This is a genomic window from Acidipropionibacterium timonense (genome assembly GCF_900605005.1).
GTDB classification, from domain to species: Bacteria; Actinomycetota; Actinomycetes; order Propionibacteriales; family Propionibacteriaceae; genus Cutibacterium; species Cutibacterium timonense.
Window position 1 is genome coordinate 2,192,599 of sequence record NZ_LR027558.1, and the last position, 113,683, is coordinate 2,306,281.

Annotated in this window: 104 protein-coding genes, 1 tRNA gene, 4 pseudogenes and 2 riboswitches (2 of these 111 running past the window's edge); of the genes and pseudogenes, 37 read left to right on the forward strand and 72 right to left on the reverse strand. The window is 70.7% G+C overall.

All coding sequences use genetic code 11. From position 1 onward, the window contains the following. From E0E30_RS10330 to E0E30_RS10345, 4 genes are all read right to left on the reverse strand, one after another. On the reverse strand, window positions 1-318 hold the beginning of the coding sequence (locus E0E30_RS10330) for an ABC transporter substrate-binding protein (protein WP_210115818.1). Its footprint begins 705 nt before the window's first position; 318 of the gene's 1,023 nt are visible here — the first part of the coding sequence; it begins with the start codon at window positions 316-318; its stop codon lies beyond the left edge, outside the window. Further along, a complete protein-coding gene (locus E0E30_RS10335; protein ID WP_130866202.1) occupies window positions 315-1,148 on the reverse strand; it encodes an ABC transporter ATP-binding protein in 834 nt (277 codons plus the stop codon). The genes E0E30_RS10330 and E0E30_RS10335 overlap by 4 nt, the downstream gene beginning before the upstream one ends. Before the next feature lies 1 nt (window position 1,149). After that, complete coding sequence (locus tag E0E30_RS10340) at window positions 1,150-2,184, reverse strand: FecCD family ABC transporter permease (protein ID WP_130866203.1); 1,035 nt, start codon at window positions 2,182-2,184, stop codon at window positions 1,150-1,152. 27 nt (window positions 2,185-2,211) lie between these two features. Beyond that, window positions 2,212-2,376, reverse strand: a riboswitch (cobalamin riboswitch). A 202-nt stretch (window positions 2,377-2,578) separates the two neighbouring features. Beyond that, window positions 2,579-3,976 (reverse strand): mycothione reductase, encoded by a 1,398-nt coding sequence (locus E0E30_RS10345; protein ID WP_130866204.1) that lies wholly within the window; start codon window positions 3,974-3,976, stop codon window positions 2,579-2,581. A 392-nt stretch (window positions 3,977-4,368) separates the two neighbouring features. On the opposite strand from E0E30_RS10345, the gene E0E30_RS13940 reads away from it, so the two are divergent. The 4 genes from E0E30_RS13940 (at window position 4,369) to E0E30_RS10365 (ending at window position 9,602) form a co-directional block, all read left to right on the forward strand. Then, window positions 4,369-5,067, forward strand: a complete 699-nt coding sequence (locus E0E30_RS13940) for a DUF5134 domain-containing protein (protein ID WP_130866205.1) — start codon at window positions 4,369-4,371, stop codon at window positions 5,065-5,067. A gap of 244 nt (window positions 5,068-5,311) precedes the next feature. After that, window positions 5,312-7,213 (forward strand): dihydroxy-acid dehydratase, encoded by a 1,902-nt coding sequence (gene ilvD / locus E0E30_RS10355; protein ID WP_130866206.1) that lies wholly within the window; start codon window positions 5,312-5,314, stop codon window positions 7,211-7,213. Beyond that, window positions 7,210-8,724 carry a threonine ammonia-lyase, biosynthetic gene (ilvA, locus tag E0E30_RS10360; RefSeq protein ID WP_130866207.1) on the forward strand — a complete coding sequence of 505 codons (1,515 nt, stop codon included), beginning with the start codon at window positions 7,210-7,212 and terminating at the stop codon, window positions 8,722-8,724. Before ilvD ends, ilvA begins: the two co-directional genes overlap by 4 nt. 50 nt (window positions 8,725-8,774) lie before the next feature. Further along, entirely contained in the window at window positions 8,775-9,602 is an 828-nt protein-coding gene (locus tag E0E30_RS10365; protein WP_130866208.1) for an SDR family NAD(P)-dependent oxidoreductase, read from the forward strand. A 49-nt stretch (window positions 9,603-9,651) separates the two neighbouring features. Here E0E30_RS10365 and E0E30_RS10370 read toward each other — a convergent pair whose 3' ends face one another. From E0E30_RS10370 to E0E30_RS10405, 8 genes are all read right to left on the reverse strand, one after another. Then, window positions 9,652-11,130, reverse strand: coding sequence for a GerMN domain-containing protein (locus E0E30_RS10370; protein WP_130866209.1), 1,479 nt, complete (start codon window positions 11,128-11,130; stop codon window positions 9,652-9,654). A 14-nt stretch (window positions 11,131-11,144) separates the two neighbouring features. Then, complete coding sequence (ccsB, locus tag E0E30_RS10375; protein ID WP_130866210.1) at window positions 11,145-12,161, reverse strand: c-type cytochrome biogenesis protein CcsB; 1,017 nt, start codon at window positions 12,159-12,161, stop codon at window positions 11,145-11,147. Then, window positions 12,158-13,723: a cytochrome c biogenesis protein ResB gene (gene resB, locus E0E30_RS10380; protein ID WP_130866211.1), complete on the reverse strand. Its 1,566-nt coding sequence runs from the start codon at window positions 13,721-13,723 to the stop codon at window positions 12,158-12,160. Before resB ends, ccsB begins: the two co-directional genes overlap by 4 nt. Then, window positions 13,723-14,448, reverse strand: coding sequence for a cytochrome c biogenesis CcdA family protein (locus E0E30_RS10385; protein ID WP_130866857.1), 726 nt, complete (start codon window positions 14,446-14,448; stop codon window positions 13,723-13,725). The genes resB and E0E30_RS10385 overlap by 1 nt, the downstream gene beginning before the upstream one ends. Window positions 14,449-14,516: 68 nt before the next feature. Then, window positions 14,517-15,080: a TlpA family protein disulfide reductase gene (locus E0E30_RS10390; protein WP_130866212.1), complete on the reverse strand. Its 564-nt coding sequence runs from the start codon at window positions 15,078-15,080 to the stop codon at window positions 14,517-14,519. Then, window positions 15,077-15,754: a histidine phosphatase family protein gene (locus tag E0E30_RS10395; RefSeq protein WP_130866213.1), complete on the reverse strand. Its 678-nt coding sequence runs from the start codon at window positions 15,752-15,754 to the stop codon at window positions 15,077-15,079. The genes E0E30_RS10390 and E0E30_RS10395 overlap by 4 nt, the downstream gene beginning before the upstream one ends. Before the next feature lie 98 nt (window positions 15,755-15,852). Beyond that, complete coding sequence (locus E0E30_RS10400) at window positions 15,853-17,550, reverse strand: uroporphyrinogen-III synthase (RefSeq protein ID WP_130866214.1); 1,698 nt, start codon at window positions 17,548-17,550, stop codon at window positions 15,853-15,855. 189 nt (window positions 17,551-17,739) lie between these two features. After that, window positions 17,740-18,405 carry a redox-sensing transcriptional repressor Rex gene (locus E0E30_RS10405; protein WP_130866215.1) on the reverse strand — a complete coding sequence of 222 codons (666 nt, stop codon included), beginning with the start codon at window positions 18,403-18,405 and terminating at the stop codon, window positions 17,740-17,742. A 270-nt stretch (window positions 18,406-18,675) separates the two neighbouring features. On the opposite strand from E0E30_RS10405, the gene E0E30_RS10410 reads away from it, so the two are divergent. Continuing rightward, window positions 18,676-19,542, forward strand: coding sequence for a S1 family peptidase (locus tag E0E30_RS10410; protein ID WP_130866216.1), 867 nt, complete (start codon window positions 18,676-18,678; stop codon window positions 19,540-19,542). A gap of 63 nt (window positions 19,543-19,605) precedes the next feature. On the opposite strand, the gene E0E30_RS10415 is transcribed toward E0E30_RS10410, so the two are convergent. The 7 genes and pseudogenes from E0E30_RS10415 to E0E30_RS10445 form a co-directional block, all read right to left on the reverse strand. Beyond that, window positions 19,606-19,983, reverse strand: a complete 378-nt coding sequence (locus E0E30_RS10415) for a glutaredoxin family protein (protein ID WP_245306572.1) — start codon at window positions 19,981-19,983, stop codon at window positions 19,606-19,608. Window positions 19,984-20,014: 31 nt separating this feature from the next. Next, window positions 20,015-20,116, reverse strand: a complete 102-nt coding sequence (locus E0E30_RS10420; protein WP_002550589.1) for a 30S ribosomal protein bS22 — start codon at window positions 20,114-20,116, stop codon at window positions 20,015-20,017. Window positions 20,117-20,297: 181 nt separating this feature from the next. Continuing rightward, a pseudogene (proC, locus tag E0E30_RS10425) lies at window positions 20,298-21,077 on the reverse strand (pyrroline-5-carboxylate reductase); the annotation flags it as partial. 90 nt (window positions 21,078-21,167) lie between these two features. Continuing rightward, window positions 21,168-22,190 (reverse strand): aspartate-semialdehyde dehydrogenase, encoded by a 1,023-nt coding sequence (locus tag E0E30_RS10430; RefSeq protein WP_130866218.1) that lies wholly within the window; start codon window positions 22,188-22,190, stop codon window positions 21,168-21,170. 325 nt (window positions 22,191-22,515) lie between these two features. Continuing rightward, window positions 22,516-23,313, reverse strand: coding sequence for a CPBP family intramembrane glutamic endopeptidase (locus tag E0E30_RS10435; RefSeq protein WP_245306678.1), 798 nt, complete (start codon window positions 23,311-23,313; stop codon window positions 22,516-22,518). A gap of 176 nt (window positions 23,314-23,489) precedes the next feature. Beyond that, window positions 23,490-24,419, reverse strand: coding sequence for a proline dehydrogenase family protein (locus E0E30_RS10440; protein ID WP_245306573.1), 930 nt, complete (start codon window positions 24,417-24,419; stop codon window positions 23,490-23,492). A gap of 1 nt (window position 24,420) precedes the next feature. Then, a complete protein-coding gene (locus tag E0E30_RS10445; RefSeq protein WP_130866860.1) occupies window positions 24,421-25,233 on the reverse strand; it encodes a sugar phosphate isomerase/epimerase family protein in 813 nt (270 codons plus the stop codon). A gap of 187 nt (window positions 25,234-25,420) precedes the next feature. Here E0E30_RS10445 and E0E30_RS10450 point away from each other — a divergent pair, with 187 nt between their 5' ends. From E0E30_RS10450 to disA, 3 genes are all read left to right on the forward strand, one after another. Continuing rightward, complete coding sequence (locus tag E0E30_RS10450) at window positions 25,421-26,059, forward strand: VOC family protein (RefSeq protein WP_130866219.1); 639 nt, start codon at window positions 25,421-25,423, stop codon at window positions 26,057-26,059. A gap of 86 nt (window positions 26,060-26,145) precedes the next feature. Further along, on the forward strand, window positions 26,146-27,558 hold the full coding sequence (gene radA, locus E0E30_RS10455) for a DNA repair protein RadA (RefSeq protein ID WP_130866220.1): 1,413 nt from the start codon (window positions 26,146-26,148) through the stop codon (window positions 27,556-27,558). A gap of 9 nt (window positions 27,559-27,567) precedes the next feature. Continuing rightward, window positions 27,568-28,662, forward strand: a complete 1,095-nt coding sequence (gene disA / locus E0E30_RS10460) for a DNA integrity scanning diadenylate cyclase DisA (RefSeq protein WP_130866221.1) — start codon at window positions 27,568-27,570, stop codon at window positions 28,660-28,662. Window positions 28,663-28,674: 12 nt separating this feature from the next. Here the strand turns inward: disA and E0E30_RS10465 are convergent, their stop codons facing one another. Genes E0E30_RS10465 through E0E30_RS10475 form a run of 3 tightly spaced genes read right to left on the reverse strand, consistent with a single transcriptional unit; the run spans window position 28,675 to window position 32,704 of the window. Then, on the reverse strand, window positions 28,675-29,421 hold the full coding sequence (locus E0E30_RS10465; protein ID WP_130866222.1) for a hypothetical protein: 747 nt from the start codon (window positions 29,419-29,421) through the stop codon (window positions 28,675-28,677). 8 nt (window positions 29,422-29,429) lie between these two features. Further along, window positions 29,430-31,394 (reverse strand): hydrogen peroxide-dependent heme synthase, encoded by a 1,965-nt coding sequence (gene hemQ, locus E0E30_RS10470; RefSeq protein ID WP_130866223.1) that lies wholly within the window; start codon window positions 31,392-31,394, stop codon window positions 29,430-29,432. Beyond that, window positions 31,391-32,704 (reverse strand): glutamyl-tRNA reductase, encoded by a 1,314-nt coding sequence (locus E0E30_RS10475; RefSeq protein WP_130866224.1) that lies wholly within the window; start codon window positions 32,702-32,704, stop codon window positions 31,391-31,393. Before E0E30_RS10475 ends, hemQ begins: the two co-directional genes overlap by 4 nt. A 72-nt stretch (window positions 32,705-32,776) precedes the next feature. Here E0E30_RS10475 and hemE point away from each other — a divergent pair, with 72 nt between their 5' ends. The 7 genes from hemE to E0E30_RS10510 all read left to right on the forward strand — a co-directional run bounded on the left by hemE (window position 32,777) and on the right by E0E30_RS10510 (window position 40,435). Then, entirely contained in the window at window positions 32,777-33,820 is a 1,044-nt protein-coding gene (gene hemE / locus E0E30_RS10480; RefSeq protein ID WP_245306574.1) for a uroporphyrinogen decarboxylase, read from the forward strand. After that, window positions 33,817-35,268 (forward strand): protoporphyrinogen/coproporphyrinogen oxidase, encoded by a 1,452-nt coding sequence (locus tag E0E30_RS10485; RefSeq protein WP_280953280.1) that lies wholly within the window; start codon window positions 33,817-33,819, stop codon window positions 35,266-35,268. The genes hemE and E0E30_RS10485 overlap by 4 nt, the downstream gene beginning before the upstream one ends. 100 nt (window positions 35,269-35,368) lie before the next feature. Then, entirely contained in the window at window positions 35,369-36,376 is a 1,008-nt protein-coding gene (gene hemC, locus E0E30_RS10490) for a hydroxymethylbilane synthase (RefSeq protein ID WP_130866226.1), read from the forward strand. Continuing rightward, entirely contained in the window at window positions 36,373-37,170 is a 798-nt protein-coding gene (locus E0E30_RS10495) for a uroporphyrinogen-III synthase (RefSeq protein ID WP_130866227.1), read from the forward strand. The genes hemC and E0E30_RS10495 overlap by 4 nt, the downstream gene beginning before the upstream one ends. A 44-nt stretch (window positions 37,171-37,214) precedes the next feature. Next, a complete protein-coding gene (gene hemB, locus E0E30_RS10500) occupies window positions 37,215-38,186 on the forward strand; it encodes a porphobilinogen synthase (protein WP_210115885.1) in 972 nt (323 codons plus the stop codon). A gap of 46 nt (window positions 38,187-38,232) precedes the next feature. Then, on the forward strand, window positions 38,233-39,540 hold the full coding sequence (gene hemL / locus E0E30_RS10505; protein WP_130866229.1) for a glutamate-1-semialdehyde 2,1-aminomutase: 1,308 nt from the start codon (window positions 38,233-38,235) through the stop codon (window positions 39,538-39,540). A 7-nt stretch (window positions 39,541-39,547) separates the two neighbouring features. Next, on the forward strand, window positions 39,548-40,435 hold the full coding sequence (locus E0E30_RS10510; protein ID WP_210115819.1) for an HhH-GPD family protein: 888 nt from the start codon (window positions 39,548-39,550) through the stop codon (window positions 40,433-40,435). Window positions 40,436-40,496: 61 nt separating this feature from the next. Here E0E30_RS10510 and E0E30_RS10515 read toward each other — a convergent pair whose 3' ends face one another. Beyond that, window positions 40,497-40,997, reverse strand: a complete 501-nt coding sequence (locus E0E30_RS10515) for an FxLYD domain-containing protein (protein WP_210115886.1) — start codon at window positions 40,995-40,997, stop codon at window positions 40,497-40,499. 253 nt (window positions 40,998-41,250) lie between these two features. On the opposite strand from E0E30_RS10515, the gene E0E30_RS10520 reads away from it, so the two are divergent. The 3 genes from E0E30_RS10520 (at window position 41,251) to E0E30_RS10530 (ending at window position 43,933) form a co-directional block, all read left to right on the forward strand. Further along, complete coding sequence (locus E0E30_RS10520; RefSeq protein ID WP_130866231.1) at window positions 41,251-42,483, forward strand: sensor histidine kinase; 1,233 nt, start codon at window positions 41,251-41,253, stop codon at window positions 42,481-42,483. Between the two features lie 241 nt (window positions 42,484-42,724). Further along, window positions 42,725-43,381: a response regulator gene (locus E0E30_RS10525; protein ID WP_130866232.1), complete on the forward strand. Its 657-nt coding sequence runs from the start codon at window positions 42,725-42,727 to the stop codon at window positions 43,379-43,381. Between the two features lie 6 nt (window positions 43,382-43,387). Beyond that, window positions 43,388-43,933, forward strand: a complete 546-nt coding sequence (locus E0E30_RS10530) for a nucleoside/nucleotide kinase family protein (RefSeq protein WP_411914002.1) — start codon at window positions 43,388-43,390, stop codon at window positions 43,931-43,933. Window positions 43,934-43,945: 12 nt separating this feature from the next. On the opposite strand, the gene E0E30_RS10535 is transcribed toward E0E30_RS10530, so the two are convergent. The 3 genes from E0E30_RS10535 to E0E30_RS10545 all read right to left on the reverse strand — a co-directional run bounded on the left by E0E30_RS10535 (window position 43,946) and on the right by E0E30_RS10545 (window position 47,501). Next, the gene (locus tag E0E30_RS10535) at window positions 43,946-44,614 is read right to left on the reverse strand and encodes a rhomboid family intramembrane serine protease (protein ID WP_342588123.1); all 669 of its coding nucleotides are present in this window, start codon (window positions 44,612-44,614) and stop codon (window positions 43,946-43,948) included. Window positions 44,615-44,907: 293 nt separating this feature from the next. Then, window positions 44,908-45,807 carry a TIGR01777 family oxidoreductase gene (locus E0E30_RS10540; protein WP_130866235.1) on the reverse strand — a complete coding sequence of 300 codons (900 nt, stop codon included), beginning with the start codon at window positions 45,805-45,807 and terminating at the stop codon, window positions 44,908-44,910. Between the two features lie 95 nt (window positions 45,808-45,902). Beyond that, window positions 45,903-47,501 (reverse strand): DHA2 family efflux MFS transporter permease subunit, encoded by a 1,599-nt coding sequence (locus E0E30_RS10545; protein ID WP_411914003.1) that lies wholly within the window; start codon window positions 47,499-47,501, stop codon window positions 45,903-45,905. On the opposite strand from E0E30_RS10545, the gene E0E30_RS10550 reads away from it, so the two are divergent. After that, on the forward strand, window positions 47,500-48,528 hold the full coding sequence (locus E0E30_RS10550) for a DUF2891 family protein (RefSeq protein ID WP_130866237.1): 1,029 nt from the start codon (window positions 47,500-47,502) through the stop codon (window positions 48,526-48,528). The genes E0E30_RS10545 and E0E30_RS10550 overlap by 2 nt on opposite strands. A 17-nt stretch (window positions 48,529-48,545) precedes the next feature. Here E0E30_RS10550 and E0E30_RS10555 read toward each other — a convergent pair whose 3' ends face one another. Continuing rightward, window positions 48,546-49,133: a hypothetical protein gene (locus tag E0E30_RS10555; protein WP_167853930.1), complete on the reverse strand. Its 588-nt coding sequence runs from the start codon at window positions 49,131-49,133 to the stop codon at window positions 48,546-48,548. After that, window positions 49,130-50,362 (reverse strand): XRE family transcriptional regulator, encoded by a 1,233-nt coding sequence (locus E0E30_RS10560; protein WP_130866239.1) that lies wholly within the window; start codon window positions 50,360-50,362, stop codon window positions 49,130-49,132. The genes E0E30_RS10555 and E0E30_RS10560 overlap by 4 nt, the downstream gene beginning before the upstream one ends. On the opposite strand from E0E30_RS10560, the gene E0E30_RS10565 reads away from it, so the two are divergent. Next, window positions 50,342-50,773, forward strand: coding sequence for an iron chaperone (locus E0E30_RS10565; RefSeq protein WP_130866240.1), 432 nt, complete (start codon window positions 50,342-50,344; stop codon window positions 50,771-50,773). The two genes, E0E30_RS10560 and E0E30_RS10565, sit on opposite strands and share 21 nt — an antisense overlap. On the opposite strand, the gene E0E30_RS10570 is transcribed toward E0E30_RS10565, so the two are convergent. From E0E30_RS10570 to E0E30_RS10580, 3 genes are all read right to left on the reverse strand, one after another. After that, window positions 50,737-51,588, reverse strand: coding sequence for a protein NO VEIN domain-containing protein (locus E0E30_RS10570; RefSeq protein ID WP_130866241.1), 852 nt, complete (start codon window positions 51,586-51,588; stop codon window positions 50,737-50,739). The two genes, E0E30_RS10565 and E0E30_RS10570, sit on opposite strands and share 37 nt — an antisense overlap. Window positions 51,589-51,953: 365 nt before the next feature. Next, window positions 51,954-54,479 (reverse strand): ATP-dependent Clp protease ATP-binding subunit, encoded by a 2,526-nt coding sequence (locus E0E30_RS10575; RefSeq protein ID WP_130866242.1) that lies wholly within the window; start codon window positions 54,477-54,479, stop codon window positions 51,954-51,956. 299 nt (window positions 54,480-54,778) lie between these two features. Then, window positions 54,779-55,096 carry a histone-like nucleoid-structuring protein Lsr2 gene (locus tag E0E30_RS10580; RefSeq protein WP_130866243.1) on the reverse strand — a complete coding sequence of 106 codons (318 nt, stop codon included), beginning with the start codon at window positions 55,094-55,096 and terminating at the stop codon, window positions 54,779-54,781. Window positions 55,097-55,556: 460 nt separating this feature from the next. Between E0E30_RS10580 and E0E30_RS10585 the strand changes: the two genes are divergently transcribed. Further along, window positions 55,557-56,579, forward strand: a complete 1,023-nt coding sequence (locus E0E30_RS10585; protein ID WP_130866244.1) for an NADH-quinone oxidoreductase subunit D-related protein — start codon at window positions 55,557-55,559, stop codon at window positions 56,577-56,579. A 91-nt stretch (window positions 56,580-56,670) separates the two neighbouring features. On the opposite strand, the gene E0E30_RS10590 is transcribed toward E0E30_RS10585, so the two are convergent. The 13 genes and pseudogenes from E0E30_RS10590 to ftsH all read right to left on the reverse strand — a co-directional run. Beyond that, entirely contained in the window at window positions 56,671-57,339 is a 669-nt protein-coding gene (locus E0E30_RS10590) for a cell division topological specificity factor MinE (protein WP_130866245.1), read from the reverse strand. 53 nt (window positions 57,340-57,392) lie between these two features. Then, on the reverse strand, window positions 57,393-57,962 hold the full coding sequence (locus tag E0E30_RS10595; protein ID WP_130866246.1) for a DUF3180 domain-containing protein: 570 nt from the start codon (window positions 57,960-57,962) through the stop codon (window positions 57,393-57,395). Next, a complete protein-coding gene (gene folK / locus E0E30_RS10600; protein ID WP_130866247.1) occupies window positions 57,959-58,504 on the reverse strand; it encodes a 2-amino-4-hydroxy-6-hydroxymethyldihydropteridine diphosphokinase in 546 nt (181 codons plus the stop codon). Before folK ends, E0E30_RS10595 begins: the two co-directional genes overlap by 4 nt. Further along, entirely contained in the window at window positions 58,501-58,869 is a 369-nt protein-coding gene (gene folB / locus E0E30_RS10605; protein WP_130866248.1) for a dihydroneopterin aldolase, read from the reverse strand. Before folB ends, folK begins: the two co-directional genes overlap by 4 nt. A gap of 88 nt (window positions 58,870-58,957) precedes the next feature. Next, entirely contained in the window at window positions 58,958-59,806 is an 849-nt protein-coding gene (folP, locus tag E0E30_RS10610; protein ID WP_130866249.1) for a dihydropteroate synthase, read from the reverse strand. A 21-nt stretch (window positions 59,807-59,827) separates the two neighbouring features. Next, window positions 59,828-60,298, reverse strand: coding sequence for a hypothetical protein (locus E0E30_RS10615; RefSeq protein ID WP_245306575.1), 471 nt, complete (start codon window positions 60,296-60,298; stop codon window positions 59,828-59,830). Next, window positions 60,295-60,852, reverse strand: a complete 558-nt coding sequence (locus E0E30_RS10620; RefSeq protein ID WP_130866250.1) for a Tat pathway signal sequence — start codon at window positions 60,850-60,852, stop codon at window positions 60,295-60,297. Before E0E30_RS10620 ends, E0E30_RS10615 begins: the two co-directional genes overlap by 4 nt. Window positions 60,853-60,871: 19 nt before the next feature. Continuing rightward, the gene (locus E0E30_RS13665) at window positions 60,872-62,341 is read right to left on the reverse strand and encodes a hypothetical protein (RefSeq protein ID WP_245306576.1); all 1,470 of its coding nucleotides are present in this window, start codon (window positions 62,339-62,341) and stop codon (window positions 60,872-60,874) included. Window positions 62,342-62,460: 119 nt separating this feature from the next. Further along, the gene (locus E0E30_RS10630) at window positions 62,461-62,931 is read right to left on the reverse strand and encodes a hypothetical protein (RefSeq protein ID WP_130866866.1); all 471 of its coding nucleotides are present in this window, start codon (window positions 62,929-62,931) and stop codon (window positions 62,461-62,463) included. Between the two features lie 152 nt (window positions 62,932-63,083). Beyond that, window positions 63,084-64,202 (reverse strand): OmpA family protein, encoded by a 1,119-nt coding sequence (locus E0E30_RS10635; protein ID WP_130866251.1) that lies wholly within the window; start codon window positions 64,200-64,202, stop codon window positions 63,084-63,086. Window positions 64,203-64,274: 72 nt separating this feature from the next. Next, window positions 64,275-64,847 carry a GTP cyclohydrolase I FolE gene (folE, locus tag E0E30_RS10640; protein WP_130866867.1) on the reverse strand — a complete coding sequence of 191 codons (573 nt, stop codon included), beginning with the start codon at window positions 64,845-64,847 and terminating at the stop codon, window positions 64,275-64,277. 49 nt (window positions 64,848-64,896) lie between these two features. Next, the gene (locus E0E30_RS10645) at window positions 64,897-65,637 is read right to left on the reverse strand and encodes a DUF6498-containing protein (RefSeq protein WP_130866252.1); all 741 of its coding nucleotides are present in this window, start codon (window positions 65,635-65,637) and stop codon (window positions 64,897-64,899) included. A gap of 119 nt (window positions 65,638-65,756) precedes the next feature. After that, window positions 65,757-67,814, reverse strand: a pseudogene (gene ftsH / locus E0E30_RS10650) (ATP-dependent zinc metalloprotease FtsH); the annotation flags it as partial. 263 nt (window positions 67,815-68,077) lie between these two features. Between ftsH and E0E30_RS10655 the strand changes: the two are divergent. The 8 genes from E0E30_RS10655 to E0E30_RS10690 all read left to right on the forward strand — a co-directional run bounded on the left by E0E30_RS10655 (window position 68,078) and on the right by E0E30_RS10690 (window position 76,130). Beyond that, entirely contained in the window at window positions 68,078-68,701 is a 624-nt protein-coding gene (locus E0E30_RS10655) for a KpsF/GutQ family sugar-phosphate isomerase (RefSeq protein ID WP_130866254.1), read from the forward strand. Between the two features lie 5 nt (window positions 68,702-68,706). Next, complete coding sequence (gene rbsK, locus E0E30_RS10660; RefSeq protein WP_130866255.1) at window positions 68,707-69,678, forward strand: ribokinase; 972 nt, start codon at window positions 68,707-68,709, stop codon at window positions 69,676-69,678. Continuing rightward, complete coding sequence (locus E0E30_RS10665; protein ID WP_130866256.1) at window positions 69,675-70,754, forward strand: glycoside hydrolase family 172 protein; 1,080 nt, start codon at window positions 69,675-69,677, stop codon at window positions 70,752-70,754. The genes rbsK and E0E30_RS10665 overlap by 4 nt, the downstream gene beginning before the upstream one ends. A 126-nt stretch (window positions 70,755-70,880) precedes the next feature. Then, window positions 70,881-72,260 (forward strand): extracellular solute-binding protein, encoded by a 1,380-nt coding sequence (locus E0E30_RS10670; protein ID WP_130866257.1) that lies wholly within the window; start codon window positions 70,881-70,883, stop codon window positions 72,258-72,260. Window positions 72,261-72,328: 68 nt separating this feature from the next. Further along, the gene (locus tag E0E30_RS10675) at window positions 72,329-73,261 is read left to right on the forward strand and encodes a carbohydrate ABC transporter permease (protein ID WP_130866258.1); all 933 of its coding nucleotides are present in this window, start codon (window positions 72,329-72,331) and stop codon (window positions 73,259-73,261) included. A gap of 1 nt (window position 73,262) precedes the next feature. Beyond that, the gene (locus E0E30_RS10680; RefSeq protein WP_130866259.1) at window positions 73,263-74,168 is read left to right on the forward strand and encodes a carbohydrate ABC transporter permease; all 906 of its coding nucleotides are present in this window, start codon (window positions 73,263-73,265) and stop codon (window positions 74,166-74,168) included. Window positions 74,169-74,211: 43 nt separating this feature from the next. Continuing rightward, on the forward strand, window positions 74,212-75,237 hold the full coding sequence (locus E0E30_RS10685; protein WP_130866260.1) for a LacI family DNA-binding transcriptional regulator: 1,026 nt from the start codon (window positions 74,212-74,214) through the stop codon (window positions 75,235-75,237). Between the two features lie 275 nt (window positions 75,238-75,512). Continuing rightward, window positions 75,513-76,130 (forward strand): glycoside hydrolase family protein, encoded by a 618-nt coding sequence (locus tag E0E30_RS10690; protein ID WP_130866261.1) that lies wholly within the window; start codon window positions 75,513-75,515, stop codon window positions 76,128-76,130. A 39-nt stretch (window positions 76,131-76,169) separates the two neighbouring features. Here the strand turns inward: E0E30_RS10690 and hpt are convergent, their stop codons facing one another. From hpt to dacB, 3 genes and pseudogenes are all read right to left on the reverse strand, one after another. Further along, entirely contained in the window at window positions 76,170-76,721 is a 552-nt protein-coding gene (hpt, locus tag E0E30_RS10695; protein WP_130866262.1) for a hypoxanthine phosphoribosyltransferase, read from the reverse strand. Between the two features lie 9 nt (window positions 76,722-76,730). Next, window positions 76,731-77,746, reverse strand: a pseudogene (gene tilS / locus E0E30_RS10700) (tRNA lysidine(34) synthetase TilS). 31 nt (window positions 77,747-77,777) lie between these two features. After that, a complete protein-coding gene (gene dacB, locus E0E30_RS10705) occupies window positions 77,778-79,256 on the reverse strand; it encodes a D-alanyl-D-alanine carboxypeptidase/D-alanyl-D-alanine endopeptidase (protein ID WP_245306577.1) in 1,479 nt (492 codons plus the stop codon). 68 nt (window positions 79,257-79,324) lie between these two features. On the opposite strand from dacB, the gene E0E30_RS10710 reads away from it, so the two are divergent. Next, on the forward strand, window positions 79,325-79,885 hold the full coding sequence (locus tag E0E30_RS10710; protein ID WP_130866263.1) for an inorganic diphosphatase: 561 nt from the start codon (window positions 79,325-79,327) through the stop codon (window positions 79,883-79,885). An 81-nt stretch (window positions 79,886-79,966) separates the two neighbouring features. On the opposite strand, the gene crcB is transcribed toward E0E30_RS10710, so the two are convergent. Beyond that, window positions 79,967-80,326: a fluoride efflux transporter CrcB gene (gene crcB, locus E0E30_RS10715; protein WP_130866264.1), complete on the reverse strand. Its 360-nt coding sequence runs from the start codon at window positions 80,324-80,326 to the stop codon at window positions 79,967-79,969. After that, entirely contained in the window at window positions 80,323-80,856 is a 534-nt protein-coding gene (locus tag E0E30_RS10720) for a fluoride efflux transporter FluC (RefSeq protein ID WP_130866265.1), read from the reverse strand. The genes crcB and E0E30_RS10720 overlap by 4 nt, the downstream gene beginning before the upstream one ends. Before the next feature lie 15 nt (window positions 80,857-80,871). Then, a riboswitch (Fluoride riboswitch) is annotated at window positions 80,872-80,944 on the reverse strand. A gap of 73 nt (window positions 80,945-81,017) precedes the next feature. Here E0E30_RS10720 and E0E30_RS10725 point away from each other — a divergent pair. After that, the gene (locus tag E0E30_RS10725) at window positions 81,018-82,115 is read left to right on the forward strand and encodes a TRM11 family SAM-dependent methyltransferase (RefSeq protein WP_130866266.1); all 1,098 of its coding nucleotides are present in this window, start codon (window positions 81,018-81,020) and stop codon (window positions 82,113-82,115) included. Between the two features lie 103 nt (window positions 82,116-82,218). Here E0E30_RS10725 and E0E30_RS10730 read toward each other — a convergent pair whose 3' ends face one another. Both E0E30_RS10730 and E0E30_RS10735 read right to left on the reverse strand, forming a co-directional pair. Beyond that, entirely contained in the window at window positions 82,219-83,151 is a 933-nt protein-coding gene (locus tag E0E30_RS10730) for a trypsin-like serine peptidase (protein ID WP_130866267.1), read from the reverse strand. A 92-nt stretch (window positions 83,152-83,243) separates the two neighbouring features. Further along, window positions 83,244-84,257 (reverse strand): acetylxylan esterase, encoded by a 1,014-nt coding sequence (locus E0E30_RS10735; RefSeq protein ID WP_130866268.1) that lies wholly within the window; start codon window positions 84,255-84,257, stop codon window positions 83,244-83,246. An 88-nt stretch (window positions 84,258-84,345) separates the two neighbouring features. Between E0E30_RS10735 and E0E30_RS10740 the strand changes: the two genes are divergently transcribed. Continuing rightward, entirely contained in the window at window positions 84,346-84,846 is a 501-nt protein-coding gene (locus E0E30_RS10740; protein ID WP_130866269.1) for a SixA phosphatase family protein, read from the forward strand. A 73-nt stretch (window positions 84,847-84,919) separates the two neighbouring features. On the opposite strand, the gene E0E30_RS10745 is transcribed toward E0E30_RS10740, so the two are convergent. After that, window positions 84,920-85,897, reverse strand: a complete 978-nt coding sequence (locus tag E0E30_RS10745) for a hypothetical protein (RefSeq protein WP_130866270.1) — start codon at window positions 85,895-85,897, stop codon at window positions 84,920-84,922. A 249-nt stretch (window positions 85,898-86,146) separates the two neighbouring features. Here E0E30_RS10745 and E0E30_RS10750 point away from each other — a divergent pair, with 249 nt between their 5' ends. Both E0E30_RS10750 and E0E30_RS10755 read left to right on the forward strand, forming a co-directional pair. Beyond that, entirely contained in the window at window positions 86,147-87,505 is a 1,359-nt protein-coding gene (locus E0E30_RS10750; protein WP_210115820.1) for an ammonium transporter, read from the forward strand. After that, window positions 87,502-87,840: a P-II family nitrogen regulator gene (locus tag E0E30_RS10755; protein WP_130866272.1), complete on the forward strand. Its 339-nt coding sequence runs from the start codon at window positions 87,502-87,504 to the stop codon at window positions 87,838-87,840. The genes E0E30_RS10750 and E0E30_RS10755 overlap by 4 nt, the downstream gene beginning before the upstream one ends. Window positions 87,841-87,962: 122 nt before the next feature. Here the strand turns inward: E0E30_RS10755 and E0E30_RS10760 are convergent, their stop codons facing one another. Both E0E30_RS10760 and E0E30_RS10765 read right to left on the reverse strand, forming a co-directional pair. Then, window positions 87,963-89,312, reverse strand: coding sequence for a flavin monoamine oxidase family protein (locus E0E30_RS10760; RefSeq protein ID WP_130866273.1), 1,350 nt, complete (start codon window positions 89,310-89,312; stop codon window positions 87,963-87,965). 304 nt (window positions 89,313-89,616) lie between these two features. Continuing rightward, a tRNA-Thr gene (locus tag E0E30_RS10765) sits at window positions 89,617-89,692 on the reverse strand. Between the two features lie 284 nt (window positions 89,693-89,976). Here E0E30_RS10765 and E0E30_RS10770 point away from each other — a divergent pair. Both E0E30_RS10770 and E0E30_RS10775 read left to right on the forward strand, forming a co-directional pair. Further along, the gene (locus E0E30_RS10770) at window positions 89,977-91,194 is read left to right on the forward strand and encodes an integrase catalytic domain-containing protein (protein WP_130866274.1); all 1,218 of its coding nucleotides are present in this window, start codon (window positions 89,977-89,979) and stop codon (window positions 91,192-91,194) included. A gap of 90 nt (window positions 91,195-91,284) precedes the next feature. After that, on the forward strand, window positions 91,285-92,979 hold the full coding sequence (locus E0E30_RS10775; protein WP_130866275.1) for a DUF885 domain-containing protein: 1,695 nt from the start codon (window positions 91,285-91,287) through the stop codon (window positions 92,977-92,979). Window positions 92,980-93,126: 147 nt separating this feature from the next. On the opposite strand, the gene E0E30_RS10780 is transcribed toward E0E30_RS10775, so the two are convergent. The 10 genes from E0E30_RS10780 to E0E30_RS10825 form a co-directional block, all read right to left on the reverse strand. Next, the gene (locus tag E0E30_RS10780) at window positions 93,127-93,441 is read right to left on the reverse strand and encodes an LppU/SCO3897 family protein (RefSeq protein ID WP_130866276.1); all 315 of its coding nucleotides are present in this window, start codon (window positions 93,439-93,441) and stop codon (window positions 93,127-93,129) included. An 84-nt stretch (window positions 93,442-93,525) separates the two neighbouring features. Beyond that, on the reverse strand, window positions 93,526-95,175 hold the full coding sequence (locus E0E30_RS10785) for an alpha/beta hydrolase (RefSeq protein WP_210115821.1): 1,650 nt from the start codon (window positions 95,173-95,175) through the stop codon (window positions 93,526-93,528). Further along, window positions 95,172-95,909, reverse strand: a complete 738-nt coding sequence (locus E0E30_RS10790; protein ID WP_130866277.1) for a PSP1 domain-containing protein — start codon at window positions 95,907-95,909, stop codon at window positions 95,172-95,174. The genes E0E30_RS10785 and E0E30_RS10790 overlap by 4 nt, the downstream gene beginning before the upstream one ends. A gap of 346 nt (window positions 95,910-96,255) precedes the next feature. After that, on the reverse strand, window positions 96,256-97,044 hold the full coding sequence (locus tag E0E30_RS10795) for a DoxX family protein (protein ID WP_130866278.1): 789 nt from the start codon (window positions 97,042-97,044) through the stop codon (window positions 96,256-96,258). Window positions 97,045-97,196: 152 nt separating this feature from the next. Next, entirely contained in the window at window positions 97,197-98,417 is a 1,221-nt protein-coding gene (locus tag E0E30_RS10800; RefSeq protein WP_130866279.1) for a DNA polymerase III subunit delta', read from the reverse strand. Continuing rightward, window positions 98,414-99,067, reverse strand: coding sequence for a dTMP kinase (tmk, locus tag E0E30_RS10805; protein ID WP_130866280.1), 654 nt, complete (start codon window positions 99,065-99,067; stop codon window positions 98,414-98,416). The genes E0E30_RS10800 and tmk overlap by 4 nt, the downstream gene beginning before the upstream one ends. Continuing rightward, on the reverse strand, window positions 99,064-100,584 hold the full coding sequence (locus E0E30_RS10810; RefSeq protein WP_245306578.1) for a hypothetical protein: 1,521 nt from the start codon (window positions 100,582-100,584) through the stop codon (window positions 99,064-99,066). The genes tmk and E0E30_RS10810 overlap by 4 nt, the downstream gene beginning before the upstream one ends. Then, a complete protein-coding gene (topA, locus tag E0E30_RS10815; RefSeq protein ID WP_130866281.1) occupies window positions 100,581-103,355 on the reverse strand; it encodes a type I DNA topoisomerase in 2,775 nt (924 codons plus the stop codon). Before topA ends, E0E30_RS10810 begins: the two co-directional genes overlap by 4 nt. Window positions 103,356-103,618: 263 nt before the next feature. Continuing rightward, on the reverse strand, window positions 103,619-103,912 hold the full coding sequence (locus E0E30_RS10820) for a DUF2249 domain-containing protein (RefSeq protein ID WP_130866282.1): 294 nt from the start codon (window positions 103,910-103,912) through the stop codon (window positions 103,619-103,621). 224 nt (window positions 103,913-104,136) lie between these two features. Continuing rightward, a complete protein-coding gene (locus E0E30_RS10825; protein ID WP_130866283.1) occupies window positions 104,137-105,675 on the reverse strand; it encodes a methyltransferase in 1,539 nt (512 codons plus the stop codon). Window positions 105,676-105,832: 157 nt separating this feature from the next. Between E0E30_RS10825 and E0E30_RS10830 the strand changes: the two genes are divergently transcribed. Beyond that, the gene (locus E0E30_RS10830) at window positions 105,833-108,151 is read left to right on the forward strand and encodes a DEAD/DEAH box helicase (RefSeq protein WP_130866871.1); all 2,319 of its coding nucleotides are present in this window, start codon (window positions 105,833-105,835) and stop codon (window positions 108,149-108,151) included. Between the two features lie 65 nt (window positions 108,152-108,216). On the opposite strand, the gene E0E30_RS10835 is transcribed toward E0E30_RS10830, so the two are convergent. The 8 genes and pseudogenes from E0E30_RS10835 to ssd all read right to left on the reverse strand — a co-directional run. Then, window positions 108,217-109,455 carry an AAA family ATPase gene (locus E0E30_RS10835; protein ID WP_245306579.1) on the reverse strand — a complete coding sequence of 413 codons (1,239 nt, stop codon included), beginning with the start codon at window positions 109,453-109,455 and terminating at the stop codon, window positions 108,217-108,219. Between the two features lie 9 nt (window positions 109,456-109,464). Beyond that, window positions 109,465-109,839 (reverse strand): Rv3654c family TadE-like protein, encoded by a 375-nt coding sequence (locus E0E30_RS10840; protein WP_130866284.1) that lies wholly within the window; start codon window positions 109,837-109,839, stop codon window positions 109,465-109,467. Continuing rightward, window positions 109,836-110,156: a TadE family type IV pilus minor pilin gene (locus E0E30_RS10845; RefSeq protein ID WP_130866873.1), complete on the reverse strand. Its 321-nt coding sequence runs from the start codon at window positions 110,154-110,156 to the stop codon at window positions 109,836-109,838. The genes E0E30_RS10840 and E0E30_RS10845 overlap by 4 nt, the downstream gene beginning before the upstream one ends. Window positions 110,157-110,304: 148 nt before the next feature. Beyond that, window positions 110,305-110,541, reverse strand: a complete 237-nt coding sequence (locus E0E30_RS13670; RefSeq protein ID WP_130866285.1) for a DUF4244 domain-containing protein — start codon at window positions 110,539-110,541, stop codon at window positions 110,305-110,307. Between the two features lie 282 nt (window positions 110,542-110,823). Continuing rightward, window positions 110,824-111,555, reverse strand: coding sequence for a type II secretion system F family protein (locus tag E0E30_RS10855; RefSeq protein WP_245306580.1), 732 nt, complete (start codon window positions 111,553-111,555; stop codon window positions 110,824-110,826). Next, on the reverse strand, window positions 111,552-112,334 hold the full coding sequence (locus E0E30_RS10860; RefSeq protein WP_130866286.1) for a type II secretion system F family protein: 783 nt from the start codon (window positions 112,332-112,334) through the stop codon (window positions 111,552-111,554). The genes E0E30_RS10855 and E0E30_RS10860 overlap by 4 nt, the downstream gene beginning before the upstream one ends. Before the next feature lie 74 nt (window positions 112,335-112,408). Beyond that, a pseudogene (locus E0E30_RS10865) lies at window positions 112,409-113,521 on the reverse strand (TadA family conjugal transfer-associated ATPase); the annotation flags it as partial. Between the two features lie 40 nt (window positions 113,522-113,561). After that, window positions 113,562-113,683, reverse strand: the 3' portion of a protein-coding gene (gene ssd / locus E0E30_RS10870; RefSeq protein ID WP_130866287.1) for a septum site-determining protein Ssd. Its footprint extends 871 nt past the window's final position; only the last 122 of its 993 coding nucleotides appear in the window; its start codon lies beyond the right edge, outside the window — the gene reads right to left on this strand; it ends in the stop codon at window positions 113,562-113,564.

Sequence of the window (113,683 nt, forward strand, 5' to 3'; positions counted from 1 at the left end):
CGCGGTGGCGGAGTCGTGGTTCTCGGTCTTGAGCGGGCCGGCCCGCCCCACAACGGAGTCGAGCAGTCCGGGCTTCGCCATGACCGAGACATCGGTCTCGCTCATGAGGATGACCCTCCTCGGGGCACTGGTGAAGGTGAGCTTCTCCGTGCAGCTCATGACGGTACGGGCCGGGCCGGCGGTGGCCGAGCCGGAGCTCGCACTCGTCGTCGCCGTCGTGGAGGTCCCACCACAGGCGCACATGCCCACGGCCGTCCCGGTCGCCACGAGCGCGGCCAGCAGCCGCCGGCCCCGTCGGATCCATCGTCGGTCGTTCATCGTTCTCCCATCGTTCGTGAGGGCCGGCCCCCTGTCGGGCCGGAGGTCGTGGTCGGGAAGCCCGGCGGTTCCTCGTCGAGGGCGTCGAAGAAGAGGCGGGCCCGACCGGCCACGTCGACCCGGTGCACCCTCACCCGGTACACCCCGGTGAGCAGTTCCGGGTCGAGAACGTCATCGGTCGGCCCGGATGCCACGACTCGTCCTCGGTCCAGGAGGATGAGGTCATCGCACAGGCTGGCGGCGAGATTGAGGTCGTGGAGCACGACGACGGTCGTGGCGGCGATCCCGCGCACCAGGTGCAGCAAGGCGAACTGGTGCTGCAGGTCGAGGTGGTTCGTCGGTTCGTCGAGCAGGAGGTGGTCGGCGTCCTGGACGATGGCCCGGGCGATGAGCGCCCGTTGCCGTTCACCCCCGGAGACCTGGGTGATGAGACGGTCGGCCAGGGCGGTCAGATCGACCCGGTCCAGGGCCCGGTCGACCAGGATCCGGTCGGCGTCATCGCCGTAGGCCACCAGGCTACGGTGAGCCAGCCGCCCCAGGGTGACGACCTCCCGCACCGACAGGGGAAGGACGGCGTCACGGTCCTGGTTGACGACGGCGATCGACCGTGCGATCCCACGACGTGTCATCGACCTGAGATCGAGCCCGTCGACGACCACCCGTCCCTCGTCGGCACGCAGCGCCCCGTGGAGGGCCTCGACGAGGGTCGTCTTCCCGGCTCCGTTGGGCCCGACGATCCCGACGACGCGTCCCCCGCGAGCGGTGAGCTCGACGTGGTCGATGACGACCCTGCCACCACGCCTGATGACGACATCCTCTGCTGTGAGCATCTCAGCGGGCCGTCCCGAGTCGTCCGACCATGAGCAGGAGGAAGGGCGCCCCGAGCAGGCCGGTCACCACCCCCACCGGCAACTCGGAGGGGCTGAAGAGGGTCCGCGAGAGGGTGTCGGCCCCCACGAGGAAGATCGCCCCGCCGAGGGCTGCCGAGATGATGAGCCCGCGGTGGCCGTGCCCGGTCCAGGCCCGCATGAGGTGCGGGATGATGAGGCCGACGAAGCCGATCCCACCGATGAGGGCGACGACGACGGCCACCGCCGAGGAGAGGGGCACGAGGAGCAGGCAGCGGGTGCGGACGGGGTCGATCCCCAACGCCAGGGCGCTGCGATCCCCTCCGGCCAGGGCGTCGAGCCACGGGGCGCACCACCACAGCAGGGCGACCGTCACCAGGGCTACGAGGAGGATCCAGCAACTCTGCGTCCAGTCGACCTTCGACAACGATCCGAGCATCCAGAACATCACCGATCGCGCGGCCTCCGGTGAGTCCGAGGAGAAGATGACGAGGTTCGTCAGGGTTTGGAAGATGAAGCCGACCGCCAACCCGGCCAGGACGAGGGTGAGCGTCGTCCCGCCGGACCGACCGCCGACAGCCATGACCAGTGCGGTGGCGACGAGGGCCCCGACGCAGGCCAGCGAGGCGACCGCCGGGGTGCTCTGCAGCCCCAGGAGGATGATTCCCGCGGCGGCGCCGGTCGATGCTCCCGAGCTCACCCCGAGGACGTACGGCTCGGCCAGGGGGTTGCGGACGATGGCCTGGAGTCCGACTCCCGCGACGGCCAGGACCGCCCCGGTGCCGATCCCGGCCAGGATCCGCGGCATGCGGTTGGTCCAGATGATGGCGTCGAGGACGGGATCACCGGCGTCCCGCAGGCCGAGGTGGGATGCCAGGACGTCGACGACGTCGCGCACCGGGACGGCCGCAGCGCCGAAGGCGATGCTCGCCAGCGGCGTGAGGAACAGGAGGAGGACCAGGAGACCGATGCGCAGGCGCCGGACGTGGGCGACGTGGGTGGACAAGACGACAACCATCCCCGGTAGGGGCCGATTCGCGCGGCCGCGGACAGACGACGTCCAGCAGGTCTTCGGACTCGGCTTCCTCCGGCCGGGCGCCTTCCCGAGGATGGTCTCCCCAGTGGCCTGCTGCCCGCCGTCCACCTCACCGCTGCGCGTCAGTCCCGGAGTCCCACCGGGTTCCCTGTCGCTGGACGTGGCACACGATACCGCGTGCGCATGCGCGGCATGCAGGCACCCCGGTCATCGGGGAGGGCCGCCACGATTCCCCGCGCAACTCCAACGCCCGTCAGTCACGGCCCGGTCAGAGCCGGTTGCGCGGAAGCCCGGTCAGTTGCGCGGGGAATCGTGGCGGTGGCATCGCGCGACGGGCCCCATGGGGGCCCCACCGAGGCGCCCATGGGCCTCGCACTCAGGCGGTTCGGGCGGCGTCGACCAGCCCGAGCAGGGCGTTCTCGACCACCTCGGGCAGGGCCGGGTGGATCCAGTACTGCCCGCGGGCCATCTCCTGCGGCTCGATGCCGAAGCTCATCGCCGTGATGAGCGGCTGGATGATCGAGGCCGCCTGGGGACCGATGACGTGGGCGCCGAGCAGCCGACCCGTGCCCGGCTCCCCCAGCAGCTTGACGCAGTGCCCGGTGTCCTCGAGGGCCCAGCCGTAGGCGACGTCGGCGTACTCCTGGAGGTAGGAGACGAAGGGGGTCTCCGACTGGCGCAGGTCCTGCTCGGTGCGTCCCACCGAGGCCACCTGGGGGTCGCTGAAGACCGCGTGCGGGACGAACCGGTGGTCCGAACTCACCAGGTCGTCCGGATGGAGCAGGTTGTGGGCGACGACCCGCGCCTCGGCATTGGCGACGTGCTTGAGTTCCCAGTGGGAGCAGACGTCACCGAGGGCCCAGATGTGCGGCTGGCTCGTGCGCTGGTGCTCGTCGACGACGACGAACCCGCGCTCGTCGACGCGCACCCCGGCAGCGCGCAGGTTGAGCCGGTCACCGTTGGGCACCCGCCCGGTGGCGTTGAGGACGATGTCGGCCGGGTACTCGTACCCGACCCCGTACTGGTCGACCGTCTCGACGACGAGGTGGCCACCCGGGTCGCGTCCGACGCCGACGAGCTGCTCGTTCATCCGCAGCGACACCGACCACGACAGCTGCTCGGTGAACCTCCGCGAGATCTCGTCGTCCTCCCGGCGCAGCATCCGGCCCGACCGGTTGACGACGGTGACCTTGCTGCCCAGGGCCGAGAAGACGTGGGCGAACTCGGCGGCGATGAACCCACCGCCGAGGATGACGAGTCGGTCGGGGCGCTCGTCCAACCGCAGGATCTGGTCGGAGGTGAGCACCTTGTCGACCCACCGCTCGTCGTCGATCCCCGGCACGTCGGGGACCCGGGGCCGCGATCCGGCGGCCAGGACGATCTGGTCGGCGCTGATCTGCTGCCCGCCGACCGTGAGGGTGTGCGGGTCGACGAAGGAGGCCTCGTCCTCGTACAGGGTGAGGTTGTCCTGGCAGCGACGGTACTGCCGCCCGGCCACCGAGATGGGGTCGATGCGAGTGAAGATCCGGTCCCGAATGGCCCGCCAGTCGGCGCCGTGGAACTCCAGGTCGACACCGAGCCGCCCGGCGACGTCGACCCCGGCCGCCATGTCGGCCGGCAGCACCCACATCTTCGAGGGGATGCACCCGGCGTTGAGACAGGTGCCCCCGAAGGTGCCCGCGTCGATGAGGGCGACCCGCTTGTCGGCGAAGTCGTCGCCGGGGATGGTGTTCCCCGAGCCGGACCCGATGATGGCGACGTCGTAGTGCTCCATGGGCACAGTCTTCCACGCGGCCTCCGGCAGGGTGGGGACCGGCCGGGCGACGTCGGCCCAGTGGCCCCCGGGCGCGGGCGCGGCCTCGGAGGTCACTGGACGGCACGGGTCCACGCATCGACCGGACGGCGCGGGGCCGCAGGCCGACGGGACGGCGCGGGGCCGCAGGCCGACGGGACGGCACGGGGCCGCAGGGCCCGCTAGACTGCGGGCCGCGACCGCACCAGGGTCCGCCGGCCGGGGTCACCCCGCGCCGGACCACCCCCAGCGACCGCCCACCTGCGGATCCACCGCAGGACCCATACGTGCCCACCGCGGGTCTGACCACAGGTCTGCCCTCGGTCCGGTGAATGCCGTCGTCCGGCGTCGCCGGACCCTGCACCGAGAGCACCATGTTCACCCTCACCGCCAACCCTGTCACCTTCGTCGGCCTGCTCATCCTCTTCGCCTGGTCGATCCTCTGGAGTCTGCGCGACGTCGTCCGGGCGACGACCCTCGTCCAGCGCATCTCCAGCCTCATCCACCTCGTCATGGCCGCGACGATGCTCGCCATGGTGCCCCGCTCCTGGTGGCACCTCGGCTCCTCGGGCCACACCGTCGTCGTCGTCCTCTACGCCGTCTTCACCGCCTGGATGCTGGCCATGGCCCTGTGGCGTCCGTCGTGGGCTGCCTGGGGGCACGTCGGCATGTTCGCCGCCATGGTGTGGCACCTGTCTGCGATGCGCACCATGCACCGGGCCATGTCGTCCATGACCAGCACCGCCATGGGCGGCATGGGACACGACATGAAGTCCGGCATGGGCGGGTCGGGCCACATGTCCGGCTCGATGTCCGCCCTGCACAGCTACGCGGTGGTCGGCATCCCGCTCATGCTCGTCCTGCTGGCCATCGCCGTCGTCGGGGCGAGGCGGGCGATCACCGGGCGTCCCGAACACCACGCCCACGCCCCGTTGTGCCACGTCGTCGCCACCTCCCCGATGACCGCCCGACTGTCCGGGCTGGCCGATCTGGCCATGGGGTTCGGCATGGCGTGGATGAGCACCGGCCTGGTCGCCCCGATCCTGCCGTTCATGGGCCACCTCCATCCCTGACGCCGCAGGCCCGGCACACCGGTCCGGGTCCGGGCCCCGGAAGGACGGCGTCTCACCCAGTGACCACGAACCTTCCGGGGTCCGGACCGCGGCGATACCCTTCGGACATGACCATCGGTCTGCTCATCATTGATCGGCGCGCGGCCCTGTAAGCCCCCGTCGACCTCGACCGCGCGCCCTCCCCCATCGGGAGGGCGTCGTCGTCTGAGGAGCCACTGCAGCTGACCCGTCCCGAGGAGGCCCCATGCCCGTCCTGCGTTCCGCCACCAGCACCTCCGGCCGCGCCATGGCCGGCGCCCGCGCCCTGTGGCGCGCCACCGGCACCGGACCGGACGACTTCGGCAAGCCCATCGTCGCCATCGCCAACTCCTTCACCCAGTTCGTCCCCGGCCACGTCGGCCTGCGTGACGTCGGCCGTATAGTCGCCGACGAGGTCCGGGCCGCCGGCGGCGTCCCCAAGGAGTTCAACACCATCGCCGTCGACGACGGCATCGCCATGGGTCACGACGGGATGCTCTACTCGCTGCCCAGCCGCGAACTCATCGCCGACTCGGTGGAGTACATGGTCAATGCCCACTGCGCCGACGCCCTGGTGTGCATCTCGAACTGCGACAAGATCACCCCCGGCATGCTCATGGCCGCCCTGCGCCTCGACATCCCGGTGGTCTTCGTCTCCGGAGGACCCATGGAGGCCGGCAGGGCCGCACTGTCCCAGGGCGATCGCAAGCTCGACCTCATCGACGTCATGGTGGCCGCCGGCGACGAGAGCACCGACGACGCCGACGTCGACCTCATGGAGTCGGCCGCCTGCCCCACCTGTGGGTCGTGCTCGGGCATGTTCACCGCCAACTCGATGAACTGCCTCACCGAGGCCCTCGGCCTGTCGCTGCCCGGCAACGGCACCCTGCTGGCGACCCACGCCGACCGTCGCACGCTCTTCGAGGAGGCCGGACGGCGGGCCGTCGAGCTGGCCCATCGCTGGTACGACGAGGACGACCCCTCCGTCCTGCCGCGGTCCATCGCCTCCAAGGCCGCCTTCTGCAACGCCATGAGCCTGGACATCGCCATGGGCGGGTCGACGAACACCGTCCTGCACCTGCTGGCGGCCGCCCAGGAGGCCGGTGTCGACTTCACCATGGCCGACATCGACGCCCTCTCCCGCAAGGTGCCGCACCTGTGCAAGGTCGCGCCGTCGACGAACCTCTTCCACGTCGAGGACGTCCACCGCGCCGGCGGGGTGCTCGGCATCCTCGCCGAGCTCGACCGGGCCGGCCTGCTCGACACCTCCACCTCGACGGTCTGGTCGGCCGCCGACGGCTCCCCGGCCACCCTGGCCGACGAGCTGGCGGCCCACGACCTCCTGGGCTCCCCCTCCGAGCAGGTGCGGACCCTCTACGCGGCCGCCCCGGGCGGCGTCCGCACGACCGAGATGTTCTCCCAGTCCAGCCGCTGGCAGAGCCTCGACACGGACCGGGAGAGCGGCTGCATCCGTGATCTCGCCCATGCCTACTCGGCCGACGGCGGCCTGGCGGTGCTCTTCGGCAACATCGCCGAGCGCGGCTGCATCGTCAAGACCGCCGGGGTGGACTCCTCCATCCTCACCTTCAGCGGACCGGCCGTCGTCTTCGAGTCCCAGGACGACGCCGTCACCGGCATCCTCGGACGCCAGGTCAAGGCCGGGGACGTCGTCGTCATCCGGCACGAGGGGCCCAAGGGAGGCCCCGGGATGCAGGAGATGCTCTACCCCACGAGCTACCTCAAGTCGATGCACCTGGGCAAGGAGTGCGCGCTGCTCACCGACGGCCGCTTCTCCGGCGGCACCTCGGGGCTGAGCATCGGGCACGTCTCCCCCGAGGCTGCCTCCGGCGGCCTCATCGGGCTGGTCCGCGACGGGGACACCATCCGCATCGACATTCCGAACCGGACCATCGGCCTCGACGTCGACGATGCCGAACTCGGGCGACGCCGGGCCGAGGAGGAGGCCCGTGGCCAGGCAGCCTGGACCCCGCACTCCCCCCGCCCTCGCGCCGTCTCGACCGCCCTGCGCGCCTACGGGATGCTCGCCTCCTCCGCCGACCGCGGCGGGGTGCGCGACCTGTCCCTCGTCCGGCCGGCCCAGGCCACCCAGCCGCAGGAGCGCTCGTGACCCCCCAGGAGTATCTGCGCGCCGTGCTGCGCGCCCCCGTCTACGAGGTCGCCGTCAAGACCCCGCTCGATCCCATGCCGGCCCTGTCGGCACGTCTGGGCAACACCGTCCTGCTCAAACGGGAGGACCGCCAGCCGGTCCACTCCTTCAAGATCCGCGGGGCCTACAACCGGATGCGCCACCTCTCGGCGGACGAGCAGGCGGCCGGCGTCGTCACCGCGTCAGCGGGCAACCACGCCCAGGGAGTGGCGCTGTCAGGGGCCCGGCTGGGGATGCGCGCGGTCATCGTCATGCCGGTGACCACCCCCTCCATCAAGGTCGACGCCGTCCGGGCCCTCGGCGGCGAGGTCGTCCTCCACGGGCAGACCTTCGATGCCGCCAAGACGCGCGCCCTCGAGCTGGCCCGGACCGAGGGCCTCACCTTCGTCGCCCCCTTCGACGACCCCCTCGTCATCGCCGGTCAGGGCACGATCGGCCTCGAGCTCGTCCAGGACGACGCCCGCCTCGACGCCGTCTTCGTGCCGGTGGGCGGAGGCGGGCTGGCCGCCGGGATCGCGGTGCTCGTCAAGCAGCTCATGCCCGAGGTCGCCGTCATCGGGGTGGAGCCCGAGGAGTCGGCCTGCCTGGCCGCCGCACTCGAGGCCGGTCACCCGGTGACCCTCGACCGGGTCTCCCTCTTCGCCGAGGGCGTCGCGGTGGCACGGGTCGGTGACGAGACCTTCCGGGTGCTCTCCGAGTGTCTCGACGACGTGGTCACCGTATCCTCCGACCAGATCAGCGCGGCGGTCAAGGACATCTTCGACGACACCCGCGCCGTCGCCGAACCCGCCGGGGCTGTCGGCCTGGCCGGGCTCAAGAAGTACTCCCGGCAGCACGGGTGGCAGGGCAAGCGCCTGGCCACGGTGCTGTCCGGGGCGAACCTCAACTTCGGGTCGCTGCGGTACATCGCGGAGCGGGCCGAGCTCGGCGCCCAGCGGGAGGGTCTCTTCGGCGTCGCGATCCCCGAGCGTCCCGGGGCCTTCCTCGACTTCTGCCGGGTACTCGGCGACCGGATGGTCACCGAGTTCAACTATCGGCTGGCCGACTCCGACGTGGCGACGATCTTCGTCGGCACCGAGCTGCACTCGGACGCCGAACGCGGTGAGATCCTCGGTGCCCTGCGCAACGCCGGCTACCACGTCGTCGACCTGTCCGAGGACGAGGCGGCCAAGGCCCACGTGCGGTACATGGTCGGCGGACACCCGTCGAGGTCCGTCGGCGAGCGGGTGGCCAGCTTCGAGTTCCCGGAGTCCCACGGGGCGCTGGTGCACTTCCTCACCACCCTGGGGGCGCGCTGGAACATCTCCCTCTTCCACTACCGCAGCTTCGGGATGGACACGGGGCGGGTGCTGGCCGGGTTCGAGGGGGCGGCCGAGGATCCCGACTTCACCGACCACCTCGACCAGATCGGCTATCCGTGGAACGACGTGTCCGACTCCCCGGCGTACTCGTTCTTCCTGCGGGAGCCCTGAGCTCCGCCGGAACACTCCTGGCGCACCGGGGGTCGTGGAACACTGGCCCCATGGAGACTTCGGATCCCGCACCGCGCCATGACGCCGCGACCTCGGACGAGCGCCCGTGGGCCTTGGTGACCGGCGCCTCCGGCGGCATGGGCACCGCCTTCTGCCGGTACCTGGCCGCGCGCGGGGTCAACCTCGCGGTGACCTCGCGGCGCGCCGACGTGCTCGAGTCCCTCGCCGACGAGCTGCGGGTCGGCCATGGGGTCAAGGTCGAGGTCATCGCCTGCGACATCGCCGACCGTCAGGCCCGCCATGACCTCGTCGCCGAGCTCACCGACCGCGGGATCGGCCCCGAGACACTCATCAACAACGCCGGCTTCGGCAGCCTGGGGACGGTCACCGAGCTCGGCCCCGACGACCAGCTGGCCCAGGTCGACGTCAACTGCCAGGCGGTCGTCCATCTGTGTTCCCTCATCGTGCCGACGATGGTCCAGGCCCACCGCGGATCCGTCATCAACGTCGCCTCGACGGCCGCCTTCCAACCCCTGCCCGGGTTCGCCACCTACGCGGCGACGAAGGCCTTCGTCCTGTCGTTCACCCAGGCCCTCTGGCAGGAGACGCGCAACACCGGGGTCCGGGTGACGGCGATCTGTCCCGGTCCGACGCGCACCGGATTCTTCGACGTGGCCGGCGGTCTGCAGCCGACGGCGAGCCGCCACCCCGACCAGGTGGTGCGCACCGCCTTCGACGCCCTGGCCAGGAACCGGCCGTACGCCGTCGACGGGGCGACGAATCTCGTCGGTGCGGCGATCGGCCGCCATGCCCCCAGCTGGCTCGAGCTGCCCCTGGTCGACCGCGGGCTGCCGCGGTTGTTCCCGCGCGCCGACTGACCGGGAGCTCCCCGGCGGACCTCACCGTCAGGCGCCTCACCGGCCCGGGTCACTGGGCGCTGATGACCCGGGTGACCGTCCTCGTCCCGGCGGTGATGGCCATGAGAAGTTCGCCCTGGGGCACCTGGGCGGTGGCGCTCCATGACCGCCATCCGGCGGTCTGCTCGACCGACAGGTCGATCCCGCCCTGGGCGTGGATGGCCTTCGTCCGCACCGCTCGGATGAGGTACGACATCGAGGTGACGTCGGTCTGGGCGACGCCGCTCATCCTCAGCGTGCCCGCCCGCACGACCGCCCCGGCCTGCGGCTCGTCGATCCAGAACGGGGCACAGCGGGCGGGGCCGTCGTTGACGAAATCGGCAGCCGGCTTGCCGAGGATGGGCAGGTTGGGCGACCCGTCGACGAGGAGGCGGACCGTCTTGTTGCCGGTGCGGTCGCCGACCGCGGCCGTCGCGGTGTAGACGAGCTGACGGATGGCCGACTCCTCGGCGGTGCGGGTCCTCAACTCGGCGAAGGCCGAGGCGGAGACGTCGAGGATGATGGTGTTGCCCTTGACGACGGCGCTGTTGACCTGGCCCCCCGACCACCGCGACAGGTAGTCCGGGTCGAGCGGGACGACGTTGAGCACCGCCGCCACCGCCGTGCCCAGCCGGTCGCCCAGGGTCGGCAGGTCGCGCAGTTCGCGGTAGAGCAACCCGTCGTCGCGTCCGACGTAGTACACCGGCACGCCGGTCTGCAGGGTCGGCACCGATCCGGAGGCCTGGGGATCCGTCGTGTCCCCGTTGCGGCCGGTGGCGGCCACCTCTCCACTCGACCGGTCGCTGGACAGGCCGCCGATGAAGGGGATACCGAAACCCACCGCCAGCGCTCCCAGGGCCCCGAGGATGACACCCCGGCGTCCCGGTCGGGCCTGGTCGCGGGCGGCGTCGTGGGCGGCGGCGAGGATCTCGTCGAGCCGGTCGCCGGGTCGGATCCGCTCGGCGGCGCCCTCGAGCGCCGAGCGCAGCAGGGCCTCGGTGCGCGGGTCGTCGAGGGGCTCGCCCTCGGCCCCGTCGGAGCGCAGGGCGCGGGCCAGGGCGGTGAGCCCGTGGTCACGCATCGACCGGACCGAGCCCTCACTGATCCCCAGGCACTCGGCGCACTCGGTGTCCTCGACGTCGGCCCAGTACTGCAGGACGAGGACCTCCTGCTGCAGACGCGGCACCGAACGCAGCGCCGCCAGGACCGGGCTGGCGGACGGGTCGGTGGGGGGATCGACCTGTTCGGGGGGGAGCGGGTGCGACCTCGACCGTCGTTGCGCGGTGCGGACCCGGTTGATGACGCTCGTGCGCAGGTACTCGGCCAGGTGCTCGGCCGACCTCAACCCCGGATCGCGCCGGTAGGCCGACACGAAGGCGTCCTGGACGACCTGCTGGGCCAGGTCGGTGCGCCCCAGCAGGAGACCGGCCAACCTCACGAGGGGTCGCCACAGCTCATGGCACGCCTGGGGCAGCCAGGCGTCGCGGTCCTCGACGTCCTCGATGGTCACGGTCGGGCCAGTGCTCAGATCCCGGCGTAGGAGTGCAGCCCGCTGAAGAGCAGGTTGACGCCGACGAAGTTGAACCAGAAGCAGGCGATGCCGACGAGGGAGACGGCGGCGGCCCGTCCGCCTCGCCAGCCGGCTGTGGCGCGGGCGTGGAGGTAGCCGGCGTAGACGACCCAGGTGACCAGGGACCAGGTCTCCTTGGGGTCCCAGCCCCAGTACCGGCCCCAGGCGTACTCGGCCCAGACGGACCCGGCAGCGATGGTGAAGGTCCAGATGGCGAACCCGAAGGCGTTCGCCCGGTAGGCCAGGACGTCGATGGACCTGGCGGACGGCACCCGGGCCAGGAAGCCGGTGATCGGCGTCCCGGAGGCCTGGGAGCGACGCTCGGCGCGCGCCCGGACGAGGTTGAGCACCGAGGCCACCGCGCCGACGTTGAGGGCCGCTGCGGCCAGGCAGGCGGCGACGATGTGGATGAGGAACCACACCGAGTGCAGGGCCGGGACGAGCGGCGCGACGGCGACGTAGAGCACGGTGGCTGCCAGGCCGTTGCCGACCGCGAGCAGCAGGGTGACGCCGACACCGAGCCAGCGCACCCCGGCCCGGGCCACGAGGACGAGGTAGGCGATGACGACGAAGAGGAGTGCCGAGGTGACGAACTCGTACATGTTGCCCCAGGGCGCCCGGTGCGCCGCCAGGCCACGGCAGACGACGCCGACCGCTTGGCTGGCCGCGCCGATGACCGTGAGGTACAACCCCATCCGGCCCCAGGTCTCCGAGCGGACCCTGGCGTTGTCGGTGCGCGCGTCGTCGGCGAGGTCAGCGCCGGGTGACCACGCAGGGTCGGGCACCGTCACGTCGGTGCCGGCCCGGCCGACGCCTACCGAGGCGAACTCCCGCTCGACCACCGGCGGCTGCGCCGTGGTCTCGCCGACCCCCCTCAGGAGGGTCCATTCGGCCACGTGGGCGAGGAAGGCGAGCATGTAGACGACGGCTGCGGTGACGATGCCCAGAGCCGACAGACTCTGCACGGTCATGACTGGCCTCCCTGGCTGGACGGTGACAACACTGTATCCCGGGCTTCCCGGTCCGGTCCGAGGACGGCGTCGAGCAGCTCGGCGACGTCCTCGTCGAGTCCGGTGCGCGAATCGGCCCGGTCGAGCCCGCCGACCTCGACGAGGAGGCCGTCCTCCCCCTCGCGCGGGCGCAGCCACAGCCGCCGGGGTCGGGTGAACAGGCTCACGCACAGACCGGCGACGGCGATGAGCACGGAGGCGAAGGTGAGGGGCAGGCCAGGGGCCTGGGACACCTGGATCTTGGCCCACCGGGTCCACCCGTTGAACTCGATCGACCCCAGCCCGTCGGGCAGGGTGTAACCCTGTCCCGGGCTCAGCGCGATCCGGGTACGGTCACCGCTGGCGGTCACCGGCTTGAGCCCGGTGGTGTCGAGCACGTAGATGTTCTGCGGCCGCCCGGTCTCGGCCGCCGGCTTGCCGTACCAGGCGTTGAGGTAGAGCTGCGGGTGGTAGGCGTCCGGGAAGAGGGACTGGGGACCCCCGGCGCCGATCGTCCCGGTGGGCAGGAAGAACCCCTGGAAGGCGAGGCGGTAGGGGCGGGCGTCGAGGGCGTTGATGACCCCGGCGCTCTTGAAGTTGCCGTCCTGGGGCAGGAAGACGACGGGCCCCGAGTAGGCGACGTTCCCCTTCCCGTCGCGGACGGTGACGTCGGCGGCGTAGCCATGGCCGAGCAGGTGCACCTTGGTGCCCCCGATGGACAACGGATGGTTGACCTCGAGGGCCCTGGAGACGGTGTGACCGCCAGCGGTGAGGCTGACGACCGCCTTGAACTCGCGGGCTGCGCCACGCTGGACGGTGCCGGTCTCGAACCGGACGGTGAAGCTCTTGAGGGTCATCGAGAAGGGGGTGAGACGGTCGGTGTCGACCATGGCCCCGGCGTGGAAGTCGTCGTACTGGGTGATGGAGTTGGAGAACCCGTTGCCGACGACAACGACCGAGGTGCCCTTGTAGCCCCACAGCGAGTTCCATGCCACCCCGACGAGGATGGCGACGAGGAAGACGTGGAAGACGAGGTTGCCGGTCTCGCGGTGCAGCCCCCGTTCCGCGCGGATCGACCCGTCCTCGTCGACGACGACGCGATAGTGCCGCTTGCGCAACCACGGGCGGGCCCGTTCGACGATCTCGTCCCGGTCGGTCGAGGTGGTCGTGGCACTGGCATGGGCCGGCAGCAGGTGCAGTCGGGCGGGCACCCGCGGCGGCTCACGGCGCAAGGCGCGTACCTGGGCGATGATGCGCGGGACGATGCACCCGATGAGGCTGATGAACAGCAGGAGGTAGATCGCCGAGAACCAGGCCGAGGTGTAGACGTGGTACAGCCCGAGCCAGCGACAGATCGGGTCGAGTCGGGTGTGGCGGGCCGCGAAGTCCTGCACCTTGATGGCGCTCGAGGCGGTCTGCGGGACGATGGACCCGGGGATCGCCGCGGCGGCCAGGAGGAACAGGAGGACCAGGGCGGTCTTCATGCTCGTGAGCTGGCCCCACACCCAGCGGGCCAGGGCACGCACGCCCAGCGTGCTGGCCATCAGATCACCGCCCCGAAGCTGGCGGCCCAGGTGCGCAGCAGGGCCATGAGCTGGCCCCACAGCCCGGTGACGAGCAGGATGCCGACGACGATCATGAGCACTCCTCCGGCGATCTCGACGACCCTCTGATGGGCCTGCACGGCCCGCACCGCCCGGCCGATCCAGGCGAGGGCGGCCCCGGCGGCGATGAAGGGCACCCCCAGGCCGAGGGCGTAGCAGGCGGCGAGCACGGCTCCGCGACCGGCCGACCCCTGCGACAGGGACAACCCGTAGACGACGGTGAGGGCCGGGCCGATGCACGGCGTCCACCCCAGACCGAAGACCAGGCCGAGCACCGGGGCGGCCGCCAGCCCGGCGTCCGGCAGACGCTCGATGCGCAGTTGACCACGACCCAACGGGACGAACCCAGCGAACATGGCACCGAGGAGGATCGTCAGGCACCCGACGACGATCTCGATGGCCCGCTGGTGCGTCAGCAGGACACGACCCAGCCCACCGAGGACGGTGCCGGTGGCGACGAAGACGACGGCGAATCCCAGGACGAACAGTCCCGACCCCAGGACCATCCGGGGACGACGCCGTCCGCGTCCTGTCGTGGACCCGAGCACCTCGGCCGCCCCCAGGCCGCTGGCATAGGACAGGTATCCGGGCACGAGGGGCAGGACGCAGGGCGAGAAGAAGGACAGCAGACCGGCGAGCAGGGCCACCGGGACGGCACCGATCATCGACCCCTGGAGGACGTCGGCCGCCCAGGTCCCCAGGTCGAGCGGGACCGCGTCGAGCGGGACGGGAGTCACGACCCCTCCCCCGCGATGTCCTTGACCGCCGCGGTGAGGGTGGACGCCGTCACCTCGCCGAGGAACCGGGCGGCGACGCGCCCCTTGCGGTCGATGACGATGGTGGAGGGGATGGCCTTGGGAGGAAGGGCGCTCAGCGACAGCAGCAGTGCCCCGTCAGGGTCGTAGAAACTGGGCCAGGTCACCTTGAAGGTGCGGGTGAAGGCCTGGGCCGGACCCCGATCGAGGTCGCGGGTGTCGATCCCGTAGAAGGCCGCTGTCCCGGCGGTCGCCTTCGCCGCGGTGACCAGCTCGGGGGCCTCGTGACGGCACGGTGCACACCAGGACCCCCACACATTGACGACGACGACCTTGCCAGCGGCACCGGCCGTCGTGAGGGACTTCCCGTCCAGCCCGGTCCCGCTGAGCGTGGGCGCCTGCTGGCGATCGGCGACCGCGACCTTGGTGTACGACCCGTCTCCCCCGGCGAAGCCCTTGTCGGAGGTGGCCGACGGGGCCGAGGAGCACCCGGCCACCAGCAGGGCCACCGCCGTGGCCGCCGCGGCGAGCCGAGACCTCACGGGCGCGGCTCCGGGGCGGCGCCGGCCGAGATGTTCGCCCGGCGGGCGTGCACGGGAACCAGGTCGATGGCCGGCTCGGCGTAGTCGACGCGCACGATGCGCCCGTCGAGCACCCCGAAGCTCGTCACCGACGCCAGGGTGCACTGGCGCGATCGCGGATCGTGTGGCAGACGGCGTCCCTCGGCGGCGCAGCGGGCGATCCAGATGGGCAGCTGATGGCTGACGACGAGGGCCTCCCCGCCCTCACCGACCTCGCTGGCGGCGCGCAGCACGGCACGCGTCATCCGGGCGGCGATGGCTTGGTAGGGCTCGCCCCAGCTGGGTCGCAGGGGGTTGAGCAGCAGCTTCCAGTTGCGCGGGTCACGCAGGGCTGCGTTCCCCGGCCCGAAGACCTGTCCCTCGAAGGCGTTGGTGGCCTCGATGACGTCCTCGTCGAGCCGGACCGTCAGCTCGGGGTGGAGGGCGGCGATGGGGGCGAGGGTCTCCTGGGCGCGCTCCAGTGGTGAACTCACGAGCAGCCCCAGGGGCCGGGTGGCGAAGTACTCGGCGGCCCGAGCCGCCATGCGCCGCCCCAAGGCCGACAGGTGATAGCCGGGAAGGCGTCCGTAGAGGACCCCGGTCGGGTTGTCGACCTCACCGTGGCGAAGCAGGTGGACCGTCGTCGTCCGGCTCATCGTCATCCCTCCCGGGTGTGGGCGTACTGGCGTGCTCTCCTGGCACCTGCCACGGTAGAGCAACCGTATGACACTTTCCGAACCCTACGGTCTGCCGATCAGGCCACCGGGCGTCCACGACGACGTCGCTGTGAGGGCCGGATGACCGGAAGCCCCTTGGCGGTGAGCTCGTCCCGGCGTCGGGCCGCGAAGTCGGCCAGGGCGTCGGCCAGCGAGTCGAGGGTCGGTTCGGCGGCGACGACGTCGACGTGCAGCCCGTGCTCCTGGCAGGTCTCGGCGGTGTGCGGGCCGATGGCGGCGACGACGGTGTGCTTGTGTGGCTTGCCGGCGATCCCCACGAGGTTGCGCACGGTCGTCGAGGAGGTGAAGACGACGGCGTCGAAGAGCCCGGTCTTGATGGCCTCGCGGGTCTCGGCCGGCGGCGGCGCCGCGCGGACGGTGCGGTAGCCGACGATGTCCTCGACCTCCCACCCCAACTCGGACAGCTCCGCCGAGAGCGACTCGGTGGCGATGTCGGCGCGCGGCACGAAGACCCGGTTGATGGGGTCGAGGACGTCGTCGAAGGCGGGGAAGACGGCGGCCAGGGCGGCCGTCGACTGCTCGCCGGAGGGGACCAGATCGGGTCGCACCCCCCATTCGGCCAGGGCGTTGACCGTCGACTCGAAGATGGCCGCGATCCGCAACCCCGAGTAGGCGCGGGCGTCCAGGCCGATCTCGTCGAGCTTCTCGGTCACGGCGCGCACGGCATTGGCGGAGGTGAAGACGACCCACTCGTAGCGGCCCTCGACGAGCCCGTGGATGGCCTTGTCCATCTGCTGGGGGGTGCGCGGCGGTTCCATGCTGATCGTCGGGACGTCGAGGGAGTGGGCACCGTAGCCCTGCAGCCGCGAGGGCAGGGTCGCCGAGTGGTCGCGGGTACGCGGGATGAGCACCGACCACCCGAAGAGCGGCTTGGACTCGAACCAGTCGAGGTCCTCGCGGGCCGGGCTCTCGACGACCTGGCCGATGACGACGTGGACCATCTCGTCGGCGTCGACCCGGGTGAGCGGCACGACCCGGGGCAGGGCGGCCAGGGTGGTCGTCGTCGACACCTGTTCGGTGGTGCCCCCGTGGCGGGTGAGCACGGCCGGCTCGTCCTTGGACCGACCCGAGGCGATGGCGTGCTCGACGAGGACGGGTACCTGACCCGCGGCCACCGAGACGACGATGAGGCCGTGGGCGGCCCAGGGGTGGCCGGGCTGGGTGAGGTCGCGGTCGGCCGCGGCCGGGCCGATGATCTGGACGTCGTGACCGTGGAGGGAGACCCCTGAGTACTCCGGCACGGCGGTGAGCGGGGAGATGCCGGGGATGACGTCGACGTCGTGGTCGGCCCGGGCGCAGGCGGCGGCCTCGGCACCGATGTCGCCGTCGAGGAAGGGATCCCCCGTGACGAGTCGGACCGCTTCCAGACCCCTGTCAGCGGCCTCGATGAGGGCCGAGGTGACGTCCTCGCAACGACCACCGTGCTCGCCGTGGCCCTCATGGTGGTGCGGCAGGTCGGCGGACCCCGTGGGGCAGGCGGTGAGGACGCGCACGTCGTCGCGCAGCTGGACACCGTCGGCCTCGAGCAGGGCGCGGTGCCGGGGAGATCCCAGGACGAGCAGCTGGGCACGGTTGATCGCGGACACCGCGGCCAGGGTGAGCAGGGCCGGGTCCCCCGGTCCGGTGCCCACGAACTGCACCCGCGACTGGGCGCTCACGGTGGTGCGACTCTCCGTGACCGGTGCCGGGCCGGTCTCCGGGGCCGTCTCGCTCATCTGGTGTCCCTTCATCCTTCCGTGTCCGGTGCAGCACGGCGTCGAGCACGGGGCCGGGAGAACGGCTCCACCCCGAACGGTCGCCGACGCGGGAGGAACCGCACGGAGGTCACGAGGATACTCCCGAGTCCAGTTCTTTCAGCCATTCCGCGGCTGCGTCAAATCCGCCGTGCAGGCGCGTCACGCCGGTCAGGCGGGCGTGGCCGCGTCCGGACGGGCCAACTCGTGGTACACGAGGACCTGCATCTCCCTGGCCAGGTCGACCTGACGGACCGTCACCTCGGGCGGCACCTCGAGCGGGGCCGCTGCGAAGGTGAGAATGCGTCGGACTCCGGCCGCGACGAGCCGGTCGGCGCAGTCCTGCGCCACCTCGGGCGGGGTGGTGAGGATGCCGATGACCGGCCGGGCACGCCGGACGACGTCAGCCAACTCGTCGAGGGCGCAGACCGTGACCCCGGCCACCCGGGTGCCGATGATGCGCGGGTCCACGTCGACGAGGGCGACGACGTTGAACCCGCGTCTGCCCAGCCCGTGGTGGCGGGCCAGGGCCCGCCCCAGGCTGCCGACGCCGAGGATGACGACTGGCCAGTCGTCCCGCGAACCGACGACCCTGCCGATGGCGTCGATGAGGGTCTCGACCACGTACCCGACGCCGCGGGTGCCGAAGGACCCCAGATACGACAGGTCCCGGCGCAGCAGGGCCGGTTGGACCCCGGCGAGTTGGGCGAGCTCACCGGAACTCGTCGTCACGGCGCCGGTCTCGTGAAGGGCCTGGAGGGCGCGCAGGTAGCCGGGAAGCCGGGTGACGGTGGACTCGGGCAGGCCGGGGGCAGGTTCGCTGCAGACGACATCCATGGGCTCCTCCTGGGGTCGGGGGCGTCCAGCCCGAGACGCATTGTATGTGAAGGATCTCACACCCGACCCCGGCAGCACCCCATGCCACTGGAGTTACTTAGGTAAGGCTAACCTAACTCATAGCCATCGCTCGATGGAACATCGTCCCGAGGAGGTCCCATCAGATCCATCCGACACCATCACGCTCGCGCCCTGGTCGGCGCAACGGCCGTCGCCATCGGCCTGATCTGTGTCCCGGCGGCCCAGGCCGCACCCCTGGCACACGCCCCCATGATCCACGGCGGACATCCGGTCTCCGCACCCGTCGAGTGGATGGCCAGCATCAAGGTCCACTACCACCATCGAGACAAGTCCCCGTTCCCCTGCGGAGCGTCACAGATCTCGCCCGACATGGTCCTCACGGCTGCGCACTGCGTCAATCGCGACGCGGGCGGCGAGGAGCCCTATCGCATCCAGGTCCGCGTCGGTGGGCTGGAACGGGGATCCGGTGGACAGGAGCTCGAGGCGGAGGACTGGTGGGTCCCCGACAGCATCTCCGTCAGCGGCGACTGGGCACTCATCAGGATCCCGCGCCACCCGCTGAGCCACTATCCGATCCTTCCGGCGGACCGGAGCCACGACTCCGAGTCGTCGTACTCGGTCATGGGTTGGGGATACCTCGATGACGCCGACAGGAAGGAGCCCCGGCTGCTGCACCGGGTGGAGCTCCCGCGCATCCCGGGCCCGGGCCACGACTGCGACAGTTCCAGCGCCATCTGCGCCGGGGACCTGGCCCACGGAAGTGTCGACGCCTGCGCCGGGGACTCCGGCGGTCCCCTCTTCACGACGAACCCGGACGGGAGGACCTGCCAGGTGGGAATCGTCTCCTGGGCCATGCAGCACTGCGGCACCGAGGACAACCCCGGTTACTACACGCGGGTCTCGACCTACCGACGGACGATGCTCGGGGTCATCGACGAACTGGGAGGCACCCGTCCCTCCGCGACGGCCTCCCCGACCCCAACGGCACCGATGACCACGCCGTCACCGACGGCGACTCCGACGTCCCCCTCACCGACGCACCCGACGCATCTGACGACGACCTCGCCGGAGTCGACGCCGTCGCAGCCTCGCGCACTTCCCCACACGGGTCGTTGAGGCCACCCCCGGACCTCCCGGGATCCATCTGACGACCCACCCCTGACCGACGGACGCACGCGGTCAGGGGTGCGTCGTCGGGGCCACGGGTCCATCGGTCAGAGCCGCGACCAAGGTCGCCCCGTCGAGGAACCAGTACGCGATGAGCGTGCCGTCGACGAAGGTGACGGGAACATGGTCGCCCCAGCGCCGACGCCACGTGGGGTCTGCGTCGACGTCGACGAGGACCGGTTCGGGGACGACGTCGGGCTGCTGCCCGCGGAGCTCATCGATCGTGGCAGTGACCTCGTCGCAGAGGTGGCAGCCGGAGCGCACCAGGACGACAAGACACCCCTCGACCGGAGCCCGGGTCCCGTCCGTGGACGAGGAGGAGGGGGTGTGGTCGAGGGGATCTGGGGAGGCGTCGTCGGGCGTCCGACGGGCGGGGCGTCGACCGATCACGGGACGACCCGCAGGCGTGACGCCCGGAACGTCACTTGCCGGCGCGACGACGCTGGATACGCGTCTTCTTGAGCAGCTTGCGGTGCTTCTTCTTCGCCATGCGCTTGCGACGCTTCTTGATGACCGAACCCACTGTGGACCTCTTCTCGATGCGGCAGATGCCGGATTGCAACGCCCGACGAGAGTCGGACGGGGAGCATGTGTCGCCCATGGCACCGACGACAGGATGTCGTTCGGGCGCGTGGACAAGGAGTCATTGTACGCGATCGGCGTCGGCCCGACCAAACAGCCTCCGGCCGGCCCGCCCCGGCCACTCAGCCCAGCCCGGCAGCCTTGTCACGGCAGGCCTCCAGGGCTCGGGCGAAGGCCGTGCGGACCCCGTGCGACTCGAGTTGGTCGAGGGCGGCGGCGGTCGTGCCCCCCGGTGAGGTCACCTGGTTGCGCAGGACCGCCGGGTGCTCACCCCGGCAGAGCAGAGCGGCCGACCCGTCGAGGGTCCCGATGACGAGCTGGCTGGCCTGGGGACGCGGGATCCCCATGGCGACGGCGGCGTCGATCATGGCCTCGGCGACGAGGAAGACGTAGGCCGGGCCCGATCCTGAGACCGCCATGGCGGCGTCGTGCAGGCGCTCGGGCACCTCGACGACGGTGCCCACCGGCGACAACAGCTCACCGACCTGCGCCGCCGCACCCTGGGAGCCGGGGGCCGGGGAGACGATGAAGACCCCCCTGCCGACCGAGGCCGGGGTGTTCGGCATGACCCGGACGATGGCCGGTCCCTCCCCCACGACCTCGCGCAGGGCGTCGCTCCTCACCCCGGCCGCGATGGACACGACGGTCGAGCCGGCCCCGACGTGGGCCTGGCGCAGCACCTCGAGAACCAGGTGGGGCTTGACGCCGAGCAGGACGATTCGGGCCCCCGCGGCTGCCAGCGCGTTGTCACCGGTGGTGCGTACCCCGAACCGGCGCGCGACGGCGTCTCGAGTGGCCTGGCTGGCAGCGGTGGCGATGATCCCGGCCGGGTCGAGACCGGCGTCGAGGAGCCCGGCGAGGATGGCCGAGGCCATCGTCCCGCAGCCGAGGACGGCGAGCTCGGTGGTCGGGGGCGGGGTCGGCGAGGTGNAACTTCACAGGGAGTATCGTCGGCAGCGTCAGATGTGTATGACAGACAGGCGAGGTGGGGGTCATCGGGCGGCGACCAGTTCGGCCAGCTGGATGGCGTTGAGGGCGGCGCCCTTGCGCAGGTTGTCGGCGGTGCAGAAGAACACCAGGCCGTGGCCTCGGGGGGCCGACTGGTCGGCCCGGAGGCGACCGACGAGGCTCGGGTCGGTGCCGGCGGCCGAGCGCGGGTCGGGGACGTCGACGACGCGGACCCCGGGGGCCGTCCGGAGCAGGTCGGTGGCGCGCTCGGGACTCAGCTCGTCGGCGAACTCGGCGTGGACGACGAGGCCATGACCGCTGAAGACCGGGATGCGCACGCAGGTGCCGGCCACGAGGAGGTCGGGGATGTGGAGGATCTTGCGCGACTCGTGGCGCAGCTTCTGCTCCTCGTCGGTCTCGCCGGTGCCGTCCTCGACGAGATTGCCGGCGAGGGGGACGGCGTTGTAGGCGATGGGGGCGACGTAGGGCCCCAGGTCGGAGGTGGGGAAGACCGACCCGTCGAGGGTGAGTCGGGCGGGGTCGTCGATGGCCCGGGTCTGGTCGGCCAGGGTCCGTACCCCGGCCAGGCCGGAACCCGACACGGCCTGGTACGTGGCGACGACGAGTCGGCGCAGTCCGGCGGCATCGTGCAGCGGCTTGAGGACGGGCATGGCCGCCATGGTCGTGCAGTTGGGGTTGGCGATGATCCCCTTGGGGCGGTCGTCGAGGTCCTCGGGGTTGACCTCGGCGACGACGAGCGGCACCTGCGGGTCCTTGCGCCAGGCCGAGGAGTTGTCGATGACCACCGCCCCGGCGGCGGCCACCTGCGGGGCGAACTGTCTGGAGGTGGCTCCGCCGGCCGAGAAGATCGCGATGTCGATGCCGGAGAAGTCGGCGGTGGCGGTGTCCTCGACGATGACCTCACCATCGGCCCACGGCAGGGTCCGGCCCGCCGAGCGCGCCGACGAGAAGAACCTCACGTCGTCGAGGGGGAAGTGACGCTGCGCCAGCAGGGTGCGCATGACCCCGCCGACCTGACCGGTGGCTCCGAAGACTCCGACTCGCATGGGGCAAGTCTAGGAGCGCCCCCGACCCGGGACCGGGGAGCGGACGGCCGGAGGCCGGGTCCGCCGAGCAGGAGGGCAACGCCGACACCATCGCGGGGCTACCCGGGATGACCGCCACGGATCCCCGCTCAACTCGGCCCTGCGGGCACCCGACCGGTGATGAAGGACGTTGCGCGGTGAATCGTGGCGGCCGCGGCCAGAGCCGGTACCGGGGAAGGTCGGGCGAGGATGAAGACGGCCCCGGACGTTCCCCCGGGACCGGGCGGCGGCCGTGACTCCGGCCGCCCCTTGACCTCGGCCACATCCACGGACCCGACCCCGGGCCTCACAACCAGGACAGATGGGGCGCGAGGAAGGCGTAGCCGACGAAGGACACGACATCGAGCAGGGTGTGGGCGACGATGAGCGGGCCCAGCCGACCGCGCCGGGTGAACACCCAGCCCAGGAGCAGACCCATGACGATGTTCCCGGCGAACCCGCCCCATCCTTGGTACAGGTGGTAGGTACCCCGGATGGCGGCACTGCCCACGACGACCGCCAGGGCCGACACCCCGCACTGGCGCCACCGGGTGAAGAGGTAGCCGACCATCACGGTCTCCTCGAGGACCGCGTTCATCACCGCGGCGAGGATGAGTACCGGCACGACCCACCAGGCGTTCTGCAGCCCGGAGGCCCGGACCGTCGTGTTGAGCCCCAGGGCCTTCATGGCGACGTAGAACCCCAGCCCGGGGATGCCGATGGCGGCGGCCAGGACCGTCCCCGCCAGGGCGTCGCGACGCCATGACCCACCGGTCAGCCCGAGGGCTCGACGCACTCCGCCGACCGGGGTGCAGAACCTGGCCAGCAGCAGGACCGCCAGCAGCGCCGGGACGACCCCGAAGGCGATGTCGGACAGCTGGTAGAGCAGGTCGAGCCAGGGCCGCCCCGGGGTAACGGAGGTGTTGAGGGAGGAGGTCTGGGACGACAGCGGCACCCCCCGGGTGAGCCGTTCGATCATCCGCAGCACCGAGTACCAGGCCGACTGCCCCAGACTCACCGCCAGCAACAGCACCGTCTCCCACACGAGGATCCGACGGTCACGGTCGGTGAGGGCCCGCGCCCGTCGATGGTCGAAGGAGGAGATTCGGGGTGAGGAATGGTGCCGCGACGAGATCGGACGACCCGACAGCGGCGCGCGGCGAGGTCCATCCGGGACCGATGGCGGCAGGGGATCGGCCCGAGGGACCGTCCGGGCCATCCGGCGCGGCCCCGGGTCGGCACGGCGCGGCCCTGCCGGCCGCGCCGGCGGGAGGTCCTGGCTCATCGCTGCCCCACCATCGACCGGGCGAAGAGCCACACATTGGCCGGCCGCTCGATGACCCGGCGCGCGCAGTAGCGGTACCAGTCGGTGCCGTAGGGCAGGTAGACCCGCATCCGATGGCCGACGTCGACGAGTCGGCGCTGCTCGAGGTCCCGGATGCCCTGGAGCATCTGGAACTCGACGTCGGTGCGGCCGAGGTCCTCGATGAGCCGTTCGGTGATGGCGACGAAGACCGGGTCGTGGGTGGCCACCAGGGGGGTCGCCGGGCCGGTGACCAGGGCACGCAGGCACGCCGCCATGCGCAGGTCGACGTCGTGCGGGCGGATGAGGGTCACCTCGGACGGCCCGGTGTACGAGCCCTTGCACAACCGGATGCGACGCCCCGGCACGGCGAGTTCCTGGATCTGCTCGAGGCTGTCATGGCGGGCGGCCTGGACGACCACCCCGGTGTCGGGGAAGTCGGCCAGCAGGTCGTGGACGACGTCGAGGACCCGGTCGTGGATCTGCGGACCCTCGTCGTCGATCGTCACCTCGACGCCGGCGTTGCGGGCCAGTCGACAGATCCTCGCGGCGCGGTCGCCGGCCCCCGCCGGGTCGAACCCCAACCCGAGGGTCGACAGCTCGAGCGACACCTCCGCATGTCCCGCCAACTCCGCCACGCTCCCCAGGGCCGCGACGGCGTCCAATGCCTCGCCCATCGCGGCGTCGGCGGCTGCCGCGTCGCGGGCACGCGTCGCCAGGGGGTGCAGGGCGATGTCGAGTCCCACCTCGACCTTGTCCCGGGCGGTGAGGACGGCGGCCTCGAGGGTCTGCCCGGCGATGTACGACTGGGCGATCTCCTGGGCCACCGGCATGGCCGAGATCCGCGCCGCGATGGCCTCGTCGGCGACGATCTCGGTGGCCCGGGCCTGCATCCGCGACAGGGGCATGTCAGCTCTCCCCTCCGCCTCGGGAGGCCAGACCGTCGGCCACCGCGGCGCGGATCTGCCCGAGGACGTGGTGGAGGGCGTCCTGCCTGTCCGAGCGGCTCGAGAATCGCCGGGTGCTCACCTCGAGGACGATGTCCCCGTCGAATCCGCGGGCGACGGCGTCACGGACGACCTCCCAGGCGTGCTGGTCACCCTCCCCGGGCAGCAGGTGCTCGTCCCGGAACGACCCGCTGCCGTCGGTGAGGTGGATGTGCGCCAGCCTCGACCCCCAGGTGCGCACGAGGTCCCGGGAGTCCAGGTGCGAGGTCGAGGCGTGCGAGAGGTCGAGGGTGAGGTGGTCGTAGGACCGCATCGTCGGGTCCCAGTCCGGGCTGTAGGCCAGGAACCGCCCGGCCGGGGTGCGCCAGGGATACATGTTCTCCACGGCGACGACGACCCCCGCCTCCCGGTTGCGCGGGTCGGCATTGAGCCTGGCCACCCCGGTCTCGAAGTCGGCCGCGTAGTCGCGTTGCCAGCGGAAGGGGGGATGGACGACGACGACCCGCGCCCCGAACTGGCGGGCCGCCTCACAGGAGCGTTCAAGCTTGTCCCAGGGGTCGGTGCCCCAGACGTTCGGCATGACGAGGAGGCAGGGGGCGTGGACGGAGGTGACCGCGACCTCGTGGTACCGGGCCATGGCCTCGACGTGGTCGACGTCGGCCGAGACCGGGTCGACGCCGACCATGAGCTCGACCCCGTCGAACCCGAGCGCGGCGGCGTACTCGATGCCGCTCGCCGTCGACTCCGGGTACACCGAGGTCGTCGAGAGCGTCACCCGGGGGCCGGACGTCGCGTCGTGAGCTGCCACGCATCCAACCTACCGTGGGATGGTCGTCGCACGACGAGGTCGGGTGGAACCTCCTCGGACCGGGACCGGCGCCCGGGCCGACCAGGACGCCGCCGGTCGGCTGTCACCCGAACCCGGTTTCGAGGAATGGGGCCGGGCAGTCCACAATGATCCCATGCACGTCGACCATCTCATGTTCGCCGCCGGTCCGGAGGGCCTCGAGGTCGAGGCCGCCCGCATGGGCGAGAAGCTCGGCACGTCGTTCATCAACGGCGGCATCCACCCGCGCTTCGGCACCCGCAACCGGATCCTGCCGCTCGCCGGGCCGCGTTACGTCGAGATCGTCGAGGTCCTGGACCATCCCGCGGCCGACAAGGCCGTCTTCGGCCAGGCCGTGCGGGCCAGGTCCGAGGAGGGCGGTGGCTGGCTCGGATGGGCCGTCTCCGTCGACGACCTGGCCCCGTTCGAGGAGCGCCTGGGACGCAACTCGGTGCCCGGGTCGCGTCACTTCCCCGACGGCCGCTACCTCGAATGGCACCAGCTCGGGGTCAAAGGGCTCATGACCGATCCTCAGCTGCCGTACTTCCTGCACTGGGAGTCCTCCGCCGAGCTCCTGCCCAGCGCCCTCACCGGCACGATCACCCTCAAGCGCATCGAGATGACCGGCTCCCGGAACCGCGTCGAGGAGTGGCTCGGTGAGCCGATCCCCGACGAGGTCGAGGGCATCACCTTCGACTTCACGAGCCCGAACGGCCATCCGGGCATCAGCGCCGTCACCTTCGAGGTTCCCGGACGCGGCCTGGTCCGCATCTGACGACGGACCTTCCGGCGGCGGAACTGTCGTACCCCTCCGCCACACTGGCTGCGGTCGGGCCGAACGGTCCGAGGAGAGGGGGCGCCATGGCCAGGTCGACGGCGAGGAAGACGCAGTCCGACGGCTGGGTGTGCACCGAGTGCGGCTGGACCACCGCCAAGTGGGTGGGGCGGTGCGGCGAGTGCCAGGCCTGGGGTTCGGTCGTCGAGAAGGGGGCGCCCAAGCTCACCGACGTCACCTCGACGGTGCCGGTGTCGCGGGCGGTGCCGATCGGCCAGGTGAGTGAGCAGGCGGCCGACCGTCACCTCACCGGCATCGGTGAGCTCGACCGGGTGCTCGGTGGTGGCCTGGTGCCCGGGGCGGTCGTCCTGCTCGCCGGGGAACCGGGGGTGGGCAAGTCGACCCTGCTGCTCGACGTCGCCGCCAAGTGGGCCGGCGCCGGTCGACGGACGCTCTACGTCACCGGCGAGGAGTCGGCGGCCCAGGTGCGGTTGCGGGCCGGTCGCACCGGCGCCCTGGCCACCGAGCTCTACCTCGCCGCCGAGACCGATCTGGGCACCGTCCTGGGCCACATCGAGCAGACCGAGCCGAGCCTGCTCGTCCTCGACTCGGTGCAGACCATCGGCACCGCCGAGGCCGACGGCTCCCCCGGCGGCGTCTCCCAGGTGCGCGAGGTCACCGGGGCACTGGTCCGGGTCGCCAAGAGAAGAGGGATGGCCGTCGTCATCGTCGGCCACGTCACCAAGGACGGGACGATCGCCGGGCCGCGCACCATGGAACACCTCGTCGACGTCGTCCTGGCCTTCGAGGGTGACCGTCACTCGGGGTTCCGGATGGTTCGCGCGACGAAGAACCGGTACGGCCCGGCCGACGAGGTCGGGTGCTTCGAGATGACCGACGCCGGCATCGTCGAGGTGCCCGATCCGTCGGGGCTCTTCACCTCGGATCACGCCGATCCGCAACCGGGCACCTGCGTCACCGTGACGATGGAGGGTCGCCGTCCCCTGTTGTCGGAGGTGCAGGCGCTCGTCGCCCCCTCCACCTCGGAGAAGTACCCCAGGCGCACCACCCATGGCGTCGAGAATGGCCGGGTGGCGATGATCCTGGCCGTCCTGGAGCGCAAGGCCGGGCTTCCGCTGAGCGCCCGCGACGTCTACGTCTCCACCGTCGGCGGGGCCCGGATCACCGATCCGTCGGCCGACCTGGCCATCGCCGTGGCGGTGGCCTCGGCCACGATCGACCGCAACTTCCCCACCCGGGTCGTCGCGCTGGGCGAGGTGGGCCTGGCCGGCGACCTGCGCCGGGTGCCGGGGCTGGAGCGTCGGGTGGGTGAGGCGGCGCGGCTCGGGTTCGACCTGGCCGTCGTGCCGCGGAAATCGCGCGAGGCGCACACGAAGGTGCCGCGGATGCACGGGCTGCACGTCGTCGAGGTGTCGACGGTGGCCGAGGCGCTGTCCGTGCTCGACCTGAGACGTGGCCGCTCGGGTTCGGCGAACTAGAGTCGACCCATGACCGAGTCGACGCCCACCGGGCGAGCCGCCGAGGACCATCAGGCCAAGGTCCGTCACCTCATGGCTCTGCTGGCCCCGGGCACCCCCATCCGGGCGGGCCTGGAGCGGATCATGAGGGGCCGCACCGGGGCCCTCATCGTCCTGGGTGACACTCCCGAGGTACGCGCGGTGGCCAGCGGCGGGTTCCCCATGGACGTCCATCTCACCCCGCAGGCCCTGCGCGAGCTGTGCAAGATGGACGGCGGTCTCATCGTCTCCAGTGACCATGAACGGATCCTCGCCGCCGGAGTGCACTTCGTGCCCGACGGGGATCTGCCGACGATGGAGACCGGCACCCGACATCGTTCCGCCGACCGCGTCTCCCAGCAGACCGGGGTCCCGGTCGTCGTCGTGTCGGCCTCGATGTCGACGATGGCCATCTTCCTCGAGGGACGGCGTCACCGGATCGAGGCCCCCGACCAGATCCTCTCCCGCGCCAACCAGGCCCTCGACACCCTGTCGAGCTACCGGTCCCGGCTCACCACGGAGGCGGCCGCCCTCACCTCCCTCGAGGTTCGTGACGCCGTCACCGTCCGCGACGTCGCCACCGTCGCCCGGCGCATCGAGATGTTCCGGCGGATCGACTCGGAGGTGCGCGGCCACGTGTCGGCCCTGGGCGTCGAGGGCCGGCTCATCCAGTTGCAGCGCAACGAGCTCACCACCGGGGTCGACGATCTCGCCCGGCTGCTGGCCGACGACTACCGACCCGACCAGGCCGACGAGACGCCGTTCTCCCTGGCCCGGCTGCGCGAGCTCACGTGGGCCGAACTGGACGACGTGGCACGGGTCGCCGAGGTCATCGGGTTCGACCGGGATCGTCACCCGCTGGACGCCGAGGTCGAACCGCGTGGGCACCGTCAGTTGTCCGACATCTCCGAACTGCCGCCACGGGTCATCCAATCCGTCGTCGAACATTTCGGGACCCTGCGCCAGATCGTCTCGGCGAGCACCATCGAACTCGGCCAGCTCTCGGGGGTCGGCGTCCAACGGGCCAAGGCCATCCGGGAGGCCCTGGAGCGGACCCTCGACGGGGAGCCGTCGCGGGACCGTTGAGAGCCGACCGGCTCAGGAGATCTGGAAGACGTACTGGTTGACCGACCCACCGCCGACCGAGACGGTGGCGACATAGGTGCCACGCCCCAGATCCTCGTCGACGAGCTTGCACCCGTTCGACCGGCGTCCGGGCCACTTGACGTCGGCGGTCCACGCCTTGCCGGCGGCGAGTTGATGAGTGCCCTTGGGGGCCCAGGCCGGGCAGTCGGAGGTCGACCAGATACGGTCGGAGCCGGACGTGACGGTGAGGTCGACCTTGACCTTCGAGAGATCCCAGGTGCAGGCCGAACCGGTGTCGTTGGTGACGGTGACGTGGAACGACGCCGCACCGCCGACCGCGATCGTCCGGGCATCACCCTTGACGACGGCGGTGAGGCTCGAGGAGTCACAGGCCGCCGTGGGGCTGGGGCTCGGGGACCCCGGGGTGCTCCCGGACGGGGTCGCCGAGGGGCTCGACGCCGAGGCGCTCGGGGAGCCGGAGGGACTGGCCGACCCGCTCGCGCTCGGGGAGCCGGACGAGGGGCTGGCGATCGGGGTGGCCCAGCCGGTGTCGGTCCAGGACGGGTCGGGGGTGAACACCGAGCTCGGCACGGCGTCGGCCTGCTTGCTCGAGGACCCTCCGCCCAGCACGCTGGCCGCGAGCCAGACGATGAGGACGAGGACGAGGATGCAGGCTCCCGCCAGCACGGCGCGCCGGATCCAGTAGGTCGACGCCGACTCCGGGCCGACCGGGTCACGCAATCCCTTGAGTGGACTCATGGGGCGCCTCAGCGGTGCTGCTGGCGGTCGGCCCACACGGTGGGATCGACCCGTTCACCGGTGAAGAAGGGGGTGTCGACGTCGACGTGGCGGCGTGCCTGGACGTAGCGCAGATCCTTCATGACGTCGACGACGCGGAACAGCTCGTCGCCCTCGAGGGCGAGGATCCACTCGTAGTCGCCCAGGGCGAAGGAGGCCAGGGTCGAGGCCTTGACGTCGGGGCTCTTGGCCCCGGCCATGCCGTGCTCGCGCAGCATGGCGTTGCGCTCGGCGGGCTCGAGCAGGTACCAGTCCTTGGTGCGCACGAAGGGGTAGACGGCGGCCCACCGTCGGGGAGCGACGCCGGCGAAGCAGGACGGCAGGTGCTGCTTGTTGAACTCGGCCGGACGGTGAACGGCCAGCGACGACCACACCGGTTCGAGGTGCCGACCCAGGGCCGAGCCGCGCAGCCGGTGATAGGCCTCCTGGAGGGTCTCGGGGGCGTCGGCGGTCCACCAGACGAGCAGGTCGGCGTCAGCGCGCAGGCCGCCGAGGTCGTACCAGCCGCGGGTCAGGGCGCCACTGGCCGCGACCCAGTCCACCGAGTCGGTGACGATTCCGGCGCGGGCGGCGTCGTCGGCGGGCAGCGGGGCGGAGACCTTGAAGACGCTGTACAGGCCCCACAGGCTCGCCTGGTTGACCTCCTCGGGGACGACCGCATGGTCGCGAGGATCGGTCGGGTCGGTGTACGACCCCACGGCGTGGTCCGTGCCCGTCGGCGCGGCGGAGTCCGTGCCCAGGGAAGCGGCGGGGTCCTTCTGCTCGACGGGCTCGGTCGGGGCGGGCTGGGCGTCGGTCACGGGCATCTCCTGGGTCGTGGTGGGGTTCTGGGGTTCGGCTGCGGGCTCGACCACCGGGTCGGACCCGCACACGGCGGGCTTCATCGGCGAGCCGTCGCCGCGCTGGCAGCACCCGGCGGCGCACGGCGTCGGCCAGGAGCCCGGCAGCGACCCGTGGCCGCGGGCCACCTCGGCCCGGGCCCGCAGGAAGCCGACGAGGTCGCGCACGAGAGCCGGGTGGGTGCCGGCGGTCGCCGCCCGGGCCATCGCCAGGCCGAGCTGGGAGGCGGTCCGCGCCGCGTCGTGGTCGAGGTCGTTGACGACCTCCATGTGGTCGGCGACGAATCCGATGGGGGCGACGACGACCGACCGGACCCCCTGGGCGGGCAGCAGGCGCAGGTGGTCCTCGATGTCGGGCTCGAGCCACGGGTCGGTGGGCCGTCCAGACCGGGAGCAGTAGGCGAGGTCCCAGGCCGGCATGTTGCCGAAGGTGCGTCGGACGATGTCGGCGATGTGCCGGGCCACCTGCTGGTGCTGGGTGACGTAGTCGGTCCCGGGGGTGCCCGGTCCCGAGGCATCCTGCATCGACTGGGGGATCGAGTGGGTGACGAAGACGACGCGGGTCGCCTCGAGCGGCGTCGGGGGGATGCGCCCGAAGGCGTCCATGACGGCGTCGGCATTGGCCGTGGCGAACCCGGGGGCCTCGTGGAAGGGCGGCACCATGTCGATGACCAGATCGTCGATCCCCGCCTCGCGCAGGGCCTGGGCGGCGTCCTCACGGTACTGCCGACACCCCGAGTAGGAGGAGAAAGCCGTTGTCGGGAGCATGATCACACGCTGGGCACCGGAGCTGCGCAGCTGCCTGAGGGTGTCGGGCAGGAAGGGCGTGCCGTGCCGGTTGCCCAGGACCACCGGCAGCTGCGACCCGGCCGCGCGCAGCGCCGCCGCGAGGGCGTCGACGAAGCGGTCGGTCTCGGCATTGATCGGGCTGGCGCCACCGAGTCGGTGGTAGTGCTCGGCGACCTCCTGCAGCCGGTGCGGCGGGATGCGTCCGCCCGATACGTGCTCGAGGAACGGCACGACCTCCTCGCTGCTGCGGGGGCCCCCGAAGGAGACGACGAGAACGGCGTCGTAGGGGGCAAGCGGATCGGTCATGCGCGCTCCTTGGAGGTGAGGTCGTCGACGGACAGTCCGGTGACGGGGCACTGGACGTTCTCGCGGTCGGCCAGGCCGGACAGGTCGATGATGGGATCGGGCAGGTCGACGTCGATTCCCAGGACGTCGGTGAGGGAGTTGAGCCAGCGGTCACCCAGACCCTGCTCGGAGGCCAGCCGGGCCCGCGCCGAGGGGATGTGGGCCATCGACGCGGCGAGCCGGCGCAGGGCCCTGGCGGCCTCCTCCACCGGGACGGTGCCGTCGGCGGGCAGCCGGGCGATCTCGGCCTCGACGAGGTCGGTGAGGACGTCGCGCAGGGCGACGACGGCCGGCGCCAGACGGCGTCGCTCCAGGTCGACGGCCAGCGACCGGACCCCCTCGGCGATGATGATCTCGGCGGCGTGCCGTTCGTCCTCGGTCGATTCGGGGACGGCCGCACTGATGTCGACCAGGTCGGTGACGAGGACACCCTCGGGGACGGGCTTGTCGACGTCACCGGAGACGGCCAGGTCGAGGACCCGCAGCGGCCGGCCGCCGCGTCGCGCGACGGCCGCGATGGCGGTAGCGCGATCGAGGGCCGGGGTGCCATGACCACGACAGGTGACGACGAGGTCGGCGCCGGCCAGGGCATCGATGAGGTCGGCGTCGGCCAGGGCCCCGACCCCGTGGCGGGCGGCGAAGCTCTCGGCGCGACCACGGGAGGAGGCGACGCGAATCGAGGCGACGCCGCGGGCCGCGAGCTGGGCGCACGTCGCGCCGGCGTAGGACCCGGTGCCCAGGACGACGACGTCGGCCCCGGCGAGCGTCACCTGCGCCCCGACGAGATCGAGGCCGACGGCGACGACGGTGCGCCCCTGACCGGACAGTCCGGTGTGCGTGGCGACGCGTCGGGAGGCCTTGAGGGCCTCCTCGACGACGTGACCGATGAGGTAGCTGGCGGTCGACTCGCGGCGGGCCTCGGTGAGGGCACGCTTGAGCTGCCCCGCGATCTCGCGCTCCCCCGTGACCATCGACTCCAGCCCACAGGCGACCCGGAAGAGCCGCCACACGGCGTCGTCGTCGTGGAAGAAGCCGCCCTCCCGGGCCAATGTCGTGGCACCGGCGGCGGCCACGAGGGATCGCAGGGAGGTCTCGTCGAGGTCGGACTCGACGAGGATCGCCACCCGGTTGCACGTGGACAGGGTCATCGCGCCGTGCACGAGCGCGGAGTCGGTGAGGCTGAGCGCCAGCCCCGTCGTGTCGGCGGCGGCTGCGCTCACGACGGACAGTCCATGATCGGCGTGATCGACGGAGAGGACACTCAAACCCACGGACTCATTGAACCACGGGTACCCGGATGGCCCGCGGACGAGACGACGGCGCGTGCGGCAGAATCGGACCCGATGACGAACACCCCAGCCCTGCTCGCGGCGATGACCGGCGAGCGTCCGGACCACACCCCGATCTGGTTCATGCGCCAGGCCGGCCGTTCCCTGCCCGAGTACCGGCAGGCGCGGGAGGGCACCGACATGCTCACCTCGTGCCTCACCCCGGACCTGGCGGCCGAGCTCACCTGCCAGCCGGTCCGACGCCACGGCGTCGACGGCGCGGTGCTGTACTCGGACATCATGGTGCCGCTGGCCCTCGCCGGGGTCGGGGTGCACATCGAGCCGGGGGTGGGGCCGGTCCTCGACCATCCGATCACCAGCCGCGCCGACGTCGAGGCCCTGGTGCGCACCGCCCCGGGTGATGCCGAGCCGATCCGCAGGGCGGCCGAGCTGGCCGTGGCCGAACTGGGCGAGTCGACGCCGCTCCTCGGTTTCGCCGGGGCCCCGTTCACCATCGCCGCCTACCTCGTGGCCGGACGCCCCAGCCGGGACCATCTCGAGGCCCGCGCCCTCATGCACGCCGACCCGCGGGCCTGGGCGATGCTCATGGACTGGGTGGCCGACCTCGACGCCTCCTTCCTGGCCGCCCAGACGGCCGGCGGGGCACGCGCCGTGCAGCTCTTCGACTCCTGGGCCGGGTCGCTGTCGGCATCCGACTACCGCCGGTACGTCGCGCCGCACTCGGTGCGCGCACTGTCGGGGATCGACCGGTCGACGCCGGTGGTGCACTTCGCCGTCAACGCCTCGCACCTTCTGCCGGAGCTGGCGCTCGTCGCCGCGCAGTCCTCGCAGCACCCCGTGCTGGGGGTCGACCACCGGGTGAGCCTCGACGAGGCCGCCGCCACCCTCCTGGTCGCCGACCTCGAGATGCCGCTGCAGGGCAACATCGACCCCGCCCTGCTCCTCGCCGGGTGGGAGCCGTTGGAGCAGGGGGCCCGGGCCGTCGTCGCCGCAGGGCGTCAGGCTCCGGGGCACGTCGTCAACCTCGGACACGGGGTGCCACCACAGACCGATCCGCGGGTCCTCACCCGTCTCGTCGAGCTGGTGCACTCGCTGTGACCTCACCGCACGCCCTCACCGCGCCCACCTCGACCGAGGTGGTCGACGCCGTCGTCATCGGCGCCGGCATGTCCGGGCTCGTCGCCGCCTGGCAGCTCACCCGGGCCGGGCTGAGGCCCGTCGTCCTGGAGTCGCGTGGCTACACCGGCGGGCTGGTCGCCGGAGCCACCCTGGCCGGCGTCGCCTACGACATCGGGGCCGAGGGCTGGGCGACACGCCTGCCCGACACCGACGCCCTGGCCGCCGAACTGCGGCTGGCGGTCGAGCATCCCCGGCCGCACCCGTCGTGGGTGTGGTTCGACGACGCCACCTTCGCCCTGCCGCACCGGGCGATCCTGGGAGTCCCCGCGGACCCGCGCGACGCCGACGTCGTCGCCGCGATCGGGGCTCCGGCCGCCGAGCGGGCCATGGCCCTGGACGCCGTCCCGCTGCCCGCCGAGCTGCCGGAGGACCTCGGGGGCCTCGTCGAGTCCAGGTTGGGGACGGCCGTCCTCTCACGTCTCGTGCGGCCCATCGCCGGCGGCATCCACGCGGCCGAGCCCCGCCTGTTGTCGGCCGACGTCGTCGCCCCCGGGCTGAGGCAGGCCGCCCAGCGCGCCGGCAGCCTGCACGGCGGGGTCGCCGATCTGCTGGCCCGACGCACCCAGGCGGCCGTCGTCGCCTCGGTCGAGGGAGGCATGTTCCGGATGCCGCAGGCCCTGCACGAGGGGATCGTCGAGGCCGGCGGACGGGTGCTCACCCGCACCGGGGCACGGTCGCTGCGCCGGGTCGAGGGCCAGGGTGGCGAGGCAGGCTGGGTCGTCGAGGCGGCTGCGACGAGCCGCAACCCCGACCCGTCGCTGCCGCCGATCGCCGACGGCGCCCCGCTCACCCTGCGCACCCCGCGGGTCATCGTGGCCTGCTCGGCCGCCCCGGCACTGGACCTGCTGGCGGGGGTGGTCGACGTCACCGGTCCGCAGCTCACCCCCGGCGCCCCGATCGCCCACGTCAACCTGGCGGTCCGGGCGCCCGAGCTCGACGTCGCCCCCCGGGGCGGCGGGATGCTCGTGGCCCAGGGGTCGACGAGGGTCGCCGCCAAGGCGTTGACGCACCTGTCGGCCAAGTGGCCGAGCCTGGGTCGGGCCTGCCCTGCGGGGCTCCATCTGCTGCGGGTCTCCTACGGCCGGACCGGCGAGCAGGAGGCCGGGTTGAGTGTCGAGCAGGCGCTGGTGGACGCCTCGACCCTGCTCGGCATCGACTTGGCGGCTGGTCGGCTCGTGGACTCGGCGATCATCCACTGGACCGGGGCTCTGGCCCCGACGACCCCGCACACCCGGGCCTGGGTGGAGGACCTGCACGCCCGGCTGGCTCAGTTGCCGGGGATCCGGCTCACCGGGGCGTGGGCGTCGGGGTCGGGCATTGCTGCCCTCGTCCCGCACGCACGGAGTGCGGCGCGGGCAGTGTGCTGAGTCCCGCACGCACGGAGTGCGGCGCGGGCAATCTGCTGAGTCCCGCACGACTGCCCCCACGTCCTCCGGCCCCCCGGCGAGCACGTGGGATGATGACCCCATGACCGTTCGTCTCGGAACCCGTGCCAGTACCCTCGCCACCACCCAGTCCGAGACGGTCGCGGCAGCGCTGCGTAAGGAGGGTCTCGGGGTCGAGCTGGTCCACATCACCACCCACGGTGACACCTCGACCGCCTCGCTCACCCAGCTGGGCGGCACCGGCGTCTTCGCCTCGGCGATCCGCTACGCCCTCATCGGCGGCCAGTGCGACGTCGCCGTCCACTCCTTCAAGGACCTTCCCACCGCCGCCCCGATGGGCCTGGTCGTCGCCGCCGTCCCGACCCGGCAGGACCCCCGTGACGCCCTCGTCGCCCGCGACGGCCTCACCCTCGACACCCTGCCGGAGGGGGCCAGCGTCGGCACCGGCTCGCCGCGACGTTTCGCCCAACTGCTGGCCACCCGACCCGATCTCCACATCGTCGACATCCGCGGCAACGTCGAGACCCGGCTGGGGCGCGTCAAGGGGTTCGGACGCTTGGCCGGGGACGGGGGTCGCGAGGACCTCGACGCCGTCGTCCTGGCGTGCGCCGGGCTGGAGCGCCTCGGCCACGGTGGCCTCGTCACAGACCGACTCGACCCCGACGTCGTCCTGCCCGCCCCGGCTCAGGGAGCCCTGGCCGTCGAGTGCCGCAATGCCGATGGTCTGCACGGCCCGCTGGCCACGGCCCTGCGCGCCATCGACGACCGCGCCGCCCATCTGGAGGCCCTGGCCGAGCGCGCCGTCCTGGCCCGCCTCAAGGCCGGCTGTGCCGCCCCGGTCGGCTGCCTGGCCAGGTTCCAGCCCGGCGGCCCCGACCGACGGCGCAACCCGGACCGGCTGTCGCTGGCCGCCGCCGTCTGCTCCCTCGACGGCACCCGCTCGGTGCGCCAGGAGGCCGTCGTCGAGCTGCCGCCGCTCACCGAGCACCTCGCCGCGGCCTATGGCCTGGGCGACCGGATCGCCGAGGATCTGCTGGCCGATGGCGCCGCCGAGATCGCCGATCTTTCGGCCTCCGCGAGTACCCGATGAGCACGACGCCGTCGAAGCCGCCTGTCCTCGTCCCCCGGCAGGACCCACACGACCGTCTCGTCACCGCCCTCAAGCAGGACGGTTTCGGGGTCATCCACGCCGCGTTGACGACGACACGCGTCCTTCCCGGAGCCGAACTCCTCGCCGACCCCGCCGTCTGGCAGGTCGACTGGCTCGTCATCACCTCCGCGACGACGGTGCGCCTGCTGCCACCCGAGCCCTTGGCGGCGGCCCGGGCCGGCGGGATGCGGGTCGCCGCGGTCGGCCGGGCGACGGCGCGGGCGTTGGCCCGAGCCGGCGTCGAGGTCGACCTCGTCCCGGACGACCAGAGCGGGGCCGGGCTCGTCGACTCCTGGCCGGACACCGGGGCCTCCGTCCTGCTGCCGGCGTCGGCCCTGGCCGCCCCGACCGTGCCCGACGGTCTCGCGGCGAAGGGGTGCCGGGTCGAGCGCGTCGAGCTGTACACGACCGAGGCGGTCGACGAGGTCCCGCCAGTCGTCGCCCAGGCGTGGCCGTCCTTCGCAGCGGTCGTCGTCACCTCGTCCTCGGTCGCCCGCTCCCTGTGCTCGCTCGTCGCCGACTCCGACCTGGCCTGGACCCGGCAGCGTCCGGTAGCCATCGGTGGCCCGACCGCGGACACCCTGGCCGGCCTCGGCCATCCAGCAGCAGCAGTCGCCGACTCCCCCACCCCCGAGGGCATCGTCGCGGCGACGAACCGTGCCCTGACCTCCGCAGCACCGAACTCCACAGCACCCTGTGATCACTCCGCCCCTCGTCAAGGAGACCTCCGATGACAGACCCCACCTCCATCCGTCCGCTCGCCGAGCACCAGCGTCCGATGGTCCGACCGCGCCGGCTGCGCACCACCCCGGCCCTGCGCCGGATGGTCGCCGAGACCCGCGTCGCCCCTGCCCAGCTCATCCTGCCGGCCTTCGTCGTCGAGGACCTCGACTCCCCCCGCGAGATCAGCACCCTGCCCGGCCAGTTCCAGCACACGACCGAGTCGATCAAGAGGCTCGCCGAGGAGGCGGCCGAGGCCGGGATCGGCGGCATCGACCTCTTCGGCGTCCCGAGCCGCAAGGACGAGATCGGGTCGGAGGCGTGGAACCCCGAGGGAATCCTCAATGCCGGCATCGCCGCGGTCCGCGACGCCGTCGGCGACGACCTCGTCGTGTGCGCCGACACCTGCCTCGACGAGTTCACCAGCCACGGCCACTGCGGGGCCCTCACCGACGACGGCCGCGTCGACAACGACGCCACCTTGCCGCTGTACGCCGCGATGGCCGTCTCCCAGGCCCGGGCCGGGGCCCACATGGTCTCGCCCTCGGGGATGATGGACGGGCAGGTCGCCGTCATCCGCGAGGCCCTCGACGCCGAGGGATTCACCGATGTGTCGATCCTGGCCTACTCGGCCAAGTACGCCTCGGCCTTCTTCGGGCCCTTCCGCGAAGCCGTCGCGTGCAGCCTGCACGGCGACCGCAAGGCCTACCAGCAGGACCCGGCCAACCGCCGCGAGGGGATGCGCGAGACCCTGCTGGACCTGGCCGAGGGAGCCGACCTCGTCATGGTCAAGCCGGCCTCCCACTACCTCGACGTCCTGGCCGACGTCGCCGCCCAGGTCGACGTGCCGGTGGCCGCCTACCAGGTGTCCGGCGAGTACGCCATGCTCGAGGCCGCCGCGGCCCAGGGGTGGATCGACCGCCAGCGCTGCATCCTCGAGTCCCTCACCTCGATCGCCCGGGCCGGGGCCGACGTCATCCTCAGCTACTGGGCCGTCGAGGCCGCCGGGTGGCTGCGCGCCGACTACTGAGGCCGCACAGTCCCAGCGCCCACGCAACCACGAACGAAGGACAGTCATGACCAGCAACGCCGATCTCTTCGAGCAGGCCAAGGACGTCATCCCCGGCGGCGTCGACTCCCCGGTACGCGCCTACGGGTCGGTGGGCGGCGTCCCCCGGTTCATCGAACGCGCCCGGGGGCCGTGGATCTGGGACGCCGAGGGCCGCCGGTACGTCGACCTCGTGTGCACCTGGGGCCCGGCCTTGCTCGGACATGCCCACCCGCAGGTGGTCGACGCCGTCAAGCGGGCCGCGGAGAAGGGGCTGAGCTTCGGCGCCCCGACGCAGACCGAGACCCTGCTGGCCCGGGAGATCCGCCGCCGGGTGCCCGGCGCCCAGAAGGTGCGGTTCGTCTCGACCGGTACCGAGGCCACGATGACCGCCGTACGACTGGCCCGCGGAGCGACCGGGCGCGACGTCGTCGTCAAGTTCGCGGGGCTCTACCACGGTCACTCCGACGCCCTGCTGGCCGCCGCCGGATCCGGGGTCGCCACGGCCGGGCTGCCCGGGTCGGCCGGGGTGCCCGCCGCGTCGACCGCCGACACCCTCGTCCTGCCGTACAACGACGTCGAAGCCCTCGAGGAGGCCTTCGCCGCCCGGGGCGACGAGATCGCCGGGGTCATCGTCGAGTCGTGCCCGGCGAACATGGGCGTCGTCCCGCCGCTGCCCGGGTTCAACGCCGCGATCCGCCGGATCACCGCCGAGCACGGCGCCCTCATGATCATCGACGAGGTGCTCGCCGGGTTCCGCTGCGGCCCGTCCGGGTTCTGGGGGGTCCAGCAGGCCGCGGGCGAGACCTATCTGCCTGATCTCTTCACCTTCGGCAAGGTCGTCGGCGGCGGCATGCCGCTGGCGGCCCTCGGTGGCCGGGCCGAGGTCATGGACCTGCTCGCCCCCACCGGGCCCGTCTACCAGGCCGGGACACTGTCGGGCAATCCGCTGGCGACCGTGGCCGGGCTCACCACCCTGCAGCTGGCCGACGACGACCTCTACCGGCGCCTCGACGAGCGCTCCGAGCAGTGGCGTGGCGCGATCCGTGAGGCCCTCGACGGGGCGGGCGTGCCCTACCGGATGCAGAACGCCGCCTCGTTGTTCAGCGTCTTCCTCGGCTGCGAACGGCCGGTGCGCGACTACGCCGATGCGCAGTCCCAGAGCGTCGCGGCCCACAAGGCCTTCTTCCACGCGATGCTGGACGCCGGGGTCAATCTGCCACCGAGCTGCTTCGAGGCCTGGTTCCTCTCGGACGCCCACGACGACGAGGCCTTCGAGGTCTTCACCAGCGCCCTGCCCGCCGCCGCCCGGGCCGCGGCGGCCGTCGTCGGCTGAGTCCTCCGTGACGCAGCTCGGCCTGGGACCCGATGCCGTCGACGCCGTCTGCCGGTGGTACGGCGAGCACGGTCGTGACCTGCCGTGGCGTCGCCCGGGGACGACACCGTGGGGCGTGCTCGTGAGTGAGGTCATGAGCCAGCAGACCCCGGTGGCGCGGGTCGTCGGGCCGTGGCGGGAGTGGATGGACCGTTGGCCGACGCCCGATGACCTGGCCGAGGAGGAGCCCGGGGCCGCGGTCGCCGCCTGGGGGCGGCTCGGCTATCCGCGCCGGGCGCTGCGGCTCCATGCCTGCGCGGTGGCCATCGCCGAGCGTCACGACGGGGTCGTCCCCGGGCGCTACGAGGAACTGCTCGCCCTGCCGGGGATCGGCGACTACACCGCGGCGGCGGTGGTGTCGTTCGCCTTCGGGGGTCGGGCGGTCGTGCTCGACACGAACGTCCGCCGGGTCATCGCGCGGGCGCACTCGGGGATCGGCAACTGTCCGGTCTCGGTGACGCGGGCCGAACGGGTCGTCGCCGAGACCCTGGTACCGCAGGTCGACCCGGCCGGGTGGGCGGTGGCGTCGATGGAACTGGGCGCCCTGGTGTGCACGGCGAGGGCTCCCCGGTGCACGGAGTGCCCGATCCGCGAGTGCTGCCGGTGGGTGGCCGAGGGCCGACCCGACAACGCCCCGCCCCGTCGCGGACAGCCCTGGAAGGGCACCGACCGGCAGTGCCGTGGGGTGCTCATGGATGTCGTGCGCAATGCCTCCGGAGGGGCTCCCGGACAGGTCGGGGTGGAGGCGGAGATCGTCCTGTCGGCCTGGCCGCAGCGGGACCAGGCCGAGCGATGTCTGGCCTGGCTCGCCGAGGACGGCCTGGTTCACCGGGAGGCAGATCGGGTGCGGCTGTGAGCAGTGTGCGTCCGGGCCGTGAGTACACGGCCCGGACGCACAGGGGTTGGGAGGGGTCGGGTCAGAAGCCGGTGAGCTCCTTGAACTTCACGGTCTTGATCTCGCTGGGGTCCTTGAGGCAGATGGCATCGAACTTCCACTTGCCGTGGGCATCGATGGTGTTCGTGTTCGCCAAGCACGTGTCGATGTTGTTCCCCTCGGCGTCGTAGACGTTGAAGGTGACCTCGATGTAGTTGTTGATCGGCTTGTCGGTGTTGTTCAGGACATATCCCCTGATGTGCACCGAGATCCCGTCCGACTTGTCGATCTTCCAGCCCTTGAGCAGGGTGAGTTTCTCCTGCGTATCAGGGTTCGCGGCGGACGTCGAGGCCGATGCCGCCTTCGCCGCGCCCGGTGTGGAGGCGCTGACGGTGTTGTCGGTCGCCGATTTCTGCTCGGTGCCGCCGTTGGACCCGCTGCACTGGGCGATACCGGCGATGAGGAACACGAGCACGATGAGAATCCAGAACCACGCGCGCTTGTAGATCGGCTTCTTCTGCTTGACTGGCTGCTGGGGCGGCATTCCCATCGGGTACTGGTAGCCGGGCTGTCCCTGGGGACCGCCGGCCGGGTACTGCGGCTGGCCATTGTTCGGGTAGCGGGGCGGTTGCTGATCGTTGGACATGAGAGGCTCCTTCCGGGTCCCCTCAAGTGCACCGCTGAGCCCGAGAACCTCACATCGGCCGAACGGCCAGTCCACAGCTGGCCGATTGGACAGGAGGATTCGTCCGATCGGCCGAGGTCGTCCCCCACAGACCGTCCCTAGGATGAAGGCCATGTTCGAGTACGAAGCCGTCGGGGATGATCATCGGCCAGCCATCTGGCTGTCGATCATCCTCGTCGTCATCGGCGTCCTCGGCTCGCTCGTCTCAACGGCGTTCTCGCCGCTGGCGGTCCGTCTCACCTCGACCACCCCGTTCGGCCTCACCCTCCTGGAGACCCTCGCCGTCTTCCTGGCCGACCTCGCCCTGCCCATCTGGCTGCTGTGGCGACACCGCCGACCGTTCACCATCACCCTCGTCGCGGCCGCCATGAGCCTTGTCCTGCCCATCGGCAATACCATCCCGCTCATCGCCCTGGCGTGCCTCATGGGGCGCCGTCGTGGGCCGGCGACCTGGTGGGCCGCGGGCGTCGTCGCGGCCACGTCGACCACGGTGAGCGTCCTCGACGCCCTCCAATCCCCCGTCGCTGCGTCCACCATCAAGTCATTGCTCGCCCCGCAGGACCTGCCGCACACCGCCGAGCTGTCCGTCTCGCCGCTCACCGTCGCGGGCTTCATCCTCGCCGGCCTCATCATCTCGATCGGTTCGGGGTTGTGGCGTCGGGCCCACCGGACCGCCACCTCCCTCACCCGGGAGCGCGACGTCGAGCGGGCCACCAACGCCAAGCTCGGCGACGAGCTGTCCCGCCGCGAGGAACGCGAGCGGATCGCCCAGGAGGTCCATGACCAGGTGGGACACCGCCTCTCCCTGCTCAGCCTCCAGGCCGGGGCCCTCGAGGCCGGGCTCAAGGACAACCCGGAGTCGGCCAAGGCAGCCCACGAGGTGCGCGCCGGAGCCGCGGCCGCCGTCAACGACCTGCACTCCCTGCTGTCCATGCTCAGCGAGCCCCAGGTGTCCCCCGATCTGCCGCTGTCGAGGCTCGCCGACGTCATCGACGAGTCCTTCGGCGCGGGGCAGCCGCTCAACTCGAACGTCTTCATTGAGGACGCCGACCGCGCCGATCCGGCCCTCTCGCGGGCGGTGTACCGCACCGTGCAGGAGCTGCTCACCAATGCCGCCAAGCACGCGCCGGGCCAGACGACCACCCTGCGGGTGCGCGGCAACCCGCGCGAGGGCATCAGCATCGACGCCGCCAACCCGTACGTCGGCGGCTGGACCGGCGGGCCCGGGGCCCGGTCCCGGGGCCTCAAGGGGATCACCGAACGGGTCGAGCTGCTCGGCGGCGACCTCCACTACGGCCTGGACGGCGACCAGTTCCGGGTCCATGCCGACATCCCGTGGCGTTGAGGGACGGCTTACCCCGGCCCCTGGACGGCACCGGCCCATCGCGCCCCACCCCTTGACCTCACCCCTGCACCCGTGAGCCGCGACGACTGCCCGACCACCTGTCAGGAAAATCACCGTGAGCGGCACTTTCCTCCCCTGGAGGGGAACATGTCCCTCCTCACGGTGGTTTCCTGACACGCCCTCCGCGATCCAGCGCGAGCCAGCCCCCATGCCTGCCACACCGACCCCATAGGATGTGCGGGTGCAGCCGATCCGCGTGCTTCTCGTCGATGACGACGCCCTCGTACGCACCCTCGTGGCCCAGATCCTCAAGGCGGACGAGCGCATCGAGGTGGTCGCGCAGGCCGCCGACGGAGCCGAGGCGCTGACGAAGGCGGTCGGAGTCGACGTCGTCCTCATGGACCTGCGCATGCCGGGGATGAGCGGGGTGGAGGCCACCTCGCGGATCACCCGCGCGCCGAATCCGCCGAAGGTCGTCGTCCTCACCACGGTGACGACCGACGAGGCCCTCGTCGACGCCGTCCACGCCGGCGCCTCCGGGTTCCTCCTCAAGACGGCCTCCCCCGCGGAGATCGTCACCGCCGTCCTGGCCGCCAGCGCCGGCGACGCCTTCATGTCGCCGACCTCGACCCGCCAGCTCCTCGAACAGCTCCGCGGTGACGGCGGCCGACGCGACCGCAAGGCGGCTCGCAAGGTGCTGGCAGCCCTCACCGACCGGGAGCGCGAGGTGGCCATCGCCGTGGCCGAGGGACTCACCAACGACGCCATCGCCAGCCGGCTCTACGTCTCGGCCAGTACCGTCAAGGCCCATCTGTCGACCATCCAGACCAAGCTCGACGTCGACAGCCGGGTGCGGATCGCCGTCCTCGTCGAACGCGCCGGCTACCTCACCGCCTGAGCCCCATTGCGCCGACTGGTGGCGCGGGCGGACACTGGCCACGTGCTCATCGACCCTGGCCGACCCGATCTGCTCGACGACCTCGTCTCGGGGCAGCGTCGTCCCGTCGTCGTCATCGACGGACGCTCCGGCTCCGGCAAGACGACCTTGGCAGGCGACCTGGCCGCCCGCCACGAGGGGTGGCAGCTCGTCCACGCCGACGACATGTACCGCGGCTGGTCGGGCCTGGCGAGCGTGTGGAACCTCAGCTGCCTGTGGTCCGACCACCCCGGCTACGACCGCTGGGACTGGGACTCGGGCCGCGTCGACGGCAGGGTCGATCTCGACCCGACCCGGCCGCTCGTCGTCGAGGGGTGCGGGGTGCTCACCCCGGCGAACAGCCACCGTGCCACGGTGCGCGTGTGGTGTGAGGCTCCCGAGCCGGTGAGGCGGCGTCGCGCCCTGTCCCGCGACCCCGAGTTCAAGGATTGGTGGTCGATGTGGGCGCTCCAGGAGGGGCTGCACATCGCCCGCCACCGGCCGGCCGACCTCGCCGACGTCACCGTCGGCTGAGCGGCCGGACGATCACGCGATGGCGAACTTCACGAGGACGATGACCACCATGGCCAGGACGAGGCCGATCATCCTGGGCCAGGTGCGGGCGGGCTGACCGCGGCCGAGCCGTCTGACGTCGTCGAAGACGATCCACCCGGATGCCAGGCCGCCGAGGAACCCGCCGACGTGGGCCTGCCAGGCGATCCCGGGGATGAAGAGGACGAGGGCCGCGTTGATGGCCAGGACGACCCACAGGGCCCGCGTCGAGGCCCCCAACCGACGCTGGACGATGAGGAGCACGCCGAAGAGGCCGAAGATCGCCCCGGAGGCCCCGATCATCCCGTCGGTCCAGCCGGGGACGATGACGCCGTCACCGTCCGGGCTGGCCATGGCGACGAAGGTGACCCCTCCAGCCAGGGCCGAGACGAGATAGGACGCGGTGAACCGGGCCCGCCCCAGGAAGGGTTCGAGGGATCGCCCGAGCACCCACAGGGCGTACATGTTGAAACCGATGTGGGCGAACCCGTGGGCGTGGGCGAAGGCCGAGGTGAGGAACCGCCACGGCTCGGAGAAGGCCAGGGCCGGTACGAGGTCGATGGCGGCGGTCACCGGGGCGAAGGCCAGTTCGGCCAGCCACACGAGGACGCACACCGCGATGATCGAGTAGGTGATGACCGGCGCTCGAGGCCCTGCGGCCACGGGGGCCGCCGGGGTGTCCGCGGCGGGCTCCGACCGGTCCTCGGCCGCGGTCCGCGGCTCGGGCCACGATGCCGGTGGCTCCTCCGGCGTCGGCCACGCTGATTCCGCGGACGGCGCCGGCCAGGCCCCGGGGGCAACGGACTGCCCGGACTCCTCGAAAGGTTGTTTCGGACCGCCGAACCTGCCCGCCCCGTATCCCGGCTCGACGGGCTCGGGGGGCTCGAAGTCGGGACGCCCCGGTCGGAGTCTGTCCTGCCAGGAGGTGTCGGTCGTGTCGTCGTCGGGTGTCTGCGTCATGACCGGCCTGCCAGTGCCGTCGCGATGGCGGACTCGATGGTGGCGTCCTGGAACTGGAAACCGGTGCGCGACAGCACGTTTCCGCGCACCCGCTGGCCCGACAGCAGGGCCTCGTCGACGAGTTGGCCGCCGAAGGCGGCCTTGGCCAGCAGGGTCGGCAGGGGCACCAGGTGAGGGCGGTGCAGAGCGCGGGCGTAGGCGTCGATGAACTGCTCGTTGGTCACGGGATTCGGCGCGACGAGGTTGACCGGGCCGCTGACGGTGGCGTCCTCCAGGCAGGTGATCATGGCGTTGACGTGGTCGCGCAGGCTGATCCACGACAGGTACTGGGACCCCGATCCCATCCGTCCGCCGAGCCCGGCGAGCACGAGGGGACGCTGCTTGGCGAGGAAGCCGCCGTGGGGCGAGATGACCTGACCGGTGCGCAGCATGACGACACGCACCCCCTTCGGGACCTCGGTGGCGACCTTCTCCCACCGTTGGCAGACCTCGGCGAGGAATCCCTCCCCGGCAGGTGTCGTCTCGTCGACCCATTCGTCCCCGCGCGGGCCGTAGTAGCCGACCGCCGATCCGTTGAGGAAGACCTTGCAGCGATCCGAGGTGGCCAGGGCGCGGGTGACGACGCGGGTGGTGTCGATCCGGGAGCTGAGGATGAGGGTCTTGCGTTGTTCGGTCCAGCGTGCCCCTGCGATGGGCGCACCGGCAAGGTTGATGACGGCGTCGACGTCGTCGAGGAAGGGCGGCGCGATGGTGAGGGTGTCGAGGTCCCAGCGTCGATCGGACGGTTGCAGCGGTTCGTGGCGGGTGAGGGTGACCAGTTCGTGGCCCCGGGCGCGCAGCTGCCGTACCAGGGTGCTGCCCAGCAGTCCCGCGAATCCTCCGATGGCGATCCTCATGGGTCAATCCTAGGCAGCGGGTGTGACAGGACGGTTTCGACGACGCGGCGCGACGGCGTACCGTCCCCGGACACCGGTGCCCGCCCGCGGCGGTCTCATCGCCGGAAGTTCCGGAAGCACAGGGCAGCGATCATGGCGACGACGCAGGCCAGGGCCGGCACGAGCATCGACTGGGCCAGACCTCGGGCCAGGTCGTGGGTCGCGGCGATCCGGGCGTCCATGGCGGCCGCGATGAGCGCCGACCCGATGACCGACCCGACCTGCCGCGTCGCGTTGTAGACCCCGGATCCGGCCCCGGCCTCGGAAGGTCCCAGATCGTGGGTGCAGGTGAGCGAGATCGGGCTCCACATGAACGCCGCCCCCAGGCCGGTGAGCGCGGCGACGACGCAGAACACCCACAGCGGCGTCGTGTGGTTCATGAGGAGCACCCAGCAGAACGCCGACGCGGCGGTGAGCCCGACACCGACGGCGGCCATCCGGCCCGACCGCTGACGTTGGAGGATCCGTCCACCCAGCGGCGAGAGGGAACCGGAGAAGATCGCCGTGGGCACGAGGACCAGGGCGGCCATCGTCGGGGAGAGCCCGCGCACCTGCTGCAGGTAGACCGCCGTCGTCAGGCTCATCGCCGTCACCTGGAGCCCGACGAAGAAGATGGCGACGTTCGCCAGCGAGAAGTTGCGGTTGGCGAAGAGGTGCAGTGGGACGAGGGGCTGGGTGCGGCGGCCCGCCATGCGCGCCTGGGTCCAGATGAAGACACCGAAGAGCACCAGACCGACGCCGATGAGCAGCGGCACCGAGATGACGCCGATGATGGTGCCCCAGTCGTAGCTCTCGCCCTCCTGGATGCCGAAGACGAGAGCGGACATGCCGATCCCCGACAGGACGACGCCGACCCAGTCGAGGCTGCTGGAGTGCTGCTCGAGGTTCGGGACCGCCTTCCAGCACCGCCACAGGCCGATGACGCCGACCGGGACGTTGACGAAGAAGATCCACTCCCAGCCGAAACCGTCGACGAGCAGGCCGCCGAGGATCGGTCCGACGAACCCGGCGACCCCTGCGGTCGCTCCCCACAGGCCCATCGCGGCGCCGCGTCGCTGGGCCGGGAAGAGACGGGTGATGACGGTCATGGACTGCGGGCTCATGAGGGCGGCGCCGATTCCCTGCACGGCGCGGAAGGCGATGAGCGCGCCGATCGACGTCGACAGGCCGCAGGCCAGGGAGGCCAGGGTGAAGATGACCATGCCGACGAGGTAGACGTTGCGCGGCCCGAAGCGGTCGCCGAGGCGTCCGGAGATGAGCAGGGGGGCGGCATAGGTGAGCAGGTAGGACGACGTCACCCAGACCCCGCCGTTGAGGTCGGTGTGCAGGTGCCGGATGATCGCCGGCAGGGCCGTCGTGACGATGGTCGAGTCGACGAGGATCATGAAGAACCCGATGAGCAACGCCCACAGTGCCGCCCAGGCCTGTTTCTCGGTGGCCGGGCTCTCGTGGTCGGGGTGGGCGGTGACGTGGTTCCGGTCCTGTGACACGTGGTCCCCTCTCGGAATGAAGACGTGGCGCGAGGTGGCGAGCCGTCGACCTGGCTCGCGACGTGGCGCGGTGAGTCTACGCCGCGGTGGTGGACGGTCGACCCTCGTCGGCTCCGGGGCAGGCGGGAGGATGGTGGTCGTGGATGGGATGGCAGGAGGACACATGGCAGCGACGGCGGACTGGATCGACCGGTGGGCCGACGCGTGGGGTCGCGTCGTCGTCCGGGGGTTGCGGACGCCGTACCCGTGGAACGCCTCGCACCTGTCGATGGGGCCGGACGACGTCGACGTCACCCCGGAACGGCTGCATCCGGCCTTCCATGGATGCCTGGACTGGCACTCCTCGGCGCACATGCAATGGTCGGCGGTGACGCTGCTCGACGAGGCCGGGGCCGGCCTGGGGTCGCGGACCGAGGCGGACCTGGCGGCCGAGCTCGACGGGCGACTTCGCACCGGTGCGATCGCCGTGGAGTGCGAGTACTTGGCCCGTCGACGCGGGTTCGAGCGTCCGTACGGGTGGGGCTGGGCGGCGCTGCTGGCGGCCCGGTGCGCGTCCTCCGCGCACCCCCATGCACCGGTCTGGGCGCAGGCCACCGCACCCCTGGCCGGCCGCATCTTCACCAACGTGCTCGACTGGCTGCCGCGTCAGGTCTACCCGGTGAGGTCGGGCAAGCACGACAACTCGGCCTTCGGCCTGGGGCTGTGCCTCGACGCGGCGCGGGTGCTCGGCCGTGACGACGTCGTCGCGGCGATCGGGGAGCGTGCGATGGAGTGGTTCGGGGCCGACCGGGACTGCCCGGTCGTCTGGGAGCCCGGCGGCTCCGACTTCCTCTCACCAGCCCTGTGCGAGGCCCACCTCATGCAGCGGGTGCTGGGGCCCCGGTTCGACGGCTGGCTCGGTGGATTCCTCCCGGAGTTGGGGTACGACGGGGATCCGCTGTTGACGGTGCCGCAGGTGCTCGACGACGCCGACGGCCAGTTCGTCCATCTCTTCGGGCTGGCTCTGTCACGGGCCTGGCAACTGCGGGCGCTGGCGCGGGGAGAGGCCACGGGTCTGGACGACGCCGCCCGGGAGCGGATCGAGAAGGCGGCGTCGACCCAGATCGAGGCGGTGGAACGGCAGATCGTCGACGGGGACTTCATGTCGACCCACTGGCTCGTGTCGTTCGCGCTCCAAGCGGTGCGGGCCTGACTTCGGCTCCCCGGTCGTCAGGAGAACTCGACGAGCTTCGCCCGACCGATGTACGGCCTGCCTGCGTCGATGATCGCCTTCTGTACGGCTGACGCATCGGCGGACGTAAAGGATCGAACTCGCTTGACAAGGGACTGCACGAGATCCTCCGAGGTGACGGCAACCGGGACTCGCCCGGCCATGAAGCTCGCCTGTGCCGTGCCGGGGACGCAGGCGTACCTGCAGAACCGCACGACTTGGCGGTCTTCGGTGAGGAACAGAAGGACACCGTCCCGCGGCGCACGGTCGGCCCAGATCGTCAGGGTCGTGCATTCACCCATGTCCTTGAGGATGGCCTGCGCCGTCGAGGCACCGATGGCGGACTGGAAGAACTGAACGCGCATTGCTCGGGCCGAGACAGCCTGCGCCGGCGTCGCCTTGACCGACGTGCCGAAGACGGCCCGGAGGCGGGTGCAATCGAGGTGTTGATTCTCGCATTCCACCTCGACGTCGTATGCCCAGGACCGCTCCAAGCCCTCGCAGAACATCTCGACGAGATCGAGCCGTCCGATCGTGTCGAACGATCGAACCAGCGATGTGTCCGGCAGGACGATCCGCGGGGTCACAGTCCCAGATCGGAGAGGTCGGGAAACTCCGTGCCGGCGGGCACGGGCGGCGCCGCAAGGTCATCAATGGGCGTCGAGGTCATGATCGACAGGGTGTCAGGCGGGATGACTCCGTCCCGGACGAGCTCCTCATGGCGACGCACCAGCCAGTCGGGAAACCGCTGCGCAGCGAAGGCCTGGCTGCGTCGCTGAGCCCAGTCGGGGTGGTTCTCTCGCCACAGCTCGTTGATCCGCGGTTGGGGCGGGACCTGTATGCCGGTCTTCTTCAATAGATGACACCGAACGTCGAGGGCCGCTCCGCCGACGAGGTGGTCCCAGCAGAACTGAGCGATGGCAGACTCGGCCACATCTTGTTCGAGTGCCAGGACGTCCTCCTTGGGCATGAGGACGTCGGCGGCGAATCCGTTGGCGACGACTTCGGCGTCGAGGTGCAGCGGGGCCGTCTCATCGGTACGGACCTCGTCGTGGCCGAAGAGAAGGTGGGCCAGCTCGTGGAAGATCCCAAACATCGCCGAATACCAAGCGGCAGTGGTGTGGACGATGACGACCCGATGGCCCCGGATGACCATCGAGTAGGTCTGGACCCGCGAAGCGAAGGGGAACTGCAAGACCACCAGGTCGACCCCGAACGTGGCCAGGAACCCGGCAACGTCGGCGACCGGATCGGTGACCTCATGGCACCAGTCAACCCAATGCTGCACCACCTTCTCGACGCAGTGCCGAACGTCCTCCCAATGCGGGTTGGCGCTGGCGGCCACAGCGGCAGCGCCAGTGAAGCCGTCGGATACGGGGACGTCCGCGAGGAGCCAGGCCCGCTCGACCACATCGAGGTCGGCGCGGCTGGCGGTGTCGGGCGCGGTCCGAGACCCGTCAAACGGGTCATACCGGTGCCGGAAAACGGTGCGCGTGGCCGTCCGGTCGACACGCCCATCGATGAGCCACCCGAGATCGACGTCGAGTACGTGGCTGATGGCGTTCGCCTCTCCCACTGTGAATTGCCGCACCCCGGTGATCGACTTGCTCAACTTGTCCTTGGACATGCCGATTCGCTCGGCGAGGTCCTGCTGGCCCATCGACCTCCTGCCGAGCATTGTTCGCACACGTGCGCCCATGTCGCTCATGGCTACCAGTCTAGACATGGTTGCGAACTTCGCAACTGGAGATTGCAAGAGGGTGAATTGCCCGAACCCTCGGACTAGCCTCGATCCATGAGCGCTGTCGACGACCACTTGGCGACGTGCCGACCGGCCGAGCGGGCCCTGCTCGAGCACTACAGCGAGCTGGCCCGAGGACGGCTCGAGGCGAAGGGCTGCGAGGTCCGGGAGGTCGTGAGCTACCGGATGCCCGCGCTGGCCGTCGGGGACGGCGCGAAACAGGTGGTGTGCAGCTTCCTGCAGAACGCGAGGTTCTGCTCCTGGTACCCCTTCAGTGGCAGCGTCATCACCGCCTTGGCAGACGACCTGGCCGGCTTCGAGACGACGAAGGGGTCGATCCACTTCAGCGTCGACCACCCGCTTCCCGACGACCTCGTCATCAAGCTGGTCGACACCCGCATGGCCGAGATCGAACCGGACAGGCGGGTGTGGAAGGTCGCGTCACCCTCCTATGCGTGCACGGACGCTTTGGGCAGCGCCTCGTAATCGAGGGGAACAAGGTCGCACGTTGTCTCAATGGCGCCGGGAAGCTGGTAAATCCCGATCTTCTCGGCGGTGAACTGGTACACCCGCGCCAAGACGTAGGTGTCTGCAAGCTCCTTTGAGACCCGTACCTCGTTTCGACTGACGATCATCGGCCAGTCGATGTCGCGTCGTGTCGTCTTGACCTCTATGTGTCGCACGTGCTCGTTGAGATCGAAGGACACGATGTCATACCCCAACCCGTCGCCCCGGGTCTGACTCACATGATCGACGCGCTCGGCGAGATCTGGTCGTCCACCAGCGCGCAGGATGGTGCGCTCCCGGTCAAGGACCGCCAGCTCGCCAGCGCGTCCCAGCGATGAGTTGGCGGCCTCCATGGCGACATAGTCGGTGTGGATTCCGCCACCACGGTGGGCCCGACCTTCATAGTCGACGAGAACCTTGTCAGGCATCTTGGTATCGATCCACGCCAGATCGATGCGGTCGGCCGCGGCGGACGACACGGACATCTGCATCATCGCCAACACCTCGGGATGCGCACCAAGGTGGGTCTCGACGGCTGTCACCAGCGAATGCTGCCTGTTGCCGCGCGGCTTGTAGCCGGTGACATAGAGGCAATGGAGGTCGCGCAGCACCGAGCTGATGTTGGCGAACTTCATCTCGTAGGCGCCCTCGCTACGCCCGTACTGCGCCACCAACCTCCTGCGCCGTTCAGCCTTGACATACGGCTGATGGGCGAGTTCTTGAGTGAGCATGTCAAAGTACGCGGCAACAGTTGCTGCGTTCTCCTCATCCGACCACGCCTCGCCGCTTGCCATGCGCGCCAGGATAGCCAGCCAGCGCCACTCGTCGGTGGGAACTGCGGCATATCGCGGGCAAGACGGACCCTTCCGCCGACCGACCGCCACGATTCCCCGCGCAACTCGCTGAACTCCACCCACAGCGGCGGTCGTGACACTTGCGCGGGGAATCGTGGCGGTGGGGTCAAGACACGTGACGCCAGGAGCGGTCCATAGGGGCACCGGACGCGGCCGGCGGAGGAACCCCGCCGCCCTCACGACTTGGGGCGTCCCCGCCCAGAGCTCCCCGACCACTCCGCCGACCCCACGGACACCGACGAGCCGCGCACCGACAGCACGCGGCCCCGCCTCCTGCAGGAGGCGGGGCCGCGGCGGCGTGTGGCTCAGGACTCGGACGGCCCCTCACCGCCGGCGGCGAGCTCGGCGGGCACCTCGTCCGGCAGCACCGACCGCTCCGTGCCGGTGAAGGTGAACGGCTCGTCGGCCCCCTCCGGGGCGACGTCGACCACGACGATCTGGCCGGGCTTGATCTCGCCGAAGAGGATGCGCTCGGCGAGCGGATCCTCGACATCGCGCTGGATGGCTCGGCGCAGCGGCCGAGCACCCAGCAGCGGGTCGAAGCCACGCTTGGCCAGCAGCTCCTTGGCCGCCTGGGTCACCTCGATGCCCATCGAGCGGTCCGCCAGGCGTCCCTCGAGCTGGCCGACCATGAGGTCGACGATCCGCAGGATGTCGCTCTGGGTGAGCTGGTGGAAGACGATGATCTCGTCGAGGCGGTTGAGGAACTCCGGCCGGAAGTGGGTCTTGAGCTCCTCGCTCACCTTGGCCTTCATCTTGTCGTACGAGGTCGTCTCGTCACCGGCCTGGGAGAAGCCCAGGTTGACGGTCTTGGAGATGTCCCGCGACCCCAGGTTCGTCGTCATGACGATGACGGTGTTCTTGAAGTCGACGACCCGACCCTGGGCGTCGGTGAGACGCCCCTCGTCGAGGATCTGCAACAGCGAGTTGAAGATGTCCGGGTGGGCCTTCTCGATCTCGTCGAAGAGGATGACCGAGAACGGCTTGCGGCGCACCTTCTCGGTGAGCTGACCGCCCTCCTCGTAGCCCACGAATCCTGGCGGGGAGCCGAACATCCGCGAGGCGGTGTGCTTCTCGGAGTACTCCGACATGTCGAGGGTGATGAGGGCGTCCTCGTCACCGAAGAGGAACTCGGTGAGGGCCTTGGTGAGCTCGGTCTTGCCCACGCCGGAGGGGCCGGCGAAGATGAACGACCCCGACGGACGCTTGGGATCCTTGAGCCCGGCGCGAGTACGGCGGATCGACCGGCACAGGGCCTTGACGGCGTCCTCCTGGCCGACGTACCGCTTGCCGATCTCCTCCTCCATGTGGAGCAGCCGCTGGGACTCCTCCTCGGTGAGCTTGAACACCGGGATGCCCGTGGCGCCCGAGAGCACCTCGGCGATCTCCTCCTCGCCGACGACCGCCGGCACGGACTCGTCACCGGCCTTCCACTCCTGCTCCTTGGCCTCCCGGGCGGCGATGAGCTTCTTCTCGTCGTCACGAAGGCCGGCGGCACGCTCGAAGTCCTGGGCGTCGATGGCCGCCTCCTTCTCGGTGCGCACGGCGGCCAGACGGTCGTCGAACTCCCGCAGGTCCGGCGGAGCGGTCATCCGACGGATGCGCATCCGGGCGCCGGCCTCGTCGATGAGATCGATGGCCTTGTCGGGCAGGAAGCGGTCCTGGACGTAACGGGACGCGAGGTTCGCCGCGGCGCTGATGGCCTCGTCGGTGATGGTGATCTTGTGGTGGTTCTCGTAGCGGTCACGCAGCCCCTTGAGGATCTCGATCGTCAGGGGGATCGACGGCTCGGCCACCTGGATCGGCTGGAACCGACGCTCGAGGGCGGCGTCCTTCTCGATGTACTTGCGGTACTCGTCGAGGGTCGTCGCACCGACGGTCTGCAGTTCCCCCCGGGCGAGCATGGGCTTGAGGATGCTCGCGGCGTCGATGGCACCCTCGGCGGCACCGGCACCGACGAGGTTGTGCAGCTCGTCGATGAACAGGATGATGTCGCCGCGGGTCTTGATCTCCTTGAGCACCTTCTTCATGCGCTCCTCGAAGTCGCCGCGGTAGCGCGAGCCGGCCACCATCGACCCCAGGTCGAGGGAGTAGATCTGCTTGTCACGCAGGGTCTCCGGTACGTCGCCGCGGACGATCGCCTGGGCCAGGCCCTCGACGCAGGCGGACTTGCCGACGCCGGGCTCACCGATGAGGACCGGATTGTTCTTGGTCCGGCGGCTCAGCACCACCATGACCCGCTCGATCTCCTTCTCACGCCCGATGACCGGGTCGAGCTTGCCCTCGCGGGCGGCCTGGGTGAGGTTGCGTCCGAACTGGTCGAGGACGGTCGCCGGCGACTGCGACGGCCCGGCTTCCGGTGCCCCCGCCGTGGCGGCCTGCTTCTCGTCACCCTGGTAACCCTGGAGCAACTGGAGGACGGTGTTGCGCACCGTGTTGAGGTCGGCCCCCAACCGGATGAGCACCTGGGCGGCGACGCCCTCCCCCTCCCGGATGAGCCCGAGCAGGATGTGCTCGGTGCCGATGTAGGAGTGGTTCATCTGGAGGGCCTCACGCAGGCTCAGCTCCAGCACCTTCTTGGCGCGCGGGGTGAAGGGGATGTGGCCGGTGGGCGTCGAGGTGCCCTTGCCGATGATCTCCTCCACCTGGGCGCGGACCGCCTCGAGCGAGATACCGAGGGACTCCAGGGCCTTGGCGGCCACTCCCTCCCCCTCGCTGACGAGACCCAGCAGCAGGTGCTCGGTGCCGATGTAGTTGTGGTTCAGGGCCTTGGCCTCGTCCTGGGCCAGGACGACGACCCGACGTGCCCGGTCTGTGAACCGTTCGAACATGAAGTCTCCTTGCAATGGGACCGGGTACCCCGAGGCCGAGATACCCCTGTCGTTGACAGTCTAGTAACGGGGTGGGACGGTCCCGACTTCCCGCCGTTCGCCGGACGCGGACCCCTGTTGGCGCCAACAGTCGGGGCGAGACGCCGTGGCGCGGGCACCCGGCACGACTCATGCGCGCACAGCACGAGTCCACCAGAGCGTGCGCAGCACGAGTCCACCAGAGCGTGCGCAGCACGACGCCCGGTCCACCGGACCGGGCGTCAGCCATGAATCATGCGGCCGATGAGCCGCCGAGCCGCTCAGTGAGCGCGGTCGTAGGCCTCGCGGACCTCGTTCGAGACACGGCCCCGGTCGGAGACCTCCAGGCCGTTGTCCCGGGCCCAGCGACGGATCTCGTTGGCGGTCGGGCCACCGGTCGGGCGGTGCCCTCGGGTACGACGTCCCCCGGTGCGGCGGGCGGCGCCCACCCACTTGGCCAGGTCCTCGCGCAGCTGGGCGGCATTTGCCGAGGAAAGATCGATGATGTAGCTCACACCATCAAGGGCGAAGTTCACGGACTCCTCGGCAGTGGTTCCATCGAGATCATCGACAAGGTCCACGCGAACACGCTGTGCCATGGCGTTCCTTCCAGTTCAAAGTCATTGTTCCCGGATGTCCGGGATCGATGTCACCACGATATGGCCAGCAACTGGGCCATTTCAAGTGAAAGGATGACTTTTCGTTCGATCACCCCTCACGGGAGCCAATGCGCGCACGCAAGATGCGCGAACGCCCATGATGCGGCAGGCTTGGAACGTGGAATCCCATCAGCCCAAAGGCCACGATCCGGCACCACGGGAGTATTCCCCTGAGGACGTCGTCATCGAGATCGGGGCGCTCGGGGGCTCACCGGGCATCGCCACCCCGGACACGGGCGCGGCGGACACGGCCCCGGACACCGCGGGAGCGAACACGGATGCCACGAGCGCGAACACGGATCCCACGGGCGCTACCGTGCGGCCGTGGTCGTCGTCGCCCACGATCCTCCGGCTCGACCTCGGACCCGACCACCCCACTCGCCCGGGCCTGGTGAGAATCATGACGAAGGTGGAGGGTGGACGAATCTCCCGGGCACGGGTCGAGATCGGCCACCTGCACCGTGGCGTCGAGAAACTCTTCGAGGTCCGTGATCATCGCCAGATTCCGGTGCTCGCGTCACGTCACGACTGGCAGGCGCCATTCGTGGGTGAGGTCGGGTCGTGTGTCGTCATCGAACGTGCTGCCGGTATTGAGGTTCCGGCACGTGCCGCATGGCTGCGAACAGCACTGTTCGAGCTCACGCGGATCATGAGCCATCTCTCATTTCTCGCCTGGGTGCCTCATCGAGCCGATGATTCCGAGCTGTCGGCGGCGACACATCGGAGCCTCGAATCCGTGCACGAGCTGTGGCGACGATACTCGGGAAACCGGGTACATCCCATGGTGTCGCGGGTCGGCGGACTGGCCGTCGACCTCGACGCCGAGGTCGAGGTGCGGTGGCGATCCTGGCTCGACGAGGCCTGTGAGCTGGCCGGTCGCCTCACCGACACCCTGGCCGACCCCGCCCTCCGCGGGACCGCCTCCGTGGGTGTCATCGAGGCGGCCCTCGTCGACCCCCTCGGCCTGTCCGGCCCGGTCGCCCGCGCCAGCGGGATCGACCTCGACCTGCGTCGTCACCCCGGACACCTGGCCCACGACGCCGTCGACGTGCCGACCGTCCAGGCACCGACGACCGGGGACGCCCGGGCCCGTCTGACCTGGTTGGCCCGGGAGATCCCGGCGTCGGCGTCGATCTGCCGGCAGGTGCTCGACGGGCTGCCGAGCGGACCGATCCAGACCCGGCTGCCGGCCACCCTCAAGATCCCGGTGGGGACGACGTGGTCGACCCTCGAGGCCCCGTGGGGACGCGCCGACGTCGTCCTCGTCTCGCGGGGTGGCACGACGCCGTGGCGACTGGCACTGCGCACCCCGACCTTCGCCGACGTCCAGGCCCTCGAGCACGTGCTCGTCGGCGCGCACCTCGAGGACGTCGAACCGATCATCGCCTCCCTGGGATGGACCCTCGGCGACCTCGACAAGTAGCCGTGCCCGGCGCGAGGTCGTCGACCGGCACCTCACGGACATGACGAAGCCCCCGGCGCGGACTCCGGGGGCTTGCGGGTGACGACGTGGCTCAGGCCTTGCGGCGCTCCGGTGCGGCGTCGATGACGGGGAAGGCGACCCGGGACAGATCGACGATCGTCGTGTCATTGCCCTTGGCCCAGATCTCCTCGGCCGACGGCACGGTCTCCGAGCCGGTCCGCGTCAGCGACACCAGTCGGCCCTCCCTGGCCTCGGACAGCACCGACTGGAGCTCGGTCTCGAGCTCGGCGATGCGCGCCTCGAGTTCGTTGACCTTCTTGTTGCCGGCGGACACCTTGTACTGGAGGGCGGCCTTGTCCCCGCGCAGGGTCGACAGCTCGTTCTCGGCGCGGTCGAGCTTGGCACGGGTCTGCGTCAGGGTCTTGGAGATCGCCCCGACACGCTGGGCGAAGGTGTCGATCATGTCCATCGACTCCTCGTGATGGCGACGCTCGGCGTCGGCGGCGTCACGACGCATCCGGCGCATCTCGGCGAAGTGAGCGGTGCGAACGGCCTCGACCTCCCGCCAGGCCATGATGACCGACACCCAGGCGGCAGCCAGCGCGACGACCACACCGGCACGAACCGCCCAGACCGACGGCAGCACGGCGCACACGACCGCCACCACCGACGCGGCGATGAGGAGGATCAGCACTCCCCGACGCTCATTCGACGACTTCTCGACCCGCTTGCCCTTCTGCACACCACTCACGCGGCACATCCTACAGGGCCGGAAGGGCCCCGTACAGCCTCGAAGGGGCCGTGAGGCAGCCCTCAGGAGCCCTCCCCGTCGTCCTCGCCGGAACCCGCGCCGGGCACCTGGCAGGCCTTCTCGAGCCGGAGCCCCGCCCAGGCGAGGAGGACGCAGACGGCGGTCGCGACGAGCCCCCGGATGACGCGTTGCCGCGGGAAGGGAATGTTGACATGACCGACGAAGGTGATGACGTAGACGAGCAGCGCCCCGGCCAGCGCAGCCCCGGTGAGGACGAGGGCCTTGCCGAGGGCCAGGCTCACCAGTCCCTCGGTCGAGCCCACCCGGCGTCGATCCTGCGCCACCCTGCGGGCCAGCACGCGGGCGTCCACCCACACCCCGACCGCGACGATCGTGAGGATGATCGGCAGCGACCACGGCAGCACCGGGACGAAGGCGTCAGCCACCTTGTACAGGCTGAGCGCGAACCAGCCGACGGCTGCCCCACAGAGGGCGGCGACGACGACGGTCCGGGTGTCGGTCGGGGTGAGCTGTCCGGTGGGAGGTCGCCGGGAACCGCCCGGGCCCCGGTGATCCGGGTCCCCGGTCGATCCGTCCGAAGGCTCCCATCCGTCTGGCAGTCGTCTCGTCATGACAGGATGATGGCCTCGTCGGTCCTCGTCACGCCCGTCGTGTCGACATCGGAGAGCAGGTCGGCCACCCTGCCACGCCCGGGCAGGACGGCGTCTGGGTCGACGTCGAGCCACGGGACGAGGACGAAGGCGCGCTCGTGGGCGCGCGGATGGGGCACGACGAGATCGGCTCGGTCGATCTGACGGTCCCCGATGGTGATGATGTCGACGTCGAGGGTCCTCGGACCCCCGGGCTCGTCCCGCTCACGGCCATAGGCCTGCTCGACGGCGTTGACGCGGTCCAGGAGCATGGCCGACGACAGGGCGGCCTCGACGACGAGGACGAGATTGTGGAACTCGGGCTGGTCGACGACCGGACCCACCGGCGTCGTGCGGTATATCGGTGAGACGCCAACCGGAACGACCCCGGGCGTGGCGAGCAGCAGGTCGACGGCCCCCTGGAGGGTCTCGAGGGTGTCTCCGAGATTGGCGCCCAAACTCAGCACGACGGTCCTCATGGCCGGCATGACGAGGGTGTCGAGGTCGACGGGCGGGGTGGTCATGATCGTCTCCTCCTGACGGTGACGCCGACGTCGGCCAGGGTGACCCCGACCGGCGCGTGGGGTTTGTGGACGGTCACCGCGACGGCCCGGACCAAGGATTCGGCCAGGCACCGGTCGGCGATCCGACCGGCCAGGGTCTCGATGAGGTCGACCGGGTCACCCTCGATCTCCTCGACGACCCCCTGGGCCACGGTGGCGTAGTTGACGGTGTCGGACAGGTCGTCGGAGCTCGTCACCGGCAGCTCGAGATCGACGTCGACGATGAACGGCTGCCCCAGTCGACGTTCGGATTCGAGCACCCCGTGGTGGCCCATGGCGGCGATTCCGGTGAGGCTGATGTGGCCGGGGTCGTCGATGGTGTTCATGGTTTCGACAGTACCTTGCCGCCGGTCAGCGCCTCGGACGGGACTCGTCCGGGCCGACCTCCCTCACCGGGACGACCCCGGACCGCGCTCAGCCCCGCAGGGCCGCGACCGTCTCGCAGGCGTCGCGGTTGTCCCGCACCTCGTGGGTGCGGACCGCCCAGGCCCCGTGCAGGGCGCAGTAGCTGGTGATCGCGGCGGTGGCGGCGTCGCGTCCCATGGCCGGTCGAGGACCGCGCGACCCGGCCAGGAGCTGCCCGAGGAACCCCTTGCGGCTCACCCCCCACAGCACCCGCAGGTCGGCGAAGGCGTCCTGGAAGGCGTCGGCGGCGCGCAGGAGCTGCCAGTTGTGCTCGGCGGTCTTGGCGAACCCGATGCCCGGGTCGACGATGATCCGCTCACGCGCGACGCCGACCGCCAGGGCGGCGTCGACCTGCCGGGACAGTTCGGTGATGACGTCGGCCACGACGTCGTCGTAGTCGGTGAGGGTCTGCATCGACGCCGACTGCCCACGCCAGTGCATGAGGACGAGGTCGACGTCGGCGCCGGCACAGACGCGGAGGATGTCGGGGTCGGCCAGGCCGCCGGAGACGTCGTTGACGATGGTGGCGCCGGCGTCGATGACCTTCTCGGCCACCTGCGACCTCATGGTGTCCACGCTCAGCGCCGTGTCCTCCACCGAGAGGGCCTGGACCACCGGGAGCACCCGACGTACCTCCTCCTCGACCGGGGTGCGCTCGCATCCGGGCCGGGTCGACTCGCCGCCGACGTCGATGATGTCCGCGCCCTGGGCGATGAGGTCGCGACCGTGGTCGACGGCGACGGCGGGGTCGAACCAGCGGCCCCCGTCCGAGAACGAGTCGGGGGTGACGTTGAGCACCCCCATGACGAGGGTCCGGACAGGATGGGGCGCGGTGGCGGCGGGGTCGACGTCGATCATGGGGTGGAGTCTAGGGCGAACTCACAGGTGACGATGATCGGCGACGAGGCGCTCGCAGACCCTCCAGAGACATCCCAGACCAAGGGCACTGCACACCGCCAACGGGAGGATCGAGACGATGACCGCGACGACCTGCGGTTCGACCGGACTGAGGTCGACCCTCACCCAGGCGTACCCGGCCATTCCGGCGAGAGCCAGCAGCACCACTGCACAGGCCCACCACACGGTCGTCGAGGCCCGGCGCGCAGCCCACAGGTGTACCAGCGGCACGGCAGCGATGAGGCCCAGCAGGACCGATCCCGCGCGGGGGTGGCCGACGAGGACTCGCGTCCACAGGACGACGGCATCGGCCAGACCGGCCGCCAGGAGGGTGAGCCCCCAGGACCAGGCGATCTGCCGTGCGCCCGACCGGCGCGGCACCTGTTGGGTCCACGTCGGATCGGACCACGCGGACTCCTGAGCTCGCCGGCCGCCGGCGACAACACCCTTCACCGGCTCAGTTCCATCGTCGAGACGATCTTGTCGACGGTGTCGGAGTCGTCGGTGGGCAGGTTGATGCTCACGACGCTGGTGCCGCCGATCGGTGCTGCCCCCGAGGCGATGAGCCACCAGCCGTACGCCGTCTTTCCGTCCTGGGTGTACTGGAACGGACACTTGACGGCCTTCGCCGCCCCCTTGACGGTGATCTCCTCGTGGCCCTTGGAGTGGTATCCCTCGAGCACCCCGACGGACTGGGCGTCGAGTTTGCCGTAGGCGAGCACCGGATCGGTGTTGGAACTGAAATCACCGGCGATGAGCATCGAGCTGGTCCCGTTCGTGAACATCTTCGTGAAGATCTTGCTCGACGATTCCTTCTCGACCCATTCGGCGGGGTGCCGCACCGACACGTGCCCGACCTCGGCCGTGACCCAACTCGAGTCCACGTCACCGTCTCCTTTCTGCGAGCCCGAGCAACCGGTGAGGCCGGCGCCGAGGGTGATGCCGCCGAGCGCCAGCCCGGCGAGGACGGCGCGACGCGTCATGGCGTCAGGGGAGGTGAACTTCATGGTCGTCGTGGTCCTTCACTCACTTGCAGCCGACGGCTGGCTTGGGCACTCGTTGGCCGTTCTCCAAGACCCAGTATGTCTGACCGGTCGACGACGTCGACTCGGTGTCGTTCTTGATTCCGCCCGAGACGACCCCCAGGTCGAGGCTCTTGTCGTCGGAGGCACTGTTCTCCTGGCTCGTCTGGGCGTCGATCTGCGCATCCTCGGAGTCGTGGAGGAACTTCGCGAACTCGTCGGTCGTGTTGACGTCCAGCGGGTTGATGAGTGCCGACTTCACGAGCAGGCCCGGTGCCTGTGTGACACCGATACCGTCGCCGCCAAGCCACTTGGTGACCTCGGCACGATTCTGGTCGTTGACGACGAGTCGGTAGGTCCTCGTCGTCCGGCCCATTCCATCCCCACCGGTCTTGCTGGCGCCGTCGACGTCGGGACCCTCGTCGTCGGCCGCGTGACGAGGCTTGTAGTTGGGATCGGAGGGGCCCTTGGCCGGTTCGTCGGACGCGTGCTTGGGCTTGTGCTTGCCTTTGCCGTTGCCTCCAGTGCCCACGTCGAGGCCTGCACCACCGCCGCCAGCCCAGCTCTGGGTGATGACGAGTTCGGTGATGTTGCCCGACTTGTCCTTGGTCACCGCCACGGAGGTCTTGGCATCCCCCTGGAGCTTCCCGTTGAGCGACGCGTTGACCCCGGAGTCGTCAGACGGAGTGTTGATGTTGCCGGAGACCTTGACCGAACCAACCGTCTCGATCTTCGTCGTCACCGACCCGGACTGCTCGTCGTGCGTGGTCGTGTAGGACACCTTGCCATCCAGCTTCCCACCGAGCCCAGCAACCGTCGACTTGTGGGCTTCACCGCTGGGATTGATCCCGACATCGGCTTGGGCGGTCACGCCGAACTCCCACACGTCGGAGGTCGAGGTGTGCTTGGCACTGTCCAGCTTCGGGTCACTCCCCAGGCCGATCGTCGCCAAGGCCTTGTCCTGGGCGTATTGCTTGAGCTTGCTCTGATCGGCCTGCGCGGCGGGAAGGCTGTCGTAATGGAAGGTCTCGCCCTTCTGGTACTTGACCGACCCACTGGCCTCGATCGTCGCACCGGCCTTCCCGTCGCCGCCGATCGACTTGCCGGCACCGGCCTCGCCCTTGACGGCGTAGTACAACTCGACGTCAACGGTGCCATCGCTGTACTGGATGTACCGGTACCCGTAGCCGGCCTCACCACCGACCTTGACCCAGATGATCTGGCCCTCGGCATGGATCGTCGTGGAATCGGTCGAGCTGTTGGTCACGCACGGCTTGGGAGGGGTCTGGGCCGGTGGCTTGGCGGGGGCCGTGCACGATCCTTCCCCGGAGACGGCCACGAGGGCCTGGCACACCTTGTACCGCACCCATTCGGGCTTGATGCCGACGACGACGGCCCCGACGAACAGCGCGGCGATGAGAAGCATCGCCACGTGCTCCATCGACGCGGCGCCCCGCTCACTCCTGGCCCACATGGGTCTTCCTCTCGACGGCGTCCCGAACCTGTGGCGAGCCTAGGAACAGAGCACCCCCGAGCACCTGAGTCCGTGGTCCCAAATCTGGTCCCAGTCCGGGCCCATAAGGAGGGGCCCGGTCAGCGGGTCACCGGCACATCGGGGGAGGTCGTCGCCGACCCGACCGAGATCTTGACCTTCGTCACCGAGTCGGGCAGCGGCGGGTACGCCGCCTGCATGACGTAGACGCCGTCCGATGCCAACTCCGGCTCCTCGCTGCCGACGACGAGCGGCGTGTCCTTGCCCGTGCTGAAGGAGTCGACCGAGTACTTCATTCCCCCGGCGGTGTCGACGAGGGACGGGAAGTCCTCCGGATTGGCGACAGCCATGGCATGATCGATTCCGCTCGAGGTGAGCCAGAAGGTGAGGACAGTGCCCGTGGCTCCAGTCCTGACCGAGGCGACGTGCAGCGTCACGTCGACCTTGTAGCGATGGGGTTGGAAAGAGACCTTGGCCACGTCCTTGGGAACGGGCCCGCCCGAGTCCTTGAGCCTACCCATGACCTGCTGGGCGGCCGCCGACTCCCGGGAGGCCACCTCCGCCGAGCTCATGGCGCTCGGCGAGGCGGAGCTGTTCGTCCCGGACGTCGTCGTGGCAGCCACGGTCGGCGTCGGGGTGTGCGACCCGTCGGACTTGTCAGAACCCCCGCAGGCGGTCAGGGCCAGGACGGCGGCGAGGCCGGCGGCGACAGAACGAGCTTTCATCATCCCTCCTTGACGGTGATCGTCACGCGACGGTTGAGGCGTCGTCCGGCCTCCGTGTCATTGCTGGCCACCGGGTCGGCCTCGCCCTTGCCGGCGGTCACCAAGGTGCCCCCCTTGGGCAGCTGCGGCCCCAGGACCTTGGCCACCGCCGCCGCACGACGACGCGAGAGGTCGAGGCCGTGCTCGGCGGTGCCGAGGTTGTCGGTGTACCCGGTGACCTCGACCCTGCCCGTCACCTTGCGCGCCACGAGTTCCTTGGCCGCCCGATCGATGACGGCACGTCCGGCGGGCTTGATGACGTCGGAGTCCTTGTCGAAGAGGACCGAGGAGTCCAGATCGATCTTCGTGGTCCCCTTGGTCACCCGCTCCCGCCGGGCATCGGAGACCTCGCCCGTCGTGAGAATGAGCGGGCTGACGTACGAGGCCACATCGACACTCGTCAGATCGTTCGGGTCCAGGGCCGGCCAAGCCACCCCCAGGGGCAGGCCATCGGTCCACTGCCGGGTCGCCGCGTCCTTGTCGACGGTGGGGGTGAGTGCGCCGTCGTCGACCGGCACGTCATGGAAGATGCGGTTGCCGACCGCGACGTCGACCCGCTGGACGTCGGACGGCACCGGAGGGGTGCTGAACCAACCGACCACGGAATGCCCGGGCCGGGTCTGGGCCGGCGATCCGTTCCACCACCCGTTCCCGCACATCTTGCAGCCCTGGAAGTCGCCGATTGTCCGGTAGAGCTTCCGATTGCGAACGTCGATGATGCCGCCATCGGCGCTGAGGGTCTTGCTGTAGTGCGCCTGGGAGCCCCCGGAACCGACGAAGTAGCCCAGGTCGGCGGGCCCCGACGCCGACGCGTCGACCGTCACCGAGTAGTAGACCACGGTGGCCTGGGACAGACGTCGCACGGCGTGCAGCGCCAGGACCACCGAGCCGGGCTTCGAGGCCTGACGCTTGTCACGGGTGTTGGGGCTCACGGCCACCGCATCGACGATCGGTACCGGCACCGGCGCTTGTCCCGGTGCCGACGAACTCCCGTCGGCCCGCGCCGGCACTGCGGTGGACATGACCGCCACGGTGAGCCCGCAGAGGAGCCCACTTGCCCTGACCTTCCAGTGATGCATGGACCGACTCTAAGGGCCAAGTGGGCCACGAGACCGTGACGAGGACAGGCTGGTCGGCCCGCGGGCAGCACGTCAGCGCGTGATGAGTCCCATCGCCTCGGCCCGGGTGGCGGGGTCGCGAAGGATTCCTCGCACGGCCGAGGTCACCGTCCGCGATCCCGGCTTGCGCACGCCGCGCATCGTCATGCACATGTGCTCGCACTCGATGACGACGATGACCCCTCGGGCATGCAGGTACTCGACCATGGCGTCGGCGACCTGGGTGGTGAGCCGCTCCTGGACCTGGGGGCGGCGGGCGTAGACGTCGACGAGTCGGGCGATCTTGCTCAGGCCCGTGACGCGGCCGTCCTTGGCCGGGATGTATCCGACATGGGCGACGCCGGTGAACGGCAGCAGATGGTGCTCACAGCACGACTGCACCTCGATGTCGCGCACGAGGACGAGCTCGTCGTGGGAGATGTCGAAGGTCTTGGAGAGGATCTCGGCAGGGTCCTGGGCCAGGCCCCGGAAGATCTCGGCGGCGGCCCTGGCGACCCGCGCCGGCGTCTCGCGCAGCCCCTCCCGGTCGGGATCCTCGCCGATGGCCAGGAGGAACTCGCGCACCGCGGCCCGGGCCCGGACGACGTCGACGGGTAGCTCTGGCATGGACTCGCTCACCCGACAGATCCTAGGGGCCGCGGCCGGGGACCGTGACTCAGGCCGACGCGCCCTGCCGTGCCGCCGACAGGCTCGTGGCGGGGCGCACATGGTCACGGGCCCACGCGATCCGCACCTCGACGATGGTCTTGGCGGCGACGTAGAGCACGAGCACCCCGAGCACCGCGACCTTCCTCGTGTCCTCGAGGTTGCCGAGACCCGATCCGCTCCATCCCGCCAGGTGGTTCGCATTGAGGACCATGAGGGTGATACCCAGACCCCAGGCGACCATGATGAAGAGATGCTGGACGATGACCCTCCGGTTGGCGTCCCGGGCGGCCCGCAGGTCCTTGGCGCGGCGCACGTCGGGGTCGGCCAGGGAGTCGGTGAACCCCTCGGTGAGGTGGCGCAGGACGGCCAGCGCGAAGGGGACGCCGAAGGCGGCGACGGTGAACCTCACCCCGACGACGAAGGCCATGGCACCGGCGAAGACGAGGTGGACGACCGAGAAGAAGAGATTGACGAAGAGGTAGGCGAACGGCGAGGCGGTGGCGTCAAGGCGCATGCCGTCATCGGTCCGCCAGGCCGACGGGTCGGTCGGGATCGGCTCGCCGGTCCGCCTCGACTCCCGCCGCAGGCGTCCGTTGGCCAGCGCCGCGGCGATGACGAACATGACGTTCTCGCACCAGCCGAGCAGGAGGATGTTGCCCACCGGCCAGCCCAGCAGGACGACGCCGACCACGGTGAGCAGGTTGTAGGCGACGATGACCCCGTAGGTCGTCAGGCTCGTGCGGGCCATCGGGGCCTCCTCGGGACGGCGGGCATGATCGTCGAGGCTAGGGGACGGACGGGTCAGTACGCAGCAGATGGGCCAGCCGTCACGGATCAGGAGTTCACGTCACCGGAGGTGTCGACGGGCCCACCCCAGGACGGGGGACGCCAGTCGGACGGCGGTTCCCAGGGTCCGGGCTCCCCCTGACCACCCGGGCCTTGCGGACCCGGGGTGGGCGGGAGCTCGCCGTGACGGGGACCCGGCGTCACCGGAGCGTTCTCGTCGACCCCCTCGACGGCCGGGGGGGTGATGGGCGGCTGCTCGGAGGGGATGCGTCGGTCCGAGCCGGTGAACGCGCCCCGGGCGGGCCAGCGCTTGAGGGGCTCGAAGATCCGGGCGACCTCCTCCTTGCCGAGGGTCTCCTTGAGGAAGAGCTGGCGGACGAGCTCGTCGAGCACCTCGCGGTTGGCGACGAGGCAGTCGAAGGCCTCCTGGTGGGCGTTCTCCAGGAGGGCGCGCACCTCGTCGTCGACGACCTTGGCCGTCTCCTCGGAGTAGTCACGTTGCTGTCCTGCGGTCATGCCGAGGAAGGGTTCGGTGTCCCCCGAGCCCAGCTGGACGGTGCCGATGGCCGCCGAGAGTCCGTACTGCATGACCATGGCCCGGGCCACCTTGGTGGCCTTCTCGATGTCGTTCGAGGCGCCGGTGGACGGGTCGTGGAAGATGAGTTCCTCGGCGGCGCGGCCACCGAGCATGTACGCCATGGAGTCGAGCAGTTCCCCGCGGGTCTGGGAGTACTTGTCGGAGTCCGGCATGACCATGGTGTAGCCGAGGGCCCGTCCGCGCGGCAGGATCGTGATCTTCTGCACCGGGTCGGTCCCCGGCATGGCCGCGGCGACGAGGGCGTGCCCGCCCTCGTGGTAGGCCGTGACGAGCCGTTCGTGCTCGTTCATGATCCGGGTCTTCTTCTGCGGACCGGCGATGACGCGGTCGATGGCCTCGTCGAGCTCCGCCCGTCCGATGACCGGCAGGTTGGCGCGGGCGGTGAGCAGGGCGGCCTCGTTGAGGACGTTGGCCAGGTCGGCACCGGTCATGCCGGGGGTGCGGCGGGCGATGGCCTCGAGGTCGACGTCGTTGGCCATGGGCTTGCCCTTGGCATGGACCTCGAGGATCTTGAGGCGTCCCTCCATGTCGGGAGCCTCGACGGCGATCTGCCGGTCGAAACGCCCGGGACGCAGGAGGGCCGGGTCGAGGACGTCGGGCCGGTTCGTCGCGGCGATGAGGATGACGTTGGTGTTGACGTCGAAACCGTCCATCTCGACGAGCAGCTGGTTGAGGGTCTGCTCCCGCTCGTCGTGCCCGCCACCCATGCCGGCACCGCGGTGGCGTCCGACGGCGTCGATCTCGTCGATGAAGATGATGGCCGGGGCCGCCTCCTTGGCCTGCTCGAAGAGATCACGCACACGGGAGGCGCCGACGCCGACGAACATCTCGACGAAGTCCGACCCGGAGATGGAGAAGAACGGCACCCCGGCCTCCCCGGCCACGGCGCGGGCCAGGAGGGTCTTGCCGGTGCCGGGAGGGCCGTAGAGGAGGACGCCCTTGGGCACCTTGGCGCCGACGCGGCGGAACTTCTCGGACTCGGCGAGGAACTCCTTGATCTCCTGGAGTTCGTCGATGGCCTCCTGGCACCCGGCGACGTCGGCGAAGGTGGTCTTGGGGGTGTCCTTGGTGCCGACCTTGGCCTTCGACTTGCCGAATCCCATGACGCCGCCACGCCCGCCCATACCCTGGACGGCATTGATCATCCACATGAAGAAGATGGCGATGATGAGGAACGGCAGGAAGTTGATGAGCAGCGACTTCCAGATGCTCTGGCCGGGGTTCTGCCCCTCCCAGGACTCGAGGGTCTTGGCGGCGACGCGCTTGTCGAGGGACTTGATGATGTCCTGACTCTGGTTGCCGACCCAGTAGGAGCGGTAGTGCTGGCCGTTGGCGTCGGTGATCTTGATGGTCTGGTCGCCATCGGTGAGGACGACCGTCTTGAGCTTCTGGGAACCGTCGATCATCGACACGGCCTGGGAGGTCGGGATGTCCTTGTACCCGCTCGTGGAGCCGGCGATCTGGAGCACCGCGATGACCGCGATGATGGACAGCAGGATCCAGGGCACCGGTCCGCGGAAGATGCGGGACGTGTTTTTCATGAACAACCTAGGGCGTCGAGGGGATACGCCCGCCCACGATACCAGCGGCGGGGCGCCGTTCCAGGGGCGTCACAGGGCCGCGGGACGGGTTTCGCGGCGGGCGTGGGAGAGCGGCGCCGGGGGGCCGGCGATCACCAAGCACACGTCGATCCCATGACTTCATCCGGAAGAAGTTCACCCAAACCTCTTGACGCGACAGTCCAAACCGCTCTACTCTTCAGGAAATCGATTCCCCAGTGTTTCTCACCGATGAGAGGCAGGACATGCTCGACAGCCCCGATCCCCGGCACCTCCCCGCAGCCGCGGCCGCCTCCCGCCTCGCCCTCGAGATCGAGGCGCGGTCCATCGAGGCCCTCTGGGCTCGCAACGAGGAGGCCCTCACGCAGGCCCTCGACCTGCTCGCCCACTGCCGAGGACGGGTCATCGTGAGCGGCCTGGGCAAGTCCGGACACATCGCCTCCAAGATCGCCGCCACGTGGTGCTCCTTCGGCACGCCGACCTATTTCATGAACTCCTCGGAGGCCCTTCACGGCGACTACGGCATGTGCCGCCCGGAGGATCTCGGGGTCGTCATCAGCTACTCGGGCCGGACCGCGGAGGTCGTCGCCGTCGCCCAGTGGATGAAGGACTTCGGCATGAAGGTCATCGCCCTGTCGAGGTCGGCCGAGAGCCCCCTGGGACACCTGAGCGACGTCCACCTGTCGATCGAGGTGGAGCGGGAGGCCGATCCCCTCGGACTGGGACCCACGGCGTCCACAGCGACCACCCTGGCCCTCGGTGACGCGCTGGGAGCGGGCCTCCAGGTCATCGGCGAGTTCGACGCCGACGACTTCCACCTGCGACATCCGGGCGGGACGCTCGGGGCCACCCTGTCGAAGGCACGGTGAACCTCATGACCACATCGACTGGCGGGGTCTGCGTTGTCGGCTCCTTCATGATGGACCTCATCGCCTACGCCCCCCGACGCCCCGAGCCGGGCGAGACCCTCGCCGGGACCGACTTCGTCCAGACTCCCGGGGGCAAGGGGTTCAACCAGGCGGTGGCCGCCGCCCGGTGCGAGGTCCCGACGTCGATGATCGGACGGGTCGGCCAGGATCTCTTCGGCAACCAGTTCGTCCACGCGCTCACCATCGAGGGCATCGCCCATGACGGTGTCATCCGCGACGAGTCGACCGGCACCGGGGTGGGCCTGCCCGTCGTCACCGAGGACGGGCAGAACTCCATCATCATCATCCCCCGGGCGAACCTTCGATCGACCCCGGCCAGCATCGCGGCCCAACGGGAGGTCATCGAGTCGGCGAAGGTGCTCCTCCTCCAGCTCGAGCTCCCGGTCGAGGCCGTCGTCGAGGCAGCCGAGATCGCCCACGCCGCCGGGGTGCGGGTCGTCCTCAACCCCGCCCCCTACACCCCCCTGCCCGACCATCTGCTGGAGCTGTGCGACGTCGTCGTCCCCAACGAGGTCGAGCTGGCGTCGTGGGCCGGCGTCGACGCCGAGGACCGCGACGAGGTGTGCGCCGCGGCCGACAGGTTGTCGCGCACCCATGACATCGACGTCGTCGTCACCCTCGGGTCGCGGGGCGTGCTCGTCGTCGAGCAGGGACGGCGTGCCACCCTCATCGACCGCCATGTCGTCGAGGCCGTCGACACCGTCGGCGCCGGAGACACCTTCTGCGGACAGCTGTGCGCCCTCCTGGCGTCCGGGGAGAACCTCCAGGCCGCCGCGGTCCGCGCCAACGCCGCGGCCGCCCTGGCGGTGACCCGGCGCGGTGGTGCCTCCTCGGCCCCCACCCGCGACGAGGTGGACGCCTTCCTCGTCGACTCCTCCACGATCCCGACAGCCCCTGACGGAAAGGACCAGCCATGACCAGCTACGGCCCCCACGGCTCGAGCCTGCGAGACCTTCCCCGCCTCCGCTCGACCCGGCGTCGCCGCGCCTCCTCCTACGACCGAAGCGGCGGGAACGACGACTTCGTCGTCATCGAACCCGGCCAGACGGTGGAGATCGCCAACCTCACCGGGGCCGGCGACGTCAACCACATCTGGATGACCGTCGCCAGCCACGTGCCGACGACCCCGGACTTCGTCGACAACGCCTACCTGCGCAAGATCGTCCTCAAGGCGTACTGGGACGGATCGGACAAGCCGAGCATCCTCACCCCGCTGGGTGACTTCTTCGGCATGGGCCACGCCCGCACCGGCAACTTCTCCTCCGCACCCCTGCAGATGAGCCCCCAGGACGGCAAGGGCCTCAACTCGTGGTGGCACATGCCCTTCGCCGACGGGGCCCGCTTCGAGATCACCAACGAGTGCCAGGAGATGATCCTGCGCTTCTACTACTACATCGACTACGAGCAGTTCGACGAACTCGAGGAGGGGCTGGGCCGCTTCCACGCCGCATGGCACCGGGAGAACCCCACCCAGGGCCAGGACCAGGGCGATCGCACCAACGCCGAGTTCCTCTTCGGCGGCAGGAACACGACCGGCGCCGACAACTACACCATCCTCGAGACCGCGGGACGAGGGCACTACGTCGGCTGCATCCTCAACACGACCAACCTCCGCCACACCGATGACTGGAACTGGTACGGCGAGGGCGACGACATGATCTTCGTCGACGGCGAGGCATGGCCCCCCGAGCTCCACGGCACCGGCACCGAGGACTACTTCAACACCGCATGGTGCCCCGACCAGAGCTTCCACGGTCCGTATCACGGACTGACTCTTCCGGGCGGCGAGAACTGGTCGGGACAGGTGAGCTACTACCGATTCCACGTCGAGGACCCGGTCCCCTTCGAGAAGTCCATCCGGGTCACCATCGAGCACGGCCACGACAACCATCGCAGTGACGACATCTCCTCGGTCGCCTACTGGTACCAGGAGACGCCGTCCCAGGACCTCACCCTGGCTCCGGTCGAGGACCGGCTGCCCCGGCTCGGGTGACGCAGCCGTGCCAGGTCGACATCCAGGAGGCCGATGAGATCGCGCCACGAGCCCCCACACCCCCTTCCCTGCCCACCCCTTCATCCCCGTCGTGGGCCAGACCCACACATCCACCTAGGAGGAACAATGATGTCTCCCATCACCCGTCGCCAGGTCCTGGGCGGGTCCGTCGCCGTGGCCGCCCTCGCCGCGCTCAGCGCCTGCGGGTCCGGCACCCCGGGCCAGTCGAAGTCACAGGAGGAGAGCGCCAAGGCCGCGTCGGCAGCCGGCGTCACCGAGATCACGTTCTGGCACCGGACCTTCACCCCGGTCGAGAACGCCTGGTACAAGAAGGTGGTCCAGGACTTCAACAAGGCGCAGAGCAAGATCATCGTCAAGGACACCGAGATCCCGGCCGACGCCTGGGACCAGAAGATGAAGGCGGCGCAGGCCGCCGGGAAGGCGCCTGACGTCTACACCCATTCCGGATCGATCGCGGACGCGGTGCGTCTGGGGCAGATCCATGAGCTCGACTCCCTCATGGACAAGTCCAAGCTCGAGGAGATCATCGACGCCGCCAAGCCGATCGCCCAGCAGGACGGCAAGTACTACGCCTACCCGCTGCTGCTGGAGCCCCAGACCGTCCTCTTCTGGAACAAGGACATGTTCAAGGCTGCCGGGCTCGACCCGGAGAAGGGCCCCACGAGTTGGGACGAGCTGTTCCAGACCTGCGCCAAGCTCAAGCCGACCCTCAAGAGCGGCCAGTACTGCATCAGCACGGCCGAGGACTCGGCCACCTTCGCCTGGTCCAGCGTCGGTCAGCAGATGAACTTCGCCGGCCACACCGCCCTCACCGACGACTGGACCAAGCCGAACGTCGAGGACGACGGCTACAAGAAGCTCATCGCGGCGTACAAGAAGCTGTGGGACAACGGGTACATCCCCAAGCAGCCCCTGGCCGCCTACGTCGAGGGCAAGGACTACGGCCAGAAGAAGGTCGCCATGAAGGTCTCGGGCTCCTGGATGATGTCCGAGATCGGATCGGACTACAAGGACCTGCTGACGACCACCGGCATCTGCCCCTTCCCCTCGGCCGACGGCAAGGCGAACCAGCCGACGTCGACCCTGGGCAACTTCAAGTGGGTCGTCGACGCCAAGTCGAAGAACGCCAAGGCCGCCGCCGACTTCATCGCCTGGGCGCTGGCCGGCGATCCCGAGGTTCTCGTCCCCTTCTTCGTCCAGACGCAGTTCACGAAGGCCCCCGTCCGCAAGACGGTCGCCGACGCCGTGAGCAAGGACGAGAAGGCTGCCACGGCACCGTGGAGCTCCGTCGTCACCAAGGACGTCGTTCCCTATGCCATCCCGGAGCCGGTCTACCCCTGGGACGTCTCCCTGGCTGTCGGCCTGGCCATGGAGAAGGGCATGAAGGGCGCGAAGTCCGCCGATGACGCGCTCAAGGAGGCCGCGACGACCATCCAGAAGGTCATCGACCGCGACAAGCTCGCGTCCATCGCGCCGAAGAAGTGACCTCACCGGTCGTCCTCGGGGCACATCGACCCCGAGGACGACCCCACCCGCCCGACGAAGGAGTCACCATGGCCAGCCACCCCGGATCGACCACCGTGGACCGCGACACCACGCGCCGCAACAGGCGCTACAGATACCGTGACAGCCGGCTGGCCTATCTGCTCCTCGCCCCCGCCGTCATCCTGCTCGGGATCTTCGTCATCTGGCCGACGATCTACGCCATCTATCTGTCGTTCTACGACTGGAGCTTCTACCAGCCGAGCACCTTCGTCGGGTGGAAGAACTTCGAGGACGTCCTCACCGATTCCCAGTTCAAGGACGCCGTCCTGCGCGGCCTCAAGTTCGTCGTCATGACGGTGCCCTTCACGATCGTCGCAGCCTTCCTCTTCGCCTCCCTCGTCGTGTCGGTGTCACGGAGATTCGCCACCGTCCTCAAGGTGAGCATCTACATCCCGACGATCATCTCGAGCGTCATCGCGTCCATCACCTTCGCCCTCATCTACGACTACTCGGGTGGCCTGCTCAATGCCGTCCTGGGGGCCTTCGGCGAACAACCCAGGGCATGGCTGGGCGAGACGCAGACAGCTCTCACCGCCGTCGCCGTCCCCGCCGTGTGGCTCGGCATGGGGCTGACGGCACTCATCATGGTCGCGGCCATGGTGGACATTCCCACCTCGTTCTACGAGGCCGCCGAGCTCGAGGGCGCCAACTGGTGGAAGAAGACGATCTACATCACCTTGCCGCAGATGAAGAACATCATCCTCTATCTCATCATCACCGGGTTCGTCGGCGCGATCCAGCAGTACGAACTCCCCCTCGTCATGACCAATGGTGGCCCCCTGGACTCGACGACCCTGCCGAACCTCTTCATCTTCAATCACTTCCGCGGGGACAACTTCGTCGGATACTCGATCGCCGCCGCGCTGCTCCTCTTCGTCGTGCTCGGCACGATCTCCGCCGGAATCTTCCGCGTCCTCAACTCCGAGAAACTGGTCGACTGACATGACGAACGCACACACTGCAGCACCGTCCGACGGCACCGCGACGGCCCCTCGGACCCGACCCGTCAGGCGTCGCCACCATCGCACCGCAGGGTGGTGGGTGGTCAACACCTGCAAGGTCATCGTCGGCCTCATCTTCATCGCGCTGGCCCTCTTCCCACTGCTGTGGATGGTCATCGCCGGGTTCAAGTCGAAGACCGAGGTGCTCCGCACCCCGTTCCAGTTCTTCCCCGAGGTGTGGCGGTGGCAGAACTACGTCCAGATCGCCAGTGACCCGACCTTCATGCGGACCATGGCCTGGACCTTCCTGGGGGCGCTGCTCTTCATGACCCTCAGCCTGACGGTCAACAGCCTGGCCGCCTACGCCTTCGCCCGTCTCGACTTCTACGGAAAGAAGGTCATCTGGGTCGTCGTCATCACGACGATGTTCATTCCCGGCATGACGATCCTCCTGACGAGCTTCATCGTCGTGACGAAGCTGCAGATGCTCGACACCCTCGGCGTCCTCGTCATCCCGGGCGCCGCGAGTGCCGCGACGATCTTCTTCATCCGGCAGTTCTACCTCAACATCCCGTCCTCCCTGGAGGAGGCCGCCATGCTCGACGGCTGCGGGAGGTTCGGCATCTACCTTCACCTGTTCCTGCCCCTGTCGAAACCGCCCTTCGTCGTCATGGGGATCACCTCCTTCCTCGCCTACTGGAACTCGTACGTGTGGCCGATCATGACGATCACCAGCCCGGACAAGTTCGTGCTCCAGCAGTACCTGGCCTCCTTCCGGTCGGAGCGCACCTCCGAGCTCGGGCTCCTCATGGCGGGGTCGACCATGGCCGCGGCGCCGGTCATCATCCTCTTCCTCATCTTCCAGCGACAGATCATCGGCAACATCAAGATGGCCGGCCTCAAGTAGTGGCCGTTCGACGACGGAACCACGGAAGGTGCAGGGTGAGGTCATGACCGCGAACCACGCCGTGACGCCCAGGCCCGTGACCATTGCCGACGTGGCTCGAACCGCGGGTGTCTCCCCGGCGACCGTCTCCCGCGTCCTCAACGGCAATCCCACGGTCGACCCACGCCTGGTCGAGCGCGTCCAGGAGGCCGTCGCCGCGGTCGACTACGTCCCCAACGGCGTCGGTCGTGCCCTGCGTCGGCAACGCTCCGACATGTGGGCGGCGATCATCCCGGACGTCCACAACGCCTTCTTCACGAGGGTCGTCGAGGCCTTCGAGGGGGTCGCCAATGCCGACGGCTACTCCGTCGTCCTGTGCAACTCCCGCGAGGACGCGGCACGGGAGCAGGCCTACATCGCCACGTCCATCGCCCACCAGGTGTCCGGGGTCCTGCTGGCCGCGACGTCGGCCTCGACGAAGCTCACCGCCCTGGACCGGGCCGGGATCCCCGTCGTCACCATCGACCGCCGGGTCACCGAGTTCAACGGTGACCGGGTCACCGTCGACGGTCAGATGATCGGGCACCTGGCCGCCGACCACATGGTCGAGCAGGGCTGCCGGGTGCCACTCGTCGTGTCCGGCCCGCCCACCGTCACCTCGACGGCCACCCGCGAACAGGGATTCCTGGCGACCATGGCCGAGATGATGGTCGACGTCCCCGAGGAGCGGGTCCTCAGGGTCGACCTGCGAGCCGGCGACGTCGAGGAGAAGGTCGGCCGCGCCCTCGACGCCATGCCGGAGGTCGACGGGGTCTTCGCCGTCAACGGGCCCATCACCTCGGGCACCTTCCTCGCCCTGCGCGACCACGACCGGCGTGTCCCCGAGGACGTCGTCCTCGTCGGCGTCGACGACGACCACTGGACGCGCATGGTCACCCCCACCGTCACCGTCGTCGCCCAGCCGGTCGAGCAGATCGGTCGGTGGGCCGGGCAACTCCTGCTGGCCCGGTCGAGGAACGACACCCTCGACAACGCCAAGATCACCCTCGACCCCTCGCTCATCGTGCGGCAGTCCTCCGTACGCACCTGACCCAAGGAAGCACCCATGAAGCTGCGTGCCCACATCGGCGACCGTGACCGCGTCTTCGACCCGTCCACCCCGCAGGAGGCCCGGTACCTCAACGACCACACGCTCCTACGCGACCACGACGGCCTGTGGCACCTCTTCGGCATCACGGCCCCGGAACCTGCCCGCCCCCTCGAGGAGGTCCACTTCCTCCATGCGACCGCCCCGGCGCTCCGGGGCCCGTGGACCGACCACGACCCGGTCATCGAGGCCGACGTCTCCCGGGGCGAGACCCACGTGTGGGCCCCCACGTCATCGCCCACGACGGCACGTACTGGATGTTCTACGCCGGCGGCACCCCGGACCACTCCCGGTACCGCATCCAGCTGGCGACCAGCGACGACCTGTGGACGTGGACCCGCGACGCCGGGCACCCCCTCTTCGAGGACGGGTACGACGCCCGTGACCCGATGGTGCTGCGCGTCGACGACCAGTGGGTGCTCTACTACACGCGCACCTCGACGCCGACCGGTGGGGTGCACGAGGTCGCGGCGCGTACGAGCACCGACCTGCGGACCTGGTCCGACCCGCGCGTCGTCTTCTCCTCGGCCGAGTCCGGGACCTTCGGCGGCCCGACCGAGTCGCCCTTCGTCATCCCGCTGACCGGCCCGGACGGACCCGTCTGGCTGCTGTCGGTGTGCGACGCGACCCTGTACGACCTCACCCGGGTGTACCTGTCCTCCGACCCCTTCCACTGGGAGGGCGCCCCGGCCTTCGTCGTCGAGGAGCACTGCCCCGAGTACGTCGTCGACGACGACCGACTGTGGGTCACCGGTGCCGGCTGGGCCCGCGGTGGACTCCATCTGCGGCGCCTCGAGCTGAGCTGGGAGGACGGCAGCCCCGCCCCCGTCCTGTGACGTGGGCCCGGTGACGTACTCGCCCGGCCCGGGGCCGGGTCAGGCGTACACGTGCGGCGCGAGGGTGGCGACGTCGGTGAGGTTGCGGTACCTGCCGGCGTAGTCCAGGCCGTACCCGACGACGAACTCGTTGGGGATGTCGAAACCGACGTACCTGACGTCGACCGGGGAGGTGAGGGCCTCGGGCTTGCGGAACATCGCCATGATCTCCAGCGACTTCGGTCCGCGCGACCTGAGGTTCTGCACGAGGTAGCTCAGGGTGAGGCCGGTGTCGATGATGTCCTCGACGATGAGGACGTCCTTGCCCTCGATGTCACCGGACAGGTCCTTGAGGATGCGTACCACACCGCTGGACTTCGTCCCCGCCCCGTAGGACGACACCGCCATCCAGTCCATCGTCATGTGGCTCCTCATCGACCGGCACAGGTCGGCGAGGGTCATGACCGCCCCGTTGAGGACGCCGACCATGAGGATGTCACGTCCCTCGTAGTCGGCGTCGATCTGGGCGGCGACCTCGGCCACACGGGCCTCGACCTGCTCCTGGGTGAAGAGAACCCTGTCGAAATCTTGCTCAAGATCGCTGGCGCGCACGACGCCACCCTACTCGGGCCCCGCGTTCCAGACGACCCGCCTGCCCACGCGCACCGCCCGGCCCCCCGGCAGGTCGACGCCCGCCCCGCCACGACCGACGAGGAGCCCACGGACGGCGTCGACCTGCCGGGGGGCCGGGCGGTGCGCGTGGGCAGGCGGGTCGTCTGGAACGCGGNGGCCCGCACCCCACGGCCCTCCAGCCACCTCTTGACGACACGTCCCACCAGCCCGCCGGGCAGCTCGGCGAGCGCGTCGACGTCGAGGGCCTCGAGCCCGTCGCCCTCCCCCGACCTCCGGCTGCGCGAGGCCATCCACCCGTCGACGACCCGGTCGAGGGCCTCATCGTCGGCGGCCAGGAGGTCGGCGCTGCGCGCCAGATTGGTGACGACGGCCTCACCCAGTACCCGCCGCAGGACGGGCATGACCTCCATGCGCACCCGGGAGCGCAGGAAGTTGGCGTCCTCGTTCTGCGGGTCGAGCCACGGCCGCAGATCCCACTGACGGCAGGCGGCCTCGGTCGTCGCCCGACGCACCCCCAGCAGCGGGTGCCAGAACCGTCCCGCTCGCATCCTCATGCCCGACGCCGAGCGGGCCCCCGATCCCCGGGCCAGCCCGAGCAGCACCGTCTCGGCCTGGTCGTCGAGGGTGTGGCCCAGCAGCACCGGACCGGCCCCGGCGTGGTCGAGCAGGGCCCGCCGCCGTACCAGACGCGCCGCCGCCTCCGGCCCGTCGGGGTGGCCAGGGTCGACGTCGACCGGCACGACGAGGGACTCCATGCCACGGCCGGCCAGGACTGCGGCGGTGCGTGCGGCGACGGCGTCCGAACCGGCCTGGAGCTGGTGATCGACGACGACCGCACGCACCCGGGTGCCGGTGCGGTTCGAGGCCCACAACGCCCCCATGGCCAGGGCCAGGGAGTCGGGGCCACCCGAGCAGCCGACGGTGGCCTCGTCGACCCCGTCGAGCACGTCACGCACCGCGAGGGCGACCTCGAGGCTGGCCGGACCCAGTGCCCGACGCGACATCAGCGATCCTTCCGGGCGCCGGCAGGACGGGTCATGACGCGGCCACGGCCGCCGAGGCCAGGTCGAGCCAGCTGCGGGCGGCGTCGACATCGGCGGCGTCGTTGAGGATGAAGGCCTCGACGAGCACCCGGCCATCGGCGGCACGGACCCACCCCGACAGCGACGAGACCCCGGTGAGGGTCCCCGTCTTGGCATTGACGACGCCCCGGCCCGCGACCGCCCCGGACTCGGTGAAGCGGTCCGACAACGACCCGGCGACCGCCGAGACCGGCAGACCGGTCGTCATGGGCCGCAGCCGCGGCGTCGCCAGGGCGACGCGCCACACCTGGGCGAGCATCCGGGCGCTCACCCGGTTGCCGCGTGACAGTCCGCACCCGTCCTGGACGACCGCCCCGTCCTGCCACACGCCGAGGGCACGCAGCCGCTTCTGGAGGGCCGCAGCGGCCCCGACGAAGGTCGCAGGCTCGCCGGAGGCCAGGGCCATGTGGCGGCTCAGCACCTCGGTGGCCGAGTTGTCCGAGTGGAGCAGGGCGGTGGCCAGCAGGTCCTCGACCGGAGCCGACTCGACCCGGGCGACCTCGGCGACCCCGGAGCTGGCTGGTGTGCTCCCTGCGCCGCTGGGGGTGCTCGTCGTGGCGGCGGAGGTCCCGGTCCTCGGCACCGTGGTGGCGGCCGGCGTCCCGGTGACGGTGATCCCGGCCGCCTTGAGCTGGGTGGCGAAGGTCGTCGCCGCGGCGGCGGCCGGATCGGCGGCCCGGGTCCCCGTGCTCGCGTCGACCCCCTCGTCGACCCACAGGGCGCTGATGTGGGTCACCTGGTCGGCGTACGTCGACGGCCAGTTGGGACTCCACGACGGTCCGGTGAACAGGCTCGCGTCGTAGCCCAGGGTGACGCTCGTCATCCCGGCCTTCTTGAGGGCTGCCGCGGTGCGGGAGGCCAGGACCTGGGTGGAGGCGAACCGGGCAGCGGTCGTCGAGCCGCTGGCCGGGGTGGATCGCAGGTACGGGTCTCCCCCACCGACGAGGACGATGTGCCCCTTCCCGGTGGCCACGACCGTCGTCGCGTAGCGGGTGCCGGCGTCGGTGGAGTCGAGCAGGGCCAGGCCGGTGAGCACCTTGAGGTTGGACGCCGGCATGAGCAGCCCGGTCGGGTTCGAGGAGTACAGCGTCGCCCCGCTGGCCGGGTCGATGACCAGGCCACCGAGGGTCCCCGGGCGCCCCTTGACCGCGGCGATCCGGGCGGCCAGGGCGGCGGCGTCGGGGGCCGCGGTGGTTGACCCGGCCGGGGCCGGCCCGACCGTCCCGTCCCCGCCGGGCAGCCCGGCCGACGGCGTCGGGGAGTACAGGGTCGAGGGGATGGTCGACGCCGCTCGGGGTGCGAGCACGCCGGCGCGCGTCAGCATAGAATGACCGGAGATCGCGGTGGCCACGCCCAGGAGTGCCACGACGACCGCCAGGGTGAGGAACTTCAAGGGTTGGGACAGGCGATGCCGACGTCGGTTGTCTGCCACGTGGTCCCCTCCTGAAAACTGGATACAGTGTGCGACATCGAGGCGCCAGAGACAAGAGAGGGTCAACAGTGACCGACGACTTCATGAACATCTTCGCGGAGGAACTGCCCGACGCGCTGACGTTCGACGTGACCATCGAGATCCCCCGTGGGACGAAGAACAAGTACGAGATGGACCACGAGACCGGACGCATCCGGCTCGACCGGACGCTGTTCACCTCGACGCAGTACCCCTACGACTACGGCTTCATCGAGGGCACCCTCGGCGAGGACGGTGATCCCCTGGATGCCCTCGTCCTCGTCCCCGAACCGACCTTCCCGGGCTGCCTCATCGAGTGTCGGGCGATCGCCATGTTCCAGATGCAGGACGAGAACGGCGGCGACGACAAGGTGCTGTGCGTGCCGGCCGCCGACCGACGCCGGGACGGCCTCATCGACATGGACGACGTCTCCAACCTCACCCTCATGGAGATCGAGCACTTCTTCACCGTCTACAAGGACCTCGAGCCCGGCAAGTCCGTCGAGGGCGCCACGTGGGCCGACCGCCAAGCCGCCGAGGCCGAGATCAAGGCGTCGATCGAGCGGGCCAAGGGCACCCCGTACGAGCACCACAACGTCAACCTCGCCTGAGTTCCCAGGCTGTCAGGGCCCGCCGCAGATGCGTCCCGGCGGGCCCTTCCCGGGGCGGTGAGGGCCAGGGCGGACGAGGCCTCAGGACGCCAACCAGAACCCCAACCAGGCCACCCCCAGACAACCCACCGCCATCCCCAGACAGTTGAGCAGACCGGCCCAGCAATGCCCCTTGCCGAGCAGCCTCACCGTCTCGACACTGGCCGTCGAGAAGGTCGTGAACCCGCCGAGGAAACCGGTCCCCAGGACGAGCTTGAGCCGCGGGTCGACGCCGTCGGCGAGGACGAGGGCGGTGAGCACCCCCATGGCCAGGCTGCCCAGGAGATTGACCGCCCAGGTTCCCCAGGGCATGAGGGTCTGACGCCGCCCGCGCAGCCAGCCGTCGAGGACGAACCGGGCCACCGCGCCGAGGCCTCCGGCGACCATCATGAGCAGGGTCATGCCGGCCTCCCGGTGGTGCGCACGGCCAGGACGATGCCGAGCCACGCCGCGCCGGCCCCGGCGACCAGGGTGATCGCCGGGTAGCCCAGGGCGACGGCGTCGTGCCCGCCACGCAGCAGGAGGACCGACTCCATGGCGAAGGAGGAGTAGGTCGTGAAGGCCCCGCAGAAGCCGGTGCCGAAGTGCAGTCGGGCCAAGCGCAGCCAACCGCGGTCCTCACCCGAGCGCACCAGCCCCTCCGAGAGCCACCCGAGGGCCACGCAGCCCAGCAGGTTGGCGACGAGCGTGCCGACCGGCCAGCCGTGGACCGCCGGCAGGGCGTCACCCAGGGCCCACCGTGCGACGGTGCCCAGGCATCCGCCGAGCAGGACGACGTAGAGGTATCGCCAGCGCAGGTGCAGGGGACGGGCGCTGTCACCGGTCGCCCGGTCGACGTCGGGGTCGATCCACGGGCGGCGGGGCCGCTGGCCCGGCTCGGTCGGCGTCGGGACGCTCGGGGCCCCGGGACGCGGGTCGACGGCATCGGTCATGGACACACTCCTGTCGGTGCAGCAGGAGCCATCAGCCATGCGGCGGTTCGGACATCTCGTCCCGGCGGGGTCCATCGCCGGTGCTGATGATACGCCGACCGGCTCGGCGGTGACGGCGCCGTCCGGCAGGGCGGACGCGCCGGGCGTGGCACAATGCGGCCGTGCCCTCCCTCCTGGTCCTCCTGGCCCCGTCCGCCAACCACGTGTACGCCGGCCAGGCCCCCCGGCTCGCCGCCACCGAGATCGCCCTCACCTGCCCGCAGGTGCGCCAGGTGAGCCCGGTCCGGATCGCCGGGGTCGACTACCTCGAGGCGACCGTCGACGAACTCGCGCCGGTCCTGGCCCCGATGGCCCGGGCGTCGGCGACCCTGGCCCTCTTCGTGCGACACGGTGACCTGCTCGAGCCGGTCGAGCTGCCGGTCACCGGGGCGCTCGACGAGGACCTCGTCACCATCCCCAAGTACCGCGGCAAGACCAACGAGCAGTTCACCCGGCTGCTGCTCAACGTCACCCTCGCCGCCACGCGCGAGCAGGTCGCCCAGCGGCTGGCCGAGGGCCGACGTCTGGCGGTGCTCGACCCCATGGCCGGACGCGGCACCACCCTCCAGACCGCCTGGTTGCTCGGCCATGACGGGTTCGGGGTCGAGGTCGATGCCAAGGCGGTCGAGGCGCTGTCGGCCCACATGACGACCTGGCTGCGCCACAAGCGTCTCAAGCACACCGCCGGGATGCACCCGGTGCGTCGGGAGGGTCGATCCCTGGGGCGCCGGTTCGACGCCGAGCTGCGCCTGCCCGAGGCCGAACCCCTGACCATGGGCGTGTTCACCGGCGACACCCGCGACTCCGCGGCGTTGTGGGGCCGCAAGCTCTTCGACGCCGTCGTCGTCGACGCGCCCTACGGGGTCGTCCACGGTTCGACGACCGGCCGGGGCGACCGGCGGGGGCCCGGACGCGGGTCGGCCCTGCGCGCGCCCGGCCGCGGGGGGGACGCGGACCGCCACGATTCACCGCGCAACCGCGACCGCTCCCCCGCCGAGCTGCTCGCCGAGGCGGTGCCGGTGTGGGCCGGCCAACTGCGGCCCGGCGGGGCCATGGGCATCTCGTGGAACACCTTCGGCATGGCCCGGGAGGACCTCCTCGACATCATGGCCAAGGCGGGCCTGGAACCGCTCGATGACGCCCTCCACCAGGGCCTCGAGCACCGGGTGGACTCCTCGATCCACCGGGACGTGGCCGTGGCGGCCAGGCCGGTCGGCTGACCCGGGTACTCGGGCGACCCGCCACGATTCGCCGCGCAACCGTCGTCACGAGCCGCCCGACCGTCACCGCGCGACGTTCCGCGGGGAAATGTGGCGGTCGGCCTCAGCAGCCGTCCGACCCCGGAGCAGGAAGGGTGTCGCCACTGGTCCCGGCCCGGGCGACGAGCGCCTCGAGGGTCGACCCCAACGGCGGTGAGTAGGACACGTCGGCGCTGCATCCGCCCTGGTTGACACCACCGACGATCCCGACGATGGCCCAGCCCGTCGTCGTCCGCTGGAGCCAGGGCCCACCACTGGTGCCGCCGGCGAAACCAGCGCAGTCGATCGTGGCGACGGACCCCGAGGACGCCGCCGAACTCGTCGTCGACGTCACCGAGGTGGTGCAGCTCGTGACCGATCCGCTCGTGCCACGGACGTACCCCATGGCCGTGACCGTCGTGCCCGCCGACGCGTTCGTGCCGATCTCCTCGGCCCCCACGACGCTCTCGAGGGTCCGTGAGACGCCGTCGATCGTCCGGGATGCCACCTCGAGCACGACGATGTCGTCATCGGGGTCCTGGGAGGACACCCACCCGGCCGGGGCGTACGCGGCCCGCACCGTCCACGTGCCGTAGGGCGCCGAGCCGTTGGAGTAGCCGGGCACGAAGGTCATGCCCACCCCGGTCCCGCTGACGCAGTGGGCGACGGTGACGATGAGGTCGCCACTCGGGCTGTCGATGACGCTGGCGGTGCAGGAATGGGTGGTCGACCCGGCCGAGAAGAGCGCGCCGACCGTGGCCCCCAGCGACGCGGACGTCGTCGAGGCCGCCGCCGAGGAACTCGAGGCGGTGCTGGCCGCGCTGGACGTCGAGTCCTGGGACGAGGTCACCGACCTCGAGACCTCGGTCGCGACCTGCACGACGGCATGACCGAGATGACGGGCCGGCAGCGGCAGCACGGCGGCGTGCGCTGCCCGGATCCCCAGCGAGGTCGCCGCCACGACCGCGACGATGACCGCCGCCATCCGCTTCCACACCGTTCCCCACCCCCGGTCCACGACCTCTCACACCCTGCGCGGACCATACTGGTGACGCCGTCTGTTCCCGTGCTGTCGCAATCCTGTGAACCCACGGTGGAGGGGGAGGCACCTCACCGCGTCAGGAGCCGCTCCATGACACCGAGCTGGTTCCACGTCTGGACGTCCTCGCCGGCGGAGTGCTGGGCGAAGGGGTAGACCGCCATCTGCTTGGGCATACCCTGGCGCCCGCGCGGGGACAGCTCGCCCCACAGGTTGTAGGCGGCCCAGCAGCCCGAGGGTGGACAGACCGGGTCCATCATGGCCACCGAGAAGTACGCCGGGTCGGCGGCATACCTCGCCAGGTGCAGGTTGTCGAAGAGGCAGAGGGTCCCCAACGCCCGCCCCACCAGGTGCGGATGGGATCGCAGGTACGCGACGACCTCGAGGTAGGGCCCACCCGTGGCGACGTCGAGGGCGCGCCGGATGTCGCAGAGGAACGGCGCGTCGACGAAGGACGCCGTCAACCCCACCCCGCGCATCGCCGCCAGCCCGGACACCGCGATCGCCTGCGCCCCGCCCTGGGAATGTCCCTGGACGACGACCCGCCCGGGGTCGACGAGGTCGAGTCCCAACCCGACCTGGAGGGCCCGGAAGGCGTCGACGTAGAGCCGCCGGAAGTAGTGGTCGTCGGGGTTCGACAGATTCGGCGTCATGAACCCCGGCGCCCCCGACCCGCCCCACGGGCCGGCGTCCGGCGAGTTCTCGACGATGTTGGGGTGCGCCCAGCCCTGGCCCCGCGGATCGACGACGAGATGGGCGTACCCGGCACCGACGAAGGGCGTGGCCAGCGGCACTCCTCGTGACGACGAGTACCCCTGGTACTGCACGACCAGCGGCAGCCCGCCACTCGCCCCGGCCGGCACGTGCAGCCAGGCACTCACCCGCGTGCCGGCATATCCCGCGAAGTCGACGTCGTAGGTGTCGACGAGACGCTGCCGGTTGTCGTAGCGGGTGATCCGGGGATCGAGGTCGATGCCGTCGTGCTCATCGAGGGTGCGCTCCCAGAAGGCGCGGAACCCCGTCGGCTCGGGCCGGTCGGGCACGTACTGGCGTGCCTCCTCGAGGGTCATGTCGGTCAGGGCCATGGCGCCATGGTAGGGCCCGAGCGTCGACGCGTCCGGCCGACGTCGGTCGCAGGCCCGCCCGGGCGAGGTCCGATGGGAGGATGAGCCCATGCACACGCTGTTCCTCATGCGCCATGCCCAGCCGGCCCACGTCGCCCCGAACGGCGGGGGCGACCACGACCGCCCGCTCACCGCGCTGGGACGGCGTCAGGCCGCCGAGGCGGGGCGCACCCTGACCCTGCGCGGGGTCGACCTGGCGATGGTCTCGAGCTCCGTGCGCACCCGTCAGACCTTCGAGTGCCTCGGACTGGACTGCGAGGTCGAGACGATGCGTGCGCTCTACGGGGCGGGTGTGGGGACCGTGCGGCAACGGATCTCCGAGACCCCCGAGGAGGTCGGGACCCTCCTCGTCGTCGCGCACTCACCGGCGATCCCGCAGCTGGCCGCGCAGCTGTCGGACGCCTCGGACCCGGCGGCGGCCTCCGAGCTCTCGTGCCACTTCCCGGCGGGCACCCTCACCGAGATCCGACTCGACGGGCCGTGGACCGAGCTGCTCGACGAGTACTCGACCGCGACGAGCCTGGTCGCCACGCAGGAGCCGGCCCTGTAGTCACCGAGCGGCGCTCCTGCGTGTCACCCCGGGAGCGCTGTGCCTCACCGCGCGACGCCCTGCGCGCTGTGCCTCACCGTGCGATGTACACGACGGCGTCGTTACCGCCGGTGCACGTCGTCAAGGTCGCCGCGACGCAGGTCATGTCGTAGTCCTTGCCGGTGACCGGGCTGTGCGCGACGACGTGGAAGGTGCCCGAGGAGTTCTGCGGGACGGCGTCGGCCACGGCGATGGCGAAGGGGCAGGAGGCGCTCCCGGCAGCTCCGACGCCATCGGCACACTGCTTCGCCCCGGCCGGCAGGCTGGCCGCCGCCGACGAGGCGACCGAGCTGGGACTGACCGCAGGAGTCGACTGCTCCTCACCGGCGCTCCGGGAGGGCACGCCGGTCGACGTCTCCGAGGTTGCCGACACGGAGGTCGACGGGGCCACCTCCGCCGACGACTCGGCCGCGCTCGGCGCGGGGCGCGAGGAGCTGGCAGCGACGCTCGCCGACGGCGTCACCCGGGGCACGGCGGGGATGGCGCTGCCCGATCCACGTCCGATGAGCCACCACACGACGAGGACCAGAAGCACCAGGGCCACGAGAAGGACGACGGCCAGGACCGCGAGCCCCGACGCTCCCCGACGCTGACGGGGCCGCTCCTCGGGTTCGTCCGGGCCGGTGGGAGGAGCCGGCGGGGAGAAGACGGCCGGCGCGGGAGCGACCGGACGCATGACCGCGGTCCGTTCGGCCTCCGGGTCACGGAACCAGTCGGCGGGCATCTCCGGAGCACCGGTCACGGACGGAGGTTCGGTCCTCGTCCCATTCGTCACCGGTTCCCCGTCGGAGGCATCGGCGGGCACCCCGTCGAACGGACGGGTCGGCGTCTCGTCGGCGCGGACATCTCCCGCCGACCGCGTGTCGGCGCCGGGCAGCACCACCGTGGCGTCGCCGATGGGGTCGAGCGGGTGGTGCAGGGTCTCCTCGAGGGCCGGGTCGGTCATCCGCACCGACCCCGACAGCCGCAGGTCGAGGGAGCACTGCGGGCACACGGAGTCCTGGGGTCCCACCGGCGACCCACATCGCGCACAGAACATCCGAAACCCCCTCCGACGCCGATGTGACACCGGTCGGCGCCACATCGGAAGGATACGGGACACCTCTGTGCCGCGCCCGGAGCTGGGACGGGGCGGGATCCGGACCGTCGGTCCGGGCAGTCGGACCTCCGTAACCGACCCGCAACACGGGCGGCCCTTTTGTCACCAGGTGGTAACCGATGTCGAACACCGACGACATCCCGGTCCTCAAGGATGAACGCCATGACACCACTGCTCGAGATCAATGCAGGCGACACCGCCTGGGTGCTGGCGAGCGCATCGCTGGTCTTCCTCATGACACCGGCTCTCGCGTTCTTCTACGGGGGCATGGTGCGCGCCAAGGGCGTCCTCAACATGCTCATGATGACGGTCGTGCCGATGGCCACCGTCGGGATCCTCTGGTCGCTCTTCGGCTACTCCATGGCCTTCGGCGACTCCATGTGGGGAGGCCTCATCGGCAACCCCCTCCAGTACCTCGGACTCCACGGAGTGCTCGGCCAGACCGTCGGAACCATTCCGATGACCGTCTTCGTCGCCTTCCAGTCCGCCTTCGCCATCATCGCCGTCGCCCTGGTGGCGGGCGCCCCGGCCGACCGGATGAGGTTCGGCGCCTGGGTGACGTTCACCATCGCCTGGGCCGTCCTGTGCTACTTCCCGGCCGCGAACTGGGTCTTCGGCACCGGCTGGATCCTCAACACCATGCACGCCGTCGACTTCGCCGGTGGTACCGCGATCCACATCAACGCCGGCGCCGGGGCGCTGGCTCTGGCCATCGTCCTGGGGCCGCGGATGGGGTTCGGGTCGCGACCGATGCGTCCGCACAACACGACCCTCGTCATGCTCGGTGCCGGCGGCCTGTGGTTCGGCTGGTTCGGGTTCAACGCCGGATCGGCCCTGGGCGCCAATGAGCAGGCCGGTCTCGCCTGGACGAACACCCTGCTCGGTGCGGCGGCGGCCATGCTCGCTTGGCTGGTCGTCGAGCGGGTCCGGGACGGCCACCCCACGACCCTCGGCGCGGCGTCCGGCATGGTCGCGGGCCTGGTCGGCATCACCCCGGCCTGCGCCGCTGTCTCGCCCCTCGGGGCGCTGTTCGTCGGCGTCCTGTGCGGGGTGGCGTGCTCCCTGGCGGTGGGCCTCAAGTACCGCTTCCACTACGACGACTCGCTCGACGTCGTCGGGGTGCACATGGTCGGCGGCCTGGTCGGCACCGTGGCGATCGGTCTGGTCGGCGACCCGACACTCATGCCCGCGGCCTCGCTGGCCGCCAACGGCAAGGGGTTGCTGCTCGGTGGTGGGTTCAAGCTCCTCGGCGTGCAGGCCCTGTGCGCCCTGGCCGTGCTGGCCTACAGCTTCGTCGTCACCTTCGCCATCGCGACCGTCATCAAGAAGACCATGGGCATCCGCCTCACGGTCCGCGAGGAGCTCCACGGCATCGACCTCGTCGAGCACGCCGAGTCGGGCTACGACTTCTCCAGCGTCCGGTACAGCTCGCTGGTCGTCCCCCGCAGCGCCCCGCACGAGTCCACCTCGTCGACCGCACCGGTCTCGCCGGTCGACCTGACCGAGGAGGTCGACGCATGAAGCTCATCACAGCCATCCTCCAACCCGAGGCCATCGACGACGTCCGCCTGGCCCTCGCCCGGGCCGGGGTCGGCGGGATGACGATCTCGGAGACCTCCGGGTACGCCCGGCAGAAGGGCCACACCGAGGTCTACCGGGGAGCCGAGTTCACCATCGACTTCGTCGAGAAGGTGCGGATCGAGGTCCTGGCCACCGATGAGGGGGCCGAGAAGGTCATCGGAGCCATCTGCACCGCCGCTCGCACCGGCGAGATCGGCGACGGCAAGGTGTGGGCGACGACGGTCGACGAGGTCGTCCGGATCCGCACCGGGGAACGCGGGGTCGACGCCATCTGAGTCGGAACCCACAGGCCAGGGGGGTGCAGCGTTCGCGCTGCACCCCCCTTCGTGTGCCGGGGCTCTTTCGTGTGCTGGGGCTCGTCCGTGCTCCGGGGCTCGTCGGAGTCCCCGGGCCGGTCTCAGGACGTGATCTCCAGCACCGTGCCGGCGGTCGCGGCGGCACTGCGCACCGCCCCCTCCATGTAGCCGTTGAAGGTCGAGGCGTACTCGGCCCCGGCGAAGAGCACCCGGTCGAGGGGCTGACCGAGCACCGGCCCGGACGCCGTCCACAACCCGGGGGCGAAGTGCGCGCCGTGGCAGCCGGCGGTGTACTTCTCGGCGAGCCAGTCGCGGTCGACGTAGTCCAGCGGCTTGCTCGGGGCCTTGCCGAAGGCCTTCTCGACCGCCTCCTCGAAGATCCGCTGACGCAGGGTGAGCGAGAGCTTGCCGTAGCCGGAGGACTCGGCGCCCTCGAAGAACCCCAGGAGAATGCCCCGGTCGGAGTCGTCGGAGGTGTCGAAGGTGATGCGGACGGCACCCTCGTCGGCACTCATCTGGCCCGAGGCCCCGCGCTCGCGCCACCACGGGTGGTCGTAGACGAGGAAGGCTTTGATGACATTGCCGGCGGGCACCTTCTCGGCCAGCTCGAGCCGCTCGGGCGGCAGCGGCGGGTCGAAGGTGATCGTCTTGAGCAGCCGCGGCGGCACGGTGACGACGACCGTGCGGCCCTCGAAGATCTGGCCGCCCTCGACCTCGACGACGACGTGGTCGGCGTCGTGACGCACGGAGGTGACCGGGCTAGACAGCCGCACGGCGTCACCGAGGCGCTCGGCCAGGGCACTGGTCACCTGGGCCATGCCCCCACGCACCCGTCCCTGGCGCAGGCCGCCGTTGGCCGCGACGAAGGACTCGAGATCGACCCCGCGGTTGACCTGGTGCAGGGCGTCGATGAGGGTCGTCACCTCCGGGGAGATGCCCAGGGCCCGCTGGACGAGCCGGGTGAAGTAGGCCCGGCCGCCGTCGGTGCGCAGGTTGCCGGTGGTCCACTGGGCGAAGGTCTGAGAGAGCCACCGGGTGTTCGCCTGCGCCCAGGTCGGGTTCTCCTCGACCCGGTCGGCGAGCCGACGAAGGCGCAGCAGGGCCTGGCCGACGTCGGAGAACTCGAAGGGGGTGAGGCTGTCCTGGGCGGCGGGCTGCTCGGTGTGGATCTTCGTCACCTGCCCGCCGAAGCGAAGCACCATGTCGCCGGGGTTCGGCTCGACGAGGGACAACCCCTCCTGGGCGATGAGCGAACGCATCTCGTCGTGACCCCAAGCGACCCACTGGCCGCCCATCTCGACGACGTGACCGTCGGACAGGACGACGTTCTCGACACGGCCGCCGACGCGGTTGCGGGCCTCGAGGACGAGAACCTTGCGGCCGGCCGAGGACAGTTCGGTCGCAGTGCTGAGGCCGGCCAGGCCGGCTCCGATGATGATGCTGTCGAACATGGTCTCCTCCTGACCCGCGAGCGCCCGGGCCACACGTCGTTGTGCACATCGATGCACTCTCACCTCGATGCTATCGACCGAATGTGCTGGCGCATCGAGCGGGGTCGCGGGTGCACGCTCGCGCGCCGGGGCTCCCGCACCCGATGTCAGGAAACTCCCCGGAGGGAGCGATTGTTCCCCTCCAGGGGAACAATTCCGCGCTGGAGGGATTCTCCTGATGCCGTTGCGACGGGACCCCACCCGCACGACCGCGTCGGGGCCGCCGGACACGACGAAACCCGCCCGCACGAAGCGGACGGGCTGGTGGAGCCGTCGACGGGAATCGAACCCGTGACCTACGCTTTACGAGAGCGTCGCTCTACCGACTGAGCTACGACGGCGTGACCGCACGAGGCGGACCGGGAGAACTATACCGGCATCCGCATCGGGTGCGAAACCGGTCGACGAGACTCACGTAAAAGGTCCGGATGCGGCAGCACGTGCCTCAGATGAGGATGTCCGCGTACTGACGGTGTAGGCCCGGGCCATGGATCGGGAGCTGTCGATGGCCGCACGCCGTGAGATCACCAAGAAGTACGNCGACGAGACTCACGTAAAAGGTCCGGATGCGGCAGCACGTGCCTCAGATGAGGATGTCCGCGTACTGACGGTGTAGGCCCGGGCCATGGATCGGGAGCTGTCGATGGCCGCACGCCGTGAGATCACCAAGAAGTACGCCCACCAGTACCGGGCCGCATCGAAGAAGGACAAGTCGGTGCTGCTGGACTCCCTGACCGCCACCACAGGCTGGACCCGTGACCACGCCCGCCGCGCGATCCGGGCAGCCCTGACGCGGAAAGGTGCCGCGTCCCAGCAGAAGCGCCGGCCCCGGCCCCGCAAGTACTCCTACGACGCCGTGAAGGTCCTCCAGCACGTGTGGAGCGTGACGGGTCAGCCCTCCGGGAAGTACCTGGCCCCCGTGATGGACGACACCCTGAACAGGCTGGAACGCTTCAAGGAGTTCGGGAAAGTCACCCGCCGGGCCACCCCCGCGGTGCTGACCGAACTGCGCTCCATGTCGGCGGCCACCATCGACAGGTACCTGAAACCCTTCAAGGACGCCGCCTACCCGGCCGCCGGCCTGTCAGCCACCCGACCCGCCCCTCACATCCTGCGTGCCGCGGTGCCCCTGCGCACCAGCCTGGACGGGCCGATCACCGATCCCGGGCTGGTAGAGGTCGACACCGTGGCCCACTGCGGCCACACCCTGGTCGGGGAATTCCTGTGGACCTTGTCGGCCACCCTGCCCGTCTCCGGCTACACGGTCCTGACCACGGTCAAGAACAAGGCATTCGTCCACATCGGGGCCGGCATGGACCGGATCGTCGACCAGATGCCCGTGCCCGTGGCGGAGGTCCACGTCGACAACGGGTCGGAGTTCATCAACTGGGGCCTCATCGACTGGGCGAAGGGCCACGACATCGCGATGTCCCGCTCGCGGCCCTACAAGAAGAACGACAACGCCCACGTCGAGCAGCGCAACGGCGACTGGGTCCGCCGCCACGCCTTCAGATACCGCTACGAGACCGCAACCGAGCTTCAGCTGCTCAACCAATTGTGGCCCCCGGTGATGGCCCGCAAGAACCACCTACTGCCCTGCGTCAAGGCCATCGGCTGGACCACCACCTCCGCGGGGCGCAAGAAGCGGGTCTACGACAAGCCCAAGACCCCTTACCAGCGGCTGGTCGACTCCCGTGTCCTGGACCCCGCCACACGGGCCCGCCTGGCAGCCGAGCACGACAGGCTCAACCCCGCCGATCTGGCCCGGCGGATCACCGACATCCAGAACCAGCTCATCCGCCTAGCCGAACGTCGCACCCAGACCGACCAACCCGCCGCCTGACTCATCTCCATCCGGACATTTCAGCTGAGGCAAGCGCTGCGCTCATCCGGACATCTTGACATGAGGCAAGACGCCGGTAGCGTCGTGTCCATGACTTCGCAGATCGAGCAGAACCCGGCGACGCACCCCGACACCGAGGTCGACCGCGTCGCGAACCGCTACTGGGACCAGGTCGTCGAGGCCAGCCCCATGCTGGCGACGGACCTGGGCCTGGACGCGCACCAGGACGAGTACGACGACCTGTCACCGGCCGGGCGTGAGGCCAACTACCGCCGCCTCATGACCGCCCTCGACGACCTCGACCGGGCCATGCCGACCGATGACGTCGACAGGATCACCGTCGCGGCCATGAGGTCGGTGCTGGGTCTGCAGGCCGAGTCCCACGACAAGGGCTTCGACCTGCTCAGCGTCAACGGCATCGCCTCGGACCTGCACGCGGTGCGGGCCGTCTACGACGCCATGCCGACCGACACCCCCGAGCAGTGGCGGACCATCGCCCGACGTCTGCACGCGGTCCCCGGAGCCGTCGAGGGATGGCTCGCCTCACAGCGCGCCTCCGTCGAGGCCGGGGTCGCCCCGGCGGCCCGGCAGCTGCGGCTGCTGGCCGAGCAGGTGCGCGGTTGGACCGGCCACGGCGGGTTCCTCGACACCTACCTGGCCGGCGCCACCCTCGGCGACGAGCCCCTGCCCGACGACCTGCGCACCGACCTGGCGGACGGTATCGAGGTCGCCAAGGGGGCCTTCGACAAGGCCGCCGGCATCCTCGAGACCGAGCTGCTCGAGAAGTCCACCAGGGTCGACGCCGTCGGCATCGAGCGCTACCGACTGGCCTCCCGCGAGTTCCTCGGGTCGACCATCGACCTGGCCGAGACCTACCGATGGGGTCAGGAGGAGCTCGCCCGGATCGTCGACCTCCAGCACCGGACCGCCGACCGGATCTCGTCGGGGGCAAGTGTGCCCGAGGCCATGGCCATCCTCGACGCCGACCCGCGCTACCAGATCCATGGCACCGACGCCCTGCGTACCTGGATGCAGGAGCGGGCCGACGAGGCCCTCGACGCCATGGACGGGGTCCACTTCGACATCCCCGCCGCAGCACGTCGGATCGAGGGGATGATCGCGCCGACCCACGACGGCGGCGTCTACTACACCGCTCCCTCGGAGGACTTCTCCCGCCCCGGTCGGATGTGGTGGGCGGTGCCGGAGGGCGTCACCGACTTCACGACCTGGCGCGAACTCACCACCGTGTACCACGAGGGCGTCCCGGGCCATCACATGCAGATCTCGGCGGCCATGGCCCACCACGACCAGCTCAACGCCTGGCGTCGCAACAGCTGGTTGTCGGGGCACGGCGAGGGCTGGGCGCTCTACGCCGAGTGGCTCATGGCCGATCTGGGGTTCATGGACGACCCCGGCCACTTCATGGGACTGCTCGACGGACAGTCGATGCGAGCTGCCCGGGTCATCCTCGACATCGGCCTGCACTGCGGGTTCGACGCCCCGGCCGAGGTCGGCGGCGGCCAGTGGGACTGGGACAAGGCGTGGACGTTCTTCAACAACCACGTGTCGATGGAGGAGGGTTCGGCCCGCTTCGAGGTCAATCGGTACTTCGGCTGGCCGGGTCAGGCACCGGCGTACAAGCTGGGTGAGCGCACCTGGATCGAGCTGCGTGACGCCGCCCGGGCCAAGGATCCGGAGCACTTCAGCCTCAAGGAGTTCCACGACAGGGCGCTGGCGATGGGAAGCCTGCCACTGGATGTGTTGCGTCGAGCCGTGCTCGCGTGAATGACTCGAGCCGTGCTCGCGTGAATGACTCGAGCCGTGCTCGCGTGAATGACTCGAGCCGTGCTCGCGTGAATGACTCGAGCCGTGCTCGCGTGAATGACTCGAGCCGTGCCCGCGTGAATGACTCGGCCCAACCTCACCCGGAACTCAGGGCCGGGTGAGGCACAGGGCCCCGATGTACCCCGTGTCGTGACTGAGCTCGGTGCGCACCTTGACCTTCTGCGCCCCCGCGGGGCACGACGCGCTCGGGGCGACGACCTGGGCCACCCGCCGAGCTCCGTCGGAGGCGCACGACACGACGGGCACCCGACCGTTGTCGACGCTGGCCCCGACCATGACGCACTTGCCGTCCCGACTCTCGAGGATCGACAGCGTGTGGTTGCGCCACGCCCACTCCAGGGCGAGCACACCGACGGCCAGCAGCACCACCGCCGCGATCCGCGCCACGCGCACCACGGTCATCGGGTTCACCTCCTGCCGTCATCGTCCTTCGCGATCCACGGTAGTCAGCCCATCCAAGTCCCGGGGTCGTCGCTCCGGCGACCCTCAGCAGGTCGTCCCGTCACGCGGCACGACGCCGTCGACGAGATATGACGTCACCGCCCGGTGGACGCACTCGTTGCCGAGTTCCCAGGCCGAGTGACCCGCGCCCTTCCACGTGAGGAGCACTCCGGAGTCGAGCTGCCGGGCCATCCACTGGGCCTGCTGGTAGGGGGTGGCGGGGTCGCCGGTCACCCCGAGGACGAGGATCGGGGCGGCACCCTTGGCGGTGATCCTCAACTGCGGTGCGGGGCGCGTCGTCCAGTACGCACACACCGCCGAGGCTCCGAAGGCCGGTCCGAGGATCGGCGCCTCACGTGAGTCGCGGGCGTACTCCTCCTTGACCTGGCTGAGCCCCTTGTCGCCCCCGTCGAGGCAGCCGATGGCCGGGAAGGCGTACGTCATCGTGCTGTACCGACCGGTCTTCGGATCGCGCCCGTTGAGGTAGTCGGAGGCCGCCAGGAGATAGCTCCCGGTGCCCTTCGACATGGCCCAGGAGAGGGCACCGGCGAGGTACTTGTACCCGTCAGCTCCCGAGTAGAGGTACATGGCGATGCCGGTCGCCGCCGCCGAGCGGGTGAGGGTGCGGCCCTCGACGGCCAGTGGATGGGTCGACAGGCGTGTGAGGAAGGTCGTCGTGCGGTCGATGACCTCCCGGGCGCTCGTGCCCAGCCCGCACTGGTCCCCGGCCGTGGCACACCACGCGGCGAAGGCACGGAAGGCCCGGTCGAACCCCATGGCCTGGCTCACCGTGTCGTTCTCGGTGATGTTGACCGCCGAGTCGAGGACCAGTCGGCCGACCCGGCTCGGGTAGAGCTCGGCGTACACGGCGCCGAGGAACGTGCCGTAGGAGACGCCCAGGTAGGTGAGTTCCCGATCGCCGACGAGGTGACGCAGGTAGTCGAGGTCGCGGGCGGTGTCGATGGTCGAGATGTGGTCGAGCAGGACGCCCGAACCGGCCCGACACTGCTGGGCGAAGGCCTTGACGCCGGTGACGAGGGCGTTCCAGCCGGCCGTCGTCGTCGGGGAGGCGTCGAGCCCGAGGTAGGCATCGGTTTGGGACGCCGTCCCACAGACGACCGGGGTCGACCCGCCGGTGCCGCGAGGGTCCCACCCGATGACGTCGTCGTGCGGGAAGGCGGAGGCGTCGAAGTTGTCGAGCATCTCGCGGCCGGAGCCGCCCGGCCCCCCGGGGTTGAGGAACAGGGTGCCGGTACGCGACGCCGTCGCCGGTCGACGTTTGAGGGCCAGGGTGATGGCCTGGCCATCCGGATGGTCCCAGTCCAGTGGCACGACGACAGTGGCGCACTGGAACGAGCCACAGGACTTCCAGGCGATGGTGCGGCCGAGGTAGCGGCCCATCCCCGAGCCCGGCGGGGGGCTCGTGAAGCCCTGGGGACGGGCGGTGCTGGCGGCCGGTGTCTGCCGGTCGGGACTCGTGAGATCGGTGAACCGGTCGTGCTTCGTGGCGTCGAAGGAGGCGACCGGCGGGTCGTCCCGGGTGGCGCTGGCCGAGGCGGACGGCGTCGTGACGGTGGGGTCGGGCGTGCTGCCCGAGGAGGGCCCGGACGACGGCGTGCAGCCCACGAGCAGGGCGGCGAGGCCGACGAGTGCCGCGAGCATCCGGGTGGTCCGGGAGGCCTGGGATCCGGTCATCGGTTCGTCCTCCTGGCGGCGGTCGAGCAGGCCGAGACCAAGGGGCAGCCCCGCGGCGCGCCGTCACCGGCGGATTGCTCGGCCGAGGCGGTGAAGTCGGCGTAGTAGGGCGCCTCGTACCGCAGGCAGCACATGAGATGGCCGCAGGCTCCGGTCACCGCCAGCGGGTTCGACCCCTGGCCCTGCATGGCGGCCAGGCGCATCGAGACCGGCTCGGGATCGCGCAGGAAGGTCGTGCAGCACAGTTCACGCCCGCACACCCCGGCCCCACCGATGAGCCGGGCCGGGTCTCGTCCGGACACCTGACGCAGGTCGACGCGGGCTCCCAGGGTGCGGGCGAGGTCGGGCACGAGGGTGCGGAAGTCGACCCGACGCGGGGCCCGGAAGTACACCGCGACGAGCCTCGACCCCGCGCTCTCGACGAGGTCGACGGCGACGACCTCCATGGCCAGACCGTGCGCATCGATCCGCTCGCGCACCATGTCGGCGATCCGTACCCGATCGGCGCGGCGAGCGGCGGCGCGATCGACCTGCTCGGAACTGGCCGGACCGGAGCACAGCGGCAGGGGTTCGTCGAGGGCCACCTCCTCGGGCCCCCACACGCAGCGGGCGACCTCGTCCCCGTCGGGGGTCGGGTGCAGCACCCAGTCCCCCGCCCGCACGGCCAGGTCGCCGGCGTCGAGGTGGTGCAGCTGGCCGTACTCCTGGAACGCGACGGCGATGACCCTCGTCATGTCGACGAGCCTAGCTGTTGAGCCAGATGGCCGACGCGGGCGGCGCCAGTCGTCGACGGCGACGTCGACCGTGGCGGAGCCGGTGTCCGGGCCGTCCTTGCTCCCCAAGTCGCCACCCGTCGTGACCAAGCGCCGGAACCTGCACTCTGCTCCCGGTATTCAGGGAGCAGAGTGCAGATTCCGGCGCCACGTGGCCGGTGGGGCGGGCGCAGCCGCGTTGTCCGGAACGACGTGCGGCCGGGGAGGTTGGAGGCACTCCAGCCAGTGGGGACAGCAGGTCGAGGGTGTTCGGGCCTGTGGACAGCAGGGTCGAGACGATCACCCCGACGCCAGCCGAGGCGCCGCGTCAGCGACGAGCGGCCCGGCGGGCGGCGCGGGCACGACGCCGGGCGGCGTCGATCCCCCACCCACCGCTGCCCACGCAGGTGAGCATGAGGCCGCACCCGGCCAGGACGAACTCGAGCTCACCCTTGAAGCCGACCGTGCGGAAGATGTTGAAGCTGCCCCACTGGATGAACACCAGGGCCAGCACGGCGATGGCGAGGATGCCGATCCCGGCGAGCCGGGTGAACCATCCGAGGAGCAGGGCGAGGGCGATGAGGCACTCGGCCACCCCGAGCACCCACACGAGGTACTGCTGGTAGGGCAGCCCGGTGGCGGTGACGATCTTGAGGGTGACGTCGCGCTGGGTGAGGTGCTGGAACCCGTGGACACCCATGACCGCGGCGAGCACCAGACGGAACAGGAGCAGTCCCAGCGACGCGAAGGCGCCGTCCGTGGTGCGTCGGGGACCGGTCTCGACGACGGGATCGGGCTCGGTGGGCGCCGCCACGGTGCCCAGGGCCCGGTCACGGTCGGCCCGCTCGCGGGCGCGACGTTCGGCCTCGCGCTGGCGACGGGCCTGCTCGTCGGCATAGGCCTGGGCGGCGGTGTCGACGAGGGGGGCGTCATGGCGTGACGCCTCGGCCGGACGGTCCTGCCCGGTCCGCCCGGGGGCCTCGTCACGGTAGACCTTCGTCAGCTCCTCGTCGCCCTCGCCGCGGTCGGTGGCCGCAGGGATGACCCTCGTCTCCTCGGCGTCCTCGGTGCCGGCGCTCTGGAGGTTGTCGGGTGTCCTCTTGACTGCTCTGCTCACGTCAGGTCCTCACAACTGCTCGATGCGACCGCACACACGGCGCTTGACCCTGCCACTGTGCCATGCCGACCGGCCTGTGGGGCGGATCAACACACCGGTGTCATTCACCTCGGTCGGGCCGGTCGGCCCGCACCCACCGTCTCCCGTCGCCCTCACCGGAGACGTTCGTCGACCCCCGCCAGCCTGATGAGCATGGCCTCCATCGCCAGCAGCGGGCTGACGTTCGTCTCGAGTGCCTCCCTGGCGGCGAGGATGGCGTCGATCCGATGGACCGTGTCGTCGGGACCACTCCCCTCGGCCACGGCGTGGATCTGCGTGGTGAGTTCGGCGTTGACGAGCCGGGGGCCGACCAGGGCGGCCTCGGTGCTGCGTGGCACGGCGCCGGTCTGGACGGCCAGGACGTCGCGGTGGAAGGTCGTCAACTCGGTGAGGACACGGTCGAGGGCGTCGCGTTGGAGCCTCTTGACCCGGGCCTTCTGCTCGCTCTCCAGATCACGCAGGGCAGCCTGCGCGTTGCGTGGGCGGGCCCCCTTGGTACCCAGCCCCAGGGCGCGCTCGAGCTCGGCACGTTCCTTCTCGTCGAGGTCGGCGGTGGCTGTCTGGGCCTCCTGGGCGGCGTCGTCGACGAGACGTTGCGCGGCCGCCAGGCAGTCGCCCAGGCTCCGCAGCCGGGTAGGCAGGTCGAGGATCGCCGCCCGACGGGACCTCGCCTCCTCGTTGCGGGCCAAGGCTCGAGCCCGACCGATGTGGCCCTGCGCGGCGCGGGCTGCTGCCCCGGCCAACTCCGGGTCGACGCCGTCCCGGTCGACGAGCAGTCGTGCGACGGCCTCGTCCCGCGGCGTGGCCAGGTGGAGGCGACGGCATCGCGACCGGATGGTGACGATGACGTCCTCGGGGGTGGGGGCGCACAGCACCCACACGGTGCGCGGGGCGGGTTCCTCGATGGCCTTGAGCAGGGCGTCGGCGCCGCGTTCGGTGACCCGGTCGGCATCCTCGACGACGACGACCTGGCGTCGGCCCCGGCTGGGACTCATGGCGGCTCGGCGCACGAGCTCGCGCACCTCGTCGACCCCGATGGAGAGGGTCTCGGTGCGCACCAGGGTGATGTCGGGGTGGGACCCGGCGAGGGCCGTCCGGCAGGCATTGCACACCCCACAACCACCGTCGTCGCACTCGAGGGCGGCGGCGAAGGCTCGCGCGGCATTGGAGCGGCCCGAGCCGGGCGGGCCGGTGAGCAACCAGGCGTGGCTCATGGCGTGCGGAGCATCCGCGACGGCCCGACGCAGCACGCGCACCGCTCGCTCCTGGCCGATGAGCTCGGCCCACACCCCGGTGAGGAGCTGGTCGTCCCGGGGCGCGTCAGCGGTCGTCATGACCCCATCCTGGCGGCCGGCGGGGACGGTTCCGGCCCGATGCCGATCATGGGGGCCAGACGCCGACGCACCGCCGCGGCGATGTCCTCGCGCGGGTCCGACGCGGACAGGACGAGGTAGCGGCCGGGGTCGCGCGAGGCGAGCTCGAGGAAGTGCTGTCGGACGCGGCGGTGGAAGTCATCGCCGGCGGCCTCGAGCCGGTCGCGGCTGGTGAGCCGCCCCGAGGTCGCCTCGACGTCGGCGTCCAGGAGCACGGTGAGGTCGGGCACCAGACCGTCGGTCGCCCACTCGGCGAGCCGACGGACCTCCTGGGGGTCGAGGACGCGACCGGCCCCCTGGTAGGCGATGGTCGAGTCGACGTAGCGGTCGCTGACGACGACCTCACCGCGCCCCAGGGCGGGCCTGACGACGTCGGCCAGGTGCTGGGCCTTGTCGGCGTTGTAGAGCAGGGCCTCGGCCTTGGGACTGATCGGCCCGGAGTCGGGGTCCAGGAGGAGCTCCCGGATCCGCGAACCCAGCCAGCTGCCCCCCGGCTCCCGGGTGAGCAGGTGTGGCACCGCCCACGCCTCGAGCCACTGGTCGAGGAACCGGGCCTGGGTCGTCTTGCCGGCCCCGTCCCCACCCTCGAGGACGACGAACAGCCCCGTCACGACTCCTCCATGACCTTGACGAGCTTGGACCTCAGCCGCGGCCACCGCTCGGTGAAGTCGGTCCGCAGATGCGCCTGGACGACGACGCGCCGCTCCGCCTCGCGTCCGGCCTCGTAGGCGGTCTGCGGGGTCATGAGCGCCACCTCGGCCGGGGTCGGGGCCTCGAGCACCGACCCGGTGCCGGCCAGGGCGTCCTGGATGCGCACGAGACGCCGTCCGGCGCGCACGGCGCGATGGCTGTCGGGGACCACCCGCGAGACGGCGACGGCGTGGGCCACGGCACGCCGGGCCCGCGCCCATCCCTGGTCGTCGGTGACCTCGAGCTGACTGCACGTCGTGAGCACCTCGGTGACCGCCTTGCGGGCCTGACGGCGCATGAGCTGGCGGGCTGGTGCTGCCGGATCGACGACGATCCGCGGGGCCCGGGCCCCCAGGACGAGGGCGTCGAGCAGCTGGTAGTAGCCCTCGGGCAGTCGGTGGACGCTCATCTCGCGTGGGTCGAGGTCGATGAGGGGTTGCAGCAGAGCATTGAGGGAGTCGACCCAGCGCGGGTCGAGCAGTCCGGCCAGGCCGTCGACGGTCTCCTCGAGGTTGCGCAACTGGGCGAGCAACCCGCCGATGGGACCGTGGCCGTCGGTGTGCACCCCGGTTCGCGGGGCCGCCGTCACCGGGTCGGAGCCGAGCCCCAGGAGCTCGTCGGAGTCGCGGACCTCGGGGACGACCCGCGGCTCACCGCGGCGGGTCGGCCCGTCACCGAAATCCATACCCTGGCTGCGCGCCGACAGGTCGGCCTCGACGATCCGGCGAAGGCAGGTCGTCAGCTCGCCACTGGCGAAGGCGTCGACGCCGGGCGACAGGCGACGCGGCGGCAGCGGGAAGTCCGAGAGGGCACCGGACCGGGCGCCCAGACGGGCCAGGACGGAGGGGTGCTCGTCGACCGGGACGCCGCCGAGGGCGAGGATCCGGCTCGTCACCCACTCCCGCTGTTCGGGGGTGGGCACGGCCCGGGGGGTGATGGTGATCTCGCGGACCCGGCTCGTCGTCACCCCGGACTGGGCGACGGTGATCCGGTCGTCACGGATGACGGCGAGGGTCCGCCCGTCGTCCTGCTCGACGGCGATCTCGGTGCGCTCGCAGGTGAGCGCGGCGACCGGACTGAGCGGGGCCCCACGCAGGAACGGCTTGACGAGGCACGCGAAGTCGATGGGCAGGTCGCCGGCGGCGTCGAGGGCCACCGAGTGGTCGACCGGTAGCCACGGCCACCACGCCGGGGCATCCATGTACCACTCCCCCAGCCCGTCGATGACCCGGTGGGCCAGGATGACCCCGGCACGCAGCAGCCTGTGGTCGGTGGAGTCGAGCAGGGTGATGTCGGAGGTGAAGGAGTAGCGGGACCCTCGAGAGACGACCCGGTCCAGGCCCAGGCCGGGGTTGGCCAGCACCGGCGGTGCGGCAGTCCAGGCGAGCTCGAAGAGCAGCGGCTGCGGGTCGTCCATCGCCGGGGTCCCCTCGCTCATCGCTTCGTGCCCGTGGAGCTGCGCGACGCCGTCCTCGCCTTGGACGCGGACGCCTTCGTGCTCGTGGTCTTCGCCGTCGAGGTGGCCCGCGTGCCCTTGGTCGAGGTCGTCGAGGACTTCCGGCGGCTCGTCGTGCGTGTCGTCCCGGTCCCCCTGGCCCGCTTCTCGGCGAGCAGCTCCTGGGCCCGTTCGGGGGTGATGGCCTCGACCGAGTCGTCCCGGCGCAGGGTCGCGTTCGTCTGGCCGTCGGTGACGTACGGTCCGAACCGACCGTCCTTGACGACGATGGGACGACCCGAGGTGGGGTCCTCCCCCAGCTCCTTGAGCGGCGGCTTGGCGGCAGCGCGACCGCGCTGCTTGGGCTGGGCGTAGAGCGCCTTGGCCTCCTCGAGGGTGATGGTGAAGATCTGCTCCTCGCTGGCCAGGGACCGCGAGTCCGTGCCCTTCTTGAGGTACGGGCCGTACCGGCCGTTCTGGGCGGTGATCTGGGCCCCGTCGTCGTCGGTTCCGACGACCCTGGGCAGGGCCAGCAGCTTGAGCGCGTCGTCGAGGCTGACGGTCTCCAGGCTCATCGACCGCAGGAGGGACGCCGTCCGCGCCTTGACCTTGCCCTTGCCCGACTTCGGGGTGTCCTCGTCGAGGACCTCGGTGACGTAGGGGCCGAACCGCCCGGTGCGGGCGACGATCGGCAGGTGTGAGGTCGGGTCGAGGCCGAGCTCACGCTCCTGGCCGTTCGGGGTGGCCAGCAGCTCGGTGGCCCGCTCGACGGTGAGCTCGTCGGGTGGCAGGTCCTCGGGGACGTTGGCGCGCGCCTCGTCGGGTCCCTCGACGTAGGTGCCGTAACGACCGACCCGCACGACGATCCCCGAGTCGTCCCCACCGACCGGGAAGGTGCTCATGGCGCGGGCGTCGATGTCCCCCAGCTCGGTGACGAGTTGGTGCAGTCCCTCATGACCGTCCGTCGGGCTCGGGGAGGCATCCTGCGACCCGCCGAAGTAGAACTGCGAGAGGACGGCGACCCGGTTGGCGTCACCCCGGGCGATCTCGTCGAGGGTTCCCTCCATGTCGGCGGTGAACTGGTAGTCGACGAGCCGGGCGAAGTGCTCCTCGAGCAGTCGGGTGACGGCGAAGGCCAGCCACGTCGGGACGAGGGCCTGACCCTTCTTGAAGACGTAGTCGCGCCCGGTGATGGTGCGGATGATCGAGGCGTAGGTCGACGGGCGTCCGATCTCGAGCTCCTCGAGCTTGGCCACGAGGCTCGGCTCGGTGTAGCGGGCCGGCGGCCGGGTGTCGTGCCCGGACGCCTCGACGCCGTGGCAGTCCAGACCCTGGCCGGTGCTCACCTGGGGCAGTCGCTTCTGGGCATCGTCGGAGGCTCCCTCGTCGACCGACTCGACGTAGGCGCGTAGGAACCCGTGGAAGGTGATGGTCCGGCCGGAGGCGGTGAAGGTGGCCGACGAGACGGCGTCCGACCCCGGTACGGCAAGGGGCGATGCGGGCTCGGCGTCGATGGTGAGGGTGAGGGTCTCGCCCTTGGCGTCGGCCATCTGGGAGGCCAGGGTGCGCATCCACACGAGCTCGTAGAGCTTGAACCGGTCGCCGGTGAGGCCGGTCTGGGCCGGGGTGCGGAAGTGGTAGCCGGCCGGACGGATGGCCTCGTGGGCCTCCTGGGCGTTCTTGACCTTCGAGGTGTAGACGCGCGGCTTGGCCGGCACGTGGTCGCGGCCGTAGAGCTCGATGGCCTGGGTGCGGGCGGCGTCGATGGCCTCCTGGGACAGCGCCACCGAGTCGGTTCGCATGTAGGTGATGAACCCGCCCTCGTAGAGTTCCTGGGCCACCGACATGGTGCGCTGGGCGGTGAAGCCGAGCTTGCGTCCGGCCTCCTGCTGCAGGGTCGTCGTGCGGAAGGGGGCGTAGGGACGCCGGGTGTACGGCTTGGCCTCGACCTGCGCGACACGGAAGGAGGCGCTCTCCAGCCCCCTGGCCAGGGTGGTGGCGGTGGCCTCGTCGAGGCAGCGCAGCGGCGTCCGGGCGCGCAGGACGCCGTGGGAGTCGTAGTCGCGCCCGGTGGCGACCCGGGTGCCGTCGAGGGAGACGAGCCTGGCGGTGAACTCCTCGGCCTTCTCACCGGGGGTCAGGGTGGCCTCGAGGTCCCAGAAGTTGGCGCTGACGAAGGCCATCCGCTCACGCTCCCGGTCGACGACCAGCCGGGTGGCCACCGACTGGACACGACCGGCCGACAACCTGGGCATGACCTTCTTCCACAGCACCGGGGAGACCTCGTAGCCGTAGAGGCGGTCGAGGATGCGACGGGTCTCCTGGGCGTCGACGAGGTCGGTGTCGAGGTCACGGGTGTTGCGGACGGCGTCGGTGATGGCCTTCTCGGTGATCTCGTTGAAGACCATCCGCTTGACCGGGACCTTCGGCTTGAGCTCGTCGAGGAGGTGCCAGGCGATGGCCTCCCCCTCGCGGTCACCATCGGTGGCCAGGTAGAGCTCGTCGGCGTCCTTGAGCAGGCCCTTGAGCTCGCGGATCGTGGCCTTCTTGTCGGAGGGGACGACGTAGATCGGCTTGAACTCGTGGTCGACGTCGACCCCGGTGCGGGCCCAGGGTTCGCCCTTGTACTTGGCGGGGACCTGGGAGGCGCTCGTCGGCAGGTCGCGGACGTGCCCCTGACTGGCCCGGACGACGTATTTCGGGCCCAGATACCCGGCGATCATCGTCGCCTTGTGGGGAGACTCGACGATGACGAGGCTCTTCGTGGGTGCCATGCCTGCCTTCTGTTCGATGTGGAGTGGGTGTCGGGGACCGACTGTACCGGCGTCCGGGGACAAGATCCCCCGACGCGGTGCAGCGAGATGATGCGCCGGGCAGGGCCAGGTTCCCATGGGCCCGTGTCTGAGCCCATGTATATACGGCCGTCCCCGGCCACGCCGAGCGGGGCCGGGGACGAAGTGTGGATGTGTCGTCGCGGGGACGGTCGGCCGGGCGTCGACGAGGACGACGAGCGCCGGGCCGGTCCGGGAGGGCGACCTCAGGCGAGGCGGGCGAGCTTGACCTTCCACTCGTCCGGACCCTCCTGGAGGTAGGAGATCTCGAGGGTCTCACCGTTGATCTGCTGGAGTTGCCCGAGCAGCGGCAGCGGGTTGTGCGGGGCGATGATGACCATCGCGGCGCCGGGCTGCACCTGGGAGAAGGCGCCGATGACCGAACCGTGGCGGATGGCGTGCGGGATGGTGCGCACGTCGAGCTCGGGAAGGGACTCGTCGTGCTCGCCGCAGGAGCAGTGGTGGGTCTGGGTGAGCGGGATCTCGTCGTGGGCGGTCATGGCCTCTCCTCGGGTCGACATGTTATTGATGAGTGACTCATCGAAAATATAGCAGGGTCATCGCCTCGTGGGGAGGTCGGATCCGTCCCGGGGGGCCGTGGGGCGGGGACTCCGGGGCGGGGCACCTGCGCGCCACCACCTCCTGTTCGCTCGCCGATCCGCCCCGGGGCCGCGGGGCGGGACTCAGGGCCAGGGACTCAGGGGGACGAATTCGGGGAACGGACTCAGGGGGCGACGAGGGTGCCCTCCCGCAGGCATCGCCTGACCAGCGGCAGGGTCTCGGCGAGGAGGGCCTCCCGGTCGACCTCGAGGATCGAGGCGACGGCGTCCACGAGGGTTCCCAGCGGGAGCTCGCCGTCGCAGGCGCCGATGACGCCGCCCGACCCGGTGCCCACCTCGACGGCACGACACAACCCGGTGCGCTGACGCAGGACGATGTGCTGGGGGTCGGCGGCGCCGGGGGCTCCGGTGGACTCGCTGAGAACGTCCCCGCGCAGGGCCCAGGGCCGGGCCAGGAGGGCGGCGTCGGGCAGGAGGGCGGCGTCGACCCCCGCGGTGTGCTGGGCGATGGCCGACCCGACGGGCTGGGCGATCTGCCAGGGCCAGCTCTCGAAGGAGAGATCGGGTTCGTCCCGGCCTGCCATCGTGAGGGTGATCCACCCCATGCAGACCCCCGTGACGCCGAGCTGGTCGAAGTAGGCGAGCCAGGCGTCGTAGCGCGGCCGCCAGCGGTCGGATCCGTCGAGGCCGGCGTCGGACAGCCAGGTCTCGATGTACTCGTGGACGTCGAGGTGCTCCCGCTCGAGGACCCACAGGTCGGCGCCGGTGCCGTCGACCCAGGAGGCGAGGCGCTCCTGCCAGGGCCGGCCGGCCAGATCGGCCCAGTTGGCGAGGACCTGGAGGGTGCCGCCGTCGGCGAGGTGGGCCGGTGCTCCTCGGACGACGGACTCGACGAGCCCGTCACCGGCAAAGGTGCCCTCCCGGTAGACGAGGCGCTCGCCGTCCGGGCTCGGCGGGCTCATGACGTAGGGCGGATTGGTGACGATGAGGTCGAACCGCTCGGGGACGGGTTCGTAGAGGGAGCCGGCCCGCAGGTCGACCCGGTTGGACACCCCGGACAGACGCAGGGAGAGGTCGGCCAGGGCCAGGGCGCGCGGGTTGAGGTCGGTGGCGACGACGTGGTCGGCGTGCCGGGCCAAGTGCAGGGACTGCACCCCGCAGCCGCAGCCCAGGTCGAGGGCGGTGTGCACCGGACTCCGGACGACCATCTGGGCCAGCGAGGTGGACGCCGGGGAGACGCCGAGGACGTGGTCGGGGCGGATCGGCGCGATCCGCTTGTCCAGGCCGACGGCCAGGTCGGAGACGACCCAACCACTGGCGCCGTCGTCCGGGGACCCGTAGGGCCGCAGGTCGACCACGGCGTGCGCGAGGTCACCGTCGACGGCGACGAGGCCGGCCCGGACCAGCAGGTCCAGCGGCAGCGGCGACAGGTCGGCGGCCGGCACGGGCTGCTGGAGCAGCCACAACCGGATGGCGGCGGCGAGCGGATCGGTGGAGTGCACCGTCGGCGTCCCCGCATCGCCCCGCCGGGTGGTCCGGGTGGCATCACGCTCGGCCAGGGCGGTCTCGGCCGCGACCGTCGTGTTGCGGGCCAGCCCGCGCTGACCCACCGCCCCGATGGCCTCGAGGACGGGATCGGTGCGATAGCCGATGTCGGTGAGGGCGTCACGCAGCTCGGCGATCTGGGTGTCGGTCAGGGTCATGGCTCCATCTTGGTGTCTCCTGCCTGGGGTCTTCCAGCGTGCCGTCCGCAGCGGGACGTCGCGACGACGTCCTCACCGCAGGTTGCGGGCGGGGTGGCACCCTTGGCACGTGGACGTGCAGAGGGTGTCATCACCGGGAGCCGCGACGATCGACGGGATGACCGCCTGCCCGGCGGCTGCCGACCTCGCCGGCAACCCACAGGTCGTCCACGTCGACCATCGCGATGCGCGTCCCGGCACCACGGCGCCGTGGCCGCAGTGGCTGCCGCAGGACTGCCGACGCCGGATCGAGGAGACCGGGATCAGCGCCCCGTGGACCCATCAGGCCCAGTTCGCCGAACTCGCCGTGGCCGGGCGTGACGCCGTGATCTGCACCTCGACGGCGTCGGGCAAGACCTTGGCCTACCTCATGCCGATCATGGCGGCCACCGCGTCAGCGGATCCGGTGCTGCCTCGGCGGCCGGCGTCCACACCGACCGATCTGGCGTCGAGCCTGGTGACCCGACGCCGCCACAGCGCCCTGTACCTGTCACCGACCAAGGCCCTGGCCCATGACCAGCTGCGGGTGTGCCGCGAGCTGGGACCGCAGGGCTGGGCGGTGTCGACCCTCGACGGCGACAGTGACGACACCGAACGTCGCTTCGCCCGGGACCACGCCGCCTATGTGCTCACGAATCCGGACATGCTGCACCGCTCGGTGCTGCCCCAGCACTCACGGTGGTCCTCGCTGTTGGGGTCGTTGCAGTACGTCGTCATCGACGAGGCCCATCGCTACCGCGGGGTCTTCGGGGCCCACGTCGCCCAAGTGCTGCGACGGTTGCGACGGCTGTGTCGGGCCCACGGAGCCGACCCGGTGTTCCTCCTGTCGAGCGCGACGTCGACGAACGCCGCCCGGGCCGGGGCCGACCTCATCGGCCTGGAGTCCCTGGCGGTCGTCGAGGAGGACCACTCCCCGCAGCCGGCCCGCGATGTCCTGTTGTGGCAACCCGCGGAGTCGGTGAGCACCGACGCCGCCGCCCTCGTGGCACGGCTCGTCGACGACGGGTTGCAGACCATCTGCTTCGTTCCGTCCCGGGCGCTGGCGGAGGTCATCGCGGTCCATGCCCAGGATCGGGTGGTCGGCGGTGGGGTCATCGCCGCCTATCGGTCCGGATACCTGCCCGAGGACCGTCGGGCGATCGAGGCCGATCTCCAGTCGGGCCGCATCCAGGCCGTCGTCGCGACGAACGCCCTCGAGCTCGGGGTGGACATCTCGGGCATGGATGCCGTCGTCATCGCCGGGTACCCCGGGAGGTTGTCGGCCCTGTGGCAGCAGGCTGGCAGGGCGGGCAGGGCAGGGCGGCCGGCGACGGTCGTGCTCCTGGCGCGCCAGGACCCGCTGGACCAGTACCTCGTGACCCACCCGGACCTCCTCTTCGACGCCGGGGTCGAGACGACCGTCCTGCACCCCGACAACCCGTGGGTCATGGGGCCTCATCTGGCCGCAGCCGCCCAGGAGGCCTATCTGTCCCCCGCCGACGAGGGGATCTACGGCCCGGCCCTGCGCACCGTCGGGAGCCTCCTCGTGCGCCAAGGAGTGCTGCGGCAACGGGGGCAGCGACTCTTCTGGACCCGCCCTGAACGGGCCGTCGACGCCATCGACCTGCGGTCCATGGGCGGGCGCGGCATCGACGTCGTCGAGAGGGTCACCGGCCGGGTCATCGGCGTCGTCGACGAGAACGCCGGTGACCGCACCGTCCACCCGGGGGCGGTGTACCTGCACCAGGGCGACCAGTGGATCGTCGACGAGTACCTGCCGGACGAGCACAGCGCCCTGGTCCATCGCGACCTGCCCGGCTACTGGACCCAACCGCAGTCGGCCTCGAGCGTGCGGATCGTCCACGAGGCGGACCGTCGGCCCTTCGGCCCCGGCTACGTGGCCACCGGCGAGGTCGAACTCACCGAGCAGGTCCTGGGCTATCTGCGTCGCGACGAACTGTCGAACGAGGTGTGGGACTCGACAGCGCTCCAGATGCCCACGCACACCATGACCACCCAGGCGTGCTGGTGGGTGGTCCCGCACGCGGTCGTCGACGGGTTGGGGCTCGACGCCGTCCACCTGGCCGGGGCGGCGCACGGGGCCGAGCACACCGCGATCGGACTGCTGCCGATGTTCGCCCCGTGCGACCGGTGGGACGTCGGCGGCGTCTCGGCCGTCCTGCTGCCCGACACCGGGGAGTGCACGATCGTCGTCCACGACGGACAGGCCGGAGGGGCCGGTTTCGCGTCGACGGGGTTCGAGCGCGCCGAACAGTGGTGGCACGCGACGGCACGACGTCTGGCCGAATGCCCGTGCGAGGCGGGTTGCCCGTCCTGCGTCGTGTCTCCCAAGTGCGGCAATGCGAACCAGATGCTCGACAAGGAGTCGGCACGCCGTCTCACGGCGGCGATGGACCCGCTGGCAGGTGTCGACGTCGTCGCAGCGCTCCGATCGTGATCGGCTGGGACGCGCGCCCGTCGTGACTCGATCGCCGGGAGGGACCCCGGCAGTGGTGGCAGGGCTCACCATCGTCGCCTCGTTCCCCAGTTCCAGCGCGGCCGGTCGAGCAGTCCGACGCCGGCGAGCTCGGTCCGCCCCAAGTCGCGCACGAGTTCGTGGTGGACGAGGCCGTCCCCGTCGGGCTCGCCGAGTGCACGGACGAGAGCGTCGTCATGGGAGACGACGAGGATCTGGGTGCGTCGGGCGGCCTGCCGGATGAGTCCGGCCAGGGCCGGGAGCACCGAAGGGTGCAGGCTCGTCTCGGGCTCGTTGAGCACGAGCAGACTCGCGGGGGCGGGCGAGCACAGCGCTGCGGCCAGGACGAGGAGACGAAGGGTTCCGTCGGAGACCTCGGTGGCGTCCAGAGGGCGCAGCAGCCCGGTCTGTCGCAGGGCGAGCCGCACGGTCCCGTCGTCGGATCCGACGACGTCGATACGCACCCCGAGCGCCTCCTCGACCGCTGCCCGGAAGGGATCGGCCCAGGACGACTCGAGCACCGTGCCGATCGCCGCCGCCAGATCACTGCCGTCGCCGGCCAGGACGACGGTCCTCGTGGCGACACACGGACGCCGCGCCGGAGCGCCCGGATCGGTGCGGATGCCCTCATGGAATCGCCAGGAGGCCATGACGTGACGCAGCCGGACGAGCTCGGGGGTCGTGCGGTGGTCGGAGAACTCCTCGATGACCGAGGACCGCGGCCCCAACGACAGGTCGAGCTCGTCCCAGGTGCCGGTGGCGTCACGAACCCGGACCTTGGACCAGCGTCGATCGACCAGCGTCGTGGCCCCGCGCAGGAGAGGTGGGACGAACACCGCCTCACGCTTGATCTCGGGGTCGCGGAAGAAGAGCGTCTCATGGGCACTGGCCTGCGGCAGCCCGACGTCGACGAGGTAGCCCAGATCCTCGGTGGCCATGCCCAGGCCGAGCATGACCGGAGCCGATCTCGCAGCGGTGCCCTCGATCGACACCTCGCCGCGCCTCATGGCCGCGCTCACGTGCTCGGGACCGGCCCACAGGACCTGCGACAGGCCACCTTCGGCCGCCAGGGAGGGCACGAGACGCCCATGGGCCACCCCGGCCAACAAACGCAACGACCGGTAGAGGTTGGACTTGCCGACGCCGTTGGCCCCGGTGACGACGGTCACCCGCCCCAGGGGCAGGACGAGGTCGTGAATGCTGCGATATCCCTTGACGGCCACCATGGTGATCACGACGAGCAGGCTACGGACGACCTCGGACAGTCCTGCCGGCACAGGTCCCATGGCTCCCCCTCAGGACGTCGGCCCGGCATCGGCCCGCGCGCTCACCCGGGTCGGTGCTCCCGGGATCGCCAGCGGCGGCGTGAGTGGAGTACTGACCGTCACCGTGACGACGAAGTCGACATCGGTCGTCTCGACCCGGCACGAGTCGACCCTCGCCCCATTGGCACCGGCGGCCGAGGCCGCGACCTCACAGGCCGAGCCCCCGGCCTGCTGGGCCCGGGCAGCGGCCAGGGCGGCGATGTCAGCGGTGCTGTCGGCCTGACGGGAGGAGGCGTACCAGCCCGAGACGACCAGGCTGAGCCACACCAGGAGGACGAAGCCCAGCCCCAGGGCGGCCAGGAGAACGCTGGCCGAGCCACGATCAGGATGCTGGAGCCGTCTCATCGGTGCTCCCCCGGTTCGAGGGGCGAGGACGCCCGCGCCTCGAGACGGACCGGACCGAGACGGCCCAGGGAGCGGCTCGTCACCACGGTGACGTCGATCCACTGGCCTCGCGTCGTGGTCGTCACGGTCGACCCGGACGGAGCCCGGCGTCGCGCCTCATCGGCGGATCGCGTGTCGCCACGGGCGAGCTGCCTGGCGACCTGGGAGGCGGTGACGCGGCAGGCGTCCTGGACGACGACCAGGCCAACCATCCAGCAGCCGAGGACGACGGCCAGGGCGCCGGTGATGAGGGACACGGCCATCTCGGCGGTGACCATGCCACGGTCGCGCGTTCGAGTTCGGGTGGACACCGGTGACCTCCTGGGGTGTTCGGGAGCGGTCGGGTCGGATGGCGTGGGCGGGAGCGGCGGCGGGGCACTCGGGCGCCCCACCGCCGGACCCGCCGCGGAGAAGTCGGTCAGCGGGTCACTTGACCATTCCGGAGACGATCGAGATGCAGTGCAGGACGAAATCGAGGAGCGCCTTGAAGAACTGGGCGTCCTTGAACACCTTGAGCAGGACGAGCGCCAGGGTGACGGCGGCGAGGATGCCGACGGCGTACTCGGCGGTCGCCATGCCACGCTGAGCGAGAAGACGGGCCTTGGACTTGGGACGGGCAGCCGGACGGGGGGTCGCGCCGACGAGGTCGAGGGAACGGCTCATGGGTCTTGCCTTTCATTCACACAGGGCCGGGAACCTCCCGGACACCTCATGCGGCGGGACGTCCGCCACACCCACAGTTCTCGGGGCGTTCGCCGAAATCCGGCACCCAATGTGAAATCTGTGGACAACGCACAAGATCACCTTTCCGAGTTGTCCACAGGTCGGTGGCGGCCGGGCAGGTTGCCTGCGACGGGACCGACGCGGAGCGAATCAGCTCGGTCCGATGAGGTCACGATGATGTCCGGGCCGTCACCGGCCCGGACATCATCGGCACCTGGCGCCTCACAGGGCCTGCATCATCGTCCCCGCGACGATCGGCACGACGCCGACGAGGAGGAACGCCGGAAGGTGGCAGACGGCCAGGGGCAGGATGGCGTCGACCCCGGCCTTGCGAGCCCGCTTCTCGGCCTCCTCGGCCGCTTCGCGGCGCAACTGTTCGGCATGGGCCGTCAACAGCTCGGCGACCCCCTCCCCGGAATCGACCGCCCGAGCGACGTCGCGGGCGGCGTCCTGCCAGCCGGGGACCGCCGCCAGGGCCCGCCACGCCTGCGCGTCCGACAGACCGGCCGCAACCCGTCCGTGCACCCCCGCCAGGTCGTCGCCACACACCCCGCCCAGGGCCGTCCCGACGTGCGACACCGCTGACCTCAGCGGGATTCCCGCATCGAGGGCGCCCGCCAGCAGCATGAGGGTGTCCGGCAGCTCGACCTGACGCCGCTCGACCACCCGACGGTGCCCCGAGGACTCCAGGCGACCGGCGGCGATGACGGTCACCGCAGCCCCGACGGCCCCGATCGGCACCGCCAGGGGCAGCGGCCATCCCGACAGCCCGACGACGGCCACGCCCACGAGCACGCCGGCGCAGGCTCGGGTCCGGATCCCGGGCGCCCCGGGAACCGGTCGGGCCCACCCCGGCAGGGTGGGCAGCGTCAACCCTCCCATGCGACCCAGAACCGGGGCAGGGACGGCCAACCACACCGCCAACCCGGCGACGAATGCCGTGACCATGCTCATGGCAGGGCCTTTCTCTGGACACGATCGGCCAGGTGCTCACTCCACAGCACACCGACGCAGGCCATGACGACGGCCGCCAACAGGCAGAGGCGCCCGGGCCACGAGCCGGTGAGGAAGTGCGCCGGTCCGGCGCCTATCGACTGGGCCAGGCCCATTCCGGCGAAGGGGAGCAGACCCATGAGCCGCCCGCTGGCTCGGGGCCCGGCCAGTTCCGCCTCGAGGGTCGCGGCCAGCCGGGCACGTCGGGCCGTCCCCTCGGCCACCGCCCGGGCCGAGGAGGCCATCGGTGCGCCGGTCATGTCGGATAGTCGCCAGGCGTGGGCCAGCGCGGCCATCGCCTCGTGCCCGGGCTGCCGGGAGGTCTCGAGCAGGGCGTCCGGGACGTCGGCGCCGACCCGCCTGGCCTGTTCGGCAGACATGAGCACCGCGGAGTCGCTCGACACCTCGGCCAGGGCCGTCGCCGGGATCTCACCGACCTGGAGCCGCCCGGAGAGCGCCCGACAGGCCTGGGCGACCGCTCGTCCGGCGGCCACCGACCGACGTCGGGCCAGGTGGTCTCCGGCGACCTTCCACACCGTCGCGGCGACGACCACCCCCATCAAGGCCCACAGCGCCCCGCTCGGACCTCCGAGGAGCAGGCCCGTCACGACCCCACCGGGAGCCAGCAGCCACCGAGCCCATCGCCGCCATCCGGAGCCCGCATGTGACTCCTCCGCCACCCGCCGACGGGGCCCGAGGAGGACCCAGATGGCCAGGGCGGCCGCCAGCGACGCGGTCATGAGGCTGCCCTCCGGGCGCGACCCGCATACGGGGTTCCCTCGCCGCCACGGCCGACGCCGTCCCCGAGGCACCCGTCGACGACGTCGTCCCCGACCAGCCCGACCAGCCGGTCGAGGCCCGGCCCCGGGCTCCCCCGCAGCTCCTCGTCCCAGCTCAGCGCCCGCTCGACGGCCGCCGACCCGTCCCGCCGCACGACGACGCCGACCTCGGCCAGACGCCGTCCACGCGGCCCTCGCACCAGGTGGAGGACGAGGTGAAGGGCAGCGGCGATCTGGGCATGGGAGGCATCCCGGCCCATGCCGCCCAGCGCCGCCAGGGCCTCCAGCCGTGCCGGTACCTCCTCGACGCCATTGGCGTGGACCGTGCCGCATCCGCCCTCGTGGCCGGTGTTGAGCGCCATGAGGAGGTCACGCAGCTCAGCCCCACGCACCTCACCCAGGACGACCCGGTCCGGCCTCATCCGCAGGGACTGGCGCACCAGATCGGTGAGGCTCACCTGGCCACGCCCCTCGGCATTGGGTGCCCGCGCCTCGAGGCTCACCACGTGCGGATGGTCCGGGGCCAGCTCCCGCGAGTCCTCGACGACGACGATCCGCTCGTGAGCCGGCACGCGGCCCAGCAGCGTCGTGAGCAGGGTCGTCTTGCCGGTGCCCGTTCCCCCGCTGACGAGGAAGGCGAGCCGCCGGGTGACGACCTTCTCCAACAGTTCTGCCACCGCCGGGGTCAAGGATCCCCGGGCCACCCAGTCGTCCAGGGTGAGACGGCGTCGTGAGGGCACTCGCAGCGACAGGCAGGTGCCCGGTGCGGCCAGGACGTCGAGGACGGCATGGACCCGCGTGCCATCGGCCAACCGCGCGTCCACCCACGGAGAGCCGTCGTCGAGACGCCGCCCCACCCCGGCGGCCAGCCGTACCGCCAGGGACCGTAGCTCGGCCGGCCCGGAGAACCGCACCTCGGTGCGCTCCAGGCCCCGCCCCCGGTCGATGTAGACCTGGTCAGGACCGTTGACGATGACGTCGGTGACCCCCTCGATGCCGAGCAGGGGCTCCAGCCGCCCCGCTCCCGAACTCGTCCGACGCAACTCCTCGACGACGGCCAGCACCGAGGAGTCCGAGGCGACCAGGCCGATGTCGATGAGTGCGCCGGCGACGTCCATCGGGGTCCACTCCCGACCGAGGGCCGCCATCCGGGAGCGCACGAGCTCCACCTGTCCCGACGCCACGAGCTCAGCCACGTCCCATCACCACCTCGACGACCTCGCGACAGGCCCGCAACCACGACCTGGAGGCCATGACCCATGGCGCCTCCCCCTGGTCGAGGCTGCGAGGCAATCGGTCGTCCTGGGGGA

Bases quoted from the DNA above. Each gene is read 5' to 3' on its own strand.
- E0E30_RS10635 (WP_130866251.1), bottom strand. From the start codon at position 64,202: ATGCATCACTGGAAGGTCAGGGCAAGTGGGCTCCTCTGCGGGCTCACC.
- E0E30_RS10840 (WP_130866284.1), bottom strand. From the start codon at position 109,839: ATGAGACGGCTCCAGCATCCTGATCGTGGCTCGGCCAGCGTTCTCCTG.
- disA (WP_130866221.1), top strand. From the start codon at position 27,568: ATGACCGAGTCGACGCCCACCGGGCGAGCCGCCGAGGACCATCAGGCC.
- E0E30_RS10345 (WP_130866204.1), bottom strand. From the start codon at position 3,976: ATGGAGCACTACGACGTCGCCATCATCGGGTCCGGCTCGGGGAACACC.
- hemL (WP_130866229.1), top strand. From the start codon at position 38,233: ATGACCAGCAACGCCGATCTCTTCGAGCAGGCCAAGGACGTCATCCCC.
- E0E30_RS10520 (WP_130866231.1), top strand. From the start codon at position 41,251: ATGTTCGAGTACGAAGCCGTCGGGGATGATCATCGGCCAGCCATCTGG.
- ccsB (WP_130866210.1), bottom strand. From the start codon at position 12,161: ATGACCGTGCAGAGTCTGTCGGCTCTGGGCATCGTCACCGCAGCCGTC.
- E0E30_RS10450 (WP_130866219.1), top strand. From the start codon at position 25,421: ATGCACGTCGACCATCTCATGTTCGCCGCCGGTCCGGAGGGCCTCGAG.
- folK (WP_130866247.1), bottom strand. From the start codon at position 58,504: ATGACCACCCCGCCCGTCGACCTCGACACCCTCGTCATGCCGGCCATG.
- E0E30_RS10410 (WP_130866216.1), top strand. From the start codon at position 18,676: ATGATCCACGGCGGACATCCGGTCTCCGCACCCGTCGAGTGGATGGCC.
- E0E30_RS10430 (WP_130866218.1), bottom strand. From the start codon at position 22,190: ATGCGAGTCGGAGTCTTCGGAGCCACCGGTCAGGTCGGCGGGGTCATG.
- E0E30_RS10720 (WP_130866265.1), bottom strand. From the start codon at position 80,856: ATGACCGATGCCGTCGACCCGCGTCCCGGGGCCCCGAGCGTCCCGACG.
- E0E30_RS10495 (WP_130866227.1), top strand. From the start codon at position 36,373: ATGAGCACGACGCCGTCGAAGCCGCCTGTCCTCGTCCCCCGGCAGGAC.
- E0E30_RS10740 (WP_130866269.1), top strand. From the start codon at position 84,346: ATGCACACGCTGTTCCTCATGCGCCATGCCCAGCCGGCCCACGTCGCC.
- E0E30_RS10820 (WP_130866282.1), bottom strand. From the start codon at position 103,912: ATGACCGCCCACGACGAGATCCCGCTCACCCAGACCCACCACTGCTCC.
- crcB (WP_130866264.1), bottom strand. From the start codon at position 80,326: ATGACCCTGCTCATGATGGTCGCCGGAGGCCTCGGCGCGGTGGCCCGG.
- E0E30_RS10585 (WP_130866244.1), top strand. From the start codon at position 55,557: ATGACGAAGGTGGAGGGTGGACGAATCTCCCGGGCACGGGTCGAGATC.
- E0E30_RS10550 (WP_130866237.1), top strand. From the start codon at position 47,500: ATGGCAGCGACGGCGGACTGGATCGACCGGTGGGCCGACGCGTGGGGT.
- E0E30_RS10830 (WP_130866871.1), top strand. From the start codon at position 105,833: ATGACCGCCTGCCCGGCGGCTGCCGACCTCGCCGGCAACCCACAGGTC.
- E0E30_RS10735 (WP_130866268.1), bottom strand. From the start codon at position 84,257: ATGGCCCTGACCGACATGACCCTCGAGGAGGCACGCCAGTACGTGCCC.
- E0E30_RS13665 (WP_245306576.1), bottom strand. From the start codon at position 62,341: ATGTGGGCCAGGAGTGAGCGGGGCGCCGCGTCGATGGAGCACGTGGCG.
- E0E30_RS10385 (WP_130866857.1), bottom strand. From the start codon at position 14,448: ATGATCGGTGCCGTCCCGGTGGCCCTGCTCGCCGGTCTGCTGTCCTTC.
- hemC (WP_130866226.1), top strand. From the start codon at position 35,369: ATGACCGTTCGTCTCGGAACCCGTGCCAGTACCCTCGCCACCACCCAG.
- folP (WP_130866249.1), bottom strand. From the start codon at position 59,806: ATGATCGACGTCGACCCCGCCGCCACCGCGCCCCATCCTGTCCGGACC.
- E0E30_RS10860 (WP_130866286.1), bottom strand. From the start codon at position 112,334: ATGACCGCGTCGCTGGCGGCCGCCCTGGCCATCTGGGTCCTCCTCGGG.
- E0E30_RS10465 (WP_130866222.1), bottom strand. From the start codon at position 29,421: ATGAGTCCACTCAAGGGATTGCGTGACCCGGTCGGCCCGGAGTCGGCG.
- E0E30_RS10405 (WP_130866215.1), bottom strand. From the start codon at position 18,405: ATGGATGTCGTCTGCAGCGAACCTGCCCCCGGCCTGCCCGAGTCCACC.
- E0E30_RS10665 (WP_130866256.1), top strand. From the start codon at position 69,675: ATGACCAGCTACGGCCCCCACGGCTCGAGCCTGCGAGACCTTCCCCGC.
- E0E30_RS10545 (WP_411914003.1), bottom strand. From the start codon at position 47,501: ATGTGTCCTCCTGCCATCCCATCCACGACCACCATCCTCCCGCCTGCC.
- topA (WP_130866281.1), bottom strand. From the start codon at position 103,355: ATGGCACCCACGAAGAGCCTCGTCATCGTCGAGTCTCCCCACAAGGCG.
- E0E30_RS10855 (WP_245306580.1), bottom strand. From the start codon at position 111,555: ATGAGCATGGTCACGGCATTCGTCGCCGGGTTGGCGGTGTGGTTGGCC.
- E0E30_RS10670 (WP_130866257.1), top strand. From the start codon at position 70,881: ATGATGTCTCCCATCACCCGTCGCCAGGTCCTGGGCGGGTCCGTCGCC.
- resB (WP_130866211.1), bottom strand. From the start codon at position 13,723: ATGGCCAGCACGCTGGGCGTGCGTGCCCTGGCCCGCTGGGTGTGGGGC.
- hemE (WP_245306574.1), top strand. From the start codon at position 32,777: ATGACGAACACCCCAGCCCTGCTCGCGGCGATGACCGGCGAGCGTCCG.
- E0E30_RS10800 (WP_130866279.1), bottom strand. From the start codon at position 98,417: ATGACGACCGCTGACGCGCCCCGGGACGACCAGCTCCTCACCGGGGTG.
- E0E30_RS10590 (WP_130866245.1), bottom strand. From the start codon at position 57,339: ATGTGCCGCGTGAGTGGTGTGCAGAAGGGCAAGCGGGTCGAGAAGTCG.
- E0E30_RS10825 (WP_130866283.1), bottom strand. From the start codon at position 105,675: ATGACCCTGACCGACACCCAGATCGCCGAGCTGCGTGACGCCCTCACC.
- E0E30_RS10810 (WP_245306578.1), bottom strand. From the start codon at position 100,584: ATGAGCGAGGGGACCCCGGCGATGGACGACCCGCAGCCGCTGCTCTTC.
- E0E30_RS10770 (WP_130866274.1), top strand. From the start codon at position 89,977: ATGGATCGGGAGCTGTCGATGGCCGCACGCCGTGAGATCACCAAGAAG.
- E0E30_RS10620 (WP_130866250.1), bottom strand. From the start codon at position 60,852: ATGAAGTTCACCTCCCCTGACGCCATGACGCGTCGCGCCGTCCTCGCC.
- radA (WP_130866220.1), top strand. From the start codon at position 26,146: ATGGCCAGGTCGACGGCGAGGAAGACGCAGTCCGACGGCTGGGTGTGC.
- E0E30_RS10595 (WP_130866246.1), bottom strand. From the start codon at position 57,962: ATGACGAGACGACTGCCAGACGGATGGGAGCCTTCGGACGGATCGACC.
- E0E30_RS10760 (WP_130866273.1), bottom strand. From the start codon at position 89,312: ATGTTCGACAGCATCATCATCGGAGCCGGCCTGGCCGGCCTCAGCACT.
- E0E30_RS10565 (WP_130866240.1), top strand. From the start codon at position 50,342: ATGAGCGCTGTCGACGACCACTTGGCGACGTGCCGACCGGCCGAGCGG.
- E0E30_RS10685 (WP_130866260.1), top strand. From the start codon at position 74,212: ATGACCGCGAACCACGCCGTGACGCCCAGGCCCGTGACCATTGCCGAC.
- E0E30_RS10395 (WP_130866213.1), bottom strand. From the start codon at position 15,754: ATGAGCCGGACGACGACGGTCCACCTGCTTCGCCACGGTGAGGTCGAC.
- rbsK (WP_130866255.1), top strand. From the start codon at position 68,707: ATGACCACATCGACTGGCGGGGTCTGCGTTGTCGGCTCCTTCATGATG.
- E0E30_RS13940 (WP_130866205.1), top strand. From the start codon at position 4,369: ATGTTCACCCTCACCGCCAACCCTGTCACCTTCGTCGGCCTGCTCATC.
- E0E30_RS10335 (WP_130866202.1), bottom strand. From the start codon at position 1,148: ATGCTCACAGCAGAGGATGTCGTCATCAGGCGTGGTGGCAGGGTCGTC.
- E0E30_RS10630 (WP_130866866.1), bottom strand. From the start codon at position 62,931: ATGAGCTCGGCGGAGGTGGCCTCCCGGGAGTCGGCGGCCGCCCAGCAG.
- E0E30_RS10755 (WP_130866272.1), top strand. From the start codon at position 87,502: ATGAAGCTCATCACAGCCATCCTCCAACCCGAGGCCATCGACGACGTC.
- hemQ (WP_130866223.1), bottom strand. From the start codon at position 31,394: ATGACCGATCCGCTTGCCCCCTACGACGCCGTTCTCGTCGTCTCCTTC.
- E0E30_RS13670 (WP_130866285.1), bottom strand. From the start codon at position 110,541: ATGAGCCGTTCCCTCGACCTCGTCGGCGCGACCCCCCGTCCGGCTGCC.
- E0E30_RS10580 (WP_130866243.1), bottom strand. From the start codon at position 55,096: ATGGCACAGCGTGTTCGCGTGGACCTTGTCGATGATCTCGATGGAACC.
- hemB (WP_210115885.1), top strand. From the start codon at position 37,215: ATGGTCCGACCGCGCCGGCTGCGCACCACCCCGGCCCTGCGCCGGATG.
- E0E30_RS10780 (WP_130866276.1), bottom strand. From the start codon at position 93,441: ATGACCGTGGTGCGCGTGGCGCGGATCGCGGCGGTGGTGCTGCTGGCC.
- E0E30_RS10655 (WP_130866254.1), top strand. From the start codon at position 68,078: ATGCTCGACAGCCCCGATCCCCGGCACCTCCCCGCAGCCGCGGCCGCC.
- E0E30_RS10680 (WP_130866259.1), top strand. From the start codon at position 73,263: ATGACGAACGCACACACTGCAGCACCGTCCGACGGCACCGCGACGGCC.
- folE (WP_130866867.1), bottom strand. From the start codon at position 64,847: ATGCCAGAGCTACCCGTCGACGTCGTCCGGGCCCGGGCCGCGGTGCGC.
- E0E30_RS10340 (WP_130866203.1), bottom strand. From the start codon at position 2,184: ATGGTTGTCGTCTTGTCCACCCACGTCGCCCACGTCCGGCGCCTGCGC.
- E0E30_RS10835 (WP_245306579.1), bottom strand. From the start codon at position 109,455: ATGGGACCTGTGCCGGCAGGACTGTCCGAGGTCGTCCGTAGCCTGCTC.
- E0E30_RS10775 (WP_130866275.1), top strand. From the start codon at position 91,285: ATGACTTCGCAGATCGAGCAGAACCCGGCGACGCACCCCGACACCGAG.
- E0E30_RS10750 (WP_210115820.1), top strand. From the start codon at position 86,147: ATGACACCACTGCTCGAGATCAATGCAGGCGACACCGCCTGGGTGCTG.
- E0E30_RS10540 (WP_130866235.1), bottom strand. From the start codon at position 45,807: ATGAGGATCGCCATCGGAGGATTCGCGGGACTGCTGGGCAGCACCCTG.
- folB (WP_130866248.1), bottom strand. From the start codon at position 58,869: ATGAACACCATCGACGACCCCGGCCACATCAGCCTCACCGGAATCGCC.
- E0E30_RS10575 (WP_130866242.1), bottom strand. From the start codon at position 54,479: ATGTTCGAACGGTTCACAGACCGGGCACGTCGGGTCGTCGTCCTGGCC.
- E0E30_RS10365 (WP_130866208.1), top strand. From the start codon at position 8,775: ATGGAGACTTCGGATCCCGCACCGCGCCATGACGCCGCGACCTCGGAC.
- E0E30_RS10440 (WP_245306573.1), bottom strand. From the start codon at position 24,419: ATGCCCCTGTCGCGGATGCAGGCCCGGGCCACCGAGATCGTCGCCGAC.
- E0E30_RS10645 (WP_130866252.1), bottom strand. From the start codon at position 65,637: ATGGCCCGCACGAGCCTGACGACCTACGGGGTCATCGTCGCCTACAAC.
- E0E30_RS10570 (WP_130866241.1), bottom strand. From the start codon at position 51,588: ATGGCAAGCGGCGAGGCGTGGTCGGATGAGGAGAACGCAGCAACTGTT.
- E0E30_RS10845 (WP_130866873.1), bottom strand. From the start codon at position 110,156: ATGGTCACCGCCGAGATGGCCGTGTCCCTCATCACCGGCGCCCTGGCC.
- E0E30_RS10515 (WP_210115886.1), bottom strand. From the start codon at position 40,997: ATGCCGCCCCAGCAGCCAGTCAAGCAGAAGAAGCCGATCTACAAGCGC.
- E0E30_RS10675 (WP_130866258.1), top strand. From the start codon at position 72,329: ATGGCCAGCCACCCCGGATCGACCACCGTGGACCGCGACACCACGCGC.
- E0E30_RS10785 (WP_210115821.1), bottom strand. From the start codon at position 95,175: ATGACCGGATCCCAGGCCTCCCGGACCACCCGGATGCTCGCGGCACTC.
- ilvD (WP_130866206.1), top strand. From the start codon at position 5,312: ATGCCCGTCCTGCGTTCCGCCACCAGCACCTCCGGCCGCGCCATGGCC.
- E0E30_RS10400 (WP_130866214.1), bottom strand. From the start codon at position 17,550: ATGAGCGAGACGGCCCCGGAGACCGGCCCGGCACCGGTCACGGAGAGT.
- E0E30_RS10790 (WP_130866277.1), bottom strand. From the start codon at position 95,909: ATGACGAGGGTCATCGCCGTCGCGTTCCAGGAGTACGGCCAGCTGCAC.